This is a genomic window from Bradyrhizobium sp. CCBAU 45321 (assembly GCF_028128975.1).
In the GTDB taxonomy this organism is placed as follows: domain Bacteria; phylum Pseudomonadota; class Alphaproteobacteria; order Rhizobiales; family Xanthobacteraceae; genus Bradyrhizobium; species Bradyrhizobium yuanmingense.
This window is the reverse complement of record NZ_LFKZ01000127.1, coordinates 1-113,879: the sequence shown is the minus strand read 5'-3', so window position 1 is coordinate 113,879 and position 113,879 is coordinate 1. Positions and strand designations below refer to the sequence as shown.

The 113,879-nt window shown below is 61.3% G+C and carries 110 protein-coding genes, 1 tRNA gene and 2 pseudogenes (1 of these 113 running past the window's edge); 39 read left to right on the top strand and 74 right to left on the bottom strand.

Features of this window, described 5'->3' with window-relative positions; translation table 11 throughout:
• The 22 genes from ACM43_RS25880 to ACM43_RS25775 form a co-directional block, all read right to left on the bottom strand.
• Window positions 1-337, bottom strand: the beginning of a protein-coding gene (locus tag ACM43_RS25880; RefSeq protein ID WP_271543869.1) for an FAD-dependent oxidoreductase. It extends 1,454 nt beyond the left edge of the window; only the first 337 of its 1,791 coding nucleotides appear in the window; it begins with the start codon at window positions 335-337; its stop codon lies beyond the left edge, outside the window.
• Between the two features lie 35 nt (window positions 338-372).
• On the bottom strand, window positions 373-1,275 hold the full coding sequence (locus ACM43_RS25875; protein WP_271543867.1) for an intradiol ring-cleavage dioxygenase: 903 nt from the start codon (window positions 1,273-1,275) through the stop codon (window positions 373-375).
• A gap of 24 nt (window positions 1,276-1,299) precedes the next feature.
• Window positions 1,300-2,424, bottom strand: a complete 1,125-nt coding sequence (locus ACM43_RS25870; RefSeq protein ID WP_271543865.1) for a maleylacetate reductase — start codon at window positions 2,422-2,424, stop codon at window positions 1,300-1,302.
• A gap of 170 nt (window positions 2,425-2,594) precedes the next feature.
• The gene (locus tag ACM43_RS25865) at window positions 2,595-3,482 is read right to left on the bottom strand and encodes a helix-turn-helix domain-containing protein (RefSeq protein ID WP_271543863.1); all 888 of its coding nucleotides are present in this window, start codon (window positions 3,480-3,482) and stop codon (window positions 2,595-2,597) included.
• A gap of 155 nt (window positions 3,483-3,637) precedes the next feature.
• Entirely contained in the window at window positions 3,638-4,840 is a 1,203-nt protein-coding gene (locus ACM43_RS25860; protein ID WP_271543861.1) for an ABC transporter substrate-binding protein, read from the bottom strand.
• Between the two features lie 145 nt (window positions 4,841-4,985).
• Entirely contained in the window at window positions 4,986-5,882 is an 897-nt protein-coding gene (locus ACM43_RS25855; RefSeq protein WP_271543859.1) for an SDR family oxidoreductase, read from the bottom strand.
• 192 nt (window positions 5,883-6,074) lie between these two features.
• Window positions 6,075-6,374 carry a DUF1330 domain-containing protein gene (locus tag ACM43_RS25850; RefSeq protein ID WP_271543858.1) on the bottom strand — a complete coding sequence of 100 codons (300 nt, stop codon included), beginning with the start codon at window positions 6,372-6,374 and terminating at the stop codon, window positions 6,075-6,077.
• Window positions 6,375-6,475: 101 nt separating this feature from the next.
• The gene (locus ACM43_RS25845) at window positions 6,476-7,552 is read right to left on the bottom strand and encodes an alpha/beta hydrolase (protein WP_271543856.1); all 1,077 of its coding nucleotides are present in this window, start codon (window positions 7,550-7,552) and stop codon (window positions 6,476-6,478) included.
• Window positions 7,553-7,570: 18 nt separating this feature from the next.
• Window positions 7,571-8,821 (bottom strand): acyl-CoA dehydrogenase family protein, encoded by a 1,251-nt coding sequence (locus ACM43_RS25840; RefSeq protein ID WP_271543854.1) that lies wholly within the window; start codon window positions 8,819-8,821, stop codon window positions 7,571-7,573.
• A 55-nt stretch (window positions 8,822-8,876) separates the two neighbouring features.
• Window positions 8,877-9,260 (bottom strand): MFS transporter, encoded by a 384-nt coding sequence (locus tag ACM43_RS25835; RefSeq protein ID WP_271543852.1) that lies wholly within the window; start codon window positions 9,258-9,260, stop codon window positions 8,877-8,879.
• Window positions 9,239-10,123, bottom strand: coding sequence for an MFS transporter (locus ACM43_RS25830; protein ID WP_271543850.1), 885 nt, complete (start codon window positions 10,121-10,123; stop codon window positions 9,239-9,241). The genes ACM43_RS25835 and ACM43_RS25830 overlap by 22 nt, the downstream gene beginning before the upstream one ends.
• Window positions 10,124-10,168: 45 nt before the next feature.
• Entirely contained in the window at window positions 10,169-10,798 is a 630-nt protein-coding gene (locus ACM43_RS25825; protein ID WP_271543848.1) for an NADPH-dependent FMN reductase, read from the bottom strand.
• Between the two features lie 299 nt (window positions 10,799-11,097).
• Complete coding sequence (locus ACM43_RS25820) at window positions 11,098-12,033, bottom strand: helix-turn-helix transcriptional regulator (RefSeq protein ID WP_271543846.1); 936 nt, start codon at window positions 12,031-12,033, stop codon at window positions 11,098-11,100.
• A 16-nt stretch (window positions 12,034-12,049) separates the two neighbouring features.
• Complete coding sequence (locus tag ACM43_RS25815; protein ID WP_271543844.1) at window positions 12,050-12,910, bottom strand: helix-turn-helix domain-containing protein; 861 nt, start codon at window positions 12,908-12,910, stop codon at window positions 12,050-12,052.
• A gap of 247 nt (window positions 12,911-13,157) precedes the next feature.
• On the bottom strand, window positions 13,158-14,342 hold the full coding sequence (locus tag ACM43_RS25810) for an FAD-dependent oxidoreductase (RefSeq protein ID WP_271543842.1): 1,185 nt from the start codon (window positions 14,340-14,342) through the stop codon (window positions 13,158-13,160).
• Between the two features lie 293 nt (window positions 14,343-14,635).
• A complete protein-coding gene (locus ACM43_RS25805) occupies window positions 14,636-16,078 on the bottom strand; it encodes an aldehyde dehydrogenase (protein WP_271543840.1) in 1,443 nt (480 codons plus the stop codon).
• A 33-nt stretch (window positions 16,079-16,111) separates the two neighbouring features.
• On the bottom strand, window positions 16,112-16,900 hold the full coding sequence (locus ACM43_RS25800) for an SDR family NAD(P)-dependent oxidoreductase (protein WP_271543838.1): 789 nt from the start codon (window positions 16,898-16,900) through the stop codon (window positions 16,112-16,114).
• A 31-nt stretch (window positions 16,901-16,931) separates the two neighbouring features.
• Window positions 16,932-17,732, bottom strand: a complete 801-nt coding sequence (locus ACM43_RS25795; protein WP_271543836.1) for an SDR family NAD(P)-dependent oxidoreductase — start codon at window positions 17,730-17,732, stop codon at window positions 16,932-16,934.
• On the bottom strand, window positions 17,729-18,250 hold the full coding sequence (locus ACM43_RS25790; RefSeq protein ID WP_271543834.1) for a VOC family protein: 522 nt from the start codon (window positions 18,248-18,250) through the stop codon (window positions 17,729-17,731). The genes ACM43_RS25795 and ACM43_RS25790 overlap by 4 nt, the downstream gene beginning before the upstream one ends.
• A gap of 35 nt (window positions 18,251-18,285) precedes the next feature.
• Window positions 18,286-19,980 carry a thiamine pyrophosphate-binding protein gene (locus ACM43_RS25785; protein ID WP_271543832.1) on the bottom strand — a complete coding sequence of 565 codons (1,695 nt, stop codon included), beginning with the start codon at window positions 19,978-19,980 and terminating at the stop codon, window positions 18,286-18,288.
• Window positions 19,981-20,046: 66 nt separating this feature from the next.
• A complete protein-coding gene (locus ACM43_RS25780) occupies window positions 20,047-21,255 on the bottom strand; it encodes an ABC transporter substrate-binding protein (RefSeq protein ID WP_271543830.1) in 1,209 nt (402 codons plus the stop codon).
• A gap of 180 nt (window positions 21,256-21,435) precedes the next feature.
• Complete coding sequence (locus ACM43_RS25775; protein ID WP_271543828.1) at window positions 21,436-22,134, bottom strand: GntR family transcriptional regulator; 699 nt, start codon at window positions 22,132-22,134, stop codon at window positions 21,436-21,438.
• 266 nt (window positions 22,135-22,400) lie between these two features.
• On the opposite strand from ACM43_RS25775, the gene ACM43_RS25770 reads away from it, so the two are divergent.
• The 4 genes from ACM43_RS25770 to ACM43_RS25755 all read left to right on the top strand — a co-directional run bounded on the left by ACM43_RS25770 (window position 22,401) and on the right by ACM43_RS25755 (window position 25,721).
• On the top strand, window positions 22,401-22,631 hold the full coding sequence (locus ACM43_RS25770) for an alpha/beta fold hydrolase (RefSeq protein ID WP_271543826.1): 231 nt from the start codon (window positions 22,401-22,403) through the stop codon (window positions 22,629-22,631).
• A gap of 278 nt (window positions 22,632-22,909) precedes the next feature.
• Window positions 22,910-23,932, top strand: coding sequence for a TRAP transporter substrate-binding protein (locus ACM43_RS25765; protein ID WP_271543824.1), 1,023 nt, complete (start codon window positions 22,910-22,912; stop codon window positions 23,930-23,932).
• A 10-nt stretch (window positions 23,933-23,942) separates the two neighbouring features.
• On the top strand, window positions 23,943-24,416 hold the full coding sequence (locus ACM43_RS25760) for a TRAP transporter small permease (protein ID WP_271543822.1): 474 nt from the start codon (window positions 23,943-23,945) through the stop codon (window positions 24,414-24,416).
• On the top strand, window positions 24,417-25,721 hold the full coding sequence (locus tag ACM43_RS25755) for a TRAP transporter large permease (RefSeq protein ID WP_271543820.1): 1,305 nt from the start codon (window positions 24,417-24,419) through the stop codon (window positions 25,719-25,721).
• Between the two features lie 1,030 nt (window positions 25,722-26,751).
• Here ACM43_RS25755 and ACM43_RS25750 read toward each other — a convergent pair.
• Window positions 26,752-27,552, bottom strand: coding sequence for a molybdopterin-dependent oxidoreductase (locus tag ACM43_RS25750; RefSeq protein ID WP_271543817.1), 801 nt, complete (start codon window positions 27,550-27,552; stop codon window positions 26,752-26,754).
• Window positions 27,553-28,185: 633 nt separating this feature from the next.
• Between ACM43_RS25750 and ACM43_RS25745 the strand changes: the two genes are divergently transcribed.
• The 3 genes from ACM43_RS25745 (at window position 28,186) to ACM43_RS25735 (ending at window position 31,272) form a co-directional block, all read left to right on the top strand.
• Complete coding sequence (locus tag ACM43_RS25745; RefSeq protein ID WP_271543815.1) at window positions 28,186-28,428, top strand: hypothetical protein; 243 nt, start codon at window positions 28,186-28,188, stop codon at window positions 28,426-28,428.
• The gene (locus ACM43_RS25740; RefSeq protein WP_271543813.1) at window positions 28,413-29,279 is read left to right on the top strand and encodes a tyrosine-type recombinase/integrase; all 867 of its coding nucleotides are present in this window, start codon (window positions 28,413-28,415) and stop codon (window positions 29,277-29,279) included. The genes ACM43_RS25745 and ACM43_RS25740 overlap by 16 nt, the downstream gene beginning before the upstream one ends.
• A gap of 634 nt (window positions 29,280-29,913) precedes the next feature.
• Entirely contained in the window at window positions 29,914-31,272 is a 1,359-nt protein-coding gene (locus tag ACM43_RS25735; protein WP_271543811.1) for a tyrosine-type recombinase/integrase, read from the top strand.
• A 674-nt stretch (window positions 31,273-31,946) separates the two neighbouring features.
• On the opposite strand, the gene ACM43_RS25730 is transcribed toward ACM43_RS25735, so the two are convergent.
• Window positions 31,947-32,207: a DUF1488 domain-containing protein gene (locus tag ACM43_RS25730; protein ID WP_018642512.1), complete on the bottom strand. Its 261-nt coding sequence runs from the start codon at window positions 32,205-32,207 to the stop codon at window positions 31,947-31,949.
• A 588-nt stretch (window positions 32,208-32,795) separates the two neighbouring features.
• Complete coding sequence (locus tag ACM43_RS25725; RefSeq protein WP_271543809.1) at window positions 32,796-33,002, bottom strand: hypothetical protein; 207 nt, start codon at window positions 33,000-33,002, stop codon at window positions 32,796-32,798.
• Between the two features lie 210 nt (window positions 33,003-33,212).
• Here ACM43_RS25725 and ACM43_RS25720 point away from each other — a divergent pair, with 210 nt between their 5' ends.
• Window positions 33,213-34,097, top strand: a complete 885-nt coding sequence (locus ACM43_RS25720) for a transglutaminase family protein (protein WP_074448631.1) — start codon at window positions 33,213-33,215, stop codon at window positions 34,095-34,097.
• Between the two features lie 126 nt (window positions 34,098-34,223).
• The gene (locus ACM43_RS25715; RefSeq protein WP_271543806.1) at window positions 34,224-35,033 is read left to right on the top strand and encodes a transglutaminase-like domain-containing protein; all 810 of its coding nucleotides are present in this window, start codon (window positions 34,224-34,226) and stop codon (window positions 35,031-35,033) included.
• Between the two features lie 221 nt (window positions 35,034-35,254).
• On the opposite strand, the gene ACM43_RS25710 is transcribed toward ACM43_RS25715, so the two are convergent.
• Entirely contained in the window at window positions 35,255-35,932 is a 678-nt protein-coding gene (locus ACM43_RS25710; protein ID WP_018642507.1) for a Crp/Fnr family transcriptional regulator, read from the bottom strand.
• 485 nt (window positions 35,933-36,417) lie between these two features.
• Between ACM43_RS25710 and ACM43_RS25705 the strand changes: the two genes are divergently transcribed.
• The 4 genes from ACM43_RS25705 (at window position 36,418) to ACM43_RS25690 (ending at window position 40,097) form a co-directional block, all read left to right on the top strand.
• Window positions 36,418-36,789, top strand: a complete 372-nt coding sequence (locus ACM43_RS25705) for a hypothetical protein (RefSeq protein ID WP_014493191.1) — start codon at window positions 36,418-36,420, stop codon at window positions 36,787-36,789.
• Between the two features lie 568 nt (window positions 36,790-37,357).
• On the top strand, window positions 37,358-37,711 hold the full coding sequence (locus ACM43_RS25700) for a hypothetical protein (RefSeq protein WP_271543803.1): 354 nt from the start codon (window positions 37,358-37,360) through the stop codon (window positions 37,709-37,711).
• A 473-nt stretch (window positions 37,712-38,184) separates the two neighbouring features.
• Window positions 38,185-38,979 (top strand): alpha/beta fold hydrolase, encoded by a 795-nt coding sequence (locus tag ACM43_RS25695; protein ID WP_271543801.1) that lies wholly within the window; start codon window positions 38,185-38,187, stop codon window positions 38,977-38,979.
• On the top strand, window positions 38,976-40,097 hold the full coding sequence (locus tag ACM43_RS25690; RefSeq protein WP_271543799.1) for a PAS domain-containing sensor histidine kinase: 1,122 nt from the start codon (window positions 38,976-38,978) through the stop codon (window positions 40,095-40,097). Before ACM43_RS25695 ends, ACM43_RS25690 begins: the two co-directional genes overlap by 4 nt.
• Before the next feature lie 163 nt (window positions 40,098-40,260).
• Here the strand turns inward: ACM43_RS25690 and ACM43_RS25685 are convergent, their stop codons facing one another.
• Entirely contained in the window at window positions 40,261-41,409 is a 1,149-nt protein-coding gene (locus tag ACM43_RS25685; protein WP_442869346.1) for an AI-2E family transporter, read from the bottom strand.
• A 201-nt stretch (window positions 41,410-41,610) separates the two neighbouring features.
• Window positions 41,611-42,648 carry an alpha/beta fold hydrolase gene (locus ACM43_RS25680; protein WP_145642264.1) on the bottom strand — a complete coding sequence of 346 codons (1,038 nt, stop codon included), beginning with the start codon at window positions 42,646-42,648 and terminating at the stop codon, window positions 41,611-41,613.
• A gap of 175 nt (window positions 42,649-42,823) precedes the next feature.
• Between ACM43_RS25680 and ACM43_RS25675 the strand changes: the two genes are divergently transcribed.
• On the top strand, window positions 42,824-43,063 hold the full coding sequence (locus tag ACM43_RS25675; protein ID WP_081494507.1) for a hypothetical protein: 240 nt from the start codon (window positions 42,824-42,826) through the stop codon (window positions 43,061-43,063).
• Window positions 43,064-43,424: 361 nt separating this feature from the next.
• Complete coding sequence (locus ACM43_RS25670) at window positions 43,425-43,649, top strand: hypothetical protein (protein WP_081494506.1); 225 nt, start codon at window positions 43,425-43,427, stop codon at window positions 43,647-43,649.
• An 81-nt stretch (window positions 43,650-43,730) separates the two neighbouring features.
• Here ACM43_RS25670 and ACM43_RS25665 read toward each other — a convergent pair whose 3' ends face one another.
• Both ACM43_RS25665 and ACM43_RS25660 read right to left on the bottom strand, forming a co-directional pair.
• Entirely contained in the window at window positions 43,731-44,936 is a 1,206-nt protein-coding gene (locus ACM43_RS25665; protein ID WP_271543793.1) for an acyl-CoA desaturase, read from the bottom strand.
• Between the two features lie 299 nt (window positions 44,937-45,235).
• Window positions 45,236-45,487: a DUF6894 family protein gene (locus tag ACM43_RS25660; RefSeq protein ID WP_271543791.1), complete on the bottom strand. Its 252-nt coding sequence runs from the start codon at window positions 45,485-45,487 to the stop codon at window positions 45,236-45,238.
• A gap of 209 nt (window positions 45,488-45,696) precedes the next feature.
• On the opposite strand from ACM43_RS25660, the gene ACM43_RS25655 reads away from it, so the two are divergent.
• From ACM43_RS25655 to ACM43_RS25645, 3 genes are all read left to right on the top strand, one after another.
• The gene (locus ACM43_RS25655) at window positions 45,697-46,437 is read left to right on the top strand and encodes a Crp/Fnr family transcriptional regulator (protein ID WP_074448663.1); all 741 of its coding nucleotides are present in this window, start codon (window positions 45,697-45,699) and stop codon (window positions 46,435-46,437) included.
• A 448-nt stretch (window positions 46,438-46,885) separates the two neighbouring features.
• Window positions 46,886-47,224 carry a hypothetical protein gene (locus tag ACM43_RS25650; RefSeq protein WP_074448664.1) on the top strand — a complete coding sequence of 113 codons (339 nt, stop codon included), beginning with the start codon at window positions 46,886-46,888 and terminating at the stop codon, window positions 47,222-47,224.
• Between the two features lie 86 nt (window positions 47,225-47,310).
• Window positions 47,311-47,454, top strand: coding sequence for a hypothetical protein (locus tag ACM43_RS25645; protein ID WP_157785226.1), 144 nt, complete (start codon window positions 47,311-47,313; stop codon window positions 47,452-47,454).
• A 54-nt stretch (window positions 47,455-47,508) separates the two neighbouring features.
• Here the strand turns inward: ACM43_RS25645 and ACM43_RS25640 are convergent, their stop codons facing one another.
• From ACM43_RS25640 to ACM43_RS25620, 4 genes are all read right to left on the bottom strand, one after another.
• Window positions 47,509-47,718 carry a hypothetical protein gene (locus tag ACM43_RS25640; RefSeq protein ID WP_018642493.1) on the bottom strand — a complete coding sequence of 70 codons (210 nt, stop codon included), beginning with the start codon at window positions 47,716-47,718 and terminating at the stop codon, window positions 47,509-47,511.
• Between the two features lie 509 nt (window positions 47,719-48,227).
• Window positions 48,228-48,566, bottom strand: a complete 339-nt coding sequence (locus ACM43_RS25630) for a response regulator (RefSeq protein WP_271543787.1) — start codon at window positions 48,564-48,566, stop codon at window positions 48,228-48,230.
• Between the two features lie 317 nt (window positions 48,567-48,883).
• Window positions 48,884-50,044 (bottom strand): sensor histidine kinase, encoded by a 1,161-nt coding sequence (locus ACM43_RS25625; protein ID WP_271543785.1) that lies wholly within the window; start codon window positions 50,042-50,044, stop codon window positions 48,884-48,886.
• A gap of 242 nt (window positions 50,045-50,286) precedes the next feature.
• Window positions 50,287-50,523, bottom strand: a complete 237-nt coding sequence (locus tag ACM43_RS25620; protein WP_271543783.1) for a DUF6894 family protein — start codon at window positions 50,521-50,523, stop codon at window positions 50,287-50,289.
• A gap of 894 nt (window positions 50,524-51,417) precedes the next feature.
• Here ACM43_RS25620 and ACM43_RS25615 point away from each other — a divergent pair.
• From ACM43_RS25615 to ACM43_RS25600, 4 genes are all read left to right on the top strand, one after another.
• Window positions 51,418-51,660 carry a hypothetical protein gene (locus ACM43_RS25615; RefSeq protein ID WP_271543781.1) on the top strand — a complete coding sequence of 81 codons (243 nt, stop codon included), beginning with the start codon at window positions 51,418-51,420 and terminating at the stop codon, window positions 51,658-51,660.
• Window positions 51,661-51,769: 109 nt separating this feature from the next.
• On the top strand, window positions 51,770-52,309 hold the full coding sequence (locus tag ACM43_RS25610; RefSeq protein WP_271543779.1) for a hypothetical protein: 540 nt from the start codon (window positions 51,770-51,772) through the stop codon (window positions 52,307-52,309).
• Between the two features lie 534 nt (window positions 52,310-52,843).
• Window positions 52,844-53,014, top strand: a complete 171-nt coding sequence (locus ACM43_RS25605) for a hypothetical protein (RefSeq protein ID WP_271543777.1) — start codon at window positions 52,844-52,846, stop codon at window positions 53,012-53,014.
• A 176-nt stretch (window positions 53,015-53,190) separates the two neighbouring features.
• Entirely contained in the window at window positions 53,191-53,424 is a 234-nt protein-coding gene (locus ACM43_RS25600; protein ID WP_271543775.1) for a DUF2958 domain-containing protein, read from the top strand.
• Here the strand turns inward: ACM43_RS25600 and ACM43_RS25595 are convergent.
• The 6 genes from ACM43_RS25595 to ACM43_RS25570 form a co-directional block, all read right to left on the bottom strand.
• A complete protein-coding gene (locus tag ACM43_RS25595; RefSeq protein ID WP_014493172.1) occupies window positions 53,409-53,744 on the bottom strand; it encodes a helix-turn-helix domain-containing protein in 336 nt (111 codons plus the stop codon). The genes ACM43_RS25600 and ACM43_RS25595 overlap by 16 nt on opposite strands.
• 761 nt (window positions 53,745-54,505) lie before the next feature.
• Window positions 54,506-55,018 (bottom strand): phasin family protein, encoded by a 513-nt coding sequence (locus ACM43_RS25590; RefSeq protein WP_271543770.1) that lies wholly within the window; start codon window positions 55,016-55,018, stop codon window positions 54,506-54,508.
• 149 nt (window positions 55,019-55,167) lie between these two features.
• The gene (locus tag ACM43_RS25585) at window positions 55,168-56,358 is read right to left on the bottom strand and encodes an extracellular catalytic domain type 1 short-chain-length polyhydroxyalkanoate depolymerase (RefSeq protein ID WP_271543768.1); all 1,191 of its coding nucleotides are present in this window, start codon (window positions 56,356-56,358) and stop codon (window positions 55,168-55,170) included.
• 3 nt (window positions 56,359-56,361) lie between these two features.
• Entirely contained in the window at window positions 56,362-56,781 is a 420-nt protein-coding gene (locus ACM43_RS25580) for a CopG family transcriptional regulator (protein ID WP_014493169.1), read from the bottom strand.
• 2,032 nt (window positions 56,782-58,813) lie between these two features.
• Entirely contained in the window at window positions 58,814-59,008 is a 195-nt protein-coding gene (locus ACM43_RS25575; RefSeq protein WP_271543766.1) for a CsbD family protein, read from the bottom strand.
• Window positions 59,009-61,026: 2,018 nt separating this feature from the next.
• Complete coding sequence (locus ACM43_RS25570; RefSeq protein WP_271543765.1) at window positions 61,027-61,320, bottom strand: hypothetical protein; 294 nt, start codon at window positions 61,318-61,320, stop codon at window positions 61,027-61,029.
• A 725-nt stretch (window positions 61,321-62,045) separates the two neighbouring features.
• Here ACM43_RS25570 and ACM43_RS25560 point away from each other — a divergent pair.
• Both ACM43_RS25560 and ACM43_RS25555 read left to right on the top strand, forming a co-directional pair.
• Window positions 62,046-62,246, top strand: a complete 201-nt coding sequence (locus ACM43_RS25560) for a hypothetical protein (RefSeq protein ID WP_018640763.1) — start codon at window positions 62,046-62,048, stop codon at window positions 62,244-62,246.
• Window positions 62,247-62,477: 231 nt separating this feature from the next.
• Window positions 62,478-62,696 carry a hypothetical protein gene (locus tag ACM43_RS25555; protein WP_145642295.1) on the top strand — a complete coding sequence of 73 codons (219 nt, stop codon included), beginning with the start codon at window positions 62,478-62,480 and terminating at the stop codon, window positions 62,694-62,696.
• A 1,248-nt stretch (window positions 62,697-63,944) separates the two neighbouring features.
• Here ACM43_RS25555 and ACM43_RS25550 read toward each other — a convergent pair.
• The 4 genes and pseudogenes from ACM43_RS25550 to ACM43_RS39000 all read right to left on the bottom strand — a co-directional run bounded on the left by ACM43_RS25550 (window position 63,945) and on the right by ACM43_RS39000 (window position 66,101).
• The gene (locus tag ACM43_RS25550) at window positions 63,945-64,148 is read right to left on the bottom strand and encodes a hypothetical protein (protein ID WP_018640766.1); all 204 of its coding nucleotides are present in this window, start codon (window positions 64,146-64,148) and stop codon (window positions 63,945-63,947) included.
• A gap of 717 nt (window positions 64,149-64,865) precedes the next feature.
• Window positions 64,866-65,264 (bottom strand): annotated as a pseudogene (locus tag ACM43_RS39010) (DUF3363 domain-containing protein); the annotation flags it as partial.
• Between the two features lie 129 nt (window positions 65,265-65,393).
• Complete coding sequence (locus tag ACM43_RS39005; protein WP_442869347.1) at window positions 65,394-65,681, bottom strand: DUF3363 domain-containing protein; 288 nt, start codon at window positions 65,679-65,681, stop codon at window positions 65,394-65,396.
• A 225-nt stretch (window positions 65,682-65,906) separates the two neighbouring features.
• A complete protein-coding gene (locus ACM43_RS39000) occupies window positions 65,907-66,101 on the bottom strand; it encodes a hypothetical protein (protein WP_430648216.1) in 195 nt (64 codons plus the stop codon).
• Window positions 66,102-66,474: 373 nt separating this feature from the next.
• On the opposite strand from ACM43_RS39000, the gene ACM43_RS25540 reads away from it, so the two are divergent.
• Entirely contained in the window at window positions 66,475-66,648 is a 174-nt protein-coding gene (locus tag ACM43_RS25540) for a hypothetical protein (RefSeq protein WP_271544319.1), read from the top strand.
• Between the two features lie 445 nt (window positions 66,649-67,093).
• On the opposite strand, the pseudogene ACM43_RS25535 reads toward ACM43_RS25540, so the two are convergent.
• The 3 genes and pseudogenes from ACM43_RS25535 to ACM43_RS25525 all read right to left on the bottom strand — a co-directional run bounded on the left by ACM43_RS25535 (window position 67,094) and on the right by ACM43_RS25525 (window position 69,669).
• Window positions 67,094-68,157, bottom strand: a pseudogene (locus ACM43_RS25535) (IS110 family transposase).
• A gap of 199 nt (window positions 68,158-68,356) precedes the next feature.
• A complete protein-coding gene (locus ACM43_RS25530) occupies window positions 68,357-69,073 on the bottom strand; it encodes a lytic transglycosylase domain-containing protein (RefSeq protein ID WP_014493153.1) in 717 nt (238 codons plus the stop codon).
• A 179-nt stretch (window positions 69,074-69,252) separates the two neighbouring features.
• A complete protein-coding gene (locus tag ACM43_RS25525; protein WP_271543759.1) occupies window positions 69,253-69,669 on the bottom strand; it encodes a S26 family signal peptidase in 417 nt (138 codons plus the stop codon).
• Window positions 69,670-69,844: 175 nt separating this feature from the next.
• Here ACM43_RS25525 and ACM43_RS25520 point away from each other — a divergent pair, with 175 nt between their 5' ends.
• Window positions 69,845-70,210, top strand: a complete 366-nt coding sequence (locus tag ACM43_RS25520) for a hypothetical protein (RefSeq protein ID WP_271543758.1) — start codon at window positions 69,845-69,847, stop codon at window positions 70,208-70,210.
• A 136-nt stretch (window positions 70,211-70,346) separates the two neighbouring features.
• Window positions 70,347-70,556, top strand: coding sequence for a hypothetical protein (locus tag ACM43_RS25515; RefSeq protein WP_014493150.1), 210 nt, complete (start codon window positions 70,347-70,349; stop codon window positions 70,554-70,556).
• Between the two features lie 1,064 nt (window positions 70,557-71,620).
• Here ACM43_RS25515 and ACM43_RS25510 read toward each other — a convergent pair.
• The 5 genes from ACM43_RS25510 to ACM43_RS25490 form a co-directional block, all read right to left on the bottom strand.
• A tRNA-Lys gene (locus tag ACM43_RS25510) sits at window positions 71,621-71,696 on the bottom strand.
• 166 nt (window positions 71,697-71,862) lie between these two features.
• Window positions 71,863-72,459, bottom strand: a complete 597-nt coding sequence (locus tag ACM43_RS25505) for a Spy/CpxP family protein refolding chaperone (RefSeq protein WP_157284152.1) — start codon at window positions 72,457-72,459, stop codon at window positions 71,863-71,865.
• Window positions 72,460-72,657: 198 nt separating this feature from the next.
• On the bottom strand, window positions 72,658-73,662 hold the full coding sequence (locus tag ACM43_RS25500; RefSeq protein ID WP_271543753.1) for a TRAP transporter substrate-binding protein: 1,005 nt from the start codon (window positions 73,660-73,662) through the stop codon (window positions 72,658-72,660).
• Between the two features lie 290 nt (window positions 73,663-73,952).
• On the bottom strand, window positions 73,953-75,515 hold the full coding sequence (locus ACM43_RS25495; RefSeq protein WP_036037552.1) for a 2-isopropylmalate synthase: 1,563 nt from the start codon (window positions 75,513-75,515) through the stop codon (window positions 73,953-73,955).
• 390 nt (window positions 75,516-75,905) lie between these two features.
• Window positions 75,906-76,169, bottom strand: coding sequence for a hypothetical protein (locus tag ACM43_RS25490; protein ID WP_271544286.1), 264 nt, complete (start codon window positions 76,167-76,169; stop codon window positions 75,906-75,908).
• 179 nt (window positions 76,170-76,348) lie between these two features.
• Between ACM43_RS25490 and ACM43_RS25485 the strand changes: the two genes are divergently transcribed.
• The 4 genes from ACM43_RS25485 to ACM43_RS25470 all read left to right on the top strand — a co-directional run bounded on the left by ACM43_RS25485 (window position 76,349) and on the right by ACM43_RS25470 (window position 80,982).
• The gene (locus tag ACM43_RS25485; protein WP_036006753.1) at window positions 76,349-77,581 is read left to right on the top strand and encodes an SMP-30/gluconolactonase/LRE family protein; all 1,233 of its coding nucleotides are present in this window, start codon (window positions 76,349-76,351) and stop codon (window positions 77,579-77,581) included.
• 279 nt (window positions 77,582-77,860) lie between these two features.
• On the top strand, window positions 77,861-78,964 hold the full coding sequence (locus tag ACM43_RS25480; RefSeq protein ID WP_271543749.1) for an NAD(P)/FAD-dependent oxidoreductase: 1,104 nt from the start codon (window positions 77,861-77,863) through the stop codon (window positions 78,962-78,964).
• A gap of 141 nt (window positions 78,965-79,105) precedes the next feature.
• A complete protein-coding gene (locus ACM43_RS38995; protein WP_442869345.1) occupies window positions 79,106-79,522 on the top strand; it encodes a hypothetical protein in 417 nt (138 codons plus the stop codon).
• 149 nt (window positions 79,523-79,671) lie between these two features.
• On the top strand, window positions 79,672-80,982 hold the full coding sequence (locus ACM43_RS25470; RefSeq protein ID WP_271543747.1) for an ABC transporter substrate-binding protein: 1,311 nt from the start codon (window positions 79,672-79,674) through the stop codon (window positions 80,980-80,982).
• A 200-nt stretch (window positions 80,983-81,182) separates the two neighbouring features.
• Here the strand turns inward: ACM43_RS25470 and ACM43_RS25465 are convergent, their stop codons facing one another.
• The 3 genes from ACM43_RS25465 to ACM43_RS25455 all read right to left on the bottom strand — a co-directional run bounded on the left by ACM43_RS25465 (window position 81,183) and on the right by ACM43_RS25455 (window position 84,402).
• A complete protein-coding gene (locus ACM43_RS25465; RefSeq protein WP_271543745.1) occupies window positions 81,183-82,352 on the bottom strand; it encodes a Gfo/Idh/MocA family protein in 1,170 nt (389 codons plus the stop codon).
• Between the two features lie 116 nt (window positions 82,353-82,468).
• Entirely contained in the window at window positions 82,469-83,314 is an 846-nt protein-coding gene (locus ACM43_RS25460) for a CmcJ/NvfI family oxidoreductase (RefSeq protein ID WP_271543743.1), read from the bottom strand.
• 632 nt (window positions 83,315-83,946) lie between these two features.
• Window positions 83,947-84,402: a hypothetical protein gene (locus ACM43_RS25455; RefSeq protein WP_271543741.1), complete on the bottom strand. Its 456-nt coding sequence runs from the start codon at window positions 84,400-84,402 to the stop codon at window positions 83,947-83,949.
• A gap of 340 nt (window positions 84,403-84,742) precedes the next feature.
• Here ACM43_RS25455 and glgC point away from each other — a divergent pair, with 340 nt between their 5' ends.
• Genes glgC through ACM43_RS25440 form a run of 3 tightly spaced genes read left to right on the top strand, consistent with a single transcriptional unit; the run spans window position 84,743 to window position 87,749 of the window.
• Window positions 84,743-86,005 (top strand): glucose-1-phosphate adenylyltransferase, encoded by a 1,263-nt coding sequence (gene glgC, locus ACM43_RS25450; protein WP_157284691.1) that lies wholly within the window; start codon window positions 84,743-84,745, stop codon window positions 86,003-86,005.
• On the top strand, window positions 86,002-87,456 hold the full coding sequence (glgA, locus tag ACM43_RS25445) for a glycogen synthase GlgA (RefSeq protein WP_271543738.1): 1,455 nt from the start codon (window positions 86,002-86,004) through the stop codon (window positions 87,454-87,456). The genes glgC and glgA overlap by 4 nt, the downstream gene beginning before the upstream one ends.
• Before the next feature lie 32 nt (window positions 87,457-87,488).
• Entirely contained in the window at window positions 87,489-87,749 is a 261-nt protein-coding gene (locus ACM43_RS25440) for a SemiSWEET transporter (protein ID WP_036006700.1), read from the top strand.
• Between the two features lie 48 nt (window positions 87,750-87,797).
• Here ACM43_RS25440 and ACM43_RS25435 read toward each other — a convergent pair whose 3' ends face one another.
• Entirely contained in the window at window positions 87,798-88,592 is a 795-nt protein-coding gene (locus ACM43_RS25435) for a DODA-type extradiol aromatic ring-opening family dioxygenase (protein ID WP_157284693.1), read from the bottom strand.
• 154 nt (window positions 88,593-88,746) lie between these two features.
• Between ACM43_RS25435 and ACM43_RS25430 the strand changes: the two genes are divergently transcribed.
• Window positions 88,747-88,926: a hypothetical protein gene (locus tag ACM43_RS25430; RefSeq protein WP_036006694.1), complete on the top strand. Its 180-nt coding sequence runs from the start codon at window positions 88,747-88,749 to the stop codon at window positions 88,924-88,926.
• A gap of 7 nt (window positions 88,927-88,933) precedes the next feature.
• On the opposite strand, the gene ACM43_RS25425 is transcribed toward ACM43_RS25430, so the two are convergent.
• Both ACM43_RS25425 and ACM43_RS25420 read right to left on the bottom strand, forming a co-directional pair.
• Window positions 88,934-90,418, bottom strand: coding sequence for a carboxylesterase/lipase family protein (locus tag ACM43_RS25425; protein WP_271543735.1), 1,485 nt, complete (start codon window positions 90,416-90,418; stop codon window positions 88,934-88,936).
• 77 nt (window positions 90,419-90,495) lie between these two features.
• On the bottom strand, window positions 90,496-90,672 hold the full coding sequence (locus ACM43_RS25420) for a hypothetical protein (protein WP_271543733.1): 177 nt from the start codon (window positions 90,670-90,672) through the stop codon (window positions 90,496-90,498).
• Between the two features lie 264 nt (window positions 90,673-90,936).
• On the opposite strand from ACM43_RS25420, the gene ACM43_RS25415 reads away from it, so the two are divergent.
• Window positions 90,937-93,621 (top strand): flavin-containing monooxygenase, encoded by a 2,685-nt coding sequence (locus ACM43_RS25415; protein ID WP_271543731.1) that lies wholly within the window; start codon window positions 90,937-90,939, stop codon window positions 93,619-93,621.
• 85 nt (window positions 93,622-93,706) lie between these two features.
• Here ACM43_RS25415 and ACM43_RS25410 read toward each other — a convergent pair whose 3' ends face one another.
• Entirely contained in the window at window positions 93,707-95,095 is a 1,389-nt protein-coding gene (locus ACM43_RS25410; RefSeq protein ID WP_271543729.1) for an MFS transporter, read from the bottom strand.
• Window positions 95,096-95,155: 60 nt separating this feature from the next.
• Here ACM43_RS25410 and ACM43_RS25405 point away from each other — a divergent pair, with 60 nt between their 5' ends.
• The 3 genes from ACM43_RS25405 (at window position 95,156) to ACM43_RS25395 (ending at window position 96,941) form a co-directional block, all read left to right on the top strand.
• Entirely contained in the window at window positions 95,156-95,956 is an 801-nt protein-coding gene (locus tag ACM43_RS25405) for a LysR substrate-binding domain-containing protein (protein ID WP_271543727.1), read from the top strand.
• 307 nt (window positions 95,957-96,263) lie between these two features.
• Window positions 96,264-96,536: a hypothetical protein gene (locus ACM43_RS25400; RefSeq protein WP_271543725.1), complete on the top strand. Its 273-nt coding sequence runs from the start codon at window positions 96,264-96,266 to the stop codon at window positions 96,534-96,536.
• A gap of 84 nt (window positions 96,537-96,620) precedes the next feature.
• Entirely contained in the window at window positions 96,621-96,941 is a 321-nt protein-coding gene (locus ACM43_RS25395; protein ID WP_271543723.1) for a hypothetical protein, read from the top strand.
• Between the two features lie 304 nt (window positions 96,942-97,245).
• On the opposite strand, the gene ACM43_RS25390 is transcribed toward ACM43_RS25395, so the two are convergent.
• The 15 genes from ACM43_RS25390 to ACM43_RS25320 form a co-directional block, all read right to left on the bottom strand.
• Window positions 97,246-97,401 carry a hypothetical protein gene (locus ACM43_RS25390; protein ID WP_172787410.1) on the bottom strand — a complete coding sequence of 52 codons (156 nt, stop codon included), beginning with the start codon at window positions 97,399-97,401 and terminating at the stop codon, window positions 97,246-97,248.
• 102 nt (window positions 97,402-97,503) lie between these two features.
• Entirely contained in the window at window positions 97,504-98,022 is a 519-nt protein-coding gene (locus ACM43_RS25385; protein WP_157284698.1) for a septal ring lytic transglycosylase RlpA family protein, read from the bottom strand.
• 388 nt (window positions 98,023-98,410) lie between these two features.
• Window positions 98,411-100,063 (bottom strand): NAD-dependent malic enzyme, encoded by a 1,653-nt coding sequence (locus ACM43_RS25380; RefSeq protein WP_271543719.1) that lies wholly within the window; start codon window positions 100,061-100,063, stop codon window positions 98,411-98,413.
• A gap of 213 nt (window positions 100,064-100,276) precedes the next feature.
• A complete protein-coding gene (locus ACM43_RS25375; protein WP_271543717.1) occupies window positions 100,277-102,601 on the bottom strand; it encodes a mechanosensitive ion channel domain-containing protein in 2,325 nt (774 codons plus the stop codon).
• A 766-nt stretch (window positions 102,602-103,367) separates the two neighbouring features.
• Window positions 103,368-104,405, bottom strand: a complete 1,038-nt coding sequence (locus ACM43_RS25370; protein WP_271543715.1) for a patatin-like phospholipase family protein — start codon at window positions 104,403-104,405, stop codon at window positions 103,368-103,370.
• A complete protein-coding gene (locus ACM43_RS25365) occupies window positions 104,402-105,331 on the bottom strand; it encodes a polyphosphate kinase 2 family protein (protein ID WP_271543713.1) in 930 nt (309 codons plus the stop codon). The genes ACM43_RS25370 and ACM43_RS25365 overlap by 4 nt, the downstream gene beginning before the upstream one ends.
• Window positions 105,291-106,310: a branched-chain amino acid ABC transporter permease gene (locus tag ACM43_RS25360; protein WP_271543711.1), complete on the bottom strand. Its 1,020-nt coding sequence runs from the start codon at window positions 106,308-106,310 to the stop codon at window positions 105,291-105,293. Before ACM43_RS25360 ends, ACM43_RS25365 begins: the two co-directional genes overlap by 41 nt.
• Window positions 106,307-107,188 carry a branched-chain amino acid ABC transporter permease gene (locus ACM43_RS25355; RefSeq protein ID WP_036006719.1) on the bottom strand — a complete coding sequence of 294 codons (882 nt, stop codon included), beginning with the start codon at window positions 107,186-107,188 and terminating at the stop codon, window positions 106,307-106,309. The genes ACM43_RS25360 and ACM43_RS25355 overlap by 4 nt, the downstream gene beginning before the upstream one ends.
• A gap of 5 nt (window positions 107,189-107,193) precedes the next feature.
• Entirely contained in the window at window positions 107,194-107,898 is a 705-nt protein-coding gene (locus ACM43_RS25350; protein WP_271543708.1) for an ABC transporter ATP-binding protein, read from the bottom strand.
• Between the two features lie 3 nt (window positions 107,899-107,901).
• Window positions 107,902-108,669 carry an ABC transporter ATP-binding protein gene (locus ACM43_RS25345; RefSeq protein ID WP_036037489.1) on the bottom strand — a complete coding sequence of 256 codons (768 nt, stop codon included), beginning with the start codon at window positions 108,667-108,669 and terminating at the stop codon, window positions 107,902-107,904.
• 12 nt (window positions 108,670-108,681) lie between these two features.
• Window positions 108,682-110,004, bottom strand: coding sequence for an ABC transporter substrate-binding protein (locus ACM43_RS25340; RefSeq protein ID WP_157284701.1), 1,323 nt, complete (start codon window positions 110,002-110,004; stop codon window positions 108,682-108,684).
• 93 nt (window positions 110,005-110,097) lie between these two features.
• Window positions 110,098-110,802: an NUDIX hydrolase gene (locus ACM43_RS25335; protein WP_271543706.1), complete on the bottom strand. Its 705-nt coding sequence runs from the start codon at window positions 110,800-110,802 to the stop codon at window positions 110,098-110,100.
• A gap of 28 nt (window positions 110,803-110,830) precedes the next feature.
• Window positions 110,831-111,856, bottom strand: coding sequence for an ABC transporter substrate-binding protein (locus tag ACM43_RS25330; RefSeq protein WP_271543704.1), 1,026 nt, complete (start codon window positions 111,854-111,856; stop codon window positions 110,831-110,833).
• Window positions 111,857-111,994: 138 nt separating this feature from the next.
• Window positions 111,995-112,783: an ABC transporter permease gene (locus ACM43_RS25325; RefSeq protein WP_157284704.1), complete on the bottom strand. Its 789-nt coding sequence runs from the start codon at window positions 112,781-112,783 to the stop codon at window positions 111,995-111,997.
• Window positions 112,783-113,601, bottom strand: coding sequence for an ABC transporter ATP-binding protein (locus ACM43_RS25320; RefSeq protein WP_157284705.1), 819 nt, complete (start codon window positions 113,599-113,601; stop codon window positions 112,783-112,785). The genes ACM43_RS25325 and ACM43_RS25320 overlap by 1 nt, the downstream gene beginning before the upstream one ends.
• Window positions 113,602-113,879 lie beyond the last annotated feature (278 nt).

Sequence of the window (113,879 nt, the reverse complement as noted above, 5' to 3'; positions counted from 1 at the left end):
GGCTGGCGAGATCGTAATCCGCCTTGCGCGAGGGATGATTGCCCCAGGAATAGAGCCGGCCGAACTCTTCGCCGGCGAGGCTTTCGCAGAACACGTTGTTGGCCATCAGATGCTGCGGCACCGCCTGCGCCACCGCCTTGTCCTCGAGGCCGAGATCGCGCAGCACCTCCATCGCACGCTGGTTGGTGATGTGGGCGCGCGGCGTGTCAGCCAGCCAGCCATATTTCGTCACCAAGATGTGCTTGACGCCGTACATGCCGAGCAGCGCCGCTGCCGTCGCGCCAGCCGGGCCGCTGCCGACGACAAGCACGTCGGTCTCGATCGGTTTGCTGGTCATCATCCTCTCCTTGGTCGTGTTGTTGGTTGCGATCGTCATTCCGCCGCCATCATCGGCCGGGGCACCAGCCCCGCGCCGGGCTTCATCTGGAAATCGTAGGTCATCAGGTGCCACGGGCCGGAGACCCGCTCGCCGTTCGGGAGCGCTGCTTCGTTGCGCGACTCGACGCGCGCGATGAGCTCGTCCTTGACGCCGAACACCACGTCGCTGCGCAGATATTGGTCGCCATCGAGGAAGACGTGGGTGATCAGCGGCTCGTAGCCTTCGGCCTTGACCAGGAAGTGAACATGCGCGGGGCGCATCGGATGACGCTGCGTGGCGGTGATGAGATCGCCGACCGGGCCGTCGGTCGGGATCGGATAGCTGCACGGCAAGATCGTGCGGAACGAAAAGCGGCCGTCGGCATCGGTGACGAAGCGCGCGCGCAGCGACGGACCGTGGGTCGCGTAATCGGCCTTCTGCGAATCGTAGAAGCCGTCGTCGTCGGCATGCCAGACGTCGATCTCGGCACCGGCGAGCGGCTTGCCGGCGAGGTCGGTGACGCGGCTCTGCACGGACATTACTTCACCGACGATGCCCTCGGAGATATTGGCGCCGTGCGGCGTAACGCGGTGCTCGCCGACATAGAACGGGCCGAGCACCGTGGTCTCGGTCGCGCCCTCGCGCTCGCGGTGATTGACGGCGTCGACTAGCATCGAGACGCCGAGCACGTCGGAGAGCAGGATGAACTCCTGGCGCAGCGGCGTGCAGGTCTGGCCGGTTCGGGTCAGGAACTCGATCGCCTGATTCCATTCCTCGAAGGTGAGTTCGGTGCGGCGCACCAGATCATGCAGCGATTTCACCGTCTCCTCGATGAGGAACTTCAGCCGCTTGTTCGGCGTGTTGGCGAAGCTGCGAACCACTTCGTCAGTGAGATTGTGCTCGTTGAAATTGGCCATCGTATTGTCCTTGATCCCTGAGGTTCAGTCCTGCGCGGGCGCATCGCCGCGCCAAGCTGCCGCGATCAATTGCTCGATCAGGGCGCGATCAATCGGTCTGGGGTTGGCATACGGGTTGCGCACTGCCGTCTCCGCGGCGCGTGCGATGCCGTCCTCGGGCATTCCGATGTCGGCGAGCGCGCGCGGCAGCGCGAGCTGCCGGGCAAGGTCAAACAGGCCCTGCGGAGCATTGGCGCTGTGCAGCGCCCGCGCGACGCGAGTCATGGCCTGAGGCGCCGCGGCGGCGTTGTAGGCAGCGGCGTGCGGCAGCACGATCGCGTGAGTTTCGGCATGCGGCAGGTTGAACACGCCGCCCAGCACGTGGCAGAGCTTGTGGTGCAGCGACATGCCGACCGCGCCGAGGCAAACGCCGCACAGCCAGGCGCCATAGAGAGCATCGCGACGGGCGCCGGGATCGGCGGGCGCCACCATGATGCGCGGTAGCGCGCGGGCAAGCGCGGCGATACCATCCTCCGCCATCAGCGAGGTCAGCGGATTGGCGTCTGGCGCATAAAGCGCCTCGACGGCGTGGGCGATCGCGTTCAGGCCGCTGGCGGCGGAGATGCGCGGCGGCAGGCTGACGGTGAGATCGACGTCGTAGATGACGGTATCAGGCACCAGATCCTGGGATTGCTGCGTGGTCTTGATGCCGTTGCTGGTCTCGCCAAGAATCGGCGTCATCTCGGAGCCGGCATAGGTGGTCGGCATCGCGATATGCGGCAACCCCGTGCGCAGCGAGAGCGCCTTGCCGAGTCCGACCGTCGAGCCGCCACCGATCGCGACCAGCCCGTCGATGTCGCGGGACTCCACAATGCGAAGCGCTTCGTTGGTGACTTCGACCGGCGTATGCATGCGTGCGCCGGCAAACAGTCCGGCGAGCCTATCACCGAGGCCCACGCCGAGCCGTCGCCCGACCTCGTGCTGCTCGCTTGTGGTCAGCACCAGCGCCCGTTTGACGCCGAGGCGCTTTGCCTCCTCGCCGAGTCGCGCCGAGGTGCCAGTACCGAACAGGACGCGATATTGCTGCGAGCAATAGGCAAACGCGCCCTTGCCGGCATCACCAGCCGTCGCAACGGACGCGCCTCCGGCATCGGCCAGCGCGATGCTCATGGCAATCCTCCCAAGCCGGCGAACCGGCGTTCTCATGTCGTTGGGAAGGAAGTTAGGGGCGGGCTGGCGCGGCGGGCCTGCACGAAACCGAAGAAAATCTGCACAAAACCGGAAAAATAATGCAGGGCCGGATCGGGCCTTCGACCGCCCGGGGCCGAGATCAGCGGGACCTAGTGGCTGTGTCGGTATCGTCCGGGTGTTATGCCGGTGAAGCGGCGGAACATCCGCGTGAAATGCTCTTGATGGGAGAAGCCGCAAGCCAGCGCGATCTCTGCCAGACTTAAGGTCTCGTCGGCAAGCAGCGCCCGGGCGCGCTCTATGCGCAAATTGAGCACGTATTGATAAGGCGAGACGCCGCTGGTCGCCTTGAAAAGCCGCACGAAATACTCGGTGCTGCGGCCGCACAGCTCCGCCAGCTGGTCGAGGCGGATATCGCCATCGATATTGGCATCGACGAATTCGCGAATGCGTGCCATCTGCCTGCCACTGAGCAGGTTCGGGTGCTTGCCGGCTTCCGTGCTCGGTTTGTGGAAGTTGATCGCCACGAAACGGTTAGCGATCGCTTGCGCGATCGGATCGACGAAGAGCGACGAGGCCGGCAGACCACCGGTGATGGTATCACCGATCGCCGAGGCAAGATGCTCCAGCACCGCGTCCTGATCGCCGAGCATCGGCGCGAGGGCGCCGATCACGGTAGGCGACCCGTCAGGGCCGGCGAAAAGGTCGGAGCGCAGATAGATGTGGGTAGATTCCAGCGGTTCGCGCAGGAGCACGTTGCATGCATGGCCCGCCGGCAGGAAGAAAACGCCACCGCGCGGGATGTGCCGAGCAACCGACTTGCCGTCCATCACATACGTGATGTCGACCGGGCCACCCCGATGTAACACCATCAGATTGTCGGATAGTGCGTGGAAGTGCCCCTCGAACGGCCGTTCGCGCTGAACCGAGGCAAATGCGGATGACCAGCCGAGCCCTTCGCTCGAGCCGCGGAATTCGGCCTGGAAGCGGTTCAGGATCCCGTGCGTCTCCTGCACCCCAAAATTCGACGTCGCCTGCATCCGACAGACCAAGGGTTCGAGGCTTCGGTGCCGCGGAGTAAAACCCAATGGCCCTCGATTTTCAATACAATCGCTCCCGTCGTTTGCTGCAGCGCAATGGCAACACCCGCGGACCAACCTGCCTCGACATCATTGCATGCGGTTCGATATCGGCGCTACTTGGTCGAGAGCACCTCGCCGAACCGCTCCCACTGCTTGCCGGTGAAGCGCATGAACTGCAGCTGCTCGACCGGCAGATGGTCACTCTCGCCGGTGTTGACCTTGATGCCGGGCAGCAGCATCGGCAACTCCAAATCTTTGATCGACAGCGCCTGCCGCAGGATGTTCTCGCGACTGAGGTCGTTGCCCGCCGCCTTGAGCACGTGCTCCAGCGCCATGCCATTGTTGTAACTGTTGACGTAGTTGGCATCGCGGATGTCGCCGTCAGGCACGTATTTGGCCATGAAGTCGCGCCACCCCTTTACGCCGGGATCGTCCGCCCATGCCGGATCGAGCGGATCCTTGACATAGGCGCTCGAGATGATGCCGGTGCCGGCGTCGAGCCCGGCCGGCTCCATCACCGAGGACATCCATACCGACACATTGGTCAGGAACATCATCGGACGCCAGTTGATCTCGTAAGTCTTGCGGATCGCCTGCGCAGCGAATTTCGGCGCCGCGGCGATCACGAGCGCATCCGCACCGGTCGATTTGAGCTTCACGATCTGGGAATCGATCGTCGGCTCAGTCGTCTCGTAGGCCGCCGCCGTGACTGCCGTCTCGTAGCGACTGCCGAGGACGTCCTTGAGCCCGGCGAGGTAGTCGCGTCCGAAATCGTCGTTCTGCGCCAGCACCGCGAAGGTCGCGTCGGGTTTCTTCTGCAGGGCATAGCGCGCATACAGGCGGGCCTCGTTCCGGAACGGCGCCATCACGCCCATCAGCGTGAGGGGAAACTGCGCGGGGTCGCCGAACTTCGAGGCGCCCGAGGCGACGAACAGCTGGGGCACCTTCTTGCCCTGCAGATATTTGGCGATCGCCGTGTTATGCGCGGTCCCCATCGTCGAGAAGATGAACGAGACGTCGTCGCTCTCGATCAGCCGGCGCGTCTGCTCCACGGTCTTGGGGGGCACGTAGCTGTCGTCGAGCGAGAGCAGGTTGACCTTGCGGCCGTTGATGCCGCCGCGGTCGTTGACCATCTTGAAATATGCGACCTCGCCCTTGCCGAGGATGCCGAAGGCGGAGACTGGCCCGCTATAGGGCATGGTCTGTCCGATGCGGATCTCGGTGGCGGTGATACCGGGCTGGTCTTCGGCTACGGCCGGCGCCGCGAGAACGGACCAGACCACGCACAGCCCTGCAGCTGCGATAACGCTTCGCATCGACACCTCCCTGATAGGCCGCGCTGAGAGCGGCTGTTTGTCCGGAGGATTGCTTCCCTCCGATTCTTGCGACGTCTTTCGAATGACTCGGGCGAGCGGGCGTCCAATGGAGATCGGCGCCCTCCTCGATCGCCAGACCGAAGTTCTAACCGATGCTTGCAGCCAAGCGCTTGGCCTCCGTCGTCGCTTGCCGGCGCATCGCTTCGAACTGTTGCCGTTTCGGATCGATATCTCGATCGATGGGGAACGACTGAAGTATCTCTCCGAACGCTTCTGCGACTTCGTCTTTGAATTCGCCGTGCGGAAGAATGTATGGCTCGTTCCCGACGATTCCTTCGACCACCCGTTCGCCTACGGCGAGAGGGTCCATCCCGGCTTCCAATGGCGAACCGCCGGCCGCGAACGGGCCACCCGCCGGTTGAGCAGAACCGGACGTGTTGAGGTGAAGCGTCGTGTCGACGAGATTGCTGCGAACCAGACCGGGACAAAGGAGCGAAACGCCGATGTTGTGCGGTCCGAGCGCCATACGCAACGACTCCGTCAGGCCGCGCACCGCGAATTTGGATGTCGAGTAGATGCCGCCGGGATTTGGAAGAGCGAGAATGCCGGCCATCGAGGAGGTGTTGACGATGTGACCACCTTCTCCATGCGCCCGAATCCGGGGAACGAACGTCGCGACGCCGTTGACGACGCCCCCGACGTTGATGTTCATCACAAAATCCCAATCCGCGAAGCTCGCGTCTTCCATAGCCACCATGCTCGATACGCCTGCATTGTTGCAGAGTATGTGGACCTTGCCGAATACCTTCTCGGCCTCCGTCGCGGCCCGTGCCATTGAGTCGCGGTCGGTAACGTCTAGACGGATCAGATGGTAGTTCTTGTTGGAGCGATCGAGGGCGGAAGCCGCCGCATCCAGATGCGATTGACGGACGTCCGCGATAACGACCTTTACCCCATGTTGCAAGAACGCGCGGGCCATTCCGAACCCGATCCCACTCGCGCCTCCCGTGATGAACGCGACCTTATCTTCGATATCTTTCATTTGATGGTGCTCCTGATCCTTGCGCACGCCCCTCGACGTCATCGCGCCTTCTCCAGCATGAGCGAGAAGGTGGAGTGCAAGCCCCGCCGCTACGGCGACGGATACTGACCGGCATACTGTGGAACGAATTAGCGTCTCCACCTCCGGCTAGGCTCTTAATCGTAAGTTGCCAGTCCCCGCCGCGGATCGCTGTTAGTCCTCGTGGCCCTCGATCATGACGAAATCGGAGGTGCTGGCTTCGTCGCGAATCTTGGCCGCCGCCTGATACTCGGGTGAGTCGTGGCAGGCCTTGGCTATTGCGTAGCTTTCGAACTCGATGACGACGTGGCGACGCCCTTGAAGTGCGTCGCCGTGCACTTCGCATGCACCGTTTCGGACAAGGAACCGCGCCCCGTACTTCTTCAATGGTGCGGCGTTGGCCGCGATGTAGTCCTTGTAGCGCTCCGGGCTCGTGACGTTGATGTGACCGACCCAATATCCCTTCTTCGCCATCTCGCACTCCTCTTGCGCTAACGGTCTGCTGACAAACCGGACCATCTCACTCGCACCTTCCAGCCGCTGCTTCACCACAAGTGCGGCGCGAAGAATCGAATTTATGTTGGTCGTGACCTCACATATTCCGAGATCCACCTTTCCAGGAAAGCAGCGATGTCATCGCTGTTCCTTTCTTGCATCATCAGATGGCCGTTGCCGCGCAGGCCATGGTCTTCGAGCCGCAGATGGACGGCTCGCACCCCTGCCTGAACGAGATAGTCGACGGTGCCGTGGTCGTGCATGGACCAGGCCGACGCCTCGGATGTCACGACAGCAATGGGAATCGACGCCAGGTTGGGAAGACGCCTCGCCGGCTCTTTCTGAACGAAGCAGTCCGCCAGCCCCGGCTTCTGAGCCTTGCGGATTTCGCGCCGCAGTTCAGTTGGGCCTTTCACGGGCGGATCGAACGTCATCGGGATCGCAGTGAGTCCGTAAGAGAGGTCACCGAGCCCCATCGGCAATTGGGCGAAAGGCGGCCCCATTGGCTCGACCGCCACAATGCCTTTCACCAGGTTCGGTCGACTATCGGCCACGAGCCAGCCGAACGGCGCGCCCATGGAATGGGTGAGCAGGATCGCCGGACCGATACGATCCAGCAATTCGGCTCCGGCTCGCTGCATCAGCTGTTGCGTCTGTGCCAAGAAGACAAGGAACGGACCTTGGGTCGCGATGAATTGGTCCAGAACTGGATCGCCGATGACGCCCGAACCAGGCCACTGATTGTGCTTTTGCGCGTTCGGCCAGCTGTTCGCCTGCTTGCCGGGCGCGGTAAACAAGGTCATGGCAAATTCGTAGGTCAGCGGAGGTGTCATCGGACCCAGGGCCTCCGGATGCAGCGGCGAGCGACCGTGCCCTGGGCGGTCGACGACATAGACCGCGTAACCCTGTTTCAGAAAGTAAGTGGCCCATCCCGGCCGTCCATCGGCAGTACCGAGAAAATCCGTTCCCTGCCCCCCACCTCCGTGGACCATCACGATAGGATATGGATGCCGGATGTGCTCCGGGATCTGATACTGTACGAACATCTGGCCCGCAGCGATGGTGCCATTCGGTGTCTGCTGGCGGACCAAACCGGTCCAAAAGAACCCCTGATCTGACAGCACCAACGGAGCAGGTTTTGCTTTAGTTTGGGTCACGTCCCCCTCCGACTTTCTTCAGAGATCCAGAAAACCGGTCGGCAGCCCGAGATTGCTGCGACCAATGTACTTCGCGAAGGTCATGTATTGGGAGGACATGTGTCCTCGATACATCTGAGCGTCGCCAAAGTATCGAAGCATCCTCGAGCCCTTCCGCGCCGCGGTCGACCCGGCGGTCTGGAACAAGAGTTCGATGGCTTCACAGGCAAGACGTGCGCCGGTCTGCAGCATTCCCCAGAGTCGCAAGTTTTCTTCCGCGGAGGCTTGCAAACCCGTCTTCGCCCACCGCTGACAGTAGTCCATGTGCTTACGCAAGCCCTGGAGCAGCACGCCTTCGGCTGCATCGGTCAACGCTATGGCGCGGCCATAGTTGACCTGGAAATCAGTCTCGAAGGCGCGCTTGATGAAAGGTGGAACAAATGTGTTTTGCGAGAACAGGATATCGCGATATTCATCGATCGCCGCGCGCGCGGCACCGATGATAGGCGATGTCAGAGACGCGTGATAGGGACCCATGAGAACGCCAAGATACATGGGGTTGCCATGCAATCGCGTTCCGGGTGTGCCGTCGGAGAGATCCTGCTTCACACCCAGCGCGTCGAAAAACGCGGTCATGTGCTCGGGCACGAAGACATTGTCCAGCTTGACGCTGTTCGAGCCGGAGCCGCGCATGCCCAAGGTGCGGTCTCCACCCCAATCGCCCAGAATTGTGTATTGCCCCTGCGGCACAACAAAGTTCAAAATGCGTGGTGGGAACGACGTTTGAAGCAACGTTGCGCCCAGGAAATGCGTGCTGTGCGGTATTCCCGACGAATATGGCCAAACACCATTGATGATATAGCCGCCCTCGACCGGCAGGCATGTGCCCCCGGGGGCAGCCCGGTGCGGTGACGCGAAATGTCCGGATGAACCGAAGATTTCGATCTGCGCGGCTTCCGACCAGTGCGCGGCTATGACCGGCGCATGAGAAGCGGCCAATGTCAAGCACCACCCTGCAGACGGATGACCGCGCGATATCTCCACCATGACGCGAAAAAATGTTTCGTAATCGAACTCGTAGCCACCAAACATTTTGGGCTGCAAGATCCGATAGAATCCAGCATCGATGAACTTCTGCTGGATTTCGTCCGAATAATGTCCCCGCTCATCGGTCTCGTCTTGCGATTCCCGCAGCAGCGTCCTCATCGAAGCCGCACGATCGATCAGTTCCTGCGGAGTGAGGCGAGGTTCCGGTACCGGCAGGCTCTTGCGCATGGCCTGAACGTTCATTTCTATCTCCTGACGTTTCCGTTGAGCGCGATTGCGGCTAACCGTCGATAAGAATTTATGCCGGCGAACTCACAATCATTCTTTTGTGGCGCTCGAGCACCCGCGGAGCAGTTTCGTCCAGCATCAGGCAGAGCAAGCCTGCACAGATGCAAAGCGTAGCGGCGATCCACATCGCGCTGGACGGACCGAACACGTCGGAAGCGATCCCGGCGAGGGCCGGGCCAGCGAAGCCTCCCGCGAGCTCGCCAACCCCCATGATGAAGCCAAGCGCGGTAGCAACATGGGTCGGCGGGATTGTTTCGGACGGCACGGTGGCCATAAACAACGAGAAGCCGCCAATGGCGAGATAGCCGACACCCATGAACAACACCATCAACGGCAAAGGTCCGTCGAACATGACGGTGGTCACCGGGGCAATCACGCCAACGAAGCCTGACAAGATGAGGATCGGACGGCGGCCAAATCGATCCGACAGCGCCGGTACGATGATCGAAGACGCGCCGTTGCGATACCGGTCGCGGCCAGGGCAACGCTCATCGCGCTGGGCGACAGACCGCGGACCTGCACCAGGTAGATCGGGAGGAACGTTATCTGGATCAGGAGCCAAGCCACCATTAGGCAGCTCACGATCGCGCAAACCCAGATGTTGCGATGTTTCAGCATCGTCGAAAGCGGGATCGTGTTGCGCGCAGAAGCAGTCGATATCGGAGCGCCCCCCGACGAAGGTTCACGGATAAACGCGACAATCAGGGCGGCTACCACGAAGCCAGGCACCGCTGCAATGTAGAAAGCGCTTCTCCAGCCGTAGATCTGCGCAATTGCGACGAGCAGCAGAGGAGCGGCAAAATTACTCAGGAGCGCGCTGAAGAAATTCTGCAGAACGCCCATGTTGAAGCCGCGACGGTGCTCCGACGATTCCGCCGCCATGATCGATTGCGCGATCGGAAGTACAGGCCCTTCCGCAAATCCCATGACGAGGCGCGCGGCAAGCAGCGTCAGAAACGAATTGGCGAGACCGGATCCTACCGAGCACATCGAGAAGATCACTATCGCGCAGACCAGGAGCGTCTTACGATTCTGAAAATAGTCCGAAAGAGTGCCGACCGCATAGCCGGCGATTGCCCAGGTCAGAGCCAGGCCAGCCGAGAGGGCACCCAGCTGGGTGTTGTTCAGTTGGAGCTCAGGCATCAGAAACGGAGATAGAAAATTCAGTGCAAGACGGTCGAAGAATACGAAGCCAAACGCTGACCCCATCAAGACGACAACGAGATTTTCATAACTAAGGATGCGATTCCTGCTCATGACCCCTCCCTATTGTTTCCCGTTATGGTCGTTTGCGGCCGCGTTCTAGGCGCATTGCGCCGGCGCGGCTTCTGATATTTCTTGAGGCGCCAGCCCATTGCGCCGGCTCTCGTATAGCCGCCGCATCTTCGCGAACTCGACGACCTGCTCGGCCACGAATGCAAGCTGTTGCGCTATGATCGGATCACTGCACGCACCATCTGCAGAAAATGGCCTCTGCGCGGTGTTGATCACCGCTGAAAATGGAGTCGGCCAACCCCGTAGCGCGTGAACGATGGTCCGCAGAGTTCCGAGCGTCGCTCCCATGGCTTGGGCTCCGCCCGCGCATACGATGGCGCCGACAGCGCGTCCGGCAAGATAGCTGCGCGCGTCCGCGCGGAGATCCTCGGTATAGTCTATTGCGTTCTTGACCAGGCCGGAGATCGAGCCATGATAGCTTGGGGTGGCTATGATGATGCCGTCTGCGGTGCGCAGCGCTTCGACCAACGACGTCGCACGCTCCGTACGTTCAATGCTGTCGTAGTGCGGGAGATTCAACGATTGCCCGGCGAAAATCTGCGTTCTCGCACCGAGCCGCGCGGCTTCCGTCAAAGCCAGGCGCAGCGCCCTCTCCGAGGTTGATCCGTCGCGCAACGTTCCGCCAATCCCGACGACGAGCGGAGACCAGCCCTTCATCGCAGCGGCCCACTTTCCTGCGCAGCAAGATCACCCGAGGTCCAGGGCTCCCCAAGCGAATGCTGGCCAATTCGGATATGCGAGCACCCTCGCCCGGCATCGAACAATGCCATGCGCGTCTCTCCCTATCGTCGGCGCCTTGATTGCGTCTGGCGCCTCTACGTGAGGTGAAAGTAGGACATGCCGGGTGGCTAAGCCTGCACAAACCGGACCGATTTGCAGGAAACTGACACAAACTGTCCGCTTCGTTTACAGGAAACGAACGAGCGTTCAGATCGAAAAGGCAGATCTTGGAGTTCTTAATTCATTGCCCGTCGATAAGCGCCTGGCGACAAACCCGTCATACGACGGAACGTGTTTGTGAAATGCTGCTGGTGCGCAAACCCGCACTGCCTCGCAATTTCCGCAAGGCCAATGTTTGGATCCGTCAGGAGCAGTTTCGCATGATGAATTCGCACCCCCACAACGTAGCGGTGAGGAGACACGCCCAGCGAAGACTTGAACACCCTTATGAAATACTCGGGACTTACGCCGCAGATCGCAGCCAAATCGTCCAGCTTGATGCAATCCGCGAGATTAGCTTCGACAAAATCACGAATCGAGCGGACGCTACGTGTACTCAGCTGGCGTTCCACAGCACACGGTGCTTTTCGCTCCCGTGCATTGAGGACGAAAAGGCGATTGGCTATTGCATGCGCAATCGAATCGGCCAGAAGGGAACACGAGGTATCGCCCTCACGCACCATTTCTTCCACCACGGCCAGGAGATTGCCGGTTAGGGGCTCCGGCTCACCCAACAAGGGCAAGAGGCCAAAATCGGAGTTCTGCGCTTTATCTTCAGAGCCAGAAAACAGTTCAGGACGCAGGTACACATGGATCGAATTCAACGGCGTATTTAGCGTCACCTCACAGTCGCGGCGCGGCGGTAGGAAAAAGATCCCCTTCTCCTGCAAGTGCCTGGATACGACACGCCCATCGATCCGATAGGTAACATCGACTGGTCCACCAGCTGCAGTCACCAGCAGGGCGTTGGCATTGGCTTCGAAGCGGCCCCTGAACGGCTCTTCCCGCTGAACCGATGCGAACATCGTCGACCAGCCGAGCCCCGCACTCGACAGTTGGCCTTTCACGGCGAAGTGTCGCAGTACGGAATGGAAATCGCCTCCGTCGAAAGGCCGCGCGGTATGCTTATTTTGCGCTGCGGCTGGCGATGGTGGATCGGAGCGTTTCTGCATTGGCCCTAGCTGTTTGTCAGTTGACACTGCGACGGTACCGACCGGGCGTTTGACCCGTCAGCCTGCGGAAGGCACGCGTCAAGTGTTCCTGATGGGAGAAGCCACAGCGGAGTGCTATCTCAGCGAGGCCTTCCTGGTCTTGCTCGATCAATCGCTTGGCCCGTTCGACCCGTGCCGCGATCACATATTGGTATGGTGATTTGCCGGTTGTTGCCGCAAAAGCTCGACCGAACGACTTTGTGCCGATGCCGCACGCGCTGGCCATCGCAGCAAGGGTGATCTCACCCTCGAGATTGGCTTCTATGAAATCCTTAACGCGCCGAAGTTCGTAGTCCGGCAGCCCAACCGTCTGAACCCGCCACGGTTCGCTGCTCCTGCTGATCGCGGAGACCCTATTCGCAAGCGCCCGTGCTATCGGATCGATGAAGAGATCTGAATTCGAGACCTTTTCGCAAACCGCCTGCTCAACCGCCTGCGCCAGATGCTGTATAACCACGTCCCGTTCCACCAGCAACGGTGTAACATTGTTGACAGAAACCAGGTTTGCGCGGAGATAAATGTGGAGAGTGTCCAGCGCCCCATGCAATCCCACCTCGCACGCATGACCTGCTGGCAAAAAAAAGATGCTTCCTTTTGGAATGCGACGTGAAGTGACGTGCCCGCCGGATGCAAAGGTCGTCTGCACGGGGCCGCTACGGTGCAAAACAATGAGGTCGTCAGCGATCGCTTCGAACCGCCCCTCGAAGGGATTCTCCCTTTGGATCGACGCGTAGATCGAAGACCACCCATGCCCCTCACTTGTTGCACGGATGTCGGCCCCAAACCGTTGCAGAACACCGTGAGTATCGGAGCCTCTGAACTCGCGCTTGGCTTCCATCTCCTGCTCCGCGTGTAGTCTGACTGGGCCCGCTGCAGCGCAATATGCGCCTCGTGGTGATGAAGAATAATTCGTTATAACAATAATGCTCTGAGCACGCTATGTCTTCGTTTGGCCACCCAAGAGGAAGCTGCCGTCGATCTGCTCGCCAACGAGCCGGAACGAGCCGCCTGCCTCGAAGCCGAACCCGTTGAAGAGGCGCGTTATCTACACTTCAGGCGTCGAACAGAGGCTTGGCCTTCAGACGCTACTGAGGTCTCGCCTCGCTGCGCATTTGCACCGTCAGCATAAGCCGGTCGAGCAGCACCTCCTTGTCCGTCAGACGGCGCAAGCGGATGAGATTGGCCTCGTGCTGCTCCGGATCTGTCGTGTCGAAGATGATCCGCTTGTTGTCGACCGCCGCGGGTGAGACGACCTCGAGGAAGATGCGGCGGCGCTCCTCGGCGTAGCAATCGAGGATAGCGTCGTCGACATCGCCGCGAACGACAGCAGCCAGCGCCTCGTAGAGCGCAAATGCGTCGAACAATCCCGATGTGAGCCCGTAGGCGCCGCTGGGATTCGTTGCATGCGCTGCGTCGCCGGCCAGCAACACTCTGCCGACACGGAACCGCTCGGCTGCCCGCTGATGCATGCGATAAGGCGCAAATGCAACGACCTCAATGTCGCGCGCTCCCGGAAGGATGACATCGAAGTACGCGGTCATACGCTCGGCGATGCTCTCCTCGGGTAGATCGAGCGGCTCGCTGTAGGTGCAGCGCCACAGATCGTCTCTATCGAGCTTTACGATGATTGCACCATGGGTCGGGTGAATCAGAAAGGTGGTGCGCGCGTAGCCGTGCTTCGAAAAATCGTGCCGGACGTTGGCCGCGATGAACCGCTTCGGCCATGTGATACCCTCGAACTCCAGATGCAAGGCCCTTCGAACGTTGCTCGTCGCGCCGTCGGCGCCGATAACCCATCCGGCACGGAGTTCGGAAGGGCCCTCAGGGCCGTCAACCGAGAGAGTGACCCCGCTGCCATCTTGCATCAGATCGCGCATTGTCACACCCCAGCGAACCTCGGCATGCGGAAACTGCTGGAGTCGGCGCAACGCAATTCCGGCAAGTAGATTCTGGCCGAGATGGAGATTGAAAGGGAACGGTGTCCGTCCGTCGAGAACGTCCAGGCTGTAATTGATTTTCTCGCCGGTCGCGAAATCCAAGTAGGTATAGTCCTGCTTGGCGAACCCGACGTCTAGCGCCTCTTCAAGCAAGCCAAGTCGGTCGAGGCCCTCAAGTACAGACCAATGATAAACTATCGCGCGCGGCGAAGCGATGATTTCCGATGCACGCTCGATGACGACAACCGGGATGCCCGCCTGGGCGAGCCCAAGAGCGCTTAGCAAACCAACCGGGCCGGCGCCCACGATGGCGACTCTTGCTTCAACGGACATAATCCCTCTTCTATTTCCTACAGGCGTGACTGCCTTCTTGTTGCGATTGAGGCCTAGCCACATCATGCTTCGCTCAAGCCCCAGGGGCTGCCTTCGGCGCACCCTCGCGGAATGGCTGCAGAAGTCGATAGGTGAGACTATGCAGCGGCGTTGCTAAGCCATGCTTGTGCCCCAACCGGTCGATCTCGCCGCTCTGAGGAGCGATCTACAGTTGATGTTTTGTGCAGGCGGTCCAGCACCCGGATATTGTCGAGAGCTTTGCCGATGAACATGCTGGACCTCCTGGTCTTTCCTTAGAACGGGTAGTGCTGCGGACCTTCGATCGTTATCCAACGAAGCTCGGTGAATTCGTTGATGACGGCCTTTCCGCCGAAGCGGCCGTACCCGCTGGCCTTTGTGCCGCCGAATGGCATCTGAGCCTCATCGGCGACGGTCGGCCCATTGATGTGGCAGATACCGCTCTGGATACGTTTCGCAATCGTCAGGGCACGGGAGACATCGCGGCCAAAAATCGCAGCGGACAGACCGTATTCAGTGTCGTTGGCGATGCGCACGGCCTCATCGACACCGGCAACACGAATGATCGATTTCACGGGTCCGAACGATTCCTCGTTGTAGATTTTCATTTCCGACGTCACGTGGTCGAGCAAGGTGGCTTTGACGACCGTTCCGTTGCGCTTGCCGCCCGCGACGATCTTCGCTCCCTTTCCGGTGGCATCCTTGATGAGCGCATCCATGCGCTCGGCGGGCGCCAGATCGACCAATGATCCCAGGACGACATGCTCACGCGGATCGCCAGCCGGCAATGTCGAGGCTTTGGCCGCGAGTCTGGCGACGAACGCGTCGGCGATCTTCTGATCCACAATAATGCGCTCCGTGGACATGCAGATCTGCCCCTGATTCATGAAAGCGCCGAAGGCCGCAGCATCGACCGCTTGGTCCAGATCGGCGTCATCCAGAACGACCAAAGGCGCCTTGCCGCCAAGTTCCAGCAGGACAGGCTTGAGATGCTCCGCCGCGAGCTTGGCGATGACGCGACCGACTTTGGTTGAGCCTGTGAAATTGACCCGGCGTATGGCAGGACTGGAAATCAACGCCTCAACGATCTTGGGCGCATCCGAAGGTGCATTCGACAGGACGTTGACGACTCCTTTGGGGAAGCCAGCATCATTCAGAACTTGGCCGATAAGACGATGCGTTCCGGGACAGGTTTCTGACGAACGCAAGATGACCGTGTTGCCGCAGGCGAGCGCCGCCGCGATTGCCCGCGTGCCGAGGATGACCGGGGCGTTCCACGGCGCCATGCCGAGGACGACGCCGGCCGGCTGGCGTACCGCCATCGACCAGATACCGGGCTTATCGGATGGGATGACTTCGCCGGTGATTTGGGTGGTGAGAGCTGCAGCTTCGCGCAAGATGCCGGCGGCGAGATGGACATTGAAGCCAGCCCAAGGCGCCGTTGCCCCGGTCTCCTCGAGCATCAGCTTGATAAAGTCGTTGGTACGGCTCTCCATAAGGTCAGCCGCCTTCAGAAGGAGGCCGCGACGCAGCGAGGGCCCTGTCTCTGACCAGGTCTCGAACGCTTTGGCCGCAGCAGCGACGACCTTCTCGACGTCTGCGAGCGTCGCAGCCGGCGCGCGTGTCGCGACCTTACCGGTCATGGGATCCTTGCGCTCGAAAGTGCCCCCTCCCTCGGCCGCAACCGCACCACCGTCAACGATAAATCCGATATCCATCGATACTCTCCTGATTTTCCAAGTATGCGGCCCTCAGGCCTGCGTTCCGCCGTCGATCGGAATGATCGCACCGGTCATGTATGTGGAAGCCGGCGATGCCAACAGCAGCGCGAGCCCCTTGATCTCATCCAGTTCGGCAAGCCGCCCTAAGGGTACGGTATCTGCGAACGCCGCGGCACCTTCGGGCGTATGCATCCGGCCATTGGCGATATTCGTCCGAAAAGGACCTGGCGCGATGGCATTGACACGCACATTGTGAGGACCGAGCTCGAGAGCCGCGACGCGCACCACCTGTGCAATGCCGGCCTTTGCCGCGTGGTAGCCGTAACTCGGTAGCGCCGACGCCCGCAGCGCCGCGACGGAACACGTCACGACGATCGATCCGTGCCGCCGTGGCTTCATATGCTTTGCCGCCACGCGAATTGTCCGAAAAGCGCCATCAAGATTGACCCGAAGGCAGGCGTCCCAAAGCTCCATGGACGCCGACTTGAGCTCGCCTTCGGGCTTGCCGTATCCGGGGCCACCGCTCACGCCTGCGTTCGCAAACACACAATCGAGCCGGCCATATCTTTCGACGTAAGCATCCACGACAGCTTCGATGCTGCCCGCCTCGGCTATGTCGACGCAGAAAGTGTCAACGGCTCCACCGGCTTCGTCGATGGCAGCCGCCGCCTGCATCAATTTGCCCTCGTCGATGTCAAGCATTGCGACCCGCCCTCCATTGGCTGCGATCACTTGCGCAATCGCGAGTCCAAGGCCAGACGCAGCGCCTGTAACGACGGCGATATGTCCGGACAGGTCAAACAGTTCAGCGGCTTTCATCGTGTCTCTCGTGGCCTAACGTTCGATCAGTTCAGTCAGCGCGACCAAGCAAGGCACCGCCATCGATGACGATATGGGTCCCGGTGATGTAGCTAGACGCTGGTGAAGCCAGGAAAAGCGCCAGCCCCTGTATCTCCTCGGGTCGACCGACGCGGTGAAGAGGACTGCCAGCTTCGAAGCGCTTCTTGAGGTCGGGCGTCGTGAGCTGGGTCAGAAACGGACCCGGCAAGATTGCGTTGACCAGAATGTTGTAGCGGGCGAGCTCAAGTGCGGCCTGCTTGGCGAGGTGCGACACACCCGCCTTCGATATCTGGTAGGGCATACCGACGATAGCGCCTGGCCTGATGCTCGCAATCGACGAGGTCAGGATGATGCGTCCGCCGTTCTGTCGCTTCATATGCGGAACAGCGGCTCGAATGGTCGAAAAGATCGAGGTCAAATTCGTATCGATGACCTTGTCCCACAGCCTGTCCGGGACGGCCTCGATCGCACCCTCCGGATCCCGTTCGCCGGCCATCGACAGAAACCCCGGTCCGGCGTCGATGCCCGCATTGGCGAACACGACATCGAGACGGCCGTTTCGTTCGACCGCTTTGTTGACAGCGGCCCTGACTGCATCGCGATCCGTAACATCGACGGCAACGCTTGCCACATCGCCGCGCGCCTTGAGCTCGGACACGGCCTGATCAAGGCTCGCCTCGTCTTTGTCCAGCAAGACGACGCGTGCATCATTGTCGAGCATTGCCTCGGCGAAGGCCCGACCCAGGCCTTTGGCACCGCCGGTAATGACGACAGAAAGGCCGGTGACGTCGAACAGATCCTGGGTTCTCACGTCGAGGCCCCTTGTTTGAGTGACCAGCGCCGGATGGGATCCTTGCCGTCCCAGCTCTGCGCCGCTGCGAAGTAGCTGTGATAGATGCCTTCAAGCGTCTCCGTCGTCTCGATCACCTCAAGCATGCCCGGCAAGTCGCGGCGGGTATCGACATAGACGATCCGCACACCGCGCGGCGAGAGATCGGAGAACACGACTGGATAGCCGGCAGCCTCGTAGCGGGCGACGTCCGCATCGAAGTCCTTGGAACAGACGGCCCAGTGATGGAAACCGTGACCTTCGACCTTGATCGTCTCTTGATAGACCGACGGCTTGGTGTCGTGCTGCTCAATAAGCTCGATCATCATGTGGCCGGTAAAGGCGACGGCGAGAGTCAGGCTCATGTCGGTCGGCTGGCCTCGATACATTCCCTTCGCAGGCACGAAAGGACCGCTCACAAACCAAGGCCCGATATTCAGCGTCTTCACATAATGCATCATCGCCTGATCGATGTTTTCGACCGTATAGGCTGCCTGCACTAATCCCCCGACCGGCTGACCGAATGAGAGTGGCTTCATCGAGCAAAAAACTCCCGACTACCCGCCAAGCGCTCTTTGGCGACCACAAAGTCGAGAACTGCCGGCTTACCGCTTTCATTGGCCACGAACGCCCGTCGTAGGGCGGCCTCGACCTGGTGGGGATCGGTGACACGCTCCCCGTAGCAGCCGGAGGCGATTGCAAGGCCCGCGTAATCGAGATCAAGGACGAATTCGGTCCCAATGAACCGCTCATTGAAAGCCTGCACTTGGATGTCGCGGATCGAGCCCAAGGCGTGATCGTTGAATATGCACCACGTGACACCGAGCTTGAGTTCGGCGGCAACGGGAAGGATATTCATCACCATCTGGAAGGATCCATCGCCCACGAAGCAGACGGCAGGCCGGTCAGGGTAGACAAGGCGTGCGACGGGAAAAGCCGATGCCGCGAAGCCCATTCCATAGAAGCTCGAGGGCACGATCGTGGCGCGTGGCTCAAAGATCTTAAAATAAGGAAATGCGCCACCCATCCCCTGCGCGAGCACGCCGACGTCGATGGCGACGGTTGCATTGCGTGGGAACACGTGCTGGATGCGATCGAAGATCCGAATCGGATGGATTGGCGTGGCATTAGAGCTCGCCATGCTTTCGCGCTCTGTTTCGAGCGCAGCACGCCGATTCGACAACTCGGCGAGCCACTCCTTGGAGGCCGCGCGCTGACCAGTACCCTTTGCTTTTAACTCCGTGAGAAGATCCTGGAGAACCAGGCGCGCATCTCCCGTGATGCCTATGGTCGCAATGACCGATCGGCCGAGTTCGTTTGGATCGATATCGATCTGGATATAGGTGGCCGCCGGCGCCGGAATATATTCTGGCTTCCAGTTGTTTTCCTGCTCCTCAAAGCGAGCGCCGATGCCGATGACAACGTCAGCATTTGGCAGAAGATACTTTGTGACGTCCTGTCGATGATGACCGATGCCGCCAGCCGTGAGTTCATGATCGTCAGGCAAAATGCCCCGCCCTGCGAGCGTCGTGACGACGGGGCTACCCAGCATCTCCGCGAGCTGACGCACTTCAGACGTCGCGTTTGCGGCTACGGCGCCGCCACCGGCGACGATTAGCGGCTTTCTAGCCGCGAGAAGAGCCGCCGCCGCGGTCTTGATACGATCGCTATCACCGCGGACCACAGCGGGTTTGCCGACTGGGAGATAGTCGCCGACGTCAAACTGCATTCTAAGAATATCCGCGGGGATATCGATAAGCACAGGACCCGGCTTACCCGAGCGGGCAATGGTAAACGCTTGACGCAGGCATTCGACAATGAGGTCCGGTCGATCGACCCGGACGCCCCATTTCGTGATAGCGGCAAAAATCTTGACTTGGTCGATTTCTTGGCTTGCGCCACGATGTGCGTTGCGAGTGGCACCACGCCCCGCGAGGATGACCATCGGCAACGCACCGACATATGCTTCCGCTACGCTCGTGATCAGATTGGTGGCGCCAGGCCCGGCCGTCACGCAGCACACGCCAGGCTCACCGGTAAGCTGCGCATAGCCGGCAGCCATGCTTGCAGCATGCTGCTCGTGCCGCACGAGAATGTGGGAGATCTGCTGTTGTCCGTAGAGAGCGTCGTAAATTCCGATTGTATGGCCGCCGGGCATACCAAAGATGAACTTCACGCCTTCCGCCTTCAGAACGTCAACGACGGCTTGGCCGCCACTCTTCATCACCATTGACTTGATCCAGTTTTTATCGTGGACGACCGCAGCCCCGCTTCGCGCGACGATTTGCTACGTTGACTACGGTTTGGCCGAGCCGGCCTTCACCAACGGGCATCCGCCATCTTGGAGCGGACGGAACGCTTCATCGCCAGGTACTGTGCCCACCACGTTGTAGAGGTCCCACTTTCCTTTGGACTCCTCGGGCTTCTTGACTTGGAGAAGATAGAGATTGCGCAAAACACGGCCATCGATACGCACCTTCCCGTCTTTGGTGGTGAAGTCATTGACCGGTAGCTCGCGCATCTTTGCGGCGACGGCGTCCGCGTCGCGCGATCCGGCGGCTTTGACGGCTTTGAGATAATGGAACACCGCGCTGTACGACATCGCAGGATCCCAATCCGGCGGATGACCTATCTTTTCTTCGAAGCGCTTCGACCAGGCACGTGTCTCGTCATTCAGGTCCCAATAGAAGGGATTGGCCAGAAGCAAGCCGTGAGCGGTCTTGAGCGTGATGCTTTGGACATGCTCGAGAAAGAGCACGTAAGCCGCGAAAGTCGCACCGTTTGAGGTGAGACCGAATTCGACGGCCTGTTTGATGGAGTTGACCGTATCGTCCGAAGAATTTGCAAGGCCGATCACGTTCGGATTGGTCGGCTGCGCCTGCAAGAGGAAGGAGGAGAAGTCGGAAGTGTTCAGCGGCGCGTAGACGGCGCCGAGGACCTTGCCCCCGTTAGCCTCAATAACGGCACTGGTATCGCGCACAAGGGCACGTCCGAATACATAATCGGCGCCGAGGAAGAACCAGCGGTTGCCGCCCCGCTTGAGAACAGCGGCTCCCATGACGTGCGCCAGCGAATACGTATCAACGGCCCATTGCGTCGTGTAATTATCGCATTTGCGACCAGTCACATCGGAACTCAGGGCGCCAACAAATAGCGAAATCTTCTTCTTTTCCTTGGCAAGACTTTGGACCGCGAAAGCAACCGCCGAGTTCGGAACGTCGACGACCGCATCGACCCCCTCAACGTCATACCACCGGCGCGCGATGGCCGAGCCGACGTCCGGCTTGTTCTGGTGGTCGGCAAAGATGAGCTCGGCCTTCTTGCCGAGCACGGGCCCAGCGTCGTCGATTGCCATGCGGACGGCTTCAACAGTCTCTCGACCGCCGGCCACGGCATAAACCGAAGACATGTCGTTCATGACGCCGATCTTGATGGGCGCGTCGTCAGCGCGCGCCGAGCTGGCCCACATCAACGCACCCGCGAAAACCGCACCTAGCCACCTCATCGCAATCTCCTCCCAAGCGAGCTATCCTCCTCGGGAGCTCGTCATTTGTGATTTGTGATAACAAATCACAAATGAGAGTCAAGAGCCTTGAGCGCGCCCCAGCACGCACGCGCAACTACGGCAACGCAGCACTCCCAGCTTCGTGTTTGAATTTGGACAGATTGGTGGAAGGCTAGGCGGCTAGTGGGCCAACTGCTTGTCCTGGATCAAGGCCGCGATGATGCGATCGCCACCTTTCATAAGATCTTCTGTTATCGCAGCCCTAGCTGCCTTGGCATCGCCTGCGCTTAGCGCAGCTATAATTCGATGATGGCCGCGGGCGCCCTCCGAGGTCAAGTTGATCGGAATATGGTTGAAAACAGGCCCGATCTGGAGCCACAGCGACTCGATCATGGAAAGTAACAACGGGCTCTTGGCCGCTTCATACACTGTAAAATGGAACTCCTGGTTCAGCGCCCAAAATTGACGCTGCTTATTTCCACTCAAGGATTTAATCTTCTCATGGATACGCTTGAGGGAAGCAATGACGTCAGGGCTAACGTACTGACATGCCAGGGCGGCGGCCTCGCCTTCCAGAAGAATCCGAACTCTGCGAATTTCCAAGAACTCATCGATCGTCGTTTCAGGTACGATGACGCGATGGTTGGGGAGCATTTTCAGCGCGCGTTCGACGACTAGGCGCCCAATGGCGTCTCGAACCGGCATCAGGCTAACATGTAGGCTTTGCGCCAGAGCTCGCAGCTTCATTTCCGAGCCGGGCGCGAAGCCTCCAGACATGATCATAGTCCGGAGTTCGCGGTATACGCGATCGTTGAGAGTCTCTCGTTCGACAGCGCGAATCGAGCTCTCGAGCCCGACCTTGTCTATCCCTTTAACCATTCGCTGAGCGGCCTCGTCCCCGACAATTCCATCACCTTATCAAGAGACGTTCGCTTGGCAAATCTGGCGCCTTCCCCGGATACATCCTAGCCGCTCACCGATGATTCGTGCTCCACTTCGCCCCGGCGATAGACGCGTATCGCCGTATCCTTGAAGAGTAACGCTTTTTCCGTGGCCGAGGCGCCTGATGCAAGCCGTTTGAATGCGTTACACAACACATGGTAACCGCAGCTCCGCCTAACCGCAGCCGCCAAGTGGAAAGCTGAATGGAATCCGAGACGCTAAGGCCCAAGGTCGATGGCGTCGATACGATAGTGAAAGCGATTGGCAGCGGGCCGTCGCTGCTTGCTTTCCATGGCGCAGCGACCATCGAGGGCTATCGGTGGGCCGAGGGGCTGGCGGATCGTTTTCGCGTTATCGTTCATCCCGGGTTCGGTGAGAGTGCCGCGGCACCGCATATTATCGGCATGCAGCACGTTACCCCAGCAAGCCAATAGACACGATTGGCAGTATTCTTGAACCGCACTGATGCTCGGGATGCGAGCCGTACGCACCTTGATTGGTCCGCGCGGGTGCCGGTGCAATTGCATTCTCTGATTGCGTCTACCTCGCTGCGCTTGGGAACAATTTTGCAGATAAGCCTTTTCAAGTGCACTTGCTTGTGATTTGTTATCACAAATTACGCGTCGCTCGCATCGGCCATCGAAAATTGCTGATACAGGCAACCAAGAGTCGGCAGAAGCCGAGATACAGAACTCCGAGGGAGGGGATCGGGATGATAGGTTTGATCAAACAGGGCGGCTACGCCCTTTTGGCTTTCGCGTTGTCCGGTACGCTCGCCGTCGCTCAGGACAAGCCCATCGAATTGAAGTTGTCTCACTGGCTGCCGCTTGCGCACGTCAACCATCAACACGTTCTGGTGCCGTGGGCGGCGATGGTCGAGAAGAACAGTAACGGCAAACTGAAGATCACGATCTTTCCTGGCAGCATTCTCGGTAAGCCGGCCGACCATTGGGACATGGCGCAGAACGGCATCGTCGACATCGCATGGGGAACGCATAACTACACCGCCGGGCGCTTCCCGCTGACCGCAGCCTTCGATCTTCCGTTCCAGACTAAAACGGCAAAAGGCGCTAGCCGCGCGTTGTGGGAATACTACGTCAAGCACCTGGAAAAAGAGCATGCGCGCGTGAAGGTGCTGTGGCTGCAAGCTCCTCCACCCTTCCATCTTCAGATGGCGAACAAGCCGGTGCTGAAGCCTGAAGAGTTCGCCGGCCTGCGTATTCGGGTCGGCGGCGGGCCGGTTTCCGATCTGGTGAAGGCGCTCGGCGGTGTACCAGTCGCGTTGTCTGTGCCCGAAGGCTACAATGCATTGGAGCGGGGCATCGTTGACGGTACGATCCTTCCGCACGAAGCCCTTCACGGTTTTAAGCTTGCTGAGGTGACAAAACATCATATCGAGCTGCGCATGTTCACGACATCGCAGTTCCTCGTAATGAATCTTGCCAAGTACAACTCGCTTCCACCCGACCTCAAGAAGGTGCTGGACGAACTTGGCGGTGCATGGGGCGCGGAGTTCGCCGGAGCCGCATGGGACAAGGGCGAGCTATCGGGCGTCGATGCAGCCAACAAGGCCGGCGGCCATTTCTACAAGTTCACCGACGACCAACTGCAGCCATGGCGCGAAAAAGCCGCGCCGATCGTCGAGGAATGGCTGAAGGCGACCGAATCAAAGGGTCTGCCCGCAAAGCAGGCGCTTGGCGATCTCCGCGCCCTTATCAAGCAGTACGATCCCTAGGCATCAGCGAATGCCCATCCTGGAACCGGCCGCAAGGGTCTTGAATTTTGTCGCAATCATAGCCTTGGCCGGTCTCGTCGGAGTAACGGTTTCCGACGTGACCGGTCGCTACTTCTTCAGTAAACCGCTATTCGCGGGCGTCGAAATCACCGAGTTTCTTCTCATCTTCCTGAGCTTTGGCGGACTGGCCTGCGCGGAACTTCGCAACAGCAACATCAAAGTAGACTTCTTTACCCAGATGCTTCCCGAACGGGTTCGTACAGCGCTCGACGGCGTCGGTGCTCTGTTTGGAATGGTTTTCTGGAGTGTAATTTCCTGGCGGGCCATCGATCACGCTCAAGAGGTGCGCGAGAGCGGTGAAGTCTCACTCAACCTCGGCGTCTCGACGTTTCCCTTCTACGGCTTCCTCGCCGTGGGGTCCGCCCTCGTCGCGATCGTGCTCGTGCTGCGCATCGCGCGGGCGATCAACACCGTGAGCCGCTAAATGGACAATACGACAATCGGCGTCATCGGCTTCTTTGCAATGCTGTTGCTGATGTTTCTTGGCGTGCCGATTGGCGTCGCCATGGGCATCGTCGGATTCATCGGCTTCGCCGTCGTCAACAGCTGGGATTCAGCACTCAACCTGATCGGGCTCGCGCCCTACAGCGCAGTCGCCAACTACGTGCTGAGTGTCGTGCCGCTATTCGTCCTGATGGGCCACTTGGCCAATGAGACAGGAGTAGGCCGTGAGCTTTATGCCGCCTCGCAAACCTGGCTGCGTCATCGGCGCGGAGGACTCGCGATGGCGACTGTGATGGCGTGCGCCGGATTTGCAGCCATCAGTGGCTCCAGCCTTGCGACAGCCGCGACAATGACAACAGTGGCGCTGCCCGAGATGCGTAAATTCGGCTATGATCCACGGCTCGCCACCGGTTCGATCGCCGCTGGTGGCACGCTCGGAATTCTGATTCCGCCGAGCATCATTTTTCTGATCTACGGCTTCATCACCGAAACTTCGATCGGAAAATTGTTCTTGGCCGGCGTACTTCCCGGGATTCTATTGACGATCCTGTTTGTTCTCACGATTGCTGTCACGACGTTGAGGGATCCGACCCTTGCTCCCCGAACTGAAGTGAAGGCAAGCTTCGCCGAACGTGCTCGGGCTTTTCGAGATGTTTGGGCCGTTGCGATGCTGTTCACGTTGGTGATCGGGGGCATGTATGGCGGCGTCTTTACCGCGACCGAGGCCGCCGGCATCGGCGCATTTGGCACCTTGATCCTCGCGTTGGCGCGGCGGCGTCTGACCTGGCAGGTGTTGCTACGGGCATTGATGTCAACGGTCGAGACTACGGCCATCATTACCGTCATCCTCATCGGAGCGGTGATACTGGGCTACTTCCTCGCCGTTACGCAGTTGCCTATGTCCTTAGCAACTGCGCTCGCCAATTCAGGATTGTCGCCTGCGGCCATCATGTTGCTCATCATAGCCGCATATCTGATCATGGGCGCATTCATGGACGAACTCGCCATGATTCTGCTGACCGTACCTATACTCTTTCCGGTTTGCGTTGCGCTCGGTTACGATCCGATCTGGTTCGGCGTCGTCATCGTTGTGGTGTGTCAGGCCGGCATGATCGCACCACCTGTCGGACTCAACGTGTTTGTCATATCGGGCATGGTGAGGGACGTGCCGATGGAGCAGATCTATCGTGGAATTCTGCCGTTCCTCGCCGCGATGGTACTCTTGCTGGGCATCCTGATGCTGATCCCCGATCTTGCGCTCTATCTGCCGCGGACGATGAGATAAGTATAGAGGCTAGCGAATGAATGTTCAGCTCATGATCCGCAGCTCTATGGCACCTGCCCCCGCATTCTTGCTGCAAGAGACCGGCAAGGACATCAACCCAGCTGGTTCGAGATTTGGGGCCACCAATCTGAGGTTTTCGAATACTGTCACTTCAGGAAACAAAGAGATCATCCTGCGCAGGTAGCTCAATGTCGGGGGTTCGAGTCGCTGGTCCGCTACATCGCTAGACCCACTATTTCGGAGGCCTTGTTTTCCTATCGAAGGGCAGTCTAACTGGCGAATTGAGCCCGCGATAGTTCGTCAATAGCCGTCGTTCGTACGCAATTCCTTGCCGGCGGAAATGGAGCGCAGCCAGGTTCAAATCCTGGAGCCGCAACTACCGATACCGACATTCAGTTCAAGTCCCGATCTGAGCGTGGGCTGCCCTGCGTCCCGAACGCAATGAACGTCTTCTAAGTTGTTGATTTTTCTCGGTGTGACATACACTTTCGTCCCGTTTTGTTCACGCTCGTTTCATCCAATTCGTTGCGATTTCGTTGCGGCGTTCTCGGCGAGAACAGTGGACGCCGCATCGATCACCTGAAATGGCACCCGAGCCACGTGAGCATAACGACGGCGCAGCCGGCACGTGGCACGAGTGCAGCGGCGAGACCGGTTAAAGAACACCCGGGAACGGGGCCGTGATAGCGGTTGCCGTAGGCGAGCCCCTTTTCCGAGTGCCCCCGGGCGAGGAGCTCTTTAAATCTTGCACGAGGGATCGGTGCGCGACGTGCCGAGACAGCATGGCTTGGTAAGCGCAGCGCATAGAGCCTGGTGCGCGGAGCGGACGTGCCGTATCAACGCGGCGCGCTGAAATCTTACGTAGTCAACCAGGCTTTGACGGGGCAGCCATAGCAATTCACCTTGCTCAAACTGCAGGCGTATCTCCAATGCACAGCCTGCGGGCACGGCGCGCCGATCGCTGGAGCGCACTTCTTTCGGCCCGCGTCGAGCGGTCCGGCATCTGCGGCGACGCGAAGCATTATAGGTCTCATACGACCGTGAAAGGAACGCGATAGAGAGCATTTCTCTTTCCGTCGTCCGGCTGACTCTCGCCGGAACGGGAGGTCGCGCGGGAAACGATGCTTTGTTGTCCCGCCGCCGCCTCGAAGTTGCACATGAATTGCGTCCACGAATGGCCGGTAGGCTTTTCGACGGCGCAGGCCTTCCAGGAAAGCCCCTCATCCAGGCTGATCTTCACGCCGGCCACGCCGCCATCCGCCCACGCCCAACCCCATGCCCGAACAACTGCCCCCTGCTCTATTGGAGTCCCGGGCGCGGGCCACACAATCACCGATTGCGGGGCGATGTTCCAGACCGGGCGCGTCACGCCTTCGGCGACGACATCGTTGTACCAACGTGTCGTAAAGGGACCAGGAGCGCGCTCTTTGCGAAGCTCGATCCTCCGGAGCCACTTCACGCTGTTGGTCCCATAGAATCCCGGTACGACCAGCCGCAGCGGATGACCGTGCTCCGGTAACAAAGGCTCGCCGTTCATTTCGTAGGCGAGGAGGACGTCGGCCCCCACGCGCGAGCGAGGGAGATCCTTCGTGTAATGCCCGCAATCCGCGCCGCCGAACTCACCCGAGTCCGCACCGATGGACCAGACAAAGGCAGCCTCCGGGTCCGGTTCGACGCGTTGGAGGACATCGTCCAGACGCACGCCGCCCCATGTCACGTTGCAAACACGCTGCGTCGGCTTGTCCGGAGCCAACGGGCTTCCCGCGCATTGGTACACTGAGGCGACGGTTACCTTCTGCATCCGCTTGAGATCCCGCACGGTGATGCGCATTGGGCGGCCGATCAGAAAGAATTCTTCGCTTTGTGATCATGTTGCCTCGCTCCGTCCTCAATATGACAGGAGCGTAACTGCATCCGGATTTCCGCCAGCATTGGGAATCTTCGCAAGGCCTCGTGCGGAGACGAACCCGCCTGCCCGTTTAATGCGCCTTGGCTGCATCCATGCGATGCATCGTGCCGACTAACGCGCCGCGTTTGAGGTGGCCCGGGGAAAGAAGCACGGGCTCTTCGGCGGTGCAGGATAGCCGTCACTGGAAACGAGATCTTCGGCCGGCGTCTATAATTTTAACGCTCGAGCAGCGAAAACCATTGGATATGAAGCTCGCCGATCGATAGTGGGTGATCGCTGTCGAGGATGACGTAGTCATACTTACCCAAAAGTTAGATCACCGGTCCGTCTGACGCCGGACAAGATCACCGCACCAGAGACAGATGGATTTCAGATCCCGGAGTAGATTCCGGCGCCGTTGGCGCACATAGGTCGGTCCGATTTCCACTCCACGCTAGCCGAATCTGCGAGCTCTACAGTCCCGCTCTTTTGTCGCCAAGGTTTCTCGGCCTTGATCAACTACGGTCCTGCCGAATTCAGCACCGCTACTTTGATTGCCGGCAGTGGGAGCAGCGAATGATCGAGCCCCGTGGCATGTCCAAAGAACAGGCTGCCGCTTACGCAGGCTGCGAGTCCCTTTCAGCGATCAACGAATGGGTTCGACGCGGAATCATGCCGAGGGCAATACCTGGAACACGCAAATGGGATAAAAAAGCGATTGACGTAGCCCTTGACCGGTTATCTGGTTTGCAGCCTAAAATTGAAGCTCAAACTGGCACCATACGACGCGAAGGCATCCCAGAATGCGAGTGCGGCTGAAGGGGATCAACTGGTCCATAAAAAAGCTCGGTGACGGTACGTTGAAGACCTACTGGTATGCGTGGAAGGGAGGCCCGCGCATCAACGCGACACCCGGCACACCGGAATTTATGCGCCTCTACAATGAAGCAGTGGCGTCGTACACGAAGAAGAACTCCGAGACGTTTAGCTCACTTATCGACTACTTCAAGGACTGCAGTGAGTACAAAGATCTTGGTGGCAAGAGTAAGCGCGCTTACGACGGATACCTCAAGCTTATCGAAACCAGGTTCGGTTCGATGCCGATTGGCGCCCTCGAGGACAAGCGCACACGGGGTGACTTCAAGGAATTTCGGGATTCATTCTCCGACACGCCACGCAAGGCGGATTATATCTGGACGACAATTGCGCGTGTTCTGTCCGTTGCAAAGGATCGTGGCAAGATCTCAGTGAACGTCTGCGAGCGCGGTGGCCGGCTTTATGAATCCGACCGGTCTGAATTAATTTGGTCGGCCGAGGACATCAGGGCCTTTTGTGGCGTTGCGTCGGTTGAGCTACAAGCCGCTCTCCTGCTCGCATTATGGACAGGTCAGCGCCAAGGAGACCTGCTGCGCCTGACCTGGAAAGATTACGATGGCACGTATATCCGGATGCGCCAATCGAAGGGCCGCGACAACAAGGGCCGGCGCCGTGTGACTATACCGGTGGGACCGCCGCTGAAGGCGGCGCTTGACGCTGCATTGAAGGAAGAGCGCTCGGCCGTGACTATATTGGTCAACTCGTTCGGCCGGCCATGGACGGAGGACGGTTTCAGGACGAGCTGGGACAAGGCTTTCAAGAAAAACGTCGTTGAAGGATCTGCACTTCCATGATTTGCGCGGCACTGCTGTTACGCGCCTCGCGCTATCCAATTGCTCGGTTCCGGAGATCGCCTCGATAACTGGCCATTCGATGAAGACGGTGCAGGAGATCCTCGATGCGCACTAACTGGGCGGCCGGCTCGAACTCGCCGAGTCAGCGATAAAGAAATTGAGTGAAGTATACGGGTAGGAACAGTGAGTTCGGGATGTGGATCGACTCCAGGTGAAGGCGTCCTCGGTCGCCAAGGCTTCTGCGTGAGAGAGCGCTCCACGCCGCCGGGGAACGCGCTAGCCGCTGCGGTAACGCGCAGCCATCCCGCCATCCTTCAACTTGGCGTACAGACGACGAACAGATTTCTCAAACCGGACGTCAAACCGACTGGTCCCGTTCTGGTGCGCACTGCTGTAAGTGCTTGATTTGCTTGGTGGGCGCACCAGGGCTCGAACCTGGGACCCGCTGATTAAGAGTTCAAAACCGGCGCCTCTCTACGATTTCTGAATCTGCGCTACACTACGGTGAGGTCGAAGAAGACCTTTTATTTATAGGGACTTGTCGCATAGCTTCGCAGTCCGGCGAACGCAGACCTTCAAACACCTCGGCTCGCCAAAACCGTTTGAAAACCGTTTTAACAGTTCACGTCCCCCCATGACCGATATTCGCATTGCTCTCAGCGACAAGGCTATCGCTCAGCTACCGTCTCCTGAAGATGGCTGGTATCTGGCTCGCGACACCGAGCTGAAAGGCTTCTTCGTGGTCGTGGGGAAGCGGAAAAGGACCTTCACCGTTCAAGGTGATCTTAGGCAACGAGGAAAGCGGGCCTCATCCATTAGAGTGTCTATTGGAGATGCCAGCGAGTTAACGACCCGAGCGGCCCGCTCGCTTGCCAAGGAATATCTTGCTCAAATCAGCAAGGGAAAGCACCCGAAAGCGAGGCAAGACGGAAACGCCGAACAGGGCAATACCAACCGGGATGAAGCTGTAGCGAGCGTTACCCTGAAGCAGGCTTGGCAACGCTATCTGGAAGCCCACTTGATTCGAAAAGGCCGTAGCAAAAAAACGATAAGCGGCTATCGGGATCACGTCGAGCGTCTCTTTTCCGAATGGCTTGACACCCCTCTGCTCGACCTCGCGAACGATCCCGGTCGCGTCGCCGAAAAGCATGATGAGCTTTCCAAGGAGAACGGTCCCTACATGGCGAATGGCAGCATGCGGACGCTGCGGGCCATTTACAATCATGCTCGGAAGACCAATCGATCGCTGCCGCGCGACAACCCCGCAGATGCAGTCGATTGGAATCAGGAAGAGCGCAGGAACACCGGTATGGGGACCGGCGATTTGAAAGGATGGTTTCTCGAGCTAGCCAATCTAGACAACCCAATCCGGCGCGAATTCCATCTTTTCACATTGCTGTGTGGGTCTAGGCCCACCGCATTGCAGCAGGCTAAGCCCGAACACATCAATTTTCGGCGGCGAACGCTCCACATCCCGACGCCCAAGGGAGGCAGCAAGCGAGCGTTCGACATTCCACTGTCTCGGGAGATGATCCTGAGCCTCATTCGAGTGCTTCGTTTCGGCAGGCAAATACATCCGTCTCAGGCGCAAGAATGGTTGTTCCCAGCTGAGAGCGCCTCTGGACACCTGGCGGAAACAAAGGAAGATAGAGATATCTTGTCGAAATGGGGCAATGACCTTCGTCAGACATTTCGGACAATTGCCGCCGCTGCTGGCGTTTCCGAATTCGACGCCAAGCTCCTTATGAACCATTCGATCCCTGGTGTGAATGCAGGCTATGTCACTCGACACAAGCTGGTTGAAGACCACCTGCGCAGCCAGCAGCAAGCTATTAGTACGGCTGCGTTTTCTGGTCTCGGTAAGTCGCTCGTAGGACAAGGGTCGTTGTCAGATTGGCTCGGTCACGCGGCAAGCCGACGAGTCGTCAGCCTTTTCCAATTGAAGCCAGCGCCCCTCAGCGAGGAGGAGGAAAGAATTCGGCAAGCAGCCTGATCCAGGCTGCGATCTGATCGAGGCGCCCACTGCGTCCGAACGTAAGCAGCAATAGAAAAGATCAACGAAAACATTGAACTCGTGCGGGACTGACCACCATTATCGCTATTTGTACATGGGGTTTCGGTGGTCAAACGGTGGTCGAGTGCATCAACCGACTGTTGGAGCCCGCCTGAACAACGGGCGGATATGGACTGAGCATGAGGCCGGGGCGAAGACGGCCGACCTAGCTCGCAAGCACGGGGTCTCCGAAGCGACTAACCGCGGCCGGATGAAAGTTCGGTGGCAGGTCAGATATGATAGTGGATCCGCCGCGCTCACCCATTCAACAAAACGACGGCTTATCGCACTATTGATTTGCTCTTGTACCACCGTCGATCGGTCGAGGGACATATCCGACCTGCTGAAGCGGGGCGGACACCCATGTGCCTGCAGCAAATGCGTTAGCAGTCACTCCTTGACATCTAGGACCGCAGTCCATCGGTCCAGATGCGGCCGGCGTCGAGTGCAAATCACTGCTCGAGGGCGTTTGCAACTCTCTGGGGCAGACCATTGCCGGGCTAGAAAAGGCTACGCTCCTGCCTTGAAACAGAAACAGACTCCATCTGCCTATAGGCACAGGCAGAGCGGTTCATTTGGCTCGGGTGCGAAACCCTTAAAAGGCGCCGATCGGCTCAAAAATTGCCGGCGACGAGATCGTAAGAGCCCCTGGTACCGCGAACGTACACCTTGGCGGCGGCGGCGCATATCAAGTCCCGATTGGAATCGAAAGCGTGGAGAAGGCTCGACTCATCGTAACCGGTATCGGGTTGAATTCGCTTCAGCGCTTCTTCTTCGATGAAAAACGATGCCTCAATGGCGCTATCGTGTCCCCAGAACCGTACGGCACGCCGCGTGCGGTCGTATGAACGGCTATGGTTTGGAAACTCGATCATGTGGCCGGAGCCGATCCGTTGTGGAAAGGTGACTTCCTTGCCTTGCCAGCTCGACGCGATTTACCTTTTGGACGGCCGATCTGCGACCGCCCTTGCGAGCGACGGTGCCAAACCTGGCGCTGGAAGAGCGTTGAGGCGCCGCAAACTCTTAGATGGCTACGTGGAAGGCGAACTACAATCCCGTTCGCCCTGTCACAGCAAATAGTTTCTGCCTGACCTCGCTATTCCGCGGACGGGCACCATATCTTGAATATCACCGCGTGCTTCCCGGCTGTTATCGGTGACTGAGAGAATCGTGCTCCCGCCGCGACCAAAAGGCGGTCAATATGTCAAACATCTCAAAATTCGGACTGCGCGAGTGGCTGGTGCCGCCGGTCGTTCTGCCGATCTTCTTCGCGTTTGTGATCGCTGGTGCGGTGCTCATTCAATGGTAGCCGCCCGCGGGCCGCAGCGGCGCAACTCTCTGAGATCATGAAATTGCATCTCAACGGACAAAGGGATGCGGCAGCGAGACAGGAACCATAGAGGGGCGTGCCGATCATCGGTGCGCACCCACAGCAGCCGCGAGTCTCAATGACGTTCGGTCCATCACGCGTTCCAGCCTTCGTTCTCGTCGTAGAAGACGAGATGGTGCTCCGCAGGCGCGCAGTTGGCATGGTGGAAGACGCCGGCTACACGCCGTTGGAAGCGCTGGATACCGACGAAGCCCTCGCAATCCTGAGCTCCAGATCCGACATCGCGCTCGTTTGCGCCGACATGCACCGTGCGTAGACGGTGGCCGGCAATCGACCTCATCCTGATGTCCGAGAAATTGAACCCGCCGAGCATCGATCTTCCCCCTTGCAGCGAGTTCTATGGTAAGCCGCTCCAGGCTTGGCAGATCAAAGCTGGTATTCGTAGGATGATTGGCCACGCCCGAGGCGCGTGAGAGGACCCACCATCGTCCGGCTCTCCGCGTCAAGCGGCCAGCGAGCAAGCTCTCACCTCTCGTCGATCGGCGGTACCATGGCGATCTTCCTCGTCCGGCATATCACGACATATCGGTACCGGCGCGCGGTCAGGCTCGGCCGACATCAATTAATGGCACGGCCGCGCGATAGTTTCGACCAGCGACTGATTGATTTCTCGCTTAATGTGACGCCCGAGCCTTCTGAGGTGAGGTGGCTGCACGATGTCTTCGGGAATTGTGTTGCGCAGGTCGAGTTTGGCTGTGACAGCGACAATTTGCGATTCGAGTGTGTCATCAAGGTCGACCACACGCCGGAGAACGCGCCCGACTTCAGAATTGAGGACCACGCGAAGGACCATCCGTTTGCGTATCAGGCGGAGGAGGCGCCCGACCTGGCACCCTATGTTCAGAGATGGTTCTCAGACCCGGAAGACCATCTCGGCAGGTGGCTGGACACGTTTCTCGTGCGCGGGACCAGACGTTCTACCGGACAGGTCCTGATGACCCTCAATGAAGCAATCTCGGATGGCTTCGCCTACGACCGCCGCACGGCGCCAGGAACGCAAAGTCCTTCTACGACACTCGAACGCAGGAAGGGCACCTGCCGGGATTTTGCCGTCTTGATGATTGAAGCTGCACGAAGCCTCGGCTTCGCCGCACGCTTTATCACCGGCTATATCTACGTACCGGATCGCGATGGTCCTGTCTGGCTGGGCGGGGGAGCCACCCATGCCTGGTGCCAGATCTACGTCCCCGGCTCCGGCTGGGTCGAGTTCGATCCGACCAATGGAATCGTCGGAAACCGCGATCTGATCCGCGTGGCGGTGGCCAGAGTCCCAAGCCAGGCCATTCCCCTGTTCGGCACTTATTGGGGAGCTCGTGAGGACGAGCTTGGGATGGATGTGGACGTGAACGTCAAAACAGCGGCGGCTCTGTCGTAATGTCGCTCAATGAAGAGGCAGGAACACGCCCCCCGCCAGCGCGTTGGAACTTCCGAACGCCACGCTCGATAGGCACGATCGAGATCGAAGCAGCCGCGGCAATTTGTCGACTTTGGAGGACGCCGAGTGAAGATCCGGGTCGGCTATGAGATGATCTACGACTTTCCGCAGCACACACCCATGATCATGGTCCTGGGCGTTCATTTCTCTCGGGCATCGGACGTCGTCGTGCCCGATTATCTGACCACCACGCCCTCCGTTGCGATCGTCCCCTATCGTGACGGCTTCGGTAACTGGTGCAGCCGCATCGTTGCTCCAGCCGGTCGAATGCGCCTGGCCGCTGACGGGATGGTTCGCGACACCGGCTTGCCGGACGTCGTTGTGCCCTCGGCTACCCAACACGCGGTCGAGGACTTGCCGGCAGAGACGATCGTATATCTGCTCGGCAGCCGCTATTGCGAAACCGATCATCTGTCCGATGTCGCGTGGAAACTTTTCGGGAAGGTCTCGCCCGGATGGGCCCGTGTTCAGGCGATCTGTGATTTCGTTCACAATCACATTCAATTCGGCTACGAACACGCGCGCGCAACCAAGACGGCCCGGGACGTCTTCAACGAAGGCAAGGGCGTTTGCCGAGACTTCGCGCATCTGGCCATCACGTTCTGTCGCTGCATGAACATTCCCGCCAGATACTGCACCGGCTATCTCGGCGACATCGGCATGCCTCCCCCCTACGCCCCAGGAGACTTCGCGGGATGGTTCGAAGCCTACATCGGCGGACGTTGGTACACATTCGATCCACGCAACAACGTCCCCCGGATTGGACGTGTTCTGATCGCTCAAGGACGTGACGCGGCCGACGTGCCGATTACCCAGACGTTTGGCCCTAACACCTTGGTCAGCTTCAAGGTGTGGACCGACGAGATCCATTCGTGAGCACAGGATGAAGTGAGGCTGAGCCCTGAATCGCTCCAGAGAAATGATCCCGGACTTGCGACTCGACTTGACCGTACGAAAGCGAGTTGAGCTTCTGCCGGAACGAATGTCGGTGGCGCAACTTGGTAAGGACGACCGGATGCAAACGCCCCCCACAGCATCCGAGGAAATGACGGCCTCATTGCGCCCCCACGCTCTGGGGCCGTCGCTTGGGAGTCTCTCTAGTCGCGCTCTCTGAGCACGGGCTTCTCGTGCAACACCGCACTCAACAACGAGTTGTGGACCTCGATGTGGCCATTATAGCTGATGAGCCCCAACCTTCGAAATTTGTTCATGAAATAGCTGACCCGCGATCGCGTGGTCCCGATCATCTCAGCCAGTGTCTCCTGATTGATGCTCGCACTGATCGGCTGCGGACTGCCTTCCTTGCCGAAATTCGCCAGCAGCAACAGCAGGCGAGCCAGCCTCCGTTCGCTGGAATTGAATAGCTGGTCGATCAGGTCCTCCTCGATCCGGCTGTTTCGGGTCAACAGATACGAAATGAACAGCTGGGAGAATTTCGGCTCTTCACGGATAGCCGACATCATCGCTTCTTTGGTTATCGACGTGATGACGCAATCTTCCATCGCCGTTGTCGTCGCGATCCGCAGAGGATGACCATTCATGCATCCCTCGCCGAAGAACTGACCGGGCTCGAGAATGGCGACGACTGCCTCCTTGCCCTGCTCCGAAACGACCGTCAGCTTGACCTTGCCGCTTTGAATGTAGAACACCGAGTCAGCAGCGTCGCCCTGCTGAAACACATGCTGGTTCTTGCGAAACGTCAGAATGGCTTTGCCGGCGCCCACCTTGCCGAGAAAATGTTGGGGATCGAACGTGTCCTTGGACGGCTTCGCCACGCGTGGACTCCTTTGAATCGACCAAACTTGTTCGCTTCGATCGGCTGCCAGGGAACGGCTTTCTTGACCAAGCGACGAACGGTTGCTCCTTGCCGGCCAGACCTTGCGGCAGCGGCTCTATTGGGCAGAATTTACTCCCTGATTGTTCGCAATTCTAGGGAAGAGCCACTTTCCAAAGGGCGCGGCTCATTGCGCGCCCATCAGCAGGCATTCTCGGGCGAAGCGACGGTCGCCCTGCGCGTGGCACGACTTTACGATGGAGCATGGAAGTATGCCGACCCGGCGGCACGACGCGCTGGTCAATATAGCTCACCATGGAGTTAGGCAGCGCCCGAACTCCTTGCGGGCCCTGCTTTGCACCCCCTCGCTATTCGACGCTTCCATACCCATATCCTGTGTGTCTGATCGGACCATCGGGCCAATTGAGTGCAACGCCCCGCGACAGGCTGCCGGCCTGAATAGGTCGCCGACAACAGGAGGATTCCATGCCACTTGCGCGCTTTCGAATCGATGAAGGACCGCACACGATGGACGGGCTCCGACTCATTGCACGGGATGGCAACAAGCAGGTCGAGGCATTCATGAGCCGGAAGGTGATGGACGTCTGGGCGGAATCCGTCGAGCATCTTGGAGGACGTCAAAGTCTTTTCCGAGATCAATACAATGCGCTTGGCAGACTGAACCTCCCCGCACTCCAACGGATTGTGCGCGCGAAATACGAGCGAGGTGCCGCGTTCAACCGCCAACATCCCTTCGTGGAGGTCCTGTTCTCTGACATTTCCGAAAGTGGCGAGACCTTGGATCTAAGTGAACTGGTTCGAGAAGCATTGCCCCCGGCATTTCATAGGCTGACCTAATATCCTGAAGGCAGGCAGCGACCGAAGCGTATGCTTCCGGCTCGCCGGATTCAGCACATTTACTTGCGAGTGAGCAATATTGACCAGCAAGGCGCCAAGCCAGGTTTCAATATGACTTCCGTAGCTCTCGGTGAAGGAAAGTCAGCGCGCCGCCTGGCCATGGTCGATGTCATGTCGTCACTTCTGCGCAAGCGAACAGACAAACAAATCGGCTACAGCGTCTCGCAGCTCGTTCAACTGCGCCATCAGATGCTCCGGTTTGCTCGGTCGCTCCCCCCAGGACCTGACCGAAATCAGCGGCGGCAAATCGCGTCTTCCTTGCGAAGCCTTGCCAGACGCAAGCGGTGAACCGGCTGTCCCTGATGACGAAGTCAAGCATTGCAAGACAAGATAAAGTTGGGGGCCGCCGGCTCGTTGCCAGCCGTGCCAGGCGCGGTTCGACAAGCGGGCGATGCGCCTTACATCGGACGAGGAACGTACGGAGCGCAAGCGTCGACGGACGAGAGACCCGAATCTCGCCCCGGGGGGCTCGACCGCTTCGACCGGCCGAGGAAAAGGAGTGGTTCAGATGATGGTGCCAGTGAAAACCGAGGAGTTACCTGCGGGCGTGTTCGTGCTGGAGATCGATGGCCAGCCGATCTTAGCGCTCATGGCTGCCACGCTTTTCCAGGCCAGAGAACTCGGCCAGGAGCAATGGCTCCTAGAGGACTTGAAGCGAATGACGCTCGGACACAGACCGCTTTGGGATGGGACGTCTCCGATTAGGGTGCGTCGCGCCGATCCAGCAGAAGAAGTGTATTACGTCGACGCGAAGACGGAGAGAGCTGCGGACGAGTCGCCTTTGGTCTATCTGGTTCGGCGCGACGATGAAGCGGATGCAAGTGGAGCCGTCACTCGTGGCACATTTCCGCCCAGGAGATGATTTCGAGATGGCGTGGGGTCTCGTCGGTCAAGCGACATTGGGCGCGCCATGACAATGGCTGAGACGTCATCAGTGTGAACAGCAATCAACTACAGCATCCCAGATGCACCGCCTCGAGATCGAAGATGTGACTTTCGGACGCGGAGTGGATCGACAGTTCGCAGGACGCGCCTCGCGCGTCGCCAGTCGCGGGCTCTGATCTCGCCAGATCATTCCATTGAAGCGCGGCCAGCTTCCCGCTGGAACTGTCCCGGCGTTGGGGCCGTTCGAGATTGCATCAGATGGCTCGAGCGATATCCGGCAGCTGGTCATCTATACGGGTAGGAAATCATGATGTTCCTGATGGTTCTGATCTGGGCGACGCAGAACCGAGACGTTGCCCTGGAGCCAAAGCTCGACGAGTGCTCCTGGCCAGGGCCGCATTGCGCTTAGTAAAGATAGAAAACTGCACGATGATGCGTAAGGGAGGCTTTATGGCAAATGTAACCGAACGGAATAACGTTCACGTTCGTGGCGCGGGCGACCGGGCGATGGTCTTCGCCCACGGCTTCGGGTGCGATCAGAACATGTGGCGGTTCGTGGCTCCGGCGTTCGAAAGGGACTTCAGGACGGTTCTATTCGACCACGTCGGCGCCGGCGGATCCGATCTGTCGGCCTATGACTGGGCCAAGTATTCAACCTTGTCCGGTTACGCCGACGACGTGGTCGAAATCGGCGCCGAGCTAGGTTTGAAGGATTGCGTCTTCGTCGGACATTCCGTCAGCAGCATGATTGGCGTGCTGGCGGCGCGACAAGCGCCAGGCATGTTTGGCAAGCTCGTGCTCATCGGCCCTTCAGCCCGCTACATCGACGACGAAGGATATGTTGGCGGGTTCAGTGCCGAGCAGATCGATGAATTGCTCGCGCTTCTCGAATCCAACCATATGGGTTGGTCAACAAAGATGGCGCCGATGATCATGGGCAATCCCGACCGGCCCGAACTCGGTCAGGAGCTCACGAACAGCTTCTGCCGCACGGACCCCGATATTGCCAAAGCGTTCGCCCGTGTGACTTTCACCTCCGACAATCGCAAGGATCTCGCGGAAGTTTCCGTTCCAGTCCTCGTCCTCCAATGCAAGGAGGACATCATCGCCTCCCAGGAGGTCGGCGCGTTCGTTGCCCGCAATATTCCCGACGGTCGGATGATCGTCCTGAATGCGACCGGCCATTGCCCGAACCTCAGCGCGCCCGACCAGGTCATCGCGGCGATGCGAGCTTTCGTCTCGTGAGCACCTCCGGTCCAGACTTCGAGGACATGGTCAACAACGCACCGTGCGGGTACGTCACCCTGCACGCGAACGGCCGTATCGCGCACGTCAACCTGACCTTGCTGGCGTGGAGCGGGCACGCGGCAGACCAGATAGCCGGCAAGCGGTTCAGCGATCTCCTGACCATGCCGGGCCGCATCTACTACGAAACCCATATCGCGCCGCTGCTGCGGATGCAGGGTTTCTTCAACGAATTCGCGATCGACCTTGTGAGCGCTGCCGGTGAGCCGCTCCACATGATCGCCAACGCGAATGAGCGCCGCGATGCGGATGGAAAGCTGCTGCTCATCCGTCTCGCGTTGATCAAGGCGACCGATCGGCGGCGCTACGAACAGGAGCTCCTGGCAGGCCGAGAATCGGCCATTGCGGCCGAAAAGGCGACGCAAGAGGTGCTGCTGCTCGAGCACGAAACGTCCGAACTGCGTGAACAGTTCATCGCCGTACTCGGTCACGATCTCCGCAATCCTCTCGCCTCCATCAGCGCCGGCGCGAGGCTCCTCGGCCGAACCGTGCAGAGTGAGAAGGAGCACCACATCGTCGCCATGATGCAGACCACAGTCATGCGCATGGCCGCAATGATCGACAACGTCCTCGACTTTGCACGCGGTCGTCTGGGCGGTGGCATCACCCTGGACTATGATGCGAGAGGACCGCTGGAGCCCGTCCTCGCCCAGGTGATCGACGAACTGAGGCTTGCTTCGCCCGGTCGGGTCATCGAATCCGAGTTTGCAATCGATGGGCCGGTCAACTGCGATCGCACCCGCATCGGCCAGCTCCTTTCGAACCTGCTCGGCAACGCTGTGACACATGGTGCGGCCGACAAGCCCATCACCGTTCGCGCCGAGACGCAAAATGGATCGTTCGAGCTCTGGGTCGCCAATGCGGGTGAGGCTATTCCGCAAGCCGTGATGGACAAGCTGTTCGAGCCGTTCTTCCGGGGCAAGGCTCGTGCGAGCAAGCAAGGGCTTGGATTGGGACTCTACATCGCCTCTCAGATTGCGAAAGCCCATGGAGGTGCTTTGACCGTCGCATCCACGCCCGCCGAGACCCGCTTCAGTTTCTCGCTGCCGCTGGCGTGACCGCACACTGCAATGGCCTCCTTCCAGCGGCCCGGTCGTCAATCTTCTCGGGGAGCACACCGGACTAGCGCGATGCGATTAGGATGAATCGTCATCGCGCTGCAGGTTATTGTTTGAGCATGATCTTCTCGGAAAACCGCTACGCACTTTTCCGGATCATGCTCTAGCCTTCGAGGATGTGCCCCAAAGCCTTGAGCGGGCGTACGCGATCGCTGACGATCTTGAGGATGGCCAACATCGGAACGGCCAGGATCGCGCCAGGCACGCCCCACATCCAGAACCAGAACACCAGCGACAGGATGACCAGCACCGGGTTCAGGGTGAAGCGTCGGGCAAGCAGCAGGGGCGTCAGGGTTTCGCCTTCGACGAGATGGATGCCGAAGTAGAGGGCTGGCGGCAGCAGGGCCCACCACAAGCTGTCGAAGCTCAACATTCCGGCCAGGAGGAACATGACGGTCCCTAGCAGCGGCCCCAGAATTGGAACGTAGTTGAGCAGGAAGGCCGCGGCTCCCCACAGCAGGGGGTCTCCAAGTCCGCAGAAATACATCGCAACGGCCGTTGCAATTCCCACTGCAGCATTCATGGCCGTGATTGTAAGAAGATAGGCAGATATGTCCGCTTCGATCTGCTGGGAGATGTCCACCGCCTGCCTCTTGTCGCGAAAATTTGGGAGGACCTCGACGATACGTCGTAGAAAAATGTCTCCTGCCACCAGGAGAAAATAGAGCACCAGAACGGTCGTAAACAGGCCGTCGATGACGGCGCGCGTTCCCGCGAAGAGCGCGCCGGTAAGGCCAAGATCCCTGCGGACCGAAACGATTGCACCTTTCCTGTCGGGAGCGTCGGCGACGTGCTCGGCCTGCTGGATGACTTTCTGTAGCGCTTCGATCGGCCGCTTCAGGACGACCAGGTGAGTTTCGAGGCGAGGTAGACCCTCCGGCAATTTCTCCGCCCAAGTCGCGGCAGGTAGCGACAAGGCTGCCACAAAGCCCACGAGCGCTCCCACCACCACCAGGATCGCCAAGAGCGCTCCGATGGCACGGGGGAGACCTATACGCTCGAGCAGATGCACAGCGGGTTGCAGAATGAGCTGCAGCACGAAGGCGAGCACCACGGGCAATATGATCGAGCTTGCCGCATGAACAGCTGCCAGCACCGCCAGGGTTAGCAGACTACCGAGAAAGAACGTCTGCGGACTGGACGGCAGCGGCATTTCGATATCGTCGGCCTCCTGCGGTGGCGAGGCAGCCGGTTGCGGCGCGCTGACAATCTGCCCTGGGGACGAGGGGGCCTCATGCGGCAACTTTGACATCGAGACCACGACGCTTTTCTCCATCCCGATACGGGGGCTTGCCCCCGACGGCTGAGTCAGCTTCGCACGGCCGTAAGGGCGCGATGCGGCTGCAGGAGCCTCTAGCCAGACAAGCAGTCGGTGCGGCTGGCGGTTCGGCCGCGGCGGGCTTCTTCGCCAACTGAAGAATAAGGTGCAACACCTGTCCCCGCCGGAGCGTTCCTAGGCGCTCGCGAACCGGTGCGGCGCATTCCCGCCAATATCGGTCGCGGCAGCTGCTTCATCGATGGCCGCCATCAACTGAGTCGTGGCAGACTGTTGGATCATGTGCCCTGCCCCAGCGACGCGGTGCAGCTTGCTGTGAGTGATCTCGCCGTGAAGTCTGACCGATTGCTTGTTGATATCGATGAGGCGATCCTCATCGCCGGCGATGATGATGGTGGGCATCTTGAGTTGGTCGTAGCTCTTCGACGACTCAAATGCAGCGGGGATCATCAACGTTGCCTCCGCCGCGCTGGCACGCATCTGTGACGGTCGCAACGCCAACTCCTTGGGGAAGCCGACGAACTTGTCAGGGACTGGCCGCGGACCGAACATCTTTCGCAACATGGAAGGCCACAAGAGGCGGCTGACGATCGGCGAGATCGTGTGACTGATCGCATCGCCCATCCCGGGCATCGAAGACATCGAAGATGCCGCCGCATCAGCACGGACGGTTGGAAAATAATAGCCTGATGCGAGCACCAAAGCTTCGACAAATGACGGATGTCTTGTTGCCAGCGCAAGAGCGACCGCCGCACCCCACGAATGTCCAAGCACGATCGCCCGCTGAACGCTCAGCCGATCAAGCGCCTTTCTGAACAGATCGGCCTGGGCTTCCGGGGTCCATATCACGTTCCGCGGCCGCGAGCTGTGTCCGAATCCGGGGCGGTCGAATACGATCACCCGAAACCGGTTGGCCGCCAGGTCGATCAAGCCGCTGGATTCAAAATCCTGGATCATGCTGCCGTTGCCGTGCAGGAGCACAAGCGGACGGCCGTTGCCGCGTTCCACGTAGTGCAGTCGGACGCCATCGATCTCCAAGAACTGCCCGCGAGGCGGGTTATCGCGTTCCGCTTTCTTGGCGACTCGCCCATTTACGATCGCCATGGCCCCGAGGAGGGAAGCTGCCCCTGCAAAGGCCGCAAGCGCAGGATGTCGCCGCAAGGGAGTGGTGTAGTCAGATTGGAGCGAGGGCGAGCGTGTTCGCGGGAGTTCCATGTGCAGTACCTCTGGTGGTCTGCACGATGCCTCAGGGAGATTGAGAAATGTTGCAGGCTATCGTCAACCGTCGGTGCCGAGTCTTCGTTCCAAACGTACCTTGGAGCGCTTCGTTGTCGCTGTCGCCGGTCCAGGTCACTCCCAATTGATCGGCCCAGCGCGCTGGGGGCAAGAAATGATCGCGTGGAACATGTGGACGTTGGTCTTGTTCAACCTTGTTACTCTTGCCAAGAAAGCGACTGGATCAATGGCAAACAACAACAGAAGCCCGGATGAGAAGCAGCCCGGCGAAAATCCGGAAGGTAAGTATCACTACAATCCGGGAAATATGGCGGGGAAAAAGCCCGGTGACGCGGAGCAGACTGACGAAAATCGAACGCTCCCGTCTCCGCGCAAAGAGAAGCCCGCCGAATAGGTCCGACAACGCCCGCGACTTTGCCTCTTCGAAGAGCCGCGGAAAGAACCTGAGGACCAACTGAGACACCCTTCCGAGAATCGACTCATCGCAAGACGCGCGTCCCACGATGAGCCATCCCGGGTGGATGGCGCGAGCTGAGGGGTCAGTTATCGCGCCACAGACCAATACGACAACCTCAGGACGGGAGAGTCGTTCCTGTCAGAGCCTGGCGGCGGCAAAGCTTTGCCCTCTGTCTGCTGTCTGCACTCTGAGGCGCAACTCGGCTGCCAGCCCCTGATGCCGGCATAAGTGTTCTTTTGCGGCATGCCGTCGGTCTCAGGAGCCGCTTGCCACGCTTCTGCGATTCATGGGAGTTCCGATGAAAAAACCAGTTCACTCAGTTGACGAGCCCGAGCCGAAAGCGCCACGTGCCGACAGACCGCCAGCGGACGGATTTGTGGTCATTGTCGACGGGCATTTCAAGTCGAGGTTTGACACAGCGGAAGCTGCGGAATCGTCGGGCCGCACACTTAAATCGACTTACCCGAAGCTCAAGATCGAAATTTACGACGCCGTGACAAAGGTGCGAACCTTCTTGGGCTGAGAAGTCAACGCTCCGGCGGTCCTCATCAGGAGCGAAACGGCCTCTGTGAGGAAAGAGCTCGCGTGCCGGATTTTTGCCAGTTCACATTGGTCTTACATGCGGTCGCCCGCGCACAATCCTACGTTTTCGTTCAAGATCTGGATTTTTGACGGCCACGAGAGGCGGAACGGCCAAGTAGGAAGCGACCGATGCGAACAGGAGTTCGTGAGCGCGATCGACGATATCATCCAAGAAAGTCGTCTTCGCGAACATCACGCGGGCCTCCGCCAGCAACTGGCCGCGAGTCGGCATGTGGGGCAGATGCATGTCCACGGGAGGGTGCCCATTCAAGACAACGTCCATCGGGAACAGGTCGGTCTGATGGACCGATGATCTGATCGCCAGTGCGATGCCCTCGGGATTGAAACGACGAACAAGTTGCTCGGCTGTCCGCCTGATGACACGAGATCCCAAGGGTTGCTCGTTGCGGAGAACCTGCTCCGGCGGCGTCTTCAAGTTCCAGACGATGCCGAGCCAGGATAAGGCCACCAGAATATAATAGGTTACGTCGATCTCCCACCAGCGAAAGCCTTGCTTGGCGCTGCTTTGGTAGGCGTGATGATTATTGTGCCACCCCTCGCCCATCGTAAACAGAGCCAGAAGCCAATTGTTGCGGGAGTTATCGCCCGTAACATATCTCTTTCGCCCGTGAACATGTGCAAGGGAGTTGATGCAGAACGTTGCATGATACAGGAGCACGGTGCTCCAGAAGAATCCGACCACGAGTCCTGACCATCCCGCAATGAGGAAGCAAAGACCTGCCGTCACGATCGCAGGCAAGAGCTCGAATTTGTGCAGCCACATCAACTCGGGATACGACGCAAAGTCCGAAATCTTCGTCAAATCGGTCGCATCGTGCTGCCGATCGAAAATCCAGCTGACGTGGCTGTAAACGAAGCCCTTTTGGCTTGGCGAATGCACGTCTTTCTCCGTATCGGAGTAAAGATGGTGATGTCGATGTTTCGCGGCCCACCAAAGGATGCTTTTCTGGGAGCTGCTTTGGGCGAGGAACGCGAGAATGAATTGAAACGCCCGGCTCGTCGAGTAGGCCCGATGCGAGAAGTACCGGTGATACCCAGCAGTGATCGCGAACATGCGTAACCAATATAGGACGACGCACATCGCAACCGCTGGCCACGAGACGCCCGACCATGTCGCCATGAGGCAACCGGCGTGGATCAGCAGAAACGGGAGGACCTGCGGGTAGATGATGTCGTGTTCCTGATCCGTATGACTATGGGTAGACACTCTGACGACCTCGGCGGTTTGGCGTGGGGGCCCGTCCCGTTAGGACGGCTCGCGCGCTGTGGCGGCACTTTCTTTGGGCACGAAAACAACCGCGCGGCAGGAAAACGTGTCGCGGCTTGCGAAGCCATAGGTCCTGCCGGTACATCCGTGGTCAAAGCAGCATCTGCAAAGTGGCGGTGGCGAGGAAGAGCCCGCACTTCCGCTTGCAATTCCGATCAGTTGGTTGGACCGCTCGCCGCACACGAGACCATGTCAAAGGCACATCGAGCGGACCGGCCAACTGGTAGCCCCCGGCCGGGTCAAGTAGACACATCGTCCGCCGCGGACAGAGCCAACGTAAAATAGGTGCGGCCCGCCTCGGGCGAGGGATAGCCATTGACGAGAAGCTTCCAGGACTTGATTTCCCATATGTCGCCCGGCTTCGACTCTCGGAGGACTTCACCCGCCAGCTTTACGGCCTCTTCCTTTGCGGCAGCGAGGTCGGCAAGCTCGGTGCCGTGGTGATCGAGACCAGCCTTGCCGTCCAGAATGTGAAAATGGTAGCGCGGCATGGGCGCTCCTTCATTTTGGCGGGGAGCGCGTGGCATCTCTCAGTCCCCGGATCGCCCGACGGTCCCGGCAGATAGGCGACAATACGCATCATGCCGCTCGGTTCCTAAGAAACGCGGCTCACGGAACCCGGACCTTGGACGCAAAAAGGCACAGACTCAGTGGCATCACAGTGCTAAAGCTTGGGAACCGAAATCGAAAGCTCATTCACGTGTCTGCGATCAATGCGAGGAATACTCACCCGCTGATCCGCAAGCTGGAAACTGTCTTTCCGCTTTCTGACGAAGAGCGGAAGGCGATACTGGCGCTCCCGATCGATCAGAGGGTGATCGAGGCCCATCAGGACATCGTACGCGAGGGGGATCGCCCGAGCCGATCTTTCGTCATTGACGATGGCGTGGCTTGCGCCTTTAAAATGACAGGCGAGGGCAAGCGCCAGATCCTCGCATTCCACATCACGGGCGACATGCCGGACCTTCAGAGCCTGCACTTGCAGACGCTGGACATCAGCATCGGAACGATCACGGCTTGCAAGGTCGGCTTCATTCAGCATGAGGATCTGCAGCGCCTGTGCGAACGCCAAGCCCGCGTCGCGGCGGCCCTCTGGCGTGAAACACTTATCTATGCGGCGATGTTCCGCGAATGGATCACTAATATCGGACGACGGCAGGCGCTAGGCCGGGCAGCGCATTTTATGTGCGAATATATCGTCCGTGCGCGAGCCATGGGTCTTGTGGAAGATTACTCATGCGAACTGCCGATCACGCAGGAAGAGCTTTCCGATGCCATGGGCCTCTCAATTGTTCACGTGAACCGCGTGCTCCAGGAGTTGCGCAAGCTGGGTTTAATCAACCTCGAAAGCCGGCACTTGACCGTGCTTGATTGGCCCCGGCTCCAGGAAGTCGGAGACTTCGACGCGGGATATCTCCACCTACCGAAGACGGCCACGTAGCGTTACGCCCCTTCGTCAAACGGCGGCGCGGACGGATGAACAGATGGCCGTCCATGAGCTTCTTCGAACCATCTGCCACCCCAGAGACGGCTCTAGGGCAGGTTGGAATTCTACACTCATTGAAGAATGCGGCAGCCGGAGAGTCATCGTTCGTCTCATCTGCGCCACCGATTAGCTGACAGCCGGACGCCCGAGGGAACAAAGGGGTGAGGAGGCGGCTTGAGTTGGGCGGCAGAACCAGGAGACTGGGAGCCGCGAAGAAAAGCCGTTCGGTGTAACGCCCGAGCGGCTTTTGTTTGATGGCGCATCTCTTGTGAAGTCGCTTGGCTGCCGCAATCGAGAAAGCCGATCCCAACCACGACCTGGGAACACTTCGCCCCCAGCCGGTTTAGTTCCGAGCAGCATTTTGCGATGCGGTTCTTTAACACTCACGCGAATCGGATTTGGCATGGCCTCCGTCACAGTAGGGCTGAACAGATACTTCACATTGATCGAGCGTTCAGTGCCCACGAAAGTCGGGACTTTCATTCGCTGGCTGCGGGAGCCATCCAAACTCTGGATCCGGATCATCGTTGCGGGGGGACTCATTCTCGGGGGCATCTTCAGCTTCTTGCCCCTCTTCGGCCTCTGGATGCTCCCCCTTGGACTTCTTCTCATCGCGCAGGACATGCCGATCCTGCAAAAGCCTCTCCTCGCCATGTTGCGTTGGATCGAGATGAAATGGAAGCGGCTGAGGCGACGTTTCAGAACGAGGCGGCGGCCAATTGTGGCGAAGCAACCGGAATGACGCGACCGCTCCGCCCGCGGCGGCGGGGCATTCTCCGTATTTGGAACGTTGTGGTTAAGCCGGGCTTGGTCCGGCAGGAGGTCACCATGACCAAGACATCAGACCACGGCATCATGCGCGTACGCGGAGAAGATCAGCCGGCAGACAAGGAGCGGGCGCAACTGGCTCAAAAGATTGAGCTCGGCCACACACCGCCCGTGATCAAGGAAGAGGCGAACGACCGGGACTGAACGCAATGATCGTGAGCCGGCGCGCGGGCCTGCCAGCAGGATCCGCGCCCAACATCATGCTGCTTTCTGATGCTGCTCGAACGCAGCGATGGCCCGATTCGAAAGCATCAGGGTGCGGCTCTCTCCCTTGAGAATTTGCGTTTTGATACTTTGAAGTAGGATCTCAGCCGCCTGCTGAGGATCGGCGATCCCACCTGAGCGGTCCAGGAAGTCCCAGGCTATCTGAAGCGAGTTTTCAATGAGAACTGGAAGTGGCTCGGTCATGCGGGAGGAACGCCCCGGACGACCTCCCGTTCCTTCATTCGGGAGCCGGTAATCCGGGTGTGGACAGCCATTCGCTGATTTGGGCCCCGGTCTCCGCCTGCCGAGCTTTGCGGATTGTTTGGTCCCGCTCGATACCTGGCGGAAGCGACTTTGCCTTTTGACGAAGGGCTCGCCCATGCTCGGCAAGGCGTTCTTCAAAGGAGGTGGTTTGCTTCAGACGGCGTCGCTGCATAGCGTGCTCCTTTCCCAGGGAAGGCGGGAGCGCGACAGCGTTCTCATCACCGACAGATGCCGAGGGCCGCGCGGTGATGGATCAAGCGTAGCAATTTAAGGTACGACGCGCTGGTCAATATTGATCAGGTGGTAGAAGCTGGTGAGGCCGGCGCTCGGCGCCCGCAGGATCAACACCCCACAGGAAATGCGAAGCGCGCGAGCACAGATGGGCATCGGAGCGACGCCGGCGCCAAAGGCGTTCAGCAACCCGTTGTGCGGACAAACGCTCTTCACGATCAGGCAGCAAGCTCTCGGAGCGTCGAGATGATCGCCTCTGACGGGTATGGTTTGCGGAAGAATCTTGCCCCATCGGGTAGCTCAGAGCCTTTGACCAGATGGGCGGAGACCACAAGGAGCTGGATCGGTGGCCATCTTTCGCGAACGGCCTCCACGAGCCCAAGCCCGTCCATCGAGCCAGGCATCCTGACATCCGTAAAGACCACGCAAACATCCTGTCGGGTTTCAAGAATCCTGATGGCCTCATCGGCATTGCCGGCAAGGAGCGGATGCAGCCCCGCATCCTGGACGATGTCGTTCGCCATCAAGAGGAGCATCGGTTCGTCCTCGACGATCAAGACGCAACTGCCGCGAGGAGAGCTTTGCTCTGGCATATCAGCCCTTTCTAATGCAGTGACGCCACCCGGTCGGGACATCCGCAGTCACGGCTTTAAGCGATGGCAGCAGCCGACGTTCCGAATGGCCGATTGTTTCTGAGCAATCTTTGCATCGACAATGCGGCTGACGGGTCCGAGGGTTCACATGAGGCGCCGCCACCCGCCGAATGAGCGTGGAAGTCGCCCCGTCGGCAATGTGCGTCTGGCGACCCTGCCCACCCATCGCCGCAGGGTGAGCGCGTCGAACGCCGCCACCCGTTCCGCTCAGAGCATGACCGTCATTTGCGCGGCAATCGGATCGAAAAGCAGGTGCCTGTTTTTTCGTTGGATGCCACAGAGATCTCGCCGCCATGGGCTTCGACGATCAATTTTGCGATGTAAAGGCCAAGGCCGAGGTGGGTACTGTGCTCTGGCGGACTTCCGTCATCGTGGCCTCGCGTCCAGGATTGGAAGATTGATTTTTGCGCTTCAAGCGGGATTGAGGAGCCGAGATTGTGCACGTTGATGGTCACAGCATCGGGATCGTTACCTGCGACGGTCACTGTGATGGGCGTCGCTACGTCGCCATAATGGACCGCGTTGCCCATCAGGTTGGACAGCACCTGTCCCAGGCGGGCGCGGTCGCAGGAAACCAACGGATCGCCCTTCGTCGCGACTTGAAGTTTCCTATCTGCGTTGACGGCGCGAAACTCATCCGCGATTTCCTGACACAAAGCCGCGACGTCGCTCTCGGTCTTTGCAACGGGGATTTGAGTGCCGAACGACGAGCGCGTGAGGTCGAGCAGGTCGTTCAGAATTCGCGTCGCCCGCCCTGCAGCCAGCTTGATCTCGGAAACAACCCTGGCCTGCTTCGCGTCGGTTGTCCCCGATCGCTCCATCCACTGAGCGCCCATTGAAACGGCGCCGAGAGGATTGCGCAGGTCGTGGCCGAGGACGCCCAGAAACAGGTTGCGCGAGTCATTTATCGTCTTGGTATAGTGGGCCACCGACTCCGTCACGGCCTGATCGATCGCTTCGTTGAACCGCGTCAAGTCCTCGATATCGGTGTCCTCAAGGCTCCGATGGTGAGCAATCCACTGCTTGACGACGCTTGCGCGAAGCGCCCTGTATTCTGAAACCATTTGATCGATGTCAAAGCCGTCGGCCAGACGCAGAGCGGCATGGAGCTCAGCTGCACTTTGAGAAAAGGGGCTGTCTTTCGGGCCGTCGCCTCGGGATTTATCAAATCGCTCCAGCGGGGTTTGTGCGGTTTCGAGGTCGTCCGCCACGAACCTAAGAAGATCGACGATATGATCCTCCAGAGCCAATTTCGTCATCTGATCGCTGGCCGGTGACAGAGTTCGAGCGAACTCCGTCCATTCCTTCACGATCGGAGCCTGGTTCTGTCGAATGAAGTCAGCCAGGCGTTGATACTTTCGCCGCTTAGTGGAATTGCTCAAAGCCGGCCCCCAAGTAGATGACGCGAGCAGACACAGCGAGCGCTCTGCTCGCGGAAATGCCAAACCTGCATTCCGAAGCGCGGCCTAGAGTATAGCCACTGGCTCCCCCACCGTCACAACTGACTCTGCGACTTTGCGGCCGGAACCTCGGGACACGGGTCCGGTGGCGTTTTGCCTCGCCCTGCAGGACCTGAGGATGTAGCTGGCCAGCGGGCACCACCATATGGCCTTTGGGAGCGGCTTCAATGCTTGATGCTTGAATTCCGATAGACTATCGAAACGCAGAACAGCTGTTCGGTGCTGGAGCGCACTTCCACCGCCAAATCCGGCCGCTTGCTTGGGAAGACGGATTCCTTGGCGATTCCACTCAAAGTTTGCATTGCTTTGACTTCGGCGGCTTTCAGATTGGGAAGGGGTAGACCTTCCTGGTCTGCAAAGAAATCGCGACCACTTTGGATGTCAAAGAAATACCGATTCATCGAGCGCTCCGGAAAATGATCACATATTAGCCCCAGTCGGTGCTTCGTTTGCTCCAAGACTCGGACATTGATGCGGCCTGTCGGTCTGTCACACGATCCGCCTCAACTGTTCGATCTGTCCCGCCGGACGTTGCGAAATTCTTCGGGGCCTTTCATTAACCTGCCCTTCCGGCTTGCCCTGTCTTCAGATGTCGCACTCGCATCACCCAGCCCGTCAATTGCGTCAGAGGCCAGCTCCTTTGCGCGGATCCGAGGGCTCTCACGATTCGAATCCGGAGCTTCGCGCATAGGCCGATCACGCAGCCCTTCGAGCGCCGTCTTCACCAGCAGCTGTACCGCTTCTGATCGGTTGGGCCTCTGCTTCTGGCTGAGCGCCCATGCGTCAACCTGGTCGAGAAGCTCGGGCGTCAGCCGAACCGCCCGTCCTTGCTCAGCTGTCCCCGCTGACGTCTTCCGCGGAACTGCTTTTGACCTGGACATCTCTGACATCATTGATTGGAGGGCGATAACGGCGATGCCGCGGGAGGAGAGGCGGGAATCCGGCCATTTTCGCTCCCGCCTCAAGCTAATGACCGCGGTCGCTTAGGGTTCCAGTGAACTCCTGCCACGACCGCCCGCTCATCCCACAGCTCCTTGCGCTGTTCTCAAACACGACCAGGGAGCGACGAAGTGCAATTGCCTTCCGGACCATTGCGACGGCAGCGCGTCTGACAGATCGACCGATTGATATCGTCTCTGCCTGAAGGACAGCGTGCACCTCCGGAGCTGCAATAGCCACAACTATCTCGACCTGGCAGGGAGCGGACAGACCTTCGATTTGATGCTCGCGAGCCCCGATTTCACTGGCTATTCCCTGCTACGAAGCGCAGCGTCATCCGAACGAAGAGGCTGGCCTTGAGCGGAAGCACGTTCAGCAGCGAAACCGGTTTTGCAGAAGGGCGCCGTATGACGGATGTCACCAAGGAAGCCCTGGATGGTGCCGCCGCGCGGCATCTCTCTGCTGGCTTCAACTTCCGTGCCTATACTCCGGACAAGATCGCGTACGATCTTATCCGTTGGGATGAGGAGTTCAGACACGCCAATTACTCTCAACTCGTCGTAGCCGTGACGCTCTGGCAAAGTAGTTTGTCTGACTAGCGCAGAGCCAAGAAGGCTCGTCGCGCGGCCTGAACGTGCAGTCGAACCAGAGCGGAACGTCATTTACATGGTCAATCCGAAGATATAGGGTTTGGCTAGAGGTTGGCAGATGCTCCCCTTGAAGCTGCCCAGGAAGCAGCGACCTCCGAAGTCGCCGCGCGTCGTCGTAGTAGCAGCTCACGTGCCATCGGAAGGCGCAACCACAAAACTGGATTTTACCAACGTGCGTCAGCAGGCGCCCGTGCACGTCCTCATGCGCTCACGAAAGGCAACCATCATGAAGCTTCCTGCAATATTACAAGGCGAGGCGCGGACCCGTTTCCTTCAAGGAATTGCTTTCGGCGCGGTGGCGACCATGGCGATTGGATTTGCCTGGGGCGGTTGGGTCACCGGGGAGTCCGCCAGGGTCATGCGGGTCTCGGCGGAGACCAGTGGCCGGATGTCCGTTCTGGTACCGCTGTGTGTCGCTCAGTTTACAGCCGCGGACGGCGCTCTCGCGAAGTTCAAGGCGACCGGCCCTTATTCCAGAGAAAACGTCGTCAGCGAATTCGTGAAGAGTGTGGCGTCCACGAGCATGGACTACTCATTCGCCAAGGCTTGCGCCACCGGCATCGAGACGGAGATTGCCAAGACAGCGGCCAAGACCTGATTCCCATTCGGGAGGACAACAGATAGGGCCAGTCGCCCTCGATCGGGCGATCGTCTTTGACCACACCATGCGGGATGGATTCGGCATTCTGGCGGGAAGCTGTTGGACGATTGGCACCTTGTTCAAATTGCCGCCGGCGCCATAAGCCGCAGCAAAGTCATTAGTGAGGCCCAAGATGTGGGGTAAAGATCAATCAATGTCCGTTTGGACGACGAGAAGACTGAGCGAACAAGCCAAGGCAGACGCTGACAACGACAATTTACAATCCACCACACTATGGCGGCCTGGCCGATACGGCGCTGGTACCGAAGCCCGCGACAAGTACGACACGCTTTTAATCTTCATCACAGAGCCAAGGACGAGTGCTAGGCTCTCCCCATCGCCTTGTGGCGAGATGGTCAAATTTGCTCAGATTCGGTACCGCCGTAGATGTTAACAAAACCTGTCACCGCGAGGCCCTAGGCATTTATCGGTAATGAGAACGCCATCAGTCGCTCTCGCCTGCCTGCTCGTCCTATAAACCGGGAGACGGTGATGCAAAATGGGGCCGGACCTTTTTCAGAGGCTGAGCTGACGATCGTGGAGCGTTATAAGCTCGACGCGCTTGAGGACATGGACTTTCCCGAGATCCTCGATTTTCTTGAAGAAATCGAGGACGAGATCAAACGACGGGGTGCCCCCGAGGGAGCGACCGATCGAGAGTAGCAAAAGTCACTTACCAGACCGACCAATTTGCCCTTTGTGCCAATGAATTGTGCGACATATCCAATCGTCGATTTACTCAAACGCTCTGACTGGAGCGGCTTGATGTCCAACGTCGATCTCCTCACGGTGACAGACCGCGTCCAACTCTTGGTGAACGCAATCAACGGCGGTGCCACGTGCCAGTTGCGAAATTTTTCACACCGGCTCAAGCCGCGTGGCTCATCACTGAAGTCGACCCAAACGAGCCCGATCGCCTCTTCGGACTGTGCGACCTCGGTCAGGGGTACCCGGAACTCGGCTACGTCTTATCTTATTGGATCTGTCGCCTGAGGCAGTGCGTGGGGATCTCAGGGAGTGCGTTTCCTGGTCCGGAGCCGCGTCTGTCCCGCGGCCTTCAAGATGGCGGGTAACGTCGGCGGCACGTCATCCCGGCGTCCGTACTCGAACACAATCCCCGGCGGAGACTCGAACCTTCCTTGATGCCGTCGACGTTCACCCCAAGACGCTTGATCTTGTCGTACAAGGTCTGCTTGGGGAGGCCGAGCAGCGCAGCTGTTGCCTGGACGTCGCCCTGCTTGCGGCGCAATGCATCCTCGATGATCAATCGTTCGATGTTCTCGAGCTGGCGAGGCAACGAGACGTCCGCGCCGCCAAGGCCGGATTTGTTGATCGTCTTGCCGTCGAGCACACCCAATACGAAACGGTCGGCGGCATTGCGAAGCTCGCGCACATTTCCCGGCCATGCTAAGCCAGCAGAACAGACGTCGTCTGCTCGTCAAGAATGGGCGCGTCGCGTTCGAACCGCCTGGCAGCTTCGGAGAACCATGGCGGCGATCTGATCCTGGTTCAGGGCCACAGTTCGCCCGGCATCTATGCGCGCGCCTTTCTCAAGGGGCGGCTCAGCGAGAAAACACACCGGCGGAGTTATCCGGAATATCGGACGGCCGCCGCGATGCGTCGCCGACGCCATTGACACGTTCGTCGCCATGTCGGGAAGGTTTTTCAGAGGCTGCGAGAGCGCCCACGCGATTAGATGTAGGCGTGCACCGCCTGCTAAGTATTGGCAAAAACCCGGCGCCGTCTTGCACCAGCTTCCGCCGATCTTCCGAACAAACCTGATTCCGAACCCGCGTCCCGGAGATGGCAGGGTCCTCAACTCGCGCCAGCAGCCTCGGCCGCTAACTCTTGGGGTACAGCGCAGAGATCGCGGGTTGCCAGGGAAGCAAATCGAGCCCGACATCCTTGTCGTGTTCCAATTTGATGGGCCCATCTGAAGAGCGGCGTCGCAAGGCAAGGCACTTGCCCCTGACTGCGGATTGATGGCCCCTCACGCAGAAACTGCGGTCAAGACAAAGATCGGCACCAAAATGGCCGGCGCTGATTCCGCTCCCTCGCTGTGAGTCGCGCTCCCTAGCCGAAAGCAGCAACCGTGACCCGCGTGCTTGATCCGCGTTTGCGTCCATCCTTTGCCGCAGCGGGTACGGCTTGCAGTTATCGTCCCGGCAGAGCCGTGACTTCTCGGGCCAGCTTGATGCGCAAGAACGGATATGCCGCCAGTTCTTTCGAATGCTGCGCGAACATATCCACCCGTCTGCTTGTAAACTCCGTAATGACGCCGAAAAATTCAGTTGGTGACCTGATCGTCGCAAGTCTCAGGCCGAATTCAAAAGCGAATTGCGCGTTGGCCCCGGCTATCTCAAGAAGCTTCGCTTGATACGCCTGCATGTTTGCTGTCGTTAGAGCAAAGCCTTTCGTTGGATCGCTATCCGTCATTCTCTGGCTGCGGTCACCTACTAAGGCATCCGCTTCAGGCTCAATGATGGGAACCTGGTGTTTAGGATCATCATGAAGCTCAGGAGGCGGTTCGACCGAGTCTGCCGCAGCAGAGTGAAGTAAATTGTCTTTCGGGCTTCTAACAATGGCCTGCTTGTTCCGTTGGGCCCGCGCGGCCATTTTCGGGTTGCGGGCGCGCTTTGCCGCTGTCGCCGCTTTGCGTTTGCTCATCTGACGCTCCAAGAAAATGGGGGTGCGACCACAACGGTCATTTCCGAAAGGACAACAGGCTCTGTGACGTGGCGTTCCAAGCCCGTACACTGTTGGTCGCATGAACTAAGATAAATCGCACGTTCTCTGAGCCGCCCCGAGAAGCCAGACTACCCACCGAGCGAATGCTCGAGGAAGAAGCGCAGCATTTCCCTCGTGGCATCCGGCCCTTGCGGGTCAGTGTAGGACCCGGCGGGGCTGCCGCCTGACCATGCGTGTCCGGCGCCATCGATGTTCCAGTGTTCGGAAGTCGCCCGACCGGCCGCGTCGATCAGGACGGTGCGAGTATAGGCATGGCCGTGGGGTACGCGTCCGCGCAGCACCCTCATCGTCGGCCTCGTTGCCCTGGCGGCCTGCTCGATAATCTGATCGCCATTCTTTGGATGCACCGTTGTGTCGCGATCGCCATGGAAAACGATGGTCGGCACAGAAGTTTTGCCGTCCGCAATTGCCTTGGAGCCGCCTCCCTGCCGCATGGCGACGAACGCGGAGGGAAGGTCGCTGGCGGCCCCACACGCCAGGCCTGAATGAATGCCGACGGCCGCGTATAGGTCGCTATACGTGGCGCCCATGATGGCAGCGGCGGCCCCACCGGCAGAGAGACCCGCGACGTATACGCGCTTCGGATCGATCGGATGGTCGCGCATGATCTGGCGGGTAATGCCGGCGATCATCGAAGGCTCGCCCTCACCGCGGCGCTGGTCACCGGTGCGAAACCAGTTCCAGCACTTCGACTGGTTGGCTCCGCTCGGCTGCTCAGGATAGGCCACGAAGCAATTCTGCTCTTCCGCCAGGAAGTTCATCCGGGTGCCGGCCGCGAAATCGTCGGGCGACTGGGTGCAGCCATGAAGCATGACGATCAGGGGAAGCCGTTGTCCCTGGCAGCGGCTCGGGATGAACAGCTTGTAGGTCCGGCTTCCCGCGGCGTTACTGAAGGTACCGGCGATAAACCGTGTGCCCTCGGGCACGATGTCCGATGGCGACAGAGGAGCGCGCGTAATCGGACTTCGCAGGCCAAGCCCGGAAAAATCCCGCATTCCGTCGAGCGGTAAGGAGCGTCTGCGTCCCTGACCAGAGCGGGCCGACGAGGCCTGCGGAGCTTCTCGCTCCTCGACGACGTCGGCCATGGCGTCGATGGTAAGCGGATCGAGCCGCGAGAGCGGAGCCTGAGAGGCGCTGCGCGACTCCGGTCTTGGAGCGCGATCGCCCTGGAGCATGCGCTGCAGCAGCGCGGTGGCTTCGACCAGTTGGCCGTTACGCGTGAGGCGGGTTGCTTCGCGGACTATGTCTTGATTCAGCATCGTTCACCTCGTTCTGTCGGCGAGAGCGGCCTTGACCGCGGGAGTGGCGTGTAGGGCCCCCAGCACCGAAACCGACGCGATCGTGGCGCGCGCCAACTCGGGAGTGACGTCCTGGGCGATGGTGGCTAAGCCCAAAACATTGATCTGCAGCATTTCGCCGGCGCGCCGCGCCGCTTCGAGATCCTCGCGTGTGTAGTTGCGCAGCCCGAGGTCCAAGTTCTTCCGGGCCGTGGATTGTCTGACGACCTCTACGTGTCGCTCGAGCTGGTTCCGGATTGCTGTCCGGATGAAATCGGTCCTGTTCGAATAGAACCCTTCCTGCACCATGAGATCGACATGACCGAGGTCGACATAGCCAAGGTTGATCGTGATCTTCTCGGTGTCGGGGGCCTTGGGTCGCAGCTCGTGTGCATTTCCGGCCATAGTGAAACATCCCTGCACCATCCGTCTGGATGGTATGTGGTTGTATCTAGATGCTCCCGGGCGCCTTTCAAGGGGTGGAGCCATCCAATAAACCAGGAGCTCGCGCAGGCGGACCGTCTCGTGGAGCGTCAGACAAATTCTGGCGAAACTCGCCTCCCCTGTCTTCGCAAGCCCGATGGCCCAGTTCGTTAAAAAAAACAGAAACAGGTTCGTCGTGCTCCCACGTCGCGGGCAAACCAAAATAGAAAGCACCCTTAACCTTCTGAGTGACATGCTCAATGTCGCTCACCTTCCGCTTCCCGTGTCGCCGGATGGCCGGCTGCCCACGTTCGCTGAAGTGACCGGCTTTGATGCTGCATCAGCGTGGGCCCCGCCTTACGCCAGGGCAACAAGCGTTTCTCGGCGAGCTCGCTGTCCGCTTCGCAGTGGTCAGTGGCCGGCTCAGCTACCAGCACAACTTCACAACAACGAGCCCCGCGAGATTGAAGTTCTCGAGAGCGCCGCTTTCACCGATTTCCTCGACAAGTCCGAACCGCTCTGGGCCGACCTGTACGGTTGGAGAACCAACTAGGCGTCATTCCGGAGCCAAGGGCGGCAAACTCAGGATCACGGCCTCGCCATCGATCACAAACCTCTTTTGCCGGTTCCTCAGCGCGGCCTCAGGCCATCCAGAGTGCGGATGGTGACCATCTCACCGCAAGAGCAGCGGGCGTTCCCGTCCGGCCGTTGAGTCGGCAACGGCAGAGCCAGCCTGTGCATGCAGTTCTTCCAGGCGGTCCAGTCGCGCTAGCTGCGCCAAGCCTCGTAATCGATCTCGGACCGCGTTGCCAGCCACCTCTGCCATGCCGCCTCGAAGCCGGCGCGGGACCTTGTCGAACGTCTCGTTAATGCCGCCGCGGTGCTTCCTGGGCTCGATCCCTGGAAGCCGCCACCGTGGCTCACGTAGGCAGAGCCGCCCTAGGACGTGCGGCGCGAGTAGGGGGATAGCAACAAAGTATGGCTTTGGCTGTTCACATGCATGGAAGCGCATCTTCTGCAGGTCACTACTGACGATGGCGAGTGCCGGTTTTGGTTAGCAGCCGGTACGGAAGAAGAGGCCGTTCAGCTCGTCTTGGATGCCATCCCGGAGGGATGGACCGCCAAACTAATCGATCGCGGGGGCACCGCCCTGGAGCAAGCTGCAGCGCTCGGCCTGACTGTTGGACTCGCGCCAGGAGAAGCCCGCGAGGTAAGCAGAGGAGTCGGGCTTAGCTGATACGCAGGCGTTTCTCCGCCGCCTCGATCTGCGAGCGGGGAAACCGGCCAGATGAACTTTGAAGCTTTAGCCCACAAGGAGCGTCAGATGAGCGAACGACGTGAGCTATATCGTAGTACCAACGGCGACGCTTGGTTTCTGGGACGCGAGCCGGCCAATGGACATGCTTTCATCATTCATCAGCCAAATGCGCCTTCTGGCGGCCGACTGACACACATTGAACTCGGCGATTTCTTGCGAAGTGAGCCGAAAGGACCCGAGCACCAGGCCCTTCTGCGCCTGATAGGTACGCTAGTGCACGTGCCACCGTACGCTTAGGGCGTACCAGCAGCGTTAGAGCGGCCTAGCGCTCACATATACGGGCTGTTCTCCGAGACCATAAGCAGAGACGGATCGGATATCGGCACACCTTGCAGGTCAATCGAGGCGTTTGAAAGGATCTGCGTGCAGATACTCGCCATCAAAGTAATTGACGCCAAAGCGCCGATCACCAATCCAACGCTCCCTCCGCATTCGAATCTTCCTGACAGAGTTCGTGGCGGCGAACGCAAGCATTGACTAGCTGTTCCTATAGGATGCAAACGCTCCCTCACGCTTGGTGGCTGAAAACCTCAGTAAGGAAGAGCAGCGAACGGCCGGCGCACACGAAAATTGAGAGTCGGGGCGAGGACGGGCCTTTCCAAGCCTCGCGCCTTCGGAACAAAGATCCAAGAAGCCGTCTGCCCACCAGAAAAGAGAAGGCCGCCCGGAGGCGCCTAGATTTGTCTTCTCTTCTGCTTATTTCTTGAGGGCGTCAGCGGCGTCCCGCTCTGCATCCTTCACATCTCCCGCCGTGTTGTGGGCAGATCCCGTCGCCTTGTCGATCTTGCCTTCGGCTTCCACGTCTTGTCGCCGATAAGTTGACCGGCACCTTCTTTGATGGATGGCGCCTTTTGCCTTGTCGGCAAGGCCCTTCACATGTTCGCGGTCCATGATCGTGTCGGTTCCGCCTGCGGAGGCCCGCTTAAGGCCGCCGGCGTCGGACGCCTCGGCATATTGAAGGCAAGACAAGCCACCACGAAACTCTCGTCACCTGCGGGCCGTTCTAACCGACTCGTGCTCTTATGGGACGCGCCGGCCGGTCGCCGAGTGCGCCCAAGCGGATGGTCAAAATTGCTCAGACCTGGTCTGCCACAGGTGTTAACAACGCCTATCACCGTCCGGCTCATGGCTTCTATCGGTGCTGAGAACGCCAATTGCGCTCCCGCCTAACCGAACAGCGAGCACCCATGTTCAAGCAATCATCGATATTTCAATACCGCTTAGAGGACGAGGCAATTGACTTGCGCAAGCAGGCTGAGGGTATGCCTCATGGCGTTCGACGCGACGAGCTTCTACGGATGGCCAACCGGATCGATAACTCGGCTATCGTCAATAAGTGGCTGGATTCACCAGGTCTGCGCGCTCCGACATAAACCTACCAGCGCAGAGAGGCCGCCTCAGTTGGCGGCGTCTGGCCTTAAGAGCCTGACATAGGTCGCGAACACCAGCCCGCGCGCGGAAGCGATCACCGCATGACGGCAGTCGGCCTGCGGCAGAAACTCGAATAGTTCCTAGCGGGAGCCGAAACAAGTGCTCGCTATCCAGCACCGAAAGGCGCACTGTCCGCCATCGCGCGCCCCTTAGCAATTACGGTGATGTGATCGCAAGTTGCGCTCCCGCTTGACCCGCAGCGGAGCATCAAACATGGCGGCTCGACGGCCCTCACACCAATCATCGACACTCGAATATCGCCTCGCACAGGAGGTGATCAATCTCCGCCTAGTCTACAGGTCAAGGAGTTGCCCGTTGGCGTTCGCCGCGCAGAGCTCTTGCGAAAGGCCAGGCACATCGATGTTGCAGGAGAGATCAACAGGTGGTTGACCTCGCCGGACTACAGGCGCCACCTTAAGCTTGGCTCTCGTTCGCGTGATGAACTTCTGCACTCCACGAAGAGACCAACCTATACCGGGATTTTACAGTCTCCCTCCCGGGCTGGTAAGCCGCCGCCTGCGCTTTATTTAAGCGGGCGGCGTTTTTGTTCTCAGGGGCCAAACGACCTCATCTCCTGCGGTTGCCCCACCACCGGCCAAGGCCCAGTCATAGGCGCCGGTGGTTGACAGACGGGTCCCAGCCTACGGTCGGTAGCCATGTGCGACGACGATCTGTTACTTCCATCTATGTGCCGATGCGACGTCCCTGGCGGGACATCACCCGGGACGCGCTGCGCCGCTCTCATGCGCATTGGAAATCGAGCCCGAAATGAAATCGGGCCGCTGATGCAGGTCCGTTCTCATGCGCTTAGTCTTCTACCACCTTAGTCTTTCTTTCTTCGGCTTCTTGGCTTCGCGATTGCCGCGTTGCTATCCCTTCGCCATGCCGTCAATCTCCTGTTGCGGTTCGAGTTCGTCCAGTTCATCCGACTGCAGAACGCGCCCTCGATCAACGTCGGCAGAAAACGATAAGCTTTTCATACTTTCTTTAGCAAATCTCGACCGACTCCGCTTTGGTGAACTCTCTTCAGGGGGGCTTACCTTTGCGGCTGGGGAGCGTAAGCAATCTTCTTCAGTGCCTTGTTCGCATCACCGCGACCTTGATAAGTGCCGAGCGACTCGCCCTCGTCGTCAATTTCTTCAACCCGACACAGGGTCCAGCGCTTGTCTTTGCCCTGCGCGATGCGGAACGCACGACCGTTGCGGCGACAATAGAATGCTTCGGATCTCTCGATTCTGGTCCACGCACAATCCGCGCCCAACAGAAACCGCTGTTCCAGCCTTATTCGCTCTTCCTCTCTCCAGCGCCGATAGCTTTGCTCCTGCTCCGTTTCTAAGCCTGTCTTCCTCGCGCTCGATGCGCTCCTGCAACGCTCCAATGATCGCGCGCATCTCGGTGCCGTTTCCCTTGTCTGACTGACACAATGCGACACAGCCATTTCTGAGTTCGTCCTTGGGATACCTTGTATGTGGTTCTTCTCAAATAGCGCGCAGACTCTGCTCTACATCCGTTTTCGTCAACGGCAGGCCGGGTAACGTATTCAGAAACGCCTGGAGGTCCTCGACGGGTATCCAGATGGAGCCGCTGCCTGTGCGGCCTCTTCTCGCCGACTCTCCCCACTTCTTCCACACGGAGCTTGCTCCATCCAGCGCTTTCATAATCTCGCGCGATACCTTGTGAACGCTATGCGGCTCACGCAGGTGCTTCAAGGATGGGCTTTTTACGTAATCAAACAAGATAGAGGCGACGGCGTAGTGACGATCAGCGTTCATGCGGAGCTCTCGTCGTTTTAATGCAACAGCAAGGCAAGTTACGCGGTGCGGCTCAGGCAACTCTCAACAGGCTAACTCGATAACACCATTAGGTTCACGGTTCTGGGGATGCTCCGGATCGATGCCATTGAGAACCCGCCGCTTAACGGCGCGCCAGATGGTCTGGCATAGCTCCGCCGCAGCTTTCGATGCCTGAGTGCAGATTGGCTCTTCGGTGACCAGCCCACGCACCGACATGGATATGTGCCCACATTGAACACATACTCATTAAACGTAGCACCGATGAAGTGCCGGGCTAAGTGTGGATGGCGGACTACTTCGCCCTCCCACTGTGGTGGACTGCTCGGCGCTATGGTGCTTCGCATTCGCGCCACCCTTCCCGACAAGGGGAGGGCGAGAACCACGCTGGCAAGAATGAAGGCGATAGGGCTATGCGCTGCATGCCCCCTAAACGCATTTTGGGAGCTTTTTGTTGCTATGCACCGTAGGAACGGATCGCCAGCCGCTTCCGTTACCCATCATGGAAAATATACGCCCACAAGACGAAGACCCGCGCGAGACGCCGCTGGATGATCCGCGGCAGCAGACTGACGCCCCCCATCACAAGCAGACAAATGAACCGTGGAAGGGCAATCCTGAGAAGGATCAACTCCCTCCTGACCGGCCGGACATCGATCTGGAGAATGGCAGGAGAGCAACACCCATCAGTCGAGAGTAGCAGTATCATATATCGTACCCGCGAATACCTTGAGTGCGCCGAGAACTGCGCGCAGCTCGCGGAGCAGGCTCGGACGGCCCCCGCCGCGCGCCGCTATCAACGCATGGAGGCGGCTTGGCGCGCGCTCGCCGAGGAGCAGCAGTGGCTGGACGGGGAGATTCCGCCGGTAGGCAGACCAAATTCATCCGCGCTACACTCGCACTCATGACGCGCACAATCCGCGCTCGCTGCCAATAAGGAATTGCTTCGTCGGCGGTAGCCCAACCTGACTTTCATCGTGCGCTGGCAGCGCACAACACAGTGACATGAGACATAATTGTACCCAACTTTGTGCGTAACCTCCCGTGTGCACAAAGACGCCTGCGCTTGCTCGGCGCTCAGCCAGGGTAGGAACCATAGTCGTTGGGACAGCTTGGTATCCAAAACGAAAGGATATCTTATGTCCACAAAGATACCCAACACAGAAGCCGATGCGGGCCGTCAAGTCCCGTCACGTCGTCACGACGCTGGTAGCGGCGCGAACGAAACTACCGATGGATTGGATGCAAGCACCGAAGCGTTGCGCCATGCTGCGGAAGACACGCCATCGGGTGCCTTGCCGGAGGATGTTGAGATTGTCCCGGTATTTGACCGCGCCGACTTAGCACCCAAAATTTAGTTGCAACCATGGTGAAGAAAAAGCACGGCATCATTATCGAAACACCCATGGAAGCGCGTCAAGCCGAACCCGGGCCCTCGATCCTCTTGCTGCTTCTCATCAGCGTAAGTGTCGCTGTGCTCGCTATGGCCGTTGTCTGGTTCGTTTTCTTCCGTACCTAGCGTCGCGTTGCTTTTAGCTAGGCCGATTTACAGCCCGTTAGGTGGAGAATTGTCAGACCGGACTGCATTGATCGCGAGCCGGGCCAATCCCATGTCCATCCTAACGGAGGACAGCTTGAAGCAATCGCAGCATTCCAAAATGCAGAGAACTGCCGAGCGCGCTGCCGAGATCCAACTTTCCACCGGTACAAGCGCATAGAAACCGCATGAAGGACTTTGGCCGATGAGCAAGAATGGCTGAATGGTGAGATTATTCAGAACGCCGAGTCCCGGGACTAGCTGCGTTCAAACTTAGCGAACTGAGTAACGGCGGGTCTGTTGCTAGCCTTGGGGAGCACTTCCGGACCTGGGCAAACAGCGGTACCTCGACCAGTGTTCCGATCAGTCGCGGCAACGCTTGCGGTTCGACTCCATTTCCGTCACGCAAGAGCTCGCCCAATTCAATGTGAGAAAGGCGGCCACCAGAAGGGGCATTGGGCTGATGAATAATAAAAGCATGACCGCTAGTCGGCTCGCGCCCCGATGAACCAAGCGTCGCCATTTGGACTGCGATATAGTTCTCGCCGGTCTGAATATTTCCTCCTAATCGCCCCAAGCTAGGGCGCGTACTAATAACTCCCTTGTATGAGGTCCGCTATGATCCTGATAGTGGCGCACTAGCACTAGCCGCTCTCGCCAGGTCCGAGCTGGGACAACATCGGGCTAGCAAATAGAGCCGCCAACTGGATCGGCTTTTAGTTCATCTTCGCCGAAGCTCGTCATGTAGCCCGGGATCGTCGGCACACTCTTGCGCGGCCTGTCGAGCTTCCTCCATGCCGCCCCCCGGCGAAGGCTTTGGACGGGCTGCTTTTCGGTCACGCTATTTCGTCATCCCAAACACGGCTGTTGGCATCTCCGACATTCAAAAGACCCAACAGCTTTTTCTTGCCCGCGTCGAATGCCGAAAACGAAGGGAACAAGGCTCACGGATGGGGCCGGGATCCTGCGGCTCGGGAGGGCTGCTTTGCAGGAGTCTGTCATCGGTCGGTCGGCAAGGGTCGTTCAAATACCGAACCATCTCAGGCAAGCGTTGCCGCTATACAAACTCCTATTCTTCCAGCTCCGTGAGGATGCGGTTGCGGTGCTGGATATGCTGCATCTGAATGGCGAAGAAGGTGTTTAGAAGCTTCTGAGCCTCGGTTGTGTTCGCTCCTCGGCGAGCCAAGTCCGCAATACGCTCCTCTTGCTTGGCAATATTCCGCTCGCCTTGGGCGACGTGCCGTTCGGCCTGTTCCAAATGGCGAAGCTGCATTGCGCGGTCCACGAGGCAACCTAGAACAGAGTTGGACAGTTCCCAAACGCAGGCCCGATGTCATCCCGGCAAGAAAATTGTCTAGCATAAAAGGACGCCAAATGAAGCTGTCTCACTCGGGAGTGAGCTTGTAAACGTCACCGGGTTGGAGGTTGAGTTCCTGAAACAGCCCTTGCTGCTTTTCCGTAACAAGCGCTGGTACAATTTCCGCCGTCCAGCCTTCGGGGACAGCCGCGAGGACGAGTGTCAACGCCTGACTTGGCTTGCCGCTTCGCTGGCGGCGCATCGTCTGAGGCCACCTCCACAATCGTGAACGAATTGCCGAACGACTCTGCCATCGATGGCTAATCCGACGACGTGCTGCAAGTTGCAACAACTAGCTGGGATGGGCCACGGTCGGTAAGCAGCCTTGACCGGGAATTAAGTTTCCCGGCAAGCCGAACTATGGGCCCCCGCCAAGGCTCTCAGGGGCCTCCTGGACGTGCGCTACGGCACCCGCGACGGATCGGACTGCGCCGAGTTCTCAGGGGAAGGGCGAGACGCCCGTGACCTGAAGGTGTCGCGGAACACGGTTCGGAAGGTGCTGAGGTCGGGAGAGACCTCCTTCGAGTACGAGCGGCAGGTGCAGCCGCGGCCAAAGCTGGGACGATGGGCAGCGAGGTCGCGCTTGCGACTAAAGCCCCATTCGATTCCACCGCCGTCCTTCACGACACCGGTGACGTGTTGGCCGAGCCTCTTTTCGAGTTCGCGGGACCAAGGCACGAGCTGGAAACCGAGCCCATTATCGATATGGCGAAGCGTCCCGAGGTGAGCGTCAGCCTGGCGATACGTTCCCGCCACATGCTCCCCGGAGGCGGCATTCACGCGAGGCAGGCCGGTGCCGACCGAGACCTTTGCTGCCACCTCGTCCAGTTCGCGTCGACGCAACGTGTCCAGGAGATCGTGCTGCAGGATGATGCGTTGGCCCTGCCGCCGGGCCAGGCCCTGCTGGATCAGATGCTCGGTACGGGCCTCCATGGCGTCGCGGATCTCGCGGCCAAATCCACCCATGGCGAGCGGTATCGGGTCGCGTTCGACGAGCCTGTAGTCGAGCCAGGTTGCTCCTTTAGCCGTCACCTGCCCACCGAGATCGAGGTCGGAACGGGTCGCTAGCACCACGGTCGGTCGCGGATCGCCGGCTTGACCCAAGCGTCGGACCTCGACGATACCGCCGACCGGCGGTGCATGTTCGAAAGCCTCGAGCCCTCAAAAGCACACATGGTGCGCCCGTCCGTCTGTTCCGTCGATCAGAGCATAGGCCTCGCCGGTCAGTTCGTCATGCAGTCCACGGTCGACAAGTCGTCCGACAATCTGGAATGTCGGCTGGCCGCCCTCGATAATGAAGTCGGCAACGCCGCGAGCTTCTCCGCGCTCGGCAAAGGCGCGGTGCACTGTCTCGATGATGTCGCCGCGCATACCGAGGTCGCGCAAGCTGCGCTCGGCCTCGAGTCCGACCATCCATTCCTCTGGCGCGGCGGGTGCGGCGAGGCCCATCTTCTCCAGGTGTTGAAGACGACCGACCATCAGGCGCCGGATCTCGGGATCGGACTTACCGGGATTCTCCGGGCGAAGATCGATCGAGCCTGTCTCATCGGCCATCAGCCGGATCTCTCGGTCGAGCCGCGTCCATCGTTCCGCCGTGACTTCCCTCTCGAGCGAATTGCGGATCTCGTGCTCCGGCTTTGGACCGAGTTCGATGGCGACCAGTTCCTCGACGCGTCAGCGCAGGCCTTGGCTGATGTAGTCGCGGGAGATCACGAGATCCGCTCCTTCCTCATCTACTCCCCGAACGAGAAGACGAACGTGAGGGTTGTCGGTGTTCCAATGATCGACAGCCACCCAATCGAGGCGCGTACCAAGGTCGATTTCCATCTGTCTGGCGAGATCGCGGGTAAAGGCCTTCAGGTCGGTCATGTCGCCGGCGTCCTCGGGTGAGACGATGAACCTGAATGATGCCGGTCGTCCTTGCAGCGTTCTGCGAAAGCTGCGCTATCGGTGCGGCCACCGGCGGCATCGAACATCTCTCCGCTCGCCGCTCCGGGTCACGCCGTCACGCTTCAGATATAAAATGTGGGTCGTCAGCGGCGCTGAGCGAAAGGCTCGCCCTGTGTGACGAACCACGCGTGCCTTCACCACAACGCGGCGTGTCGGGCTGAACAATCTGGCGCGGCTAAAGGACAGCCTGCCGCGGCCAAACGTCGAGCGCCCATAGGCTGCAGCACGCCTGCCAGCTGCGGCCTGCCCCGAGGTGTGTCCTGCTTTCTTCGCGGCCCGCAGCACCTGGTTGATGAAGCTCTTCGGCTTCGGCGCGCGGGTACTGCGGATGCGTCCAGGCCGAATACGCAGATCGCTGTCGCCCACGCTCACGCAAGGCCTGCCAACGATCAAAATCGCACATGGTGCCGAAGACGCCTTTGATTCCATTGGTCAAAATGCAAAGCGCGGCACGCGCCCCGACTGACCGGCACGCCAAAACCCAAGCCATGCCAATGGCTTGCGGTTCGACCGGCGAGCCCCTTTTATCTCGCCTTCCTAATCGGGCATGCAAAGTCAATCCACGTCTACGCTTTTCTGCGACTTTCTGCACTTCAAACATCACGCACTCCTTGCAACACAACGCACACACCTCACCAAAGCCGCGACCGCGGTTTGCATTCTCCAGGCGGGGTCCATGCGTTCCTTCGCGTTCAGCACTATGGCCGTCGCATGCTCTTCATCAGGTTCGTAAACAGGGCTGTCCAAGCAGTCTGGCGCTCTCATCACGTAAAGCAGGCAAGAAATAGGGGACATTCCCCGTTTCGCGGCCCGCCAGGGGACGCTCACCGCGCGCCCGGATCTCTAATTGTTGCTCCTTCTCAGCATGCCGGCTGCAGCACCAGCGCTCATCCTCCGTGATCCAACAGAAGTTACTGCGCAGGCTTTAAGCGCAATCGTTGCGTGACCTTGGCACCGAAGCCGACGTGGAAGTCGGTCTCATTGACCCACATCCTGTGCAGAATGCTCGCAAGCTTGCGTACAGCCGCGACGCCGCGCACAACATGCTCGACCGCTTGGCGATCCGCAGGCCCCAAGCCCGCAAGGCCGACCATTTCCTGACCCGCAGCAACAAGCTAGCGGCCGCCTCGCAGAGCGCTTAGCGAACTGCGACGTCGCCCTGTTTGGTAATTCGGCCTTCGAAGTCGATGGACGTTCCAGACTGGTGTCGCCTTGGCGTCAGACCAAAATGCGCGCCGACTGTCCGAGATCGCGCAAACCGGAGAGGGTCATCGACACCAACCTTGAACGAAAGAGCCGCAACGGGACCGACGCCGGGTACGGTCATCAGCCGACGACAAATCGTATCATGTTGGACCACCTGCAGGAGTACCTTATGCAATCGTTCGTAACCCTCGAAGATCGCTCGCCGTACGTCCAACATGGCCTCGATCATCACGGAGAATACCGGATCGCTGTGCTCGATGAGCTCGCGGACCTGCGCTTCGTATCCTCCGCGGCCGACCGCTCCAACCATCAAACCGTAAGCCCTCAGCGTGCCACGAATGTGGTTCTCGAGGTCGATCATCTTGCGCTTGAGCAGCTTCCTGTTCGCCAGCAGCGAGCGCATTTTCTGCATCTCGATGTTCTTGACATGGACGGCGCGATACCAGCCCAGCCGCATCATCTGCGCGATGCCGCGCGCATCGTTGCGGTCGGTCTTATTGCGCATTGTCGAAAGCGAAACGCGCATATGGCGCGCTTCTACGACAATCATCGGAAGTCCAGCTGGTTGCAATTCGCGATACAGCCAGAAGCCTAGCGATGACGCCTCGACCCCCACTCTATCGAGGCGATCCGCGCAGCCCTCTACAGCGGAGCGGATCGCCTCTGGCTCCGTGCTGACCTTGACTTCGCGAACCGTGAGACCCTCGCCATCAACGATGCAAACGCTGGTTTCTTCAAGGCCGACGTCCAGTCCAACGTACAGTTTCATCGGAGCTCTCCCTTGTGGCAACGACCTTGCAAGTCGTTGCACCAGGCTCCAGATTCGGCCACGACCGTCTTATCCCCGTGCATCGGTATCTCGAAGCCCGATTTGAAGAGCTGTCCTGCTGTCGTGCGTCCCCACCTCCATCGCCTTTCCGCACATTCTTCTCCAGCGCACGCCAATGCTTGCGAGGTTGCGCATTCGGTCATCGCGGGCGTCCTGCATCAGATCTCGCGACGAACAACCCTGTTGCCTGTGGCACGATGGCCGAGATGTTGTGAACGGCAGCGGCCGTCGGAGCCCGGTTCGGCGGGCGCCCAGGCTGCAGCCGTGCATCGGTCTTCGAGCTTCCAGACCGCACAACGAAGAGCACCGCTGCCGATCGCTGCAGGTTCGCAACTGCCTCCGAACCTGTGATGTCGTCGCCGACCACTGGTCCAAGCTTGTCCAAATTGGCCTGGGTCTCAGCTGGCAATGGACGGCCGGCCAGATGCGTCTCGTAGCGAGCAGGTCCGGCGTTGTAGGCTGCAAGGAAGCCCGGTGAACCATACCGATCGTGCATTTCGCGAAGATACGCAGTACCCGCAAGAATATTGTCGCTGGGATCGTACGGATCGCTGCCGAGATGGTACCGCAGGTGCAGATCTGCCCAAGTCTCCGGCATGATCTGCATCAGCCCCATGTCGCCTTTCGGTGACTTGGCGCGCACGTCTCCAACGCTTTCGACGTCTATGACTGCGCGTATCCAGTGCACCGGGACGCCGAAGCGACGCGAGGCCTCCTCGACGAAAGCCGCAAATGGATCGCCAGTTCGATAACTCGCCGTAGCCACCGCAGGTCGCATCCGGGCGACAGCAGTAGCGTTATTGACGGCCAGGACGAGGAACAGCGGCACGACAACGCGCAGGCTTCTCTCGAACAAGCACAAGCATGCCGCCGTGCGCGCGCCCGTCCAGGGTAAAGTCGCTTCGCGCCGGCCTTCCGGCCGCCCTGGACCGCCGCTGCGCGCGACGGCTGTGCGTTTGTTGGTCGGGACGGAGGAATGGTGCCGCACTCGGTCGAACAGAGGAATGGCAGATCGGACTCTCAACACGCGCACGATCAGTCCTCCCAAGTCCACACAGGGAACGCTCGGCCAATCACGGCCGATGTCGGCAAGAACCCGAAATAGCGGCCATCCAGCGAGTTGGCGGACTGCCAGTTCATGACGAAGAATTCGCCCTCGCCGACGACGCGGCAGCCCTGCCATTTCGGGAGCGGTCGGCCGCGGTCATCGCGCTCCCGCGCTTGCCCCATTTCGATCGCGTCGACAGAAACTGTGAGCCCGTTTCGGCAGACGGTCTGCCCCGGAAGCGCCAGCACGCGCTTAAGCATCGGCACTCTGGCCGGCAGATAGCCGTTCAGGTCGAGGAAGCTTGCAAGCGGCTCCGGTGGCTGTACGGCGAGGAGTTCCGTGACGAAACAGGCTGTCAACCGGTCGCAAACGATAGAGGCCGAACGGTACGCTCTCGGATGCATTCCAGACGTAGAGCGGCGTGATCTCGAGAACGATAGGCGCGATAAGAGCCGCGGCACCGCCGAGCATCGCGGTCAGCGTCTTGAACCTGCCGATCATCGCATGATCCTCTGCCGGTGAAGCCACGCCTGGTGGCCCACGGGTGGCAGGAGCTTTGCGGCTCCCAGCACCCTGCGTATGGGTGTCGGAATTCGCGCGCACCTCGGCTCATCCCAAAGTCCGCTTGCCATTCGCGCGTTGCTCGTGCATTGCGCCGAACCCATAGACATCCCGCATGTCGAGGTCCGGGGTCGCGCCTCTCAACATCTTGCCGAAATTGCGATCTGCAATGACGATACCGTCCGCGTCGTGTTCGAGGGAACGATCACCGCATCCAAGTACATAAGGGCGCCAATCCCCGTTCCTGACGAACCTCTTGAAGGGCTGGTCAAGATCAAGGAGACGCTTGTTTACGCGACCGAAGTCGACCCCCACCATCCAGGCAACTACACGCGCGCGGGTCTGGATGTGATCTTTCGACCGAACAGCGGGCAAGGTACGTGACAAGGCAACGCATGCTGTATCGAAGAGCTTCTTCGGCAAGGATCGGCCCACGGTCGCCGAAGACGAGTTGCGCCGCGACGCCTGGAATGGGAGAATTGCCTCCATGCCGAGAATACATATCGGGGACGCTCGCTCGATGCTCCCGCATTCAATTCACTACAATGCGCGCGCGGAAGGACACAACAGCAAGAAAAAGCAGGAGCTGAAATACGCGCTCATCGTGTCTGTTACGGCGCGCCGCGTGACCGACCTCTACAATCGCATCGTGCGCCGTTACCGCGGAACGTTGGAAGCGCTCATGCCTGTGATTGAAATCCCTGTGCGTGTCGAAAGCCAGGAGGAATAACCTCGTGAGCTATTCGAAACGCGTCCTCTTCGGCAATGACCCGGAAGACGAGCCGGTGCGCGCTAAGCTTCAAGAGCAAGCCGAGGCCCTTCTAAGATCATTCACCTTCAAAATCCCGATGCGCCGCGAAAATCGCCTTCCTGGGCCCCACTGGGATTCCCGATGACCATTGGTACTGCAATGCGCCGTCGATGAATTGAGCATCGCGACGATCAAGGTCAACGATCAGTTGTGCGCACGCTCAGAAGCCGAGGCAAAGATCATCAAAAAGAGAGCTGAAGAGTTCTACAATGGCTTCCTCCAGGAAGACGTTCGGATACCCGCGAAGCTATAAGTCGGCGTGATGCGTTAGCGATCAAGCGAGTCCATGCTGCGTCCTTGCTGCGTGGAGCCGCCGATACAAGTTGGTAGTCATTGAAATTGAACGGGAATTTTTGCGAACGATGCCGCGTCGGAATTCGTGGGACGGAATCGCAATTTTTGCGATGAAATAAGAGAATTTCAGAGGGTTTGGTGGTTGGGGCGGCAGGATTCGAACCTACGTCTGGTGGAATCAAAATCGGCTGCGGCGGGCCTCGGCGCGAAACGATGATTTCTTCTCGGGCGCGGTCGCAACCATACCAGGTTCGCTCCAGGACCGACCTCCGTAAAACTCGACGAACGCGATCGAATGCAAGACACGTGCAGGCTACCGTACCGACCGACAGCAAAAACTTCAGAAAACTTAGCCAATCCATCTCGTTCTCAACGACAACCTTGGGGGAGCGAAGGTTGATATTCGATCCTCGCGAATAGACAAGGTGGTCAAACATTCAGATGGAAACCACCCCAAGGTGGCTGGGCAAATGTGCATGGTTCACGGAGCCGACGATCAAGAGGGCCGACAGTTGCGGCGCGGTCGTGCCTGTAACAGCTTGGCGAGGCTCATTCGCTTCCCGAAAAAGATTGCCGGCGCTTCACATTATCGAGAGCCAGCCGAGCGAAAACTCGAAAAAACACCGTTTGAAAAACCGTTTTAGTTCGGCCGTCTCAAACGGTCTCTCTCGCTAAGGTCCTGATTTATATGGTGGGCGCACCAGGGCTCGAACCTGGGACCCGCTGATTAAGAGTCAGCTGCTCTACCAACTGAGCTATGCGCCCGAAAGGCGGTCAAGGCCTTGCGAGGCCGGTCGTTTAGCAAAGCGATCCGGGTATGGCAAGCGATCGGACGTAAGTTTTCCAAGGTCTCGTCCACAGGAACGGAAATGCGAAAAGCCGCTGGATTCCAGCGGCTTCGCCAGGGTTTACGGCCTGAGAACCGGTCCGTTCAGAGCCGGCCCTCCCGGTCCCGGTCGGGACCGCGGTCACGGTCGAAGCGGTCATGGTGGAAGTGGTCCATGCCCCGTTCCATCATGCGGTCCATGCGCTCCTTGAAGTGGTAGTGGCGCGGGCCGTCCTCGCCGCCGCCGAACGGGCCGCGGTGCCGGGTCAGCACGGCGAGACGCCGCTTCTGGCCCTCGTCGAGGGTCTTGTAGAGCGGATCGGCGGCATCGGCGATCTTCTTCAGGGCGGCGGAGCTGGCGCCCATGTCCTCGGCCCGCTGGCGCAGGCGGGCGATCGGATCCTCGGCCCTGTCGGCATCGCCCGGCCCGGCATTCATCCGCGCATTGGCACGGTCGATGCGCAGCTTGGCGAACTCCCGCACCGCCGCCTCGACCGGCGGCCACAGCTTCTCCTGATCTGCGTTAAGCCTCAAGCCGGCATGGACGGCGGCGATCCGCGCATCGACGAAGGCGGCCCGGTCCTCGGGGTTCATGCGCATGTGGCGGACGTGCTCCATCCACGGGCGATGATATTGGGCGTAGACCGCGCCCGAGCCGGCGATGCTGAGCACGGCGATGGCTGCGATGGTGAATTTCTTCATCCTGACCTCCTCTGGAAAGGTGCCCGTGAGGATGAGCGCGAGGGGGCTGACGCGCAACTTACAACTTGGACAGGAAGGGGTCCTTGCAGAGATGTAACTGCCGTGAATGTCCGTTCAGATGCAAACTGAAACGATCTGCAACAAAAAGGGCTTCCGTGCGCTGCGCGGAAGCCCTTCGTTGGGGTCGCCCCGTCGAGGTCAGTTCGTCGGGCTCTTGGCTTCCTTCAGGAACTCGTCGATCAGCCCCTGGCCGATGCGGCCCGCGGCCTCCTTGTAGACCGGCTCCATCGCCTTGCGCATCGCCTCGTCCTGATCGGCCGTCAGCTTGATGATCTCGCTCTTGCCGCTCTTCTTGATCTCGGCCAGCGCGTCATCGTTCTCCTTCTGCGACTGCGCGTTGCTGAATTCGGTCGCCTCTTTCATCGCCTTCGACAATGGGTCACGGATGTCGGCCGGCAGATCGTCCCAGAACTTCTTGTTCACGATCACGACGTAGCCGATGTAGCCGTGATTGGTCTCGGTGATGTACTTCTGAACCTCGTGCATCTTCTGGGTATAGATGTTCGACCAGGTGTTCTCCTGGCCGTCGACCACGCCGGTCTGGAGTGCCTGGTAGACTTCCGAGAACGCCATCACCTGCGGCAGCGAGCCGAGCGACTTGAACTGGGCCTGGATCACGCGCGAGGATTGGATGCGGAATTTCACGCCCTGATAGTCGGCCGGCGTGATCAGCTTCTTGTTCGCGCTCATCTGCTTGAAGCCGTTGTCCCAATAGGCAAGGCCGGTGATGCCCTTGGCATCCAGCAGCTTCAGCAGTTTGGTGCCGAGCGGCCCTTCCGTCACCTTCCGCAGTGTCTTGATGTCGGGCAGGATGTAGGGCAGGTCGAACACCTCGAACTCGCGGATGCCGAGCGGGCCGAACTTGGAGTTGGACGGCGCCAGCATCTGCACGCTGCCGAGCTGAAGCGCCTCGAGCTCTTCCTTGTCCTTGTAGAGCGTCGAGTTCGGATAGACCTCGACCTTGACTTTGCCGCCGGTGTACTTCTCGGCGAGCTCCTTGAACTTCTCCGCGCCCTTGCCTTTCGGCGTGTCGGTGGCGACAACGTGGCTGAATTTGATGATGATCGGTGATTGAGCCGATGCCGGCCCGCTCAAGCCAAGTGCCAGAACCGCGATGGAGGCGGCGATCGCCAAGGTGCGCATAGTCTCTCCCTGTTGTTCGTTTGAGCCCCCGGCGGCGCCGGGTGACCAATCTTATGCCGGCTACATCAATAGCGGCTCGCCTGCAGGGCCGCTATTGGCTCTTAGCAGGACAGGCATTCATGGTGAATACCGCTAGCACTGCTGCGCTCCCTCTCCCGCTCGCGGGAAAGGGTTGCGGAGAGGGTGTCTCCACAACGGGACAATCCTCGGGAAGAGAGAGCCCTCACCCGGCGCTACGCGCCGACCTCTCCCGCTAGCGGGAGAGGAGTAAGAACTCGCAGCTTCGCTTGTCAGCTCGCCGCCGCCGTCGTCACATTGTCGCGCTGGCGCTTCATGACGATCTTGTTGAGCGCGCCGAGATAGGCCTTGGCCGAAGCCACCAGGGTATCCGGATCCGCCGCGCGCGCCGTCATCGAGCGGCCGTCCTGCGCCAGCCGCACCGACACTTCCGCCTGCGCGTCGGTACCTTCGGTGACTGCGTGCACCTGGTACAACTCGAGCTTGGCCTCGTGCGGCACCAGGCGCTTGATGCAGTTGAAGACGGCATCGACCGGCCCGTTGCCCTCGGCTTCCTCGATCTTGATCTGGCCGTCGACGTCGAGCTTCATGGTCGCGCGCTGCGGGCCGTGGGTGCCGGCGATCACGGTCAGCGAGGTCAGCTTGATGCGGTCGTGGGAGGCCGCCATCTCCTCGTCGACCAGCGCCTCGATGTCCTCGTCGTAGATGTCCTTCTTGCGGTCGGCCAGCGCCTTCATCCGCGTGAACGCATCTTCCAACTGGTTCGGACCGAGCTTGTAGCCCATCTCCTCCAGCTTGTGCACGAAGGCATGGCGACCGGAATGCTTGCCCAGCACCAGCGAGGACTGCTTCAGGCCGACCATCTCGGGGCGCATGATCTCGTAGGTCGAAGCGTCCTTCAGCACGCCGTCCTGGTGAATGCCGCTCTCATGAGCGAAGGCATTCCGGCCGACGATCGCCTTGTTGTACTGGACCGGGAACGAGGTCGCTGCCGACACCAGCTTCGAGGCGCGGGTGAGCTGGGTGGTGTCGATCTTGTTCCAGTAGGGGAATTTGTCGTTGCGCACGTTGATCGCCATCACGATCTCTTCGAGAGCGGCATTGCCGGCGCGCTCGCCGATGCCGTTGATGGTGCACTCGACCTGGCGCGCGCCGCCGGTGATGCCGGCCAGCGAGTTGGCGACCGCCATGCCGAGATCGTTATGGCAGTGCACGGAGAACACCGCCTTATCCGAGTTCGGCACGCGCTCGATCAACGTCCTCATGAAGTGGGTATATTCCTCCGGCACCGTATAACCGACGGTGTCGGGGATGTTCACCGTGGTGGCGCCGGCCTTGATCACGGCCTCGACGATGCGGCACAAAAAGTCCATCTCGCTGCGGGTACCGTCTTCCGCCGACCATTCGACGTCGTCGATCTGGTTGCGGGCGCGCGCGACCATGGCGACCGAGGTCTCGATCACCTGCTCCGGGGTCTTGTTCAGCTTCACGCGCATGTGCAGCGGCGAGGTCGCGATCACGGTGTGGACGCGGCCGCGCTTGGCGAACTTCACGGCCTCGGCGCAGCGGTCGATGTCGGCGGGATGGGCGCGCGACAGACCTGCGATGACGGCGTTCTTGGAGCGGCGGGCGATCTCGCTGACCGCCTGGAAGTCGCCTTCGGAGGTGATCGGAAAGCCCGCCTCGATGACGTCGACGCCCATATCATCCAGCAGTTCGGCGACCTCGAGCTTCTCCTCGAAGGTCATGGTGGCGCCGGGGCACTGCTCGCCGTCGCGCAGCGTGGTGTCGAAAATGATGACGCGGTCCTTCTCGGACTTGTTCACGGTGGCCATTCCTAGATTTCCTTTTGAGCGTTTGCGCCGTTCAGAGCCCGTTTCAGTCCCTTGGCGCTTGAGGTGTCCGTTGATCTCGACCAACCCCTGAGCGCCCAGGCGCATGGCGCCCAGCCGGCCCTCAGGGGCAAGTAAGAAGAAGGCCGCCAATAAGGAGGGTGGGCAGCAGTGCAGCCGGGATCGCGGCGGCGGCCAGAGCCACCTCCCCCGAAATCCCCTCGATTTGGCCGCGAATCAGCATTGCCAGACCCTGCAGAGCCTCAAATCCTCGGTCAAAACCATTGACGGTTGGTTTCCGGGAGGGGCCCGATGTGGCCGTTTCTAGACGAGAAATGGCCGCAACTGCAACGCCAAAAGATGGTCAACATAGGTGACCTAAAAGCGATAGGCCTACGCCGTGCCGGTGCGGCGGGCGCGTGCCCTGTTCTCCCAACGGTTCAGCATTTGGCCGAGCTCGCCAGTGGGCGCAGGGGTGCCGGTCTTCGCGATCTCGTTGGTGTTGGCCGGCGCATTGGCTGAGAGCCAGTCCGGCTCAGCGTACTCGCGCCAGCGGCGTGCCTCCGCGCGCCTTTTTCGGGAGACGTAATCTCGCGTGAAATAGCCAGCCGCAAAGGCAAACGAGAGAAGGATGACCAGGATGACGACTTGCACAATGAGCTCCGGCTTTATCCCCTAGCGCCCTGCAATCCAAACGCACTCGAAGGTGACGAAATTGCGACCCGCGATCACGCCGCGGTTTCAAGTCTGCCCCTCGCAACCTGACGCGGACCGGACTAACCTTCGCCTCGCTCGGCCGGATCAACCGGCGGGCCGAACATGACCGGGAGGACACGATGACACGCCAGGAGGCTCCTGAGCAGGAGCAGCGTGCGCACGATGCTGCGCTTTCACGACGAACGCTGGTCGGGGGGCTGGCGCTCGGCGCCGCGGCCACGTTGGCGGGCCCCGCGCTGGCCCAGACCGGGCCCGCCGCACCGCCGACGACGATCACGACGCCGCCGCGCGATTTCGGCCCGGGCGGCGCGCCGACGACCTATTTCTGGGACCCCGACATCATCGCGGTCGATCCGTCCTTCAACGATCTCGCCCAGCCCAACACCGCGATCAAGCGCCTCTATACCGGGCTGCTCTGGGCCGAAGGCCCGGCGTGGAGTGCGCAGGGCCGCTATCTCTTGTGGAGCGACATTCCCAACAACCGGCAAATGCGCTGGACCGAGGACGACGGCCGCGTCAGCGTGTTCCGCTCGCCCTCCAACAATTCCAACGGCAACTCGTTCGACTTCCAGGGCCGCCAGCTCTCCTGCGAACACCTGACACGGCGGGTGACGCGCTACGAGCATGACGGCACCGCCACCGTGCTCGCCGAGTCCTACCAGGGCAAGAAGCTGAACTCGCCGAACGACATCGCCGCGCATCCCGACGGCAGCTATTGGTTCACTGATCCGCCGTATGGCGGCCAGCTCTACGAAGGCGAGCCCGATGTCGCGGGCGGCCCGAGTAATGCCGGCGGCAAGCTCAATCCGCGGATCGGACAGCCGGCCGGCTTCGTGCCGGGCAAGCGCGAACTGCCGACCAACTGCTATCGCATCGATCCCTCCGGCCGCATCGACCTCGTCGTCACCGAAGACCAGGTGCCCGATCCGAACGGGCTGTGCTTCTCGCCCGACTACAAGAAGCTCTACATCGCCTCGACCGGCAAGGGTCCGGGCGACACCGGCCCCGGCGGCAAGGGCGAGATCTTCGTGTTCGACGTCGGCAGTGACAACAAGCTGTCGAACCTGAAGAAGTTCACCGATTGCGTGATCGACGGCGTGAAGTGCGGACCGGATGGCCTGCGTTGCGACGTCAACGGCAATCTCTGGGCCTCCAGCAATGCCGGGCGCGCCGTCGGCTACAGCGGCGTCACGGTGTGGTCGCCGGAGGGCAAGCTGCTCGGCCGCATCCGTCTGCCGGAAGTGTGCGGCAACGTCTGCTTCGGCGGCCCCAAGCGCAACCGCCTGTTCATGGCCGCGAGCCAATCGCTCTACGCCGTGTATACGGCGACGCAGGGCGCAGGGCCGGGCTGAGCGAAGAGTGCACCGCTAGCGTAGGGTGGGCAAGCGAAGCGCGCCCACCCCTCCCTCCGATACGGAACGAGATGGTGCTCACCCTACGATCCTGAGAGATTTACGTGAAATTGCGAGAGGCGCCGGCGTCGACGCCTTTGCATGAGAAGCAGTCATTCACAAGAACAGCGACGAGGCCTTCGATCCCATGCTGCCGCCGCAGGCATCGCAATAGCAGCGGCTGTATGCTATGCGAGCCGGATTGTGGCCGCAACGATCGGCTCCGTGAGGAAGTAGGCGATGCGTGTTGTAATCTGTGGCGGCGGCGTCATCGGAGCTTGCACTGCTTATTTCCTCCGCCGGCATGGTGTCGATGTCATCGTCGTCGAACGGACCGCCGTGGCGGCTGCAGCCTCCGGCAAAGCCGGCGGCTTTCTGGCGCGCGACTGGTGCGCGGGCACGCCCCTCGACGCCTTGGCCCGTCACAGTTTTAAGCTTCACGCGCAACTGCCCCTGGAGCTTCCCGGGCATTGGGACTACCGGCCGATGAGCGCATACAGCGGCCGGGTCGTTCCCGAAGGTGATCCGCGCCGGAACACGCGCTCTACATTCGACTGGCTCAGCAACGGCATCCACATCGCGCAGCGCATCGGCACGACCGAGACGACTGCCATCGTTCATCCCCAGAAGTTCACATCGGCCATGATGAATGCGGCGATCGCGCAAGGCGCCGAGCTGCGCCATGGCCTCTTCACGGGCATCCTGCGCGAGGCGGGTTGCACGACCGTCAAGGGCATCGGGGTGGGCGATAGCATCATCGAGGCCGACGCCGTGGTGATCGCAATGGGTCCATGGTCCCTGCTCGCCACGAAGTGGATGAGTCTGCCCGCCCTGTATGCGCAACGCAGCCCCAGCATTGTCTACGACACGGGCACACATGTATCCGCAGACGCCCTGTTTCTCGAGATGGAGATTCGCGGCCAAGTCACCCCTATCGAGGTGTTCCCCCGCCCGGACGGCACCACCTATGTGACCGCTTGTCCCGACACAGACACCTTCCCTACGGATCCGGCCCGTGTGGAGCCCGAGCCAAATCTCATGCACAGGCTGCAACAGATCTCAGAGCGACTTTCGCCGCTGTTCCGACCGGAGAAGATCATCGCCAAACAAGCGTGCTACCGCCCCGTGACAGCGGATGGCTCCCCGTTGATTGGCCGCGTGCCGCAGGAAGAAGCGCTCTACGTCGCGACTGGCCATGGGGTCTGGGGTATCCTCAATGCCCCTGCAACCGGCGAAGCACTCGCGGAGTTGATTGTCGAAGGCGCGACACGCAACGTCGACCTCGCGCCGTTCGATCCGGCCCGCCTTCCGCCACTTGATGTGCCGCGGAGGCAGTGGTCATAAGGACTCGCTCCCTGCGTTGTGAGCGCATGCCCATCGAAATCTGAACGCTTTCGGCTTCGTCAGATCATAACCGTCCCGCCGGCATCAACGGACCCATCCTGCGATCCTGCCGTTGTCCCCGACGCGGCCCGGAGCAGCCAGATGGACGATCGGCCAAGACAACCCGACCTGATACAGGATGACGGCTTCGTGCGAGTCCGGGGCGCGCGCGAGCACAATCTGAGAAACGTCGACGTCCGCATTCCTCGCAACGCCCTCGTCGTGTTCACGGGCGTATCAGGCTCGGGGAAATCCTCGCTCGCCTTCGGGACTATCTACACCGGCCTTCACCCGCGCGACGTCGAGCGCCTGATCGCGCAGCTCGAACGGATCGTTGGCAACAGCGTGATCGTGGTCGAGCATGACATGGACGACGTGGCGCACAGCGACTGGATCATCGATCTCGGGCCCGGTGCCGGTGACGAAGGCGGCAATATCGTCGCATCGGGAACGCCGCATCAGCTGGCCAAGGCCGTTGGAAAGACCGCGCGCTATCTGGCGCGGCGCTTGGAGCAGTGATCGCGGGTGTGCGGGGGTCCCTTTCGCAATTGCACTCCCGGCCCGCGGAGGACGAAACTCGACTTTCGCGATGTTGACTTTCCGCCGTCCCGCTCCCCATACTTCGCGAACAACAACAAGATCGAACGACGGTTTTGAGGGAGGATAGGATGCCGACTTCACGCAGGCAGCTGCTGAAGACCTCGGCGGCTGCCGCCGCTGCACTCAGCCTCGATTGGACACGCGCCCAGGCACAAGCCGAGAACATACGCATTGGCCTGATCTACGACCTCACCGGCCCCTTCGCCGCCGGCGGTTCGGTCGCCTCCTCGATCGGCGCGCAGATCGCCATCGATCTCGTCAACGAGAAAGGCGGTGTCGGCGGCAAATACAAGGTTGCTCCGGTCGCCGCGGATTCGCAGAGCAAGCCGGACGTTGCGATCAACGAGGCCGAACGCCTGATCAGCCAGGAGAAGATCGACATCCTCAACGGCGTCTATGCGAGCTCGCATGCGGTGCCGCTCGCGGCCAAGGTCGAGCAGCAAAAGAAGATCCTCTGGATCACGACCGCGGTCTCGACCGCCGTGTTCAAGGACAAGAACCTGCAACACGTGTTTCGCGCGCAGATCCATTCGGATCAATACGGCCAGGCCTTTGCAAGCTTCCTCACCGAGCATGCCAAAGCCAAGCTCGGCATGGACCCGAAGGAGGTCAAGGTCGCGTTGATTCACGAGGACGGCCCCTATGGCGTCGGCGTTGCCTCCGCTGACGAAGCCTATGCGAAAGAGGCCGGCATTCCGGTGGTGCTGCGCGAAGGCTATTCGGCCTCGGCGCCCGATCTCTCGGTGCTGGTGACGAAGATCAAGCGGGCCAAGGCCGACGTGATTTCGCACGCGGGCTACAACCCTGACATCACCCTGTTCCTGCGCCAGGCCCGCGAGAGCGGCCTGCGCTTCAAGATGCTGTTCGGAGCCGGTGCCGGTTACAGCCAGCTCGACAAGCTGCGCGCCACGTTCGGCGCCGATATCGACCATTTTTGCAACATCGACCCGGTGCCGGCGCAGCTGCTCGATCCCGCCAAGCTCGCGCCCGGCATGGGCGATCTGATCAAGACCATGGTCAGTCGCTACCAGGCCAAGACCGGCGCCACCGACGTGCCGCCGCACTGCTCGATGGGCTTCAACCAGACCTGGGTGCTGCTCAACAACGTGCTGCCGGTCGCCAAGGAGAAGTACGGCAGCTTCGAGCCCGAGGCGATCCGGAAAGCGGCGCTCGACGTCGACATCCCCGCGGGCGGCACGATCCAGGGCTATGGCGTGAAATTCTTCCCGCCGGGCACGCCGCTCTCCGGCCAGAACGAACGTTCGACGCCGGTCGTGATGCAGAACGCCGGCGCGCACATCTCCGTGGTGTGGCCGACCAACATCCGCACGCAGGACCCGGTCTTCCCGCTGCCGAAGGGCTCGACCTACGGGGCGTGAGGGGGCGGCACGGGCGGTGTACACCCTCTCCCCTTGCGGGAGAGGGTGGCTCGCCGCGTTAGCGGCGAGACGGGTGAGGGGTCTCCCTCCGCGTGTTCAACTCTCATTGGGATGCGCGGAAACAACCCCTCATCCGGCGCTTCGCGCCACCTTCTCCCGCAAGGGGAGAAGGGAAGCGTGCCTGCGGAGACACGTTGCTTTCACAACACCACCCGCCGCCCCTCCTCCGCCGCCCAATATCCCGCGTAGTTCACCTTGATCGTCTCATACGCCAGCGCGAGGTCCGAAAGCGGCTGGCGCCCGGTCGCGACGCATTCCATGAAGTCCTGGATCTCCTGCAAATAGCCGCGCGTCCATTCCTCCTCGAGGCAGACATATTGCCAGCCGGTTTTGCGGTCCACCTTCTCGGTGATGTAGACGGAAGCGAGCTTCTCCTCGTTGGTCTGATAGCTCATCAGATGATTGTTCGGCGTGATGTTGGCGAACAGGGAGCCGCCGCTCGTATAGGTCTCGATCAGATTGCGCACGCCGCCCATGATCATGTCGCCGGAGAACACCGTCGCCTTGGTGCCGTCCGAGAAAGTGGCGGTGAGCGTGCCCCAGTCCTCGACGTCGACGGGATTGGCCTTGATGTAGCTGCGCTCCTCCGGCTTGAGCCCGGCGGTGACGTTGCCGACATCGCCGGTGACGCTGGCCACATGGATGCGCTCGCCGCGCGCCTTGGCTTCGACCTGCTTCAGATACAGCACGGCCGAGAGGGGATGGCAGCCCATGCGGATCAGCGAGCCGCCGCCGGTCATCGCCCATTGCGCGGCATGCGCGGCGTGCGAGCCGGAATGGCTCTCCTCGCCCTTCATGAACAGGATCTTGTCCTTGGTCGCCTTGATGATCTCGGCGGTCTTGGTCACGGCCGGCGCGTAGATCCAGTCCTCGGCATACATGAAGAGCTTGTCCGTGCGCTCGATCGCGGCGCGCGTCCTGTCCATCTCCTCGATCACGCGCTCATACATCAGCGCCTTCGGCACGTGCTTGCCGATCGGCTGCTGATCGCCTTCGCGGCCGAAATAGCCGGCGAACGGCTTTTCGCAGATGACGTGCTTGCCGGACTGCATGGCGGCGACGATCATCTCGGCGTGAAGATTGGGCGGGGTGCAGATGTCGACGACGTCGAGATCGCGGTCGGCGATCAGCTCGGCGAAGCTCCGGTAAACACGCGGGATATTGTGATGCCCGGCAAACGCGACAACCTTGTCGCCACGGGCAGCAACCGCCGCGACCTCGACGTCAACGCCATAGACGCGCCGGAACGCATACATGTGCAGCTCCGACACGAAGCCGCAGCCGACGAGTCCCACCCTGATCCGAGTCATAGCGCCCCCTGTCTTGCTTTGGGCGGCACTATAGCGTGCTCGGGGGCCTAATCCACCGAGACCTGAACGACGCCCGCGCCCATGATGCATGGACCCGGCAGGGGCATCACACTTTGTTACTGCTGGTGGAACACCAGCGTGCGGACCTCGATGCTCTCGCGGGGCGCGGCATCGGCCGGCGTGGTCGGATCGACGAATGCGGTATGCGGCCCGAAACGGGTCCGGCCGTCGGTTGCGGAATCGTAGCACTTCAGCAGCAGCGCCTCGTCGGGCATCATCTCCGGGAAATAGAACCAGCGGTGGTTCGGATTGTACTTCACCGAATAGGTCTCGCCGCGGCGGTTGGGATAAATCAGGTCGGAAGCGACGAGGTCTTCCGGCTTGACCGTGGTTCCGTCGGCCATGGCGAGCGGTGAATCCCGCAAGGGACCGCGGATCGGCCGCCACAGATTGATCACCTGCACGCGCCCCTTCAGCAGCTCCTCGGCTTCATCAGGCAGATGCTCGCGGACGCGGTTGGCGCCGGACGTGATGGTCTGGTCGACATGGACGCGCGTGGCAGGCTGACGCGGGCCGCCGTCGCGGATATCAGGCGCGCCCTCAACACGCTTGCGCACGGTGTGATCGAAGATGACGACGCGGTCGGCCTTCAGCGTCGCGCGCAGAAAGGCCTCCACGGCGGGATAATAGACCGCCCTCACCTCGTCCTCGTTGTAGAAATCCTTCACCTGCGTCGGGTGACGCACCAACGCAAAGCCCTCTCGATCCAGCGAGAAGTTCTGCGCGATAAGCCGCGCATCGAAGATCGGCACCTTATGCGGCTCCGGCAGCGAAGTGCTCTTGGGCTCACCCGGCGGCGGATCAAACGCGTAGGTACGCGGCTTGCCTTCGATCGGTGCGAGATAGTTGAGTTCGGCAGTGACGAAGGGAAGCGATTCGATTTTTGTTTCTTGCAGGCCCATGGCCGGTCTCCCGATGTGGTCGTCGGATTGATCTTTGCGGGAGTGCGCCGTGCCGCAAGAGCTGCGGTGCAAATAGCAATGAGGGTGTTGTCGGGCCGTGAGAATGCAGAAGGAATATTTCGAAGAAGGCGATTGCGCTGGAACGTGCTCGTCGCGCTTCACGAATGCTTGAGTGACTCGTGAGCTCTCACACCCACAGTCGTCATTCCGGGGCGCCCGAAGGGCGAGCCCGGAATCCATCGAGCCGCAATGTCTGTCGATGAATGGATTCCGGGCTCGCGACTTCGTCGCGCCCCGGAATGACGACGGAGCATTACATTTTCGCCTTCGATTGCGTCCGTGAATGAACGGCCCACGATCTCCGCTGCGTCCAGCTTCTGCTTGATCAGTCCCAGCGGAAATACAGATCGATCGTAGCCTGCGCGTCGGCGCCCACGCCATCATCGATCGGTCGGCCAGTTCGTTGACCGCCGCCGCCGACCGCAGCTTCGCAGCCGCGGGATCGAACTAGGCGGAGGCGGCGGGATGCGCAGGCTTCACCTCAAGCCCGCCATTGCATCTCGCCGCGATCCTGCTCATGCATGTTGCATGCATGAGCCTGATCGTGTGGCTGCCATCTAGCCGCGCGGTGCTCACCAATAGGCGCGGTAGTAGGGACGGGGATAAACACCGAACGGGCGGTGATAAACCCGGTACGGCCGGTAATAGCCATAGCTGTAATACGGACGGTACGGCCGATAATATCGCGGATAGACCGGTGCGTAGCCGTAGCCGCCGTAATAGGCGGGGGCGTAACCATAGCCGTAGCCCGGATATCCATAGCCGTAGCCACCGTAATAGGGTCTGCCATAGTAACCGTAAGGCGCGCTGCTGGCGATGGCGCCGCCGATGAGCGCGCCGGCTGCGAGACCACCGAGGGCAAAGCCCCAGCCACCGCCGCGCCAATGCACCGGTGTGACATTATCACCGGCCGCAGCCTTCATCGTCGCAACGTTGGTCGGCATCGGGGCCGCCGTGGCCTGCCCGATCTGGGCCACCATGACCACGCCGACCAATGAACAGGCAATCGCCGTCTTCCAGATCCTCATCGTCCTACTCCCTGTCTGACCTTTCGCTTGGAAAAAGGATCGCAGCGTCATGATCGGACATCCTTGCGCCAAGTCAAAGCATTGAATTTCAAAGCCTGGAGTTTGCGTGCACCGCACAAGACGCTTGCCTCCGTTCTGATCAACCGGTGCCCGGCGACGTCGCCGCCTGTGACAGCCGCGCGACGGTGGCTGAGGCCCGATCACCCGGCAAGGCATTAAGCTTCCCGTGCATTCGCAACCAACAACCACCTTCACGATTTACTATTCGTGCCATTACTATCGGTTCCAATGTGCGCGGCCGGGAGGCTTCTCGCGAGCGCCAGAGTTGTGGGAGGATCACATGAGTGCCGCGAGACCCGAGCCGCTTGCCCGTCAGGCGCTGGCCTTTGTCCTGGCCGGAGGACGCGGCAGCCGCCTGCTGGAGCTGACCGACCGCCGCGCCAAGCCGGCGGTCTATTTCGGCGGCAAATCCCGCATCATCGATTTCGCGCTGTCGAACGCGGTGAACTCCGGCATCCGCCGTATCGCGGTGGCGACCCAATACAAGGCGCACAGCCTGATCCGGCACCTTCAGATGGGCTGGAACTTCTTCCGCCCCGAACGCAACGAGAGTTTTGACATCCTCCCCGCCAGCCAGCGCGTCTCCGAGAGCATGTGGTATGTCGGCACGGCGGACGCGGTGTACCAGAACATCGACATCATCGAATCCCACGCCTGCCGCTTCATCGTCGTGCTGGCCGGAGACCACATCTACAAAATGGACTACGAGGTGATGCTGCGCCAGCACGTCGAGAGCGGCGCCGACGTCACCGTCGGCTGCCTCGAGATGCCGCGGACCGAATCCTCCGGTTTCGGCATCATGCATGTCGACGAGAACGGCTGGATTCAGGAGTTCCTGGAGAAGCCGAAAGATCCGCCGCCGATGCCGGGCAAGCCGGACGTCTCGCTCGCCAGCATGGGCATTTACGTGTTCGACGCGAGATTCCTGTTCGATCAGCTCAAGCGCGATGCCGAGGACCCGAACTCGAACCACGATTTCGGCAAGGACATCATTCCCTACCTCGTCAAGAACGGCCGCGCGATGGCGCACCAATACTCGACCTCCTGCGTTCGCTCCGGCACCGACACCCCCGCCTATTGGCGCGACGTCGGCACGGTCGACGCCTATTGGGCCGCCAATATCGACCTCACCGACGTGGTGCCCGAGCTCGACCTGTTCGACCGCGCCTGGCCGATCTGGTCCTATGCCGAGATCACGCCGCCGGCGAAATTCGTCCATGACGAGGAGAGCCGGCGCGGCCAGGCGGTGAGTTCGCTGGTCTCCGGCGGCTGCATCATCTCCGGCGCCTCGCTGCGCCGCTCGCTGCTGTTCACCGGCGTGCGCATCAACTCCTACGCCAATGTCGAGAACGCGGTGATCATGCCCTACGTGAATGTCGGCCGCGGCGCCCGCTTGAGGAACGTCGTGATCGACCGCGGCGTCGAGATCCCGGAAGGGCTCGTCGTCGGCGAGGATCCCGAGTTCGACGGAAAGCGCTTCCGCACCACCGAGCAGGGCATCTCGCTGATCACCCAGCCGATGATCGACAGGCTCAATACATGATGCCTGTTCGCGTCCTCGCGGTCGCCTCTGAAGTCTATCCCCTCATCAAGACCGGCGGCCTCGCAGATGTTGCGGGCGCGCTGCCGGTTGCGCTGAAGGCGCATGGCGTCGAGATGCGCACCTTGCTGCCGGGCTATCCCGACGTGATGCGCCTTTTGTCCGGCACAGAGGAACTGCGGCGCTGGCCGGATTATTTCGGAGGCCCCGGCCGGCTGCTGGCGGGCTCGCATGCCGGGCTCGATCTGTTCGTGCTGGACGTGCCGCATCTCTATGCGCGGCCGGGCAACCCCTATGTCACCACCGATGGCATCGACTGGGCGGACAACGGCGTGCGCTTCGCCGCGCTGTCGCGCGTGGCGGCCGATATCGGCCACGGCCTCGCGCCGGCCTTCGTGCCCGATGTCGTGCACGCCCACGATTGGCAGGCGGGGCTCGCGCCGGCGTATCTGCACTACGACAATCGTCCGCGGCCCGGCACCGTGATGACCATTCACAACATGGCCTACCAGGGCAAGTTCGCCCCTGAGCTGATCGGATCGATCGGCCTGCCCTGGCATGCCTTCAACGTCAGCGAACTGGAATATTTCGGCGGCATCAGCTTCTTGAAGGCCGGCTTGCGCCTTGCCGATCGCATCACCACGGTATCGCCGACCTACGCGAAGGAAATCCAGAGCGACGAAGGCGGCATGGGCCTCGGCGGCCTGCTTCGTGAACGATCGAGCGTGCTGAGCGGCATCCTCAACGGCATCGACACCGAGGTCTGGAATCCGCAAACCGATCCGCACATCGCCTACCGCTTCGGCGCGGAAGACCTGACCTTCCGGGCCGCGAACAAGGCGGTGCTGCAGCAGCAGTTCAATCTCGATTCCTCGGACGAAGCGCCACTGCTCGGCGTCATCAGCCGGCTGTCGTGGCAGAAGGGGCTCGATCTCCTGATGGAAGCCATCCCAACCATCCTGCGCGAAGGCATGCAGCTCGCGCTGCTCGGCAGCGGCGACCGCGATCTGCAGGATGGCTACCAGGCCGCGGCCCGCTCCAATCCGGGCCGGATCGGCGTCGTGATCGGCTATGACGAAATCCTGGCGCACCTGATCCAGGCCGGCTCGGACGCGCTGATCGTGCCGTCGCGCTTCGAGCCGTGCGGCCTGACCCAGCTCTGCGCGCTGCGCTATGGCGCGGTGCCGATCGTCTCGCGCGTCGGCGGCCTCGAAGACACCATCGTCGATATCGGCGAGGCCGACGCGTCCGGCCACGATGCCACCGGCTTCAAATTCGCCCCCGTGACGGCGGATGCCCTCGCCGGCACGCTGCGCAAGGCCAACACCGCCTTCCACGACAAGCTGACCTGGCGCCGCTTGCAACGCAGCGGCCTTGCGACCGACGTCTCCTGGCGCAACCGCGCCGGCGACTATGCCGCGCTGTACCGCGGGCTGATGACGGCCCGCGCGTGAGGCAGAGCCGAATCCATGCTATAGAGCCGGACATGGACCCCTTCGCGATCAAGCTGCTCGGCTTTGCCGCCGCCACCTGCACCACCGTCGCCTACGCGCCGCAGTTCATCAAGGTCTGGAAGACCCGCTCGGCGCGCGACATTTCCCTCGGCATGTTTCTGGTCATGATGCTGGGCCTCACGCTCTGGCTCATCTACGGCCTGCTTTCAGGCGATGCCCCTCTGGTCGCGGCGAACGCCGTCACCATGGTTCTTGCCGGCGGCATTCTGGTAATGAAGCTGAGATATGGGTGAGGCTTTTCTTCGCCTCTCCCCGCTTGTGGGACGACGGAGAAGAGATCATTACCCAAACACATACGAGGCCATCGCCACATGCGCGACCTCGTCGACGAAGACGCGCCGTCCGACGTCGCTTCCCGCAGCACCGGCCGCCACCATCAGCGGCAGCAGATGATCCTCGCGCGGATGCGCAAGGCGGGCGCTCGGCGCATTCTCCCAATCGACCAGCATGGCATTGCGGCGCGCCGCATCGGGGTTGCTGATTGCCTCGTTCAGGTAGGCCTCGAAATCATACGAGACGGGCTTGGACTCCGGACGGTTGAAGCCGCGCATGTTGTGATAGGTCAGGCCGCTGCCGACGATCAGGATGCCTTCGTCGCGCAAGGATGCGATCGCCTGCCCCACCTTGACGTGCTCGGCCGCGTCATAGCTGGACTTCAGCGACAGCAGCACGATCGGCATGTCGGCGTTCGGATACATCAGCCCGAGCGGAACGAACGTGCCGTGATCGAAACCCTGGTCGGGATCTTCGCGGCAATCGAGGCCGGCATGCGTGAGCAGCGCCTTCACTTGCGCGGCAAGCTCGGGCTTGCCCGGCGCCGGATATTTGAGGTGGTAGGTATGCTCGGGGAAACCGTAATAGTCGTAGACCATCGGTGGATGCGGCGAGGTCGAGACCGTGAAGGCGTCGGCTTCCCAATGCCCGGTGATGACCAGCACCGCCTTCGGCCTCTCGGGCAGAAGCTGCGGCAAGTTCGCGAACGCCTCGGCAGTCTTGGCATATTGCACCCGCCTGTCCTCCATGAAGGGCCAGGGGCCGCCGCCATGCGACAGGAACAGGGTCGGAAATCGCGTCATCGGCTCGTCTCATTGACAACGGGCGCGCGCGGGCAGTCCGCACGTTCGGCGGTGAGCATAGGCAAAGCAGCATGGTTAGCAAGTCGTTAACGATTTGCCGCCCAGAATCCCCGCTGGGCCGAAGCAGTCGGCCTGAAGACAAGTGAGACGTGCGATGAGGAAGTTTGCGCTGGGGGACGTCGTCAACAGTGACAAGGGCCGCCGCGGTGTCGTCCGCGCCGCCTTCAAGTCGCGGGATGGCCAGCAGTTCTATGCCGTCGAGAAGGACGGCGCGATGGACTATCTGGAGGAAGACCGGCTCAGCCCGGCGCCGCGCGTCGAGCTCGCGGCTTAAATCCGATTCATCTCCTGCCCTCATTTGCGAGCCGGTCGAGGCGATCCGCGAACGGATCGTCACCGCTCGCGATGCCATCATTCGTGATCAGCAGCAGGCGATCGCCGCCAGCTGCGTCCCAGCGTGGCAGGTCGGGACCATGTAGGTCGGGACCATTGGGATCGCCACTTCGGGCGAAGTTTATCCAATAGGCGCGCATGCGGCCTGCGACCTCGCGATCGCGCCGCGACAGGATGCCCGCACCGGGCACGCCTTCCGCACCGAAGATGAACTGCAGCTCGCGCCCGTGGCCGACGTCCGGATTGGCGCGCCTGGCCTCCGGCACATAGGCGAAGCGGTAGCGAAAGGTCGGCGCGCCGCCTGCCGCGTGCAGACGTGCCAGCAGCCGCACCGGCTCGGAAAAGACCTTGTCGGTGTAAATTCTTGCCGCGAGATCCGACGGTCTGGTGAGATCGGGATAGAGCTTGCGCAATTCGCCGCCGCCCGCGCCCGGCGGCGCAAGCTCCTCCTTGATCGCGGTCTCGTTCTCCAAGCCGTTCTCATCCTCGTTCGAGCCGACGATCAGGGGAATGCGGCTTTGGCGTCCGGCCGCAAAACCTGCGGCGAGGTCCTCGCTCACAAGACGTCCATCCATCATCGGTGCAAAGCTGCTTGGCGATGTCTCCAGCAATTGTTTCTCGGCGGCCAGCAGGCGCCGCGGCTCGACGGCGCGCAGATCCGTCTTCGGCGAAAGCGCGGCCACGAACTCCCGGCCGACGGCCTCGGCCTCATCTGCCGAACGCAGGCGCGCGCGGCCGGGCACCGATTGCAGAATGGCCTTGTGGAAGAGATCGCGCGCTTGCGCGGACAACATCAGCAGCGCGATCGATGTCGCGCCTGCATTGCTGCCGAACAGCGTGACGTTGCCGGGATCGCCGCCGAAGGCCGCGATGTTGTCGTGCACCCAGTGCAGCGCGGCGATCTGGTCCATCAGGCCGAAATTGCCGGAGCCGGCGTCCGACAGCGCGGGATGCGAGAGCCAGCCGAGCGCGCCGAGGCGATAATTCACGGTGACCACGATGAGGCCCGCCTGCGCCAGCTTGGCGCCATCGAATAGCGGATCGTTCGCGGTGCCCGTGACGAACGCGCCGCCAGGGATGAACACCATCACCGGCAACGGGCCGTCGACCCCGAAAGGACGAAACACGTTCAGCGTCAGGCAATCCTCGCTCGCCGCCGGCAGCGCCGGCTGAAGGCACGGCGCACCGTATTCGTAGGCGGTGCGCATCTCCGAGCTTTCGGTCGTCGGCTGCGGCGGTCGCCAGCGCAGTGCCCCGACCGGCGGCGCCGCGTAAGCCAGGCCCTTGAACGAGGCCACCTCGCCTTCCACGGCACCGAGCATCTGCCCTTCACGGGTCAGCGCGAATGGAAACTGCCCGACCGGCTGGGCGGCGGCCGAACCGGCGCCACACAAGACTGCAATAGCCGCAACGAATGCAAGCAAGGCCCGCATCTTCGCAACCATCTCGATGAAGGGTTTCGGCAGGTTATGTCCAGAGCCGTCGGCAAGGCAAGCCTCGCGCCTTGAGCCTAAGCGCCTTTGCCAATCAGCTCCGCGAGCGCGTGGCGCGCGACGATGCCGAGCTCGCCCAGCGTGGAGTGGCCCGCCCGTGCCGCCTCGATCAGGCGCTCGGCGATGAACCTGCGGCTGTCGTGATCGCCGCCATGCGGCAATTGCCGGCACGTCTGCTCGAGGACGACGTCCATGTTCGCTCTGGTTCGCTCACTCAACTCTGTCATGACGCCCGGGGCGGTGCGCGTGGCTTGTAAGCGCAAGCATACACAGAAGGACGATGGCTGATTACCCCGGGCGATCACGGCCATTGTGCATCGCGGTGCGTGTGGTGCCGCAAGATTCGCGCGGTCACGAAGCCGCCGCAAACGACCACCCTGAGATTGCACTTGCTGTAATGACAAGCTGAGCCTGCGGCTATAGCCTGCCGCCAAAACAAGACATCCGGGAGGAATACCATGCCTGACGCAATGGTTGCCACACGTGCCTCCGATGAGCGCGGAACCGCTCAGCAGGTCGATGTTGCCGTGGTCGGCGCCGGATTTGCCGGCCTCTACCTTCTCTATCGCCTGCGCAAGGCGGGGTTCTCGGCAGTCGGGCTCGACGAGGCCGGCGATGTCGGCGGCACCTGGTACTGGAACCGCTATCCGGGCGCGCGCTGCGACATCCAGACCATCGACTACAGCTACACGTTCGATCCGGAGCTCGAGACCGCCTGGGCCTGGTCGGAGAAATACGCGACCCAGCCCGAGATCCTGCGCTATCTCGGCTTCGTCGCCGATCGCTACGATCTGCGCCGCGACATCCGTTTCAAGACCAAGGTCACCGAAGCCAGATGGGACGAAGCGTCCGAGCGCTGGCTCATCACCACGGACAATGGGCCACCCGTCTCCTGCCGCCATTACATCATGGCGACCGGTTGCCTCTCCGCGCCGAAGCCGCCGGAGATCGACGGCGTCAAGGACTTCAAGGGCGAGGTCTATTTCACCGGGCGCTGGCCGCATGACGGCGTCGATCTCACCGGAAAGCGCGTCGCCGTGATCGGCACGGGCTCCTCGGCGATCCAGTCGATCCCTGTGATCGCCGAGCAGGCTGCGCATCTGACGGTGTTCCAGCGCACACCGAATTTCGCTTTGCCGGCGCATAACGGCCCGGCGCCCGCGGACCGCATGAGCCTGCTGCAGAGCGACCGCGCGGCCTATCGCGAGCAGGCGCGGCAGTCGATGGCCGGCGTGCCCTACCCGCAGCAGACGGTCGTGAGTTGGCAATTGAGCGATGCCGAGCGCCGCGAGCGGTTCGAACGCGCCTGGGCCGCCGGCGACCTCGTCCACATCCTGACGCAGCTCTGGGCCGACCAGGCCGTCGACGTCGACGGCAACAAGATCGTCCAGGACCTGATCCGCGAAAAGATCCGCGTCGCCGTCAAGGATCCCGAGACCGCCGCGGCGCTGATGCCGGACGACCATCCTTTCGGCGCGAAACGCCCCTGCCTCGAGACCAATTATTACGCAACCTACAACCGGCCGAACGTCACGTTGGTCAATCTGCGCAAGGAGCCGATCAAGGCGATCACCGCGAGCGGCATCTCCACGAACGGTCGCAGCTTCGACGTCGACGTCATCGTCTTCGCAACCGGCTTCGACGCCATGACCGGCGCGATCCGTGCCGTGCATCCGATCACCGGGCGCGGTGGCAAGTCGCTGTCCGATGTCTGGGCGCAGGGACCGCAGACCTATCTCGGCCTCACGGTCGAGGGCTTCCCGAACTTCTTCATGATTACCGGACCCGGAAGCCCGTCGGTGCTGTCAAACATGGCGGTGTCGATCGAGCAGCATGTCGACTGGGTGGTCGATCGCCTTGCATCGCTGCGCGATGCCGGCTTCACCACAATCGAGCCGACCGAGACGGCACAGGCCGGCTGGAACAGGCACATGGCCGACTGCTCGATGCTGACGCTGCACCGGCTCGCCAACACCTGGTACACCGGCGCCAACGTGCCGGGCAAGGTGCAGGGCCTGATGCCCTATACCGGCGGCGTCGGCCCTTATCGCAGCATCTGCGACGAGGTGGTCAGCCGCGGCATGCTCGGCTTCAAGCTCACCGGCCCCGATGGCGCCGCGCAATGCAATGACGGCGAGGTAGTGCGCCTGCAGCCGGACGTGCGGCTGGTGCTGAACCTGCTCGCCTCGCTCAACCTGCCGCCGATCGAGTCGATGGGCGCGCTCGGCGCCCGCGCCTTCGTCAACGAGTTCAACAAGGGCCGGCCTGCGGGGCGGCCGATCGGCGAGATCGTCGACGGCACCCTGCCTGTCGCCGACGGCGCGCTGCCCTACCGCGTCTACAAGCCGGCAACGCCGGGACCGCATCCGGTCGTGGTCTATTTCCACGGCGGCGGCTGGGTGCTCGGCGACGAGCAATCGGACGAGCCGTTTTGCCGCGACATGGTGCGGCGGACCGGCATGATGTTCGTCAGCGTCGGTTATCGCCACGCACCGGAGCATCGCTTCCCGACGGCTGCGGAGGACGGCTATGCGGCCACGCGCTGGATCGCCGAGCACGCCGCCGAGCTCGGCGGCAGGCCGGGCCCGGTGCTGGTCGCCGGCTGGAGCGCCGGCGGCAACATCGCGGCCGTCACCTGCCAGCTCGCGCGCGACCGCGGCGGGCCAGCCATCGCCGGCCAGCTTCTGGTCTGCCCGGTCACCGACTGCAGCTTCGAGCGGCCCTCCTACAACGAAAACGGGACCGCCTACTTCCTGACGCGCTCGCTGATGTACTGGTTCTGGGACCTCTATTGCTCGCCGGCGGACCGCACCGACCCGCGGGTCTCGCCGCTGCGCGGCAAGGTCGCCGGCCTGCCGCCGGCCCTCGTGGTCACCTGCGAGTTCGATCCGCTGCGCGACGAGGGCATCGCCTATGCCGAGGCAATGGCCGCAGCGGGCGTGCCGGTCGAGCAACTGAAGGCGCGCGGCCACTTCCACTCGTCCTTCGCGATGGTGGACGTGGTGATCACAGGCGTGTCGGGCCGGGTGCAGATGGCGGAGGCCTTGCGGCGCTTTGCCGGGCTGCCGCCGGAGGTCCGCCGCGGCGAGAACAACCAGGAGCATGACAGCCCCGGGCGCAGGATCGCGGCGGCCGCGAGCTGAGTGGCGACAGGCCGCCGGGAACCGTTTCCCGGCCGGCGTCGCGATTGGTGTGGCGCCGGCAGCCGGCTGTATCCGCCGGATACAGCTAAGGCTGCTGGTCGGGCAGCAACATCGCTGCGGCGATGAGGCCGCCTGCTGATCCAAGAGCCGCAACAAGCCACGGCCACGCATAATCGGCAGCCGTTCCTTCCTCCGATAGAATCGCACCGAGCGCTGCGATGCCGAGTGCAAATCCGGCCTGCCGCATGACCACGGTGACCGCCGAGGCCATGCCCGCTTGGGCCGGGGGCACCAGCGCAACGACAGCGCTCGACAGTTGCGGATGCGCCAGGACTGCGCCAATCCCGGTCAACAGCATTCCGGTCGCCGCCGCAGCGAGAACGACTTGCGCATTCAGCAGCCAGCCGCTCGCCGCCAGGACCAGAATGAGATCTCCTGCCAGCAGCGCCAGCATCGCCGTCGCGAACAGCCGGCGCCAGCCCCAGCGTGTTGCGAGGCGAGCACCATAGGGCGGCAGCAGAAGCATCGGCAACGTCGCCAAGAGCATTGCGAAGCCAACGGACGGGCCTGCCCAGCCGAACGCTGCGTTCAGGAACGGAGGCAGATAGACGAGAACCGCCCAGTATCCGACGGAAACAGCAATCAGCAGCGAGGAAATGCCGACCATGACCGGCCGCATGAACACAGCGGGGTCGAAAATCGGAACGGGCCGCCGGCGCTGCTGCATCACGAAGATGGCGAGCAGACAGGCGCTCAATCCGAGCCCCGCTGCAATCCGGGCCGGCACTTCACCTCCCTCCAGCACGCTCTCGATCGCAATACCAAGCGCAAGGGTGAGAAGCACGACACCGCTCCAGTCCAGCGGGCGGCCGGCGGGATCACGCGACTCTGCGACCAACCGCGGAACGGCCAGAAGCGTGAGCAGACAAAGCGGGATATTGGCGAGGAAGATCCAGCGCCATCCGAACCAGGCCGAAACAAGTCCCCCGAGCGCTGGTCCGAGCGCCATGGCGATGCCTGAGAGCACGCCCATGAATGCAAAGGCGCGGGCGCGCTCGTCAGGCCGAGCATAGGCATTCGCAAGCAGCGCAATGCCACCCGTGATGACGAACGCCGCGCCGAGGCCTTGAACTGCGCGCCCGGCCCACAGCATTGAACCGCCCGCCGCGAAGCCGCAAATGATCGATCCGACCAGGAACACGACGTTGCCGCCAAGCAGAGCGCGTCGACGTCCATACTTGTCGGCCAGCGCGCCCGCAGCGAGCAGCCCACCGGTAAATGCCAGACTATAGGCATCCATCACCCAGGCGTAGGCAGCGCTGCCGAAACCGAGTTCGGCGGCCATGGCCGGCATCGCGACAACAACCGCGGTCACGTCGAATTGCGTCAGAAAGGCCGCCATGCCGAGCATCATCGCCGGCAGCAGGTCGTGCCAACGGCCTCTGGACTGCAGGTCGGGTTCAGGCGTGATCATCGTTGTCCCATCTTGAAAGCGTCTGGTACCGATATGCATGCGGGGGCGAGGCCTGCGCCAATGCAATGCATTCACATCGGTATGAAAATGATTCATGATGATGCAATGCGTTCATTTCCTCCCTTTGACGGGCTGATTGCGTTCGAGGCAGCCTTGAGACATGCGAGCGTCACGCGCGCCTCCGCGGAGCTCGGGCTCACGCAGAGCGCGGTCAGTCATCGGCTGCGCAAGCTCGAGGACTTCGTCGGGACGCCCCTCCTCATTCGGCAGCCGAGTGGCTTGTGCGCCACGCCCGCCGGTATTGCGCTCTCGAACGAGTTGGCCGGTTTGCTCGACAGGATGGCGGATTTTCGTGCGCTTTGTCGCGCCGCCGCTCCGCCGCCGGCGTTGAAAGTCGGCGTCGGTGCAGCGCTTGCCGACTATTGGCTCGTGCGCCGCTTGCCCGATTTTGCGCTAGAGCATCCGGGCATACCGGTTGAGCTGGCCGTACGTGAAGCCGACGCACATGCGAGGTCGACCGATCTCGACGTAGCGGTTGTGTGGCAACCAGCGGCGGGCTTGAGGCCGACGTCGACGCAGCGCTTGCTATTTCGCGAGCATGTTTACCCCGTCTGCCACCCACGCCTGCTGCCTGGCCAGCAGCCACTGACCGACGTGACGCGCCTCAAATCCTTGCCGCTCCTGCACAAGGGCCGGACCGGCGACGAGCGCGGGGTCGAATGGTCATGGACCTCCTGGTTTGAACGATTGGGCCTCGGCCGCCCGCCACCCGCCGAGATACGTTTTGCGACGATAGCCACCGCCATAGCCGCGGCCCTGGCCGGCAATGGGATCGTGCTTGCGCGTTCGCTGCTGGTCTAGGATGCCCTCAGGGAGGGCAGGCTGGTACGGGTGCTTCCGCCATCGTGGGACATGCCGTCGAGCAAGGCTCAAATCGTGCGCTGGCCCGCGGCAATGGCCAAAGATCCCCGGGTGAAGGCGTTTGTCCGCTGGATATTGCACATTCCGAAGATTCCCAGCGATTGAGCGTTGCGCCGGAGCGCATTGGCCGGGAACTATTTCCCGGCTGCCGCGTTGGGGTTTCGTGGCATTGAGATGCAGCGATAGGTTTATGGGCCCCGGCACGCGAGCACGTGTGCTGGGGTCGTGTTTTGCGTGAGGCAGGGCGATGGGGGACGTGGTCGGGGATTCAAAGGTCGATTTCGGTGCGCTTGCGGCGCTGCATAAATGGCCATCACTTGCCAATCAGCGCCAGCCTGACCGGGAGCCCTACCAGCTCATCGAAGGCACGCTCGACGATTGCATCTCGGCTTTCATGCAGAAGCCGGCGACGACCCGCCATCTCTACGAGATCCGCACCGTGGCGCAGCCGCCGCTCGTCACCGAAATCCTCTCCCCCGAACACGTCCTCGAGCTGTCGCGCTTGAGAGAATTTCTCTGACGCCCCTCACAAGCGCGCGAGTAGGAACCTTCTTCCGGTTCTTCCCGTTGTCAGGGATCAAAGCAATGACGTGAGCGCCTCGAGATGTTTGACACCGGCGTATCATCACCGATCGTGCCTTACGGAGCGGACCAGACCCTGTTCGTAGTGGTCGATCGCCGTGACGAGGCGACCGAAATCCGCATCGAGCGCAGCGATCTTGACACCACGATCGGCGAGCTCGTCGCCGGCTGCTTCAATGACCCGATCAAGGTGATCTCGTTCAACACGCTCGAGCACTGGATGAAGGATATCTCGTGCGACGTCGCCGGCGAGATCCGCGCACGGTGCGACATCTATGGAATAGAGCTCCCCGATTATCTCAGCGACTTCATCGAAAGCCACTCTCAAAGCGCGATGAAATGAAGCTCGCTTGCCGAAAGGACGGAGGTGCGCTCCCTCCCTGCTTGCGGGAAAGACTATCGCATTGCGTCCATCCTTCGAGACGCCCGCTTTGGGCGGGCTCCTCAGGATGAGGGCGGAGTGCGCGTCAGCAGTTTCAACGAGTACTGATGCTGATTAGCCTCATCCTGAGGAGGCGCGTCAGCGCCGTCTCGAAGGACGAGGCGTGCGCGCAGGCCGCCGTCACAAGTCGTATGCGATAGCCCTGCGCTTTGCGGGAGAGGAAATGCACCTTCCTTGTAGCAATCAAACCTGACCGCATCGCGCTTTAGTTGCGGCGGTGCTTGCCGGCGATGACCTCGATCTCGCGGCGGCGTTCGCCCGCGAAGGTCAGCAGCTTTTCGATCGTCAGCGTATCCGTGATCCGTTTGGCGAGCCGCTCGGCGCGCGCAGCCTGATCTTCGAGATGCTGGATCGTGTTCAAGCGTTGCCTCCCCCAAAGCCCCCAATTGTGCGGACAGCCATGGTGCTTGAGAAGCCGCTAACAGCCGGTTAAGCGTCCCGTACGGTCGCGACGCGTGGCGCCCTATTGCACGACTTCGAGCCTGACATTGGTAATGCCCTTGTCGACCATGCCGAGCGCCTCGGCGGCGGACGGCGAGATGTCGACCACGCGTCCGCGCACGAAGGGCCCGCGATCGTTGACCCTGACCGTAACGAAACGGCCGGAGGAGGTCTCGGTAACGCGCAGCTTGGTGCCGAATGGCAGGGTGGGATGCGCCGCGGTCAATTCGTTCCTGTCGAACTTCTCGCCGCTCGCGGTCTGCGTATCCGAATAGAAGCTGGCGATGCCGTGCGAAGCGGTTTGCTTTGCGTCACGGTCGGGGACGCGCGCCCGGCTGATCGGGCGCGGATGCAGCGCCGCCACCCTGTGCGGGCGCTCGACCGCGGCTTGCCGGGTTGTTCCGGCGAGATCGGCTTTCTGACGGCCGACCGGCGATTGCGAGCAGGCGGCGAGCGATGCGGCCCCAAGGATTGCGACCAACAACCGGCTCGAGCTCGCCAGCGACATCCGGGCAGTTTCGGCACTTGCAATGCGAGACATGATGCGCCCTCCGAACAACCCCAAGTTTCGGTGGGCAATGAGGGCAGAACCTTGTCGGAACAAAAGCGGCTCTGGGGCCGCCTTCGTTTCGCGCCAGCTGTGGCGATTCCACCACAGTGACCTGTTCAGAATCGGGACAGATCGGCCCCCTTTAGGCGCGATGAAATGAGGCTTGATCGCGCAACGACGGAGGTCCGCTCCCTCTCCCGCTTGCGGGAGAGGGTTGGGGAGCGGGTGTGCTTCCGCAATGGGACAATCTTCCCAAGAGGAGAAAGCCCTCTCCCGGCGCTTCGCGCCGACCTCTCCCGCAAGCGGGAGAGGTGAACGAGCCGCGGCAATACCAAAAGCTTGGCGAGCGCCCAACCAGATCAACCGTCGGCCTGGTCCCTCAGTACTTCGGCTCGTACATCTGCGACTGGACCAGGGCCTTCACGTCGTTGGGCGCGGGTCCGTCGGCGAGCGCGCGTTGATAGGCCACATCCGCAACCGCCGCCGCGATGCGCACGGAGACCTCGCGGATGCGCGGCAGTGCCGGATAGAGGCTGCCCTGAGCCAGGTCCTCCTTGCCGACGCAATCGGCGAGCGCGTGGGCCGCCGCCATGAACATCTCGTCGGTCACGAGGCGCGAGCGGCTGGCGATGACGCCGAGGCCGACGCCCGGGAAGATGTAGGAATTGTTGCCCTGGCGCGGCACGAAGCTGCGGCCGTTGAGCTTGACCGGATCATACGGACTGCCGCAGGCGAACAGCGCGCGTCCCTCCGTGTAGCGATAGGCATCCTCCGCCGAGCACTCGGCTTTCGAGGTCGGGTTGGAGAGCGCGAACACGATCGGCTGCTCGTTGAGCTCGGCCATCGCCTTGAGCACGTCGGGCGTGAAGGCGCCGCCGACCGCGGCGACGCCGATGATCGCCGTCGGCTTCAGCGTCTTGATCGCGGTGAGGAAGTCGGCGATCGGCGCCTGACCGGCATGGGCATAGCGGAGCTTATGGCCAGAAAGGCCTTCACGGCCGCTGACGACGAGACCGCGGGAATCCACCAGCCAGTTGCGGCGAAGCGCGTCCGCCTCGGACGCGTCTTCCGCCATCATGGCGGAGACCACGAGATCGGCGATGCCGGTCGCCGCCTCGCCCGCCCCGAGGAACAGGATCTTCTGATCCTTCAGCTTGCCGCCCGAGATGCGCAGGGCCGAGAACAGGCCGGCGAGCGCCACCGCCGCGGTGCCCTGGATGTCGTCGTTGAAGACGCAGGCCTCGTCGCGATATTTGTGCAGCAGCTTGAACGCCGAATGATTGGCGAAGTCCTCGAACTGGATCAGCACGCCCGGAAACGTCTTTCGCGCGGCCTGCATGAACTCGTCGACGAAGCTGTCATAGGCCTCGCCCGTCAGCCGCCGCTCGCGCAGGCCGAGATAATAGGGATCGTTCAACAGCTCTTCATTGTTGGTGCCGACATCAAGCACGATCGGCAAGCACGCTTCCGGATGCACGCCGGCGCAGGCCGAATAGAGCGAGAGCTTGCCGACGGGGATACCCATCCCGTTGGCACCGAGATCGCCAAGTCCCAAAATGCGCTCGCCGTCGGTGACGACGATCAGCCTGGCCTGGTAGGGCCAGTTCTTCAGGATCTCCGCGATCTGGCCGCGGTCGCGCGAGGAGATGAACATGCCGCGCGGCCGCTGGAAGATCAGGCCGTATTTCTGGCAGGCAAGTCCGACCGTCGGGGTGTAGATGATCGGCTGGATCTCGTCGATATTGTCGACGACGACGCGGAAGAACAGCGCCTCGTTGCGGTCATGCAGCGCGTTCAGGGCAACGTATTTTTCCAGGTCCGTCGGCAGCGTGCGCAGATTGGTGAGCACGCGCTGAGCCTGCGTCTCCATCGTCAGCACGCAGGGCGGCAACAGGCCGCGCAAGCCGAGTGCGGCGCGCTCTGCTTCCGTGAAGGCCGTGCCCTTGTTGAGCAGGGGGTCGCGCAGCAGCGTCATGCCGTGCGCGATCTCGGATGATGTCGAATGGGCGCTGACCCGAGCAGGTCTATTCACGATTCCCCCAAGGAGTTTCTTATTGAACCGCGGCCATTGTCGGCCAGCGTTCAGTCGAGATCAAGGACGTAGCGACTCCGGCCGCGATCGTGATCTCGCACCGCAGCAGATTTTTGCAAACGCCTGGCACTTGCGCGCGAAAAGGTTTAACGCGCCAACCGGGGCGCGCGTTGGCGGACGCGCAAATAAAGGCAGGCCACACTTTGGGACTGTTTATCCCGCCGCCCGCCGGGGCGTCAGATTGGCAGCGCTGTCTGCCGGCGGCGCGATGTGCATCAGGATGGTCTGCCCCGACGATGCGACCTCGATGCCGTTCTGCTGAAAGCGCAGCTTCATGCGGCGGTTGAATTCGCGCTGGACCGGCCAGCGGCCGGCCTCGGTGCAGCGGATCTGCCCGACGATCGACACCATCGCGCCGTCGACCTTGTCGACGCCCCACAGCTCGAGGTCGCCGCGGATGAGCGCGCGGAAATCCGCTTCACGGCGCATCTCGTCGACGATGTCCTTGAGGATCTGGCCGGCGCGGTCGGTGTCTTCCTTGTAGGCGACGTTGACGCTAACCGAGGCGTTGCCGGCGCCGCGGCTGGCATTGGTGATGGTCGTGACCGCGCTGAACGGCACGATGTGCACGGCGCCGTCGCCCGCGCGCAGGCGGATGGTGCGGATCGAGACGTTCTCGACGACGCCCGACAGCCCGGACACGCTGACGGTGTCGCCGACCTGCACCGTATTCTCCAGCAGCAGGAACAGGCCGGTGATGAGATCCTGCACCAGCTTCTGCGAGCCGAAGCCGATCGCAATGCCGACGATGCCGGCGCCCGCGAGCAGCGGGGCGACGTTGACGCCGATCTCGCTCAGCGCCGTGAGGCCGACGATTGTCGCGATCAGGCAGAGCAGCGCGGTGCGCAGCATCGGCTGGAAGGTGCGCAACCGCGCCGCGCGGGCATAGTGCCCGTCCCGCGACAGCGTATTGATCTGGCGGTCAAGGAGCGCATTGCTGGCTTCCCAGATCGCTGCAGCGATGAGTACGGCAAGGCCGATGGTCACCACGGCCGAGATCAGCCGGCTGCCGATCTGGCCGCCATAGAACCAGACGATCGCGTCCACGCCCCAGACCTCGAGCACCGCCACGAAACCGATGAAGGCGATCACGCCGGATACGATCCTGCGGAGCAGCGGCAGATAGCGGTTGGCACGGATCTCGAGGCCGGGAAAGCGCTGGAGGATTTCCGGCTTGATGCGGAAGCCGCGGTCGATCAGGCTCAGCGTCAGCATGATGACGACACGCGTGACCAGCGCCACCGCGATGGTGCCGACGAAATATTGCAGCAGCAGCGAATAGCCGTTGCGGATGTTGAGCGCCCACACCGCCCAGAGCGCGAGGTCGAGCGCGATGGCAAGATAGTGCCAGCCGCCGGCGATGCGGTTGCGCAAACGAGCCGCGATCCCCTGCCGCTCGGCCGGCGCGCGGATGGCATCGGCGACCTGGCGGCGGCATTGCAGGATGATGACGGCGATGAAGAGGTGCACGACCAGCATCACCATGCGCAGCAGCGCGGCGTAGCCGGCGCGGTGCAGGCCGAGCAGCAGCGCCACATTGGCAAAGGCGATGCCGGAGATGCCGACGCCTACGATGCGGCGCGCCCAGATCTCGACATAGGCGGCGGTCTCCGCGCGCACCGGAAACAAGCCGAACGGCCCCGCCAGCGCCCGAACCAGGCAGATGAGCCCGCGCGAGAACGCATAGGCGTTGACGACGGCGAGGATTACGAGGCGGACGGTTGTCGGTTCTCCAATCTCCGTCCCGAGCAGCGCGGTGGCGACGCCGACGAAGATGAGCACGGGAAGCAGCTCGAGTACGAAACGCCCGAACACGAAGGGCAGGCGCAGCATGATCTGCCAGACCCGCGCAAGGCTGTGGCGTCGCTCCTGCATTTCAGGTGCAGGCGTAACGTCGGCGACTGACGATGGCGGATCGGCAAGCGGCAACGCGGGTGCCGGCAGGCGCGCGGTTTGCGGCACGCGTCCCTCCAGGAACGCGACCGGCCGGCGGATCAGGCGGAAGATCACCCATTCGGCCGAGAGGGCGCAGCCGAGCACCAGCGCCAGCTTCCAGGCGATCTCGATCAGAAGATTGTAAGCCGCGGGATCGTTCGCGGTGCGCACGATCCAGTAGTAGAACGCGGGAAAGTGCGTGAGCGTCCGCGCGATGCCGGCGATCTCACGCGAGATTTCGCCGATCTCCTCCGAGACCGTGAGCATGAGCTGCGCTCCGAGGCCGTCGGCCGAAAGCGGGATCGGCGAATTCGGCTGCGGCCCGGCCTGTTGCGGACCAGACGCGTTGGCGATCGCACGGAGCGTATCGATCATCTGCGCGCGCTTCTTGTCGTCCTGAAGCGTGTCCAACGCACGCCTGGCTTCGTCAGGCGATAGCGCCGCGGCACCGTTCGCGGCTGGCGCATCGGCGCGGGCGCAGGAGAGAGAAGAGATCGCAAGGAAAAGAGCGGCGAGAAGCGCCGGGACAAGCTTTTGCGACACGCAGATTCCCTGGAAAAGTGAATGTGCTCGCAGGTAGCGTGGCCGCCACCGCCGAAGCACATCCGTCATGTCGGATCGGCGCTATTCGCCCCCAGCCTGTGTCGGAAGTTGGCCTTTGGGACGACATTCTCTTGGCATTTGCCGCAGCGCAGGATCGGGAGCTGATGTCCCGTCAGCGCGCACAAAGACCGTTTGCGGATCAGACAACAGGATTAAGACGAGCGGGGTGTCAAAAAAAAGCGGTGCGGCGGCCTTCACGGCCATCCGACACGATCAAAATACAGCGCCGGGAAGGTAGGGGCTTTGCCTCACTGATGCAGCCCGCTAAACCTTGTCCCGGCGTGCCGTTCGCGGTTTGCGCCGCTATGCGATAGTCCGAACGAGCTCCATCGCAATTAACGCGGCTGGATTTGCGGAGGTGGTGTCATAGACCTCCCCTTGCTCATGAGGTGGACGTTGCGCGTCGCTTGTTGGCGACCAGGGGCATGGTCCCCCTGCGACACAAAACTGTCAAGCAGGATCAATGATCTGACGATCACATTTGACGGCCCGAGTTCCGCTGTGCAAATCGCTTCCGCGCGAAGTGAGGGATTTCCGAAGGCAGCCGGCATGGTGACATCATGCCCCTGTTTTGCCCGACGATGCAAACGAATTTCGTGAAATCCGCATCGCGGATGATAGGAGCCGATAAGCCATTGATTCCGCTATTCCTGGCTACTGTGCATGGGGTTGTTTTCGCACTTTTGGTCGATGGCCACCCGGCCAACTAGAGAAACATCTCGGCGAGGTCGACCGTCGAGGCCTTTCCGATCTGGTCGAAGTTTCGCGCCAGCCAGCTTCGCGCCGCCGCGCGGCCCTCGTCGCGCAGGCGGCACAACAGGCTCCATTCGGGGTGGAACTGCGTGGCCGTGCCGAGCTGCGACATCAGCGCGTCGTTGCCGATCCAATGCATGTACATGCGGCTATGCTTGTTGCTGTCGAGCTCGCCATCGTCGATCAGCCGGGTGGCGAAAGCGACCGCGCGCATCTCGCGCATCAAGGACGAATTGAAGCTGATCTCGTTGATTCGGTGCAGGACATCGGCGGCGCTGGCCGGCAGCTCGTCGCGCCGGATCGCCGTCACCTGCACGATGACGACGTCGTGGCTGCCCTTGCGGTAGATCAACGGATAGATCGCGGGATTGCCGAGATAGCCGCCGTCCCAGTAATGCTCGCCATCGATCTCGACGGCCTGGAAATAGGGCGGCAGGCAGGCCGAGGCGAGCACGGTTTCCGCCGTCAGCAGCGGGCTCTGGAATACCTTGATCTTGCCGGTGCGGACGTTGGTGGCGTTGAGAAACAGCTGCGGCGCCTCGGGCGAGGAATTGAGCCGGTCGAAATCGATCACGCGCTGCAGCAGCGCGCGGAGCGGATTGAACTGAAAGGGATTGAGCAGGTTGGGCGGCAGCGTGTGCGTCAGCGTATGGATGAATGCGTGGACCGGATGATATTCCGGCGGCAGCTTCAGGGCCTGAATCCACTGGTTCAGCGGCGACATCAGGTCGTATGCCATGTCCATGCGCGAGACTTCGTACCAGAATGCGTGCAGGCTCTCCCGCGCGGCCTCCGCGCCTCCATGTGCCATGCCGGAGGCCATCGCCACCGCATTCATGGCGCCGGCACTGGTCGCGCTGATCGCCTCGATCGCGAGCCTGCCGTCCTCGAGCACCTGGTCGAGCACGCCCCACACGAAAGCGCCGTGCGCGCCGCCGCCCTGGAGCGCGAAGTTGACGTTCTTGCAGTTCGTGGTCCCGCCGGCTGTCACCTTGCTTGCCTCTTGCCTCCCGTTCCTTCTTTCTCCAGCGCCGTGCGCACCTGCTTGAACTCCTCCAGCGAGGCCCTGTCGGCACGGGGGAAGCGCAGATCGAGCTTTTCCAGCTCGGCATTGATCACCGAGCCGATCACGACGCGGGCGAACCATTTGTGGTCGGCGGGCACGACATACCAGGGCGCATGGGACGTCGCCGTGTGCCGGACGATGTCCTGGTAGACCGCCTGGTAGCGCGGCCACAGCGCACGCTCCCTGATGTCGTCCATGGAGAACTTCCACTGCTTGGCCGGATCGTCCAGCCGCGCGAGGAAACGCTCGCGCTGCTCTTCCTTGGACAGGTTGAGGAAGAACTTCAGCACCACGGTGCCGTTGCGGCAGAGATAGCGCTCGAAAGCGGAGATGTCCTCGAACCGCTCCTTCCAGATGTTCTTGGTGACGAGCCTCGGCGGCAGCTTCTGCTTGGCGAGAATCTCGGGATGCACGCGCGTCACCAGGCATTCCTCGTAGTGCGATCGGTTGAAGATGCCGATATGGCCGCGCTCGGGCAGCGCGACCGCATGACGCCAGAGGAAGTCGTGGTCGAGCTCCTTGCTGCTCGGCGCCTTGAAGGCCGTGACCTCGCAGCCCTGCGGATTAATGCCCTCGAAGATCGCCTTGATCGCGGAGTCCTTGCCGCCGGCGTCCATCGCCTGGAACACGATCAGGAGCGACCAGCGGTCCTGCGCGTAGAGCTTCTCCTGAAACGCGATCAGCCGTTTCTTGTTGGCGTCGAGGATCGCCTGCGCCTTCTCCTTGTCGAGATCGCCCCTCTCGTCGGTCTTGTGGTCCTTGAGGTGAAACTTGCCCGAGCCTTCGTAGCGAAACGGCGTGATGTAGCGGTCAAGCTCCTGGGCGAGCGACTTGGACGGCTTTTTGCTCATGAGCGCGGGGCACCTTGCGTTGCAACTTCAATCGGTCGAGCAAGCTACCAAGGATGCCCTTGGGAAGGAATATGATGAAAAGCACGAGCAGCACGCCGTAAACGAGATTATCCCAGCCGACCGCCTTGGTGCCGAAACCGATCCGCAAGCTCTCCGCCAGCAGGATGGTGATGATGGCGCCGATGGTCGGGCCGAGCGAGACGAACAGCCCGCCGACGATCGCGGCGAACACCATCTGCAGCGAGACCGCGATGCCGCTGACCGTGTCCGGCGTGATGAACATCTGGTACTGGCAGTAGATCGCGCCCGCCAGAGCCGTCATCAACGCGCTGAGCAGCGTGATCTTCAGCTTCTCGGCGGTGACGTCGACACCGGCCGCGGCGGCGGCGTCCTCGTCCTCGGAAATCGCCTCCAGCGCATAACGCGCCATGCTGCGGTCGACCCAGTGCCAGACCACGATGCCGAACAGCCAGACCGCAAGCGCGATCAGGTACCAGGTGGTCTTGTCGTCGAATTGCAGCGCCAGCAGCCTGTTGCCGGACGCGCGGTTCGGGGTGTAGCCGAGCGAGCCGCCGGTATAGTCGCGCGTCGCGGTGATGACCTGGAGCACGATGCCTGACAGCGCCAGCGTCACCAGCACGAAATAATGCCCGGTGATACGAAAGCGAAAGCAGGGATAGCCGACGATCATCGCCAGCGCACCGGCCGCCGCCATGCTGATGGGAATGCCGATCCAGGGCGACAATCCTGCGTGATTCCACAACAGCGCGGTGACGTAAGCGCCGATCCCCATGAAGCCGCCATGGCCGAGCGACACGAGGCCGAACCTCCCCATCATCGACCAGGACGTATAGGCGAACGACCAGATCAGGATCAGCACCAGGATGTGCAGATGATAGGGATCGCGATAGACGAAGGGCAGCGCGACCAGCGCCGCCAGCCCCACGCCCCATGCAGCAAGCCGCCCCTGCCCCATCATCGGCGCCTCGCAAGCAGGCCCGCGGGCCGGATGAACATCATGACGATGAAGAACGCGAAGGCCAGCACATAGCCCCATTCGAGGTCGGAGAACAGGCCCCCGAGCGAGATGATCTCGGCGAACACGAAGGCGGCGATGAAGCCGCCGATGAAATTGCCGAGGCCGCCGAGCACGCAGATCAGGAAGGTGATCGGCCCGAAGGACAGGCCGACGAAGGGATGCACGTCGTATTGCAGCACGAGGAGGCAGGCCGCGAGGCCGGCGAGCGCGCCGCCGAGCGCCGACGTGATCAGGTAGATCCGCTTGGTGTCGACGCCCATCAGCGCCATGATCTGGCGGTCCTGCGAGATGGCACGGATCGCAGTGCCGGTGAAGGTGCGCGTCATGAACAGATAGACGGCGACCATGCCGACCAGCGCGGCGACGAACGAAAGCAGTCGTGCGTAGCTGAAATTCATGTCGCCGAAGGCGAGCACCGGCAGGCGGATGCCGAGATTGCGGAAGTCGATGCCGAAGGCGACCGTGGCAAAGCTCTGCAGCACGAACAGCACCCCGCCGGTCGCGAGCAGCTGGTTGATCGGTGGCGCGGTCAGCAGCGGCGCAATGACGAGGTAGTGCAGCGCCGCACCAAGCACGGCGACCAGCAGGATGGTGAGCGGGGCAGCGACGAAATAGCTGACGCCATAATACTGCACCATGAAATACATGCCGTACATGCCGATCATGACGAGCTCGGCGTAGCAGATCCAGGTCACGTCGATGACACCGAAGATCAGGTTGAGCCCGAGCGCGAGCAGTGCCAGCACGCCGCCGAGCAGGATGCCGTTGATGACGGCCTCCAGCAGGTAGATGTCGAATACGTCCAGGAACGCCTGCATACCCATCACACCCCGAGATAAGCTTCCTTGACCGTGTCGCTCGCCAGCATCTCGGCCGAGGTGCCGGACGTGCGGATCGTGCCCGCCTCGATCAGATAGGCGCGGTCGACCACCTTCAGCACCTGCTGCACGTTCTGCTCGACGATCAGCACCGTCAGCCCGCTGGCGCGGATCCGCTTCACCAGCTCGAACACCTGCTGCACCACCACCGGCGCGAGCCCCGCCGAGGGTTCGTCGAGCAGCAACAGTTTCGGATTGGACATCATCGCGCGGCCGATGGCGCACATCTGTTGCTCGCCGCCGGACATGGTGCCGGCCATCTGGTGACGGCGTTCCTTCAGGCGGGGGAACAGGTCGAACACCACCTCCAGCCGCTCGGCGTAGTGGTCCCGCGCCTCCTTCATGAAGGCGCCCATCTTGAGATTGTCGTCGACCGTGAGCTGCGGAAACAGCCGCCGGTTCTCCGGCACATGCGCAATGCCGAGGCTGACGATCTTGTGCGACGGTGTCGCGACGAGGTCGACGCCCTCCATCTTGATTGATCCGCGCGAGGGGCGGATCAGGCCGGAGATGACGCGCATCAAGGTGGTCTTGCCGGCACCGTTCGGGCCGATCACGCCGACGGCTTCGCCGGCCTTCACGTCGAGATTGACGTCGAACAGTGCCTGGAAGGTGCCATAGCCGGCATTGAGGCCGCGAAGCTCCAGCATCACCTAGCCTCCCGCGCGGCGGCGCGCTTCGGCGGCCGCGGCCTGCGTGGTCTCGGCGTCGGTGCCGAGATAGACCTCGATGACGCGCGGATCGCCGGCGACCGCGCTCGGCAGGCCTTCCGAGATCTTCTCGCCGTGATCGAGCACCATGACGCGGTCGACGACGCGCATCAGGACGCCCATGATGTGCTCGACCCAGATGATGGTGATGCCGAGTTCGTCGCGGATGTTGCGCAGCATGTCCGCAGCCTGGTCCATCTCGGCCTCGTCGAGACCGCCGAGGCTCTCGTCGGCGAGCAACAGCTTTGGCGCGGTGGCGAGCGCCTTCGCCAGTTCCAGCTTCTTCAGCCCCGCCGCGCCGAGCCCATCGACGCTGGCATGGCGGTCGGTCGGCAGGCCGACCATCGCCAGCGACCGCTCGGCCGCCTCCTCCGCCTTGGCGCGGCTGTGGCGGCCCTGGCCGTAGAAGCCGGCAAGCGCGACGTTCTCGAAAATGCTGAGGCGGCGGAACGGCCGCGGGATCTGGAAGGTTCGCCCGATGCCGCTGTTGATGATCCGGTGCGGCGCAAGGCCCGCAATCTCGTGCCCGGCGAACAGGATCGATCCGGAGGTCGGCGCCAGCGTGCCGGACAGCATGTTGAAGATCGTGCTCTTGCCCGAGCCGTTGGGACCGATCAGGCCGAGGATCTCGCCCTGATCGACCCGGAACGAGACGTTGTTCACGGCGGTGAAGCCGCCAAACCGCTTCACCAATCCGCTGACTTCCAACACCGCAGAACCCCGCTATTGGTTGCTGTAGGTGGTGCCCTTGGGCAGCGGCAGCACGGCCTCGCGCTGCGCCTGGCTCTTGGGCCACACCACATAGGACTTGTCGTCGACGTATTGGATCACGACCGGGAACGAGCGCTCGTTCTGGCCGGCCATTGGCGAGCCCTCGCCGTGGAATTTGACGCCGAAGCCGAGCATGGTGCCGCCTTCGGGTATGTCGGTGTCCAGTGCTGCCTTGCGCAGGGAATCGGGATCTACACCGCCATATTTCTTGATCGCTCGCGGCAGCACGTCGTTCAGGAACAAATAGGTGTTGGACGCAGCCATGCCGACATGGGCCGAACGGATGGCGACACCCGGCTTGCGCTTGTCGAACTCCTCGCCGACCGCCTTGATGATCGGCGGCAGCTTCGGATCCATGCTCTTCTGGTTGGCGAGCCAGATCGAGATCGGATCGGTGTTGAAGACATAGTTTACGTCGGCGCCCAGGCCTTCCTTCAGCTTCTCATAGACCCCGTAGCCGGCGCCATGTCCTACCAGCGCGCCGAACTTCAGCCCCTGTTCGCGGGCTTGCCGAAGCAACAGGGTGATGTCGGGATTATAGCCGGTATGGAACACCACATCCGGCTTGGCCCGCTTCAGCTTGGTGACCAGCGCAGACAGATCCGGGGCCGTCGCCGAATAGCCCTCTCTGAGCACGATGTTGAAACCGGCCTTCTTGGCACCGGCCTCGTTGCCTTTGGCAACGTCGACGCCGTAGGCGCCGTCCTCGTGGATGATGGCGACCCGCAGGTCCTTCGGGTCCTTGCCCAGCTTTTCCTTGGTGTTCTGCGCGATGAAGTCCATCGTCATCATGCCGAACTGGTCGCCGGAGGCCTGCGGGCGAAACACGTATTTGTAGTTCTTGTTCTCCAGCACCGCCGACGAAATGCAGGTCGTGATCCACATGAACTTCTTCAGCTGCTCGACCCGCGCTGCCACCGGCACGCATTGCGCCGAGGAGAAGAAGCCGAGCAGCATGTCGACCTTTTCCTGCTCGATCAAACGGATCGCTTCATTGATGGCGATATCCGGCTTGCTCTGAGCATCGGCATAGATCGCCTCGATCTTGTAGCCTTCGACGTCTTTCGTGCTGTACTGATCCAGCATGATCCTCGCGCCGGTGTACTGCAGCTCCGAACCGCCGCCGGCGAGCGGGCCGGTGAGATCGTAGATGACGCCGATCTTGAGCTTTTTCTCTTGAGCCTTGTCTTGGGCCGCGGCAGACACCGCCAAGCCCGTCGCTGATATCGCGACCAACAACCCACGTACCAAGCGGGCAGCCATGCGCAGGCGCATCAAAACCTCCCTGGACGATTTGTGCATTGCATTCTTGGTGCAATTCTTCGGCCCATCACATGGGCTGCGCGCGGCGATGTCAAGCCTCGCGCATCAGCGCGCTGCGAACTGCTGCTCGACGAAGGCCGTGACAAATCGCGGCATGGACGGCCTGAGATCGCTGGTCCCGCGCACGAGGTGAATGGCGGACAGCTCCGGCTCGGTCTCGCGCGCAAGGTTGGCTTCGATCCGGGCGCGAGCCACATCGCCCGGCATGCCCAGGTTGATGACCTGCAACATCGCGATCGTGGGGCCCGTGACCACGCAATGCCAGCCCGGCTCGATCCGATAGTCGGCCGCGGTCAGGCCGGTCTCCTCGCCGAGCTCGCGGACGACACTGCCGGGAATATCGAGCGCGCCGTCGCTGACATCGTGGAGATCAGGCGTTCCCGAGGGGAAATAAATGCGGCCGGCATTGGCGGTGTGGGGCGCCATCTCGCCCATGATGAAGGCGCCGTCGGAGGCGCGCAGCGCGCCCATGCCGAAGCCGTTGAACACGGCCTTGTCGGGAAAGCCCCAGTCGCGCCAGGCGAGGAAGCTTGCGAAATCCGTCTCGAAATAGGTCGCCGTCAGGTGACCGTCGTTGAACACGGCGTCACGCCCGAGCAGGACGCGGCCGTTCCAGATTTTCGGCCGCTCGCGCTGCTTCTCGGCGAAATGCGCCGCGATCTCGGCGCGCCGTTCCTCGGCGAACGGCCACACGATCGGCCGCACCGCAAGATCGAGCGTCGCGACGCGATGTATGACCGGTGACGTCATGACGCCTGATACCACGCCATGGCGTCGGCTATTTGGCGCTCCCCGTTGTCTTCTTGGCCTGCTCGACGAATTTGTTGGTGAAGGTCTTGCTGACGTCGATCTTGGCGTTCGCCACCTCGGGCGAGCCGACGCTGAACACTGCAAGCACGGCGTCGGCGCCCTTCGGGTCCATCTTGCCGGTCTCGGAATACATCGGGATCGTATTCCTCAGCGCGGCGAGATAGAGTTCCTTGTTCTTGCCGACGGTCTGCTCGGGCATCTTCGCCATGATCTCCTCAGGGCTGTGCGAATGGATCCAGGCGAGCGTGGCGAGGATCGCATTGGTGAGCGCCTGCGCCTCCTTCTCATGGCCGTTGATCCAGGCCACGGTCGAATACAGCGCGCCGCCCGGATATTCGCCGCCGAACGTCTCCAGCGTATCCTTCTGGGTACGGGTGTCCGAGAGGATACGCAGATCCTTGTGGCTGCCCTGCAGCACGGTCACGGACGGATCGAGCATCACCGCAGCGTCGATCTGGCCCTGCTCCATTGCGGCCACCGCAGTGGCGCCGAGGCCCACCCCGATCACGGCGACGCTGGTGGGATCGAGCCCGTTCTTCTTGAGCATGTATTTCAGGAAGAAGTCGGTGGAGGAGCCGGGCGCACTGACGCCGACCTTCTTGCCGGCGAGATCCTTGACCGACTTGATGTCGTTGGTCCGCGATGGCGCGACCACCAGGACGAGGCCGGGATAGCGGTCATAGACCACGAAGGATTGCAGCTCCTGCTTCTTGGCGGCGAGATTGACGCAATGGTCGAAATAGCCGGAGACCACGTCGGCGCTGCCGCCGAGCACGGCTTTGAGCGCATCCGAGCCGCCCTTGAGGTCGACGAGCTCGACACTGACGCCGGCCTTCTCGTATTCGCCGAGCTGCTTGGCCAGTACGGTCGGCAGATAGCACAGGCAGGAGCCGCCGCCGACCGCGATGGTGACCTTGCTTTGCGCCGCGGCAAGCGAGGTGGTGAGCGTCAGCGCGAGCAGCGCGCCGGCGAGCCTGGCAATCGTTTTCTTCATTGGTTTCCTCCGTTCGGCCGGCGGCACCATAGAGCAGCGGGACTGGCTTGAGAAGCACTGCCTGATCGGCCCTTCGGCGCAGCTAGTACACCCAACACACGACCGGATCGCATCCACGCGATCAAATGGACCTGCTTCCTATCCCCGCCCGTCCGACGCGGCCGGCCGCCACACCAGGAGGCGCCGCTCCACCAAGGTGACGCCGAAATCGATCAGGATGACGAAGGCCGACAGCACGAACATGCCGGCGAACACGCCGGCGACATCGAAGATGCCCTCGGCCTGCTGGATCAGATAGCCGAGCCCGGCCGCCGATCCCAGATATTCGCCGACCACCGCGCCGACCACGGCAAAGCCGACGGAGGTATGAAGCGACGAGAACATCCACGACAGCGCCGACGGCCAATAGACATGCTGCATCAGCTGCCGCTCGCTCATGCCGAGCATGCGGCCGTTGTCGAGCACGGTCCGGCTGACCTCCTTGACGCCCTGATAGACGTTGAAGAAGACGATGAAGAACACCAGGGTGACGCCGAGCGCGACCTTGGACCAGATGCCGAGCCCGAGCCACAGCGCGAAGATCGGCGCCAGCACGACACGCGGCAGGGCGTTGACCATCTTCACATAGGGGTCGAACACCGCGGCGACCAGCGGCTGGCGCGCGAACCAGAAGCCGACCAGGACGCCGCCGAGCGATCCGATCACGAAGGCGAGGATCGATTCCGCGAGCGTGATGCCGAGGTGCTTCCAGATCACGCCGGAGGCGAACCATTTCACGATCTGGCTGAACACGTCGAGCGGGTTGGAAAAGAAGAACGGCGGCAGCAGGATCTTGCCGAACACGGGAATGGTCGACAGCACCTGCCACAGCACCAGGCCGACGACAGCGACCAGGACCTGCAGCGCAAACAGCGTCGTGCGCGACATCAGACCACCTCCGCCGCCTGGGTGGACTGTGCGTACCCCTTCATCACCTCGTCCTTGAGCACGCTCCAGATCTCGCGATGGAGCGCATGGAATTCCTTGTCGAGGCGCACCTCGAAGATGTCGCGCGGGCGGGCCAGGCCGACGCGCCAGTCACCGATGATGCGCGAGGACGGTCCCGCCGACATGATCACGACGCGGTCGGCGAGCGCGATGGCCTCTTCGAGATCGTGGGTGACGAACAGCACGGCCTTGCGGTCGGCACTCCACAAGTCGAGCAGCAGATTGCCCATGACCTGGCGCGTCTGCGCATCGAGCGGCCCGAACGGCTCGTCCATCAACAGGATCTTCGGATCGCGGATCAGCACCTGCGCCAGCGCCACGCGCTTGCGCTGGCCGCCGGAAAGCATGTGCGGATAGCGGTTCGCGAAGGCGCCGAGGCCGACGGCGGTCAGCCATTTCTGCGCCTGCGACAAGGCCTCCGCGCGCGGCGTGCCCTTGACCTCGAGTCCGATCGCGACATTGTCGAGCGCGGTCTTCCAGGGGAACAACGCGTCGGCCTGGAACAAATAGCCGGCATCCCGATTCAGCCCCGCCAATGGCTGGTCGAAAATCCTGACGCTGCCCGCGGCGGGCTTGAGCAGGCCCGCCGCGACGTTGAGCAGCGTCGATTTCCCGCAGCCGGTCGGGCCGACGATGGCCACGAACTCGCCCTGCGCGACCGCAAGATGCGCGTTCTCCACCGCCGTATAGACCCGGCCGTCCCCCAGCCGGAATGCCACCCTGGTATCTTCCAGCGCCACTGCCGTGGGCGTCGTCATGTGCTTCCTCCGAACTCAGGCCGATGCCTTAGCCGCTCGTGCGGCCAAGTTCAATCGAGGCGCCCGGCGTGCTACGCATGGCGTGCTGCCGCGCTCTTACCCTCCCCTGGAGGGGGAGGGTCGGCTCACATGAGCGCAGCGAAATGTGAGACGGGGTGGGGTGACAGTCTCTCCACGGAGGCAGTGCCCGCGTGGACAGAGCACCCCACCCCGCTCGCGCTGCGCGCGATCGACCCTCCCCCTCCAGGGCAGGGCTATCGCATGTGGCCTAGGAGTTC

Excerpts from the sequence above, each read along its gene's own strand:
- ACM43_RS25810 (WP_271543842.1), bottom strand. The coding sequence starts at position 14,342 with ATGTCCGTTGAAGCAAGAGTCGCCATCGTGGGCGCCGGCCCGGTTGGT.
- ACM43_RS25840 (WP_271543854.1), bottom strand. The coding sequence starts at position 8,821 with ATGAACGTTCAGGCCATGCGCAAGAGCCTGCCGGTACCGGAACCTCGC.
- ACM43_RS25385 (WP_157284698.1), bottom strand. The coding sequence starts at position 98,022 with ATGTCTCGCATTGCAAGTGCCGAAACTGCCCGGATGTCGCTGGCGAGC.
- ACM43_RS25680 (WP_145642264.1), bottom strand. The coding sequence starts at position 42,648 with ATGGAACTCCCGCGAACACGCTCGCCCTCGCTCCAATCTGACTACACC.
- ACM43_RS25540 (WP_271544319.1), top strand. The coding sequence starts at position 66,475 with ATGAAGCTCTTCGGCTTCGGCGCGCGGGTACTGCGGATGCGTCCAGGC.
- ACM43_RS25675 (WP_081494507.1), top strand. The coding sequence starts at position 42,824 with ATGATCGCGTGGAACATGTGGACGTTGGTCTTGTTCAACCTTGTTACT.
- ACM43_RS25800 (WP_271543838.1), bottom strand. The coding sequence starts at position 16,900 with ATGAAAGCCGCTGAACTGTTTGACCTGTCCGGACATATCGCCGTCGTT.
- ACM43_RS25570 (WP_271543765.1), bottom strand. The coding sequence starts at position 61,320 with ATGAACGCTGATCGTCACTACGCCGTCGCCTCTATCTTGTTTGATTAC.
- ACM43_RS25755 (WP_271543820.1), top strand. The coding sequence starts at position 24,417 with ATGGACAATACGACAATCGGCGTCATCGGCTTCTTTGCAATGCTGTTG.
- ACM43_RS25325 (WP_157284704.1), bottom strand. The coding sequence starts at position 112,783 with ATGTCGCGCACGACGCTGTTTGCGCTGCAGGTCCTGGTCGCTGTCGTC.
- ACM43_RS25400 (WP_271543725.1), top strand. The coding sequence starts at position 96,264 with ATGGGGGACGTGGTCGGGGATTCAAAGGTCGATTTCGGTGCGCTTGCG.
- ACM43_RS25645 (WP_157785226.1), top strand. The coding sequence starts at position 47,311 with ATGACCAAGACATCAGACCACGGCATCATGCGCGTACGCGGAGAAGAT.
- ACM43_RS25850 (WP_271543858.1), bottom strand. The coding sequence starts at position 6,374 with ATGGCGAAGAAGGGATATTGGGTCGGTCACATCAACGTCACGAGCCCG.
- ACM43_RS25420 (WP_271543733.1), bottom strand. The coding sequence starts at position 90,672 with ATGGACGTCGTCCTCGAGCAGACGTGCCGGCAATTGCCGCATGGCGGC.
- ACM43_RS25745 (WP_271543815.1), top strand. The coding sequence starts at position 28,186 with ATGATCGAGCCCCGTGGCATGTCCAAAGAACAGGCTGCCGCTTACGCA.
- ACM43_RS25605 (WP_271543777.1), top strand. The coding sequence starts at position 52,844 with ATGCAAAATGGGGCCGGACCTTTTTCAGAGGCTGAGCTGACGATCGTG.
- ACM43_RS25405 (WP_271543727.1), top strand. The coding sequence starts at position 95,156 with ATGCAATGCATTCACATCGGTATGAAAATGATTCATGATGATGCAATG.
- ACM43_RS25705 (WP_014493191.1), top strand. The coding sequence starts at position 36,418 with ATGCCACTTGCGCGCTTTCGAATCGATGAAGGACCGCACACGATGGAC.
- ACM43_RS25750 (WP_271543817.1), bottom strand. The coding sequence starts at position 27,552 with ATGCGCATCACCGTGCGGGATCTCAAGCGGATGCAGAAGGTAACCGTC.
- ACM43_RS25650 (WP_074448664.1), top strand. The coding sequence starts at position 46,886 with ATGGCCTCCGTCACAGTAGGGCTGAACAGATACTTCACATTGATCGAG.
- ACM43_RS25425 (WP_271543735.1), bottom strand. The coding sequence starts at position 90,418 with ATGCGGGCCTTGCTTGCATTCGTTGCGGCTATTGCAGTCTTGTGTGGC.
- ACM43_RS25495 (WP_036037552.1), bottom strand. The coding sequence starts at position 75,515 with ATGGCCACCGTGAACAAGTCCGAGAAGGACCGCGTCATCATTTTCGAC.
- ACM43_RS25830 (WP_271543850.1), bottom strand. The coding sequence starts at position 10,123 with ATGAGCAGGAATCGCATCCTTAGTTATGAAAATCTCGTTGTCGTCTTG.
- ACM43_RS25765 (WP_271543824.1), top strand. The coding sequence starts at position 22,910 with ATGATAGGTTTGATCAAACAGGGCGGCTACGCCCTTTTGGCTTTCGCG.
- ACM43_RS25720 (WP_074448631.1), top strand. The coding sequence starts at position 33,213 with ATGGCGATCTTCCTCGTCCGGCATATCACGACATATCGGTACCGGCGC.
- ACM43_RS25865 (WP_271543863.1), bottom strand. The coding sequence starts at position 3,482 with ATGCAGGCGACGTCGAATTTTGGGGTGCAGGAGACGCACGGGATCCTG.
- ACM43_RS25430 (WP_036006694.1), top strand. The coding sequence starts at position 88,747 with ATGAGGAAGTTTGCGCTGGGGGACGTCGTCAACAGTGACAAGGGCCGC.
- ACM43_RS25365 (WP_271543713.1), bottom strand. The coding sequence starts at position 105,331 with ATGAGCAAAAAGCCGTCCAAGTCGCTCGCCCAGGAGCTTGACCGCTAC.
- ACM43_RS25505 (WP_157284152.1), bottom strand. The coding sequence starts at position 72,459 with ATGAAGAAATTCACCATCGCAGCCATCGCCGTGCTCAGCATCGCCGGC.
- glgA (WP_271543738.1), top strand. The coding sequence starts at position 86,002 with ATGATGCCTGTTCGCGTCCTCGCGGTCGCCTCTGAAGTCTATCCCCTC.
- ACM43_RS25465 (WP_271543745.1), bottom strand. The coding sequence starts at position 82,352 with ATGACTCGGATCAGGGTGGGACTCGTCGGCTGCGGCTTCGTGTCGGAG.
- ACM43_RS25780 (WP_271543830.1), bottom strand. The coding sequence starts at position 21,255 with ATGAGGTGGCTAGGTGCGGTTTTCGCGGGTGCGTTGATGTGGGCCAGC.
- ACM43_RS25415 (WP_271543731.1), top strand. The coding sequence starts at position 90,937 with ATGCCTGACGCAATGGTTGCCACACGTGCCTCCGATGAGCGCGGAACC.
- ACM43_RS25355 (WP_036006719.1), bottom strand. The coding sequence starts at position 107,188 with ATGCAGGCGTTCCTGGACGTATTCGACATCTACCTGCTGGAGGCCGTC.
- ACM43_RS25785 (WP_271543832.1), bottom strand. The coding sequence starts at position 19,980 with ATGGTGATGAAGAGTGGCGGCCAAGCCGTCGTTGACGTTCTGAAGGCG.
- ACM43_RS25590 (WP_271543770.1), bottom strand. The coding sequence starts at position 55,018 with ATGAGCAAACGCAAAGCGGCGACAGCGGCAAAGCGCGCCCGCAACCCG.
- ACM43_RS25350 (WP_271543708.1), bottom strand. The coding sequence starts at position 107,898 with ATGCTGGAGCTTCGCGGCCTCAATGCCGGCTATGGCACCTTCCAGGCA.
- ACM43_RS25760 (WP_271543822.1), top strand. The coding sequence starts at position 23,943 with ATGCCCATCCTGGAACCGGCCGCAAGGGTCTTGAATTTTGTCGCAATC.
- ACM43_RS25660 (WP_271543791.1), bottom strand. The coding sequence starts at position 45,487 with ATGCCGCGCTACCATTTTCACATTCTGGACGGCAAGGCTGGTCTCGAT.
- ACM43_RS25640 (WP_018642493.1), bottom strand. The coding sequence starts at position 47,718 with ATGACCGAGCCACTTCCAGTTCTCATTGAAAACTCGCTTCAGATAGCC.
- ACM43_RS25515 (WP_014493150.1), top strand. The coding sequence starts at position 70,347 with ATGCTCCCGCATTCAATTCACTACAATGCGCGCGCGGAAGGACACAAC.
- ACM43_RS25550 (WP_018640766.1), bottom strand. The coding sequence starts at position 64,148 with ATGCAGCTTCGCCATTTGGAACAGGCCGAACGGCACGTCGCCCAAGGC.
- ACM43_RS25440 (WP_036006700.1), top strand. The coding sequence starts at position 87,489 with ATGGACCCCTTCGCGATCAAGCTGCTCGGCTTTGCCGCCGCCACCTGC.
- glgC (WP_157284691.1), top strand. The coding sequence starts at position 84,743 with ATGAGTGCCGCGAGACCCGAGCCGCTTGCCCGTCAGGCGCTGGCCTTT.
- ACM43_RS25855 (WP_271543859.1), bottom strand. The coding sequence starts at position 5,882 with ATGAAAGATATCGAAGATAAGGTCGCGTTCATCACGGGAGGCGCGAGT.
- ACM43_RS25585 (WP_271543768.1), bottom strand. The coding sequence starts at position 56,358 with ATGCTGAATCAAGACATAGTCCGCGAAGCAACCCGCCTCACGCGTAAC.
- ACM43_RS25740 (WP_271543813.1), top strand. The coding sequence starts at position 28,413 with ATGCGAGTGCGGCTGAAGGGGATCAACTGGTCCATAAAAAAGCTCGGT.
- ACM43_RS25620 (WP_271543783.1), bottom strand. The coding sequence starts at position 50,523 with ATGAATCGGTATTTCTTTGACATCCAAAGTGGTCGCGATTTCTTTGCA.
- ACM43_RS25700 (WP_271543803.1), top strand. The coding sequence starts at position 37,358 with ATGATGGTGCCAGTGAAAACCGAGGAGTTACCTGCGGGCGTGTTCGTG.
- ACM43_RS25725 (WP_271543809.1), bottom strand. The coding sequence starts at position 33,002 with ATGAGGTCGATTGCCGGCCACCGTCTACGCACGGTGCATGTCGGCGCA.
- ACM43_RS25610 (WP_271543779.1), top strand. The coding sequence starts at position 51,770 with ATGCTCCCCTTGAAGCTGCCCAGGAAGCAGCGACCTCCGAAGTCGCCG.
- ACM43_RS25360 (WP_271543711.1), bottom strand. The coding sequence starts at position 106,310 with ATGATGGGGCAGGGGCGGCTTGCTGCATGGGGCGTGGGGCTGGCGGCG.
- ACM43_RS25805 (WP_271543840.1), bottom strand. The coding sequence starts at position 16,078 with ATGGATATCGGATTTATCGTTGACGGTGGTGCGGTTGCGGCCGAGGGA.
- ACM43_RS25460 (WP_271543743.1), bottom strand. The coding sequence starts at position 83,314 with ATGGGCCTGCAAGAAACAAAAATCGAATCGCTTCCCTTCGTCACTGCC.
- ACM43_RS25410 (WP_271543729.1), bottom strand. The coding sequence starts at position 95,095 with ATGATCACGCCTGAACCCGACCTGCAGTCCAGAGGCCGTTGGCACGAC.
- ACM43_RS25875 (WP_271543867.1), bottom strand. The coding sequence starts at position 1,275 with ATGGCCAATTTCAACGAGCACAATCTCACTGACGAAGTGGTTCGCAGC.
- ACM43_RS39000 (WP_430648216.1), bottom strand. The coding sequence starts at position 66,101 with ATGACCGACCTGAAGGCCTTTACCCGCGATCTCGCCAGACAGATGGAA.
- ACM43_RS25455 (WP_271543741.1), bottom strand. The coding sequence starts at position 84,402 with ATGAGGATCTGGAAGACGGCGATTGCCTGTTCATTGGTCGGCGTGGTC.
- ACM43_RS25730 (WP_018642512.1), bottom strand. The coding sequence starts at position 32,207 with ATGATCGAGTTTCCAAACCATAGCCGTTCATACGACCGCACGCGGCGT.
- ACM43_RS25575 (WP_271543766.1), bottom strand. The coding sequence starts at position 59,008 with ATGGACCGCGAACATGTGAAGGGCCTTGCCGACAAGGCAAAAGGCGCC.
- ACM43_RS25335 (WP_271543706.1), bottom strand. The coding sequence starts at position 110,802 with ATGACGTCACCGGTCATACATCGCGTCGCGACGCTCGATCTTGCGGTG.
- ACM43_RS39005 (WP_442869347.1), bottom strand. The coding sequence starts at position 65,681 with ATGGGCCTCGCCGCACCCGCCGCGCCAGAGGAATGGATGGTCGGACTC.
- ACM43_RS25685 (WP_442869346.1), bottom strand. The coding sequence starts at position 41,409 with ATGTCAAAGTTGCCGCATGAGGCCCCCTCGTCCCCAGGGCAGATTGTC.
- ACM43_RS25775 (WP_271543828.1), bottom strand. The coding sequence starts at position 22,134 with ATGGTTAAAGGGATAGACAAGGTCGGGCTCGAGAGCTCGATTCGCGCT.
- ACM43_RS25670 (WP_081494506.1), top strand. The coding sequence starts at position 43,425 with ATGAAAAAACCAGTTCACTCAGTTGACGAGCCCGAGCCGAAAGCGCCA.
- ACM43_RS25340 (WP_157284701.1), bottom strand. The coding sequence starts at position 110,004 with ATGCGCCTGCGCATGGCTGCCCGCTTGGTACGTGGGTTGTTGGTCGCG.
- ACM43_RS25330 (WP_271543704.1), bottom strand. The coding sequence starts at position 111,856 with ATGAAGAAAACGATTGCCAGGCTCGCCGGCGCGCTGCTCGCGCTGACG.
- ACM43_RS25525 (WP_271543759.1), bottom strand. The coding sequence starts at position 69,669 with ATGCATCCGAGAGCGTACCGTTCGGCCTCTATCGTTTGCGACCGGTTG.
- ACM43_RS38995 (WP_442869345.1), top strand. The coding sequence starts at position 79,106 with ATGGACGATCGGCCAAGACAACCCGACCTGATACAGGATGACGGCTTC.
- ACM43_RS25320 (WP_157284705.1), bottom strand. The coding sequence starts at position 113,601 with ATGACGACGCCCACGGCAGTGGCGCTGGAAGATACCAGGGTGGCATTC.
- ACM43_RS25500 (WP_271543753.1), bottom strand. The coding sequence starts at position 73,662 with ATGCGCACCTTGGCGATCGCCGCCTCCATCGCGGTTCTGGCACTTGGC.
- ACM43_RS25815 (WP_271543844.1), bottom strand. The coding sequence starts at position 12,910 with ATGGAAGCCAAGCGCGAGTTCAGAGGCTCCGATACTCACGGTGTTCTG.
- ACM43_RS25870 (WP_271543865.1), bottom strand. The coding sequence starts at position 2,424 with ATGAGCATCGCGCTGGCCGATGCCGGAGGCGCGTCCGTTGCGACGGCT.
- ACM43_RS25860 (WP_271543861.1), bottom strand. The coding sequence starts at position 4,840 with ATGCGAAGCGTTATCGCAGCTGCAGGGCTGTGCGTGGTCTGGTCCGTT.
- ACM43_RS25735 (WP_271543811.1), top strand. The coding sequence starts at position 29,914 with ATGACCGATATTCGCATTGCTCTCAGCGACAAGGCTATCGCTCAGCTA.
- ACM43_RS25480 (WP_271543749.1), top strand. The coding sequence starts at position 77,861 with ATGCGTGTTGTAATCTGTGGCGGCGGCGTCATCGGAGCTTGCACTGCT.
- ACM43_RS25555 (WP_145642295.1), top strand. The coding sequence starts at position 62,478 with ATGTCCACAAAGATACCCAACACAGAAGCCGATGCGGGCCGTCAAGTC.
- ACM43_RS25825 (WP_271543848.1), bottom strand. The coding sequence starts at position 10,798 with ATGAAGGGCTGGTCTCCGCTCGTCGTCGGGATTGGCGGAACGTTGCGC.
- ACM43_RS25770 (WP_271543826.1), top strand. The coding sequence starts at position 22,401 with ATGGAATCCGAGACGCTAAGGCCCAAGGTCGATGGCGTCGATACGATA.
- ACM43_RS25695 (WP_271543801.1), top strand. The coding sequence starts at position 38,185 with ATGGCAAATGTAACCGAACGGAATAACGTTCACGTTCGTGGCGCGGGC.
- ACM43_RS25580 (WP_014493169.1), bottom strand. The coding sequence starts at position 56,781 with ATGGCCGGAAATGCACACGAGCTGCGACCCAAGGCCCCCGACACCGAG.
- ACM43_RS25520 (WP_271543758.1), top strand. The coding sequence starts at position 69,845 with ATGGGTGTCGGAATTCGCGCGCACCTCGGCTCATCCCAAAGTCCGCTT.
- ACM43_RS25485 (WP_036006753.1), top strand. The coding sequence starts at position 76,349 with ATGACACGCCAGGAGGCTCCTGAGCAGGAGCAGCGTGCGCACGATGCT.
- ACM43_RS25395 (WP_271543723.1), top strand. The coding sequence starts at position 96,621 with ATGTTTGACACCGGCGTATCATCACCGATCGTGCCTTACGGAGCGGAC.
- ACM43_RS25470 (WP_271543747.1), top strand. The coding sequence starts at position 79,672 with ATGCCGACTTCACGCAGGCAGCTGCTGAAGACCTCGGCGGCTGCCGCC.
- ACM43_RS25435 (WP_157284693.1), bottom strand. The coding sequence starts at position 88,592 with ATGACGCGATTTCCGACCCTGTTCCTGTCGCATGGCGGCGGCCCCTGG.
- ACM43_RS25820 (WP_271543846.1), bottom strand. The coding sequence starts at position 12,033 with ATGCAGAAACGCTCCGATCCACCATCGCCAGCCGCAGCGCAAAATAAG.